The organism is Streptacidiphilus fuscans, from assembly GCF_015690355.1.
Lineage (GTDB): Bacteria > Actinomycetota > Actinomycetes > Streptomycetales > Streptomycetaceae > Streptacidiphilus > Streptacidiphilus fuscans.
On record NZ_JADPRT010000003.1, the window covers coordinates 1 to 112816 of the forward strand.

Consider the following 112816-nt stretch of genomic DNA (forward strand, 5'->3'; position numbering starts at 1 on the left):
GGGGGTCGGGGGGCTGACCGACCGGATCCGACCGTGGCTGGAGCGCATCCCGCCACGCATGCGGTTCCCGCTGGCCGCGGCCGGGCTCGCTTTCCTCATCTCCCTGCTCTGGTGGGCCGCGTTCTACCCGGGCCTGATGAGCTTCGACAGCTACACGTACACGTGGGAGTCGACGACCGGGCACTGGATCAACGACCACTCGATCCCGTACATCGGTTCCGTGTGGCTGTCGCTCCAGCTGACCGGCACGTACGCGCTGCTGACCTTCGGCCAGATCGTGGCGCAGGCCGCGATCACCGGCTATCTCGCCGCCGGGCTGCGGAAGTTCACCATCCGTCGGCGCTGGATCCTGGGCGCGGTCGCGCTCTGCGGCATCCTGCCGCCGACCGGTGACTTCTTCATCTTCGTGTGGAAGGACGTCCCCTTCGTCCTGGGCGCGATGCTCGCGGCTGCCGCCGTGCTGCACGTCGTCGGCGACGCGCTGAAGCTGCCGCGCGAGGCGCGCCGCGGCCTGGGCCGCGGCCTCGTCGGCCGACGCGAGGACTGGCTGAGCTTCGGCGGGGCCATCGGGCAGCGCCGTGACTGGCTGGCCTTCGCCGGCGGCATGCTGCTGCTGGTCCTGGCCCGCAACAACGGCTTCCTGACGGTGGTGCTCGTCGCCATCGTGCTGGTGTGCTGCCTGCCGTGGCTGTGGCGTCGGATCCTGCCGCTGACCGTGATCCCGGTGATCTTCTACTTCTTCCTCACCAGCGTGGTCTACCCCGTGGTCGGGGTGCAGGCGCAGACCAACAACTCGGCCTACACCTTCTTCTACGCCGACGTCGCCTACGGGTACAGCAAGGACCCGTCGATGTTCAGCCCGGCGCAGCTGCAGGCCATGGCCGCGGTCTCGCCGCTGGAACACTGGAAGTCGGCCGGCGCGCAGTGCTACGACACCGACCCGCTGACGATAGACGGGCCGTTCGACATGACGGCCGCGGCGGCCAACCAGACCGAGCTGATGTCCGCCTTCACCACCGTGCTGAAGAAGGCGCCGCAGTACGTCGCCGACGCGCAGTTCTGCCGCTCGCACAACGCCTGGGCGATCTTCCCCGACTCGCACGGCATCTTCATGGCGCCGGTCAACTACACCGGCCCCTACAAGTCCGCGACGATCTCGCACCCCGAGCTCAAGCACAGCCCGTTCAAGAGCGCGTTCCACGCCGCGCCGCTGTCGAAGACGCTCAACCACCTGGGCTCCTGGTGGTTCGCGGTGTCCCGGGCGCCGCAGCTGCAGTGGATCCTCTGGGGCGGCGCGGTCTGGTGCTACATCTGCTACGCGATCGTGGTCCGGCTGACCCGCAAGGTGTGGCGCCGGGAGGTGCTGGCGACGGCGGCCGTCATGGCGGCCCTGCAGCTGACGGTGCTCGCCGCGACGCCGGCCCCGCTCTACCGCTACATGGCCGGTCCGACCGTCCTGGGCGTGCTGCTCCTTCCGCTGGCCTTCTCCCGGCTCCGGCGCGACGACGCCGCGCCTGACGCCTGACGCCGCGAATGACTGAGGAAACCCCCATGACCCTGTCGCCCGTCCGGGAGCGCTCGACCGGCCCGCAGGCCGCCGGGCGCCCCGGGCCCCTCGCCCCGGTGCGTGCGCGCTTCGCCGCGCTCGTCGACCGGATACCGCCCCGGCTGCGCATGCCGGTCGGGATCGCCGTCCTGGTCTTCGTCGGCTACCTGCTGTGGTGGGCGGCGTTCTACCCGGGGCTGATGACGTACGACAGCTTCAACTACACCTGGGAGTCGACGACCGGGCACTGGATCGACGACCACTCGATCTTCTACATCTCGTGCGTCTGGCTGTCGCTGAAGATCACCGGCGATTACGGGCTGCTGACCTTCGGTCAGATCGTGGGCGCGGCGCTGTCCATCGGCTACCTGGCGGCGGGGCTGCGCAAGTTCCGGATCCGCACCCGCTGGATCGTGGCCTCGGTGGTGCTGCTGCTGGTGCTGCCGTCCAGCGGCGACTTCGTGGTCTACATCTGGAAGGACGTCCCCTACGTCATCGGGGGCGTGCTCGCCTTCGCCGCGATCACCCACATCGTCGGGGACGCGCTGCGGGTGCCGCGGGCGCTGCGCAAGGACAAGGCGCACCGGACCACGCCGGTCTGGGGACAGCGGCGCGACTGGCTGCTGATGGGCGCCGGTTTCACGCTCTCCTGCCTGTCCCGCAACAACGGCTTCCTCGCGGTCTTCCTCTCCGGGGTCGTCTTCCTGCTCTGCATGCCGTGGCTGTGGCGGCGGATCGCCATCGCCACGCTGATCCCGATCATGATCTTCGTGGTGCTGGACAAGGGCGTCTACCCGGCGCTCGGCGTGACCCAGCCGACGGACTACGCGGGCAACACCTTCATCTACGCGGACATCGCGTACGCGTACTCGAAGTCGCCGCAGAGCTTCAACACGGCCGACAAGGCACTGCTCAGCGAGCTCGCCCCGCTCAGCCACTGGAAGAAGACCGGCGCGGACTGCTACGGCACCGACGCGCTGACCAGCGGCCTGAACAAGACGGCGGCGGCGGCGCACAACTCGCAGCTGATGAGCCTGTTCGTCAAGACGCTGCAGAAGGCGCCGGACGACTTCATAGACGCCACGATCTGCCGCGGCACCCCGGCCTGGGCGATCGACCCGGCGCAGGACCGCACGTTCATCATGGGCATCCAGTCCTCGCCCAACGGCTACACGTTCATGTACGCCCACCCGGAGCTGTACAAGAGCCCGTACTACGGCTCGATGCACGTCAGGCCGCTGTCGACGAGCCTGCACAAGGCGCTCAACTGGTGGTACAACCTGGGCAAGACGCCCCAGATCAACTGGATCCTGTGGAACGGCGCCACCTGGTGCTGGATCGCGTACCTGATCCTGGCCCGGCTGACCCGGAAGATCTGGCGCCGCGAGGTGCTGGCGATCGGGGCGGTCTGCGCGGGCATGCAGCTGAACGTCTTCATCGCCACGCCCGGTCCGCTGTTCCGCTACATGGCCACGCCGTTCTTCATCGGCGTGCTGGCGCTGCCGCTGGCGTTCAGCCGGCTCAGGCGTGAGGACGCACCCCAGGTCCAGAAAGCAGTGACGACGGCCGAAGAGCCGCAGTCCGAGCCGCAGTCCGAGCCGCAGGGCGCGCTCAACGCGTAGCGCGCGCCGCCTCGGTGAACGCGAAGGTGCGGACGGGTCGCCAGACCTCGTCCGCACCGAAGCGGTAGAGGCTGAACCCCTCCACCGTGAACTCCGCGTCGAATCCCCGCAGTTCGGCCTGGGCGCGGTCCAGCTCCACGGACGGCACGTCGTGCGCCACGGTCACGTGCGGGTGGTAGGGAAATCCCAACTCCCGGGCCAGCGGACCGGAACGCACCGACGCCTCCAGCGCGCGGCACTCGCGGATCCCCTCGTCCAGGCGGACGTAGACCACCTGCGAGACCGGCCGGAAGGTCTCCGTCCCGCGCAGCCGGACCCGGAACGGCCGGTGCTGCTCCGCCGCCCGGGCCAGGTGCCCGTCGACCGCGTCCAGCGCGTCCTGGGACACGGACGTGGGCGGCAGCAGCGTGATGTGCGTCGGGATCCCGGCCGCGCGCAGGTCGCCGTAGCCGGTGCGCGCGTTCTGGACCTGCGACGCGTACGGCTCGGGCACGGCCAGCGAGACCCCGATCAGCACGCCCTCCGGCACGCCCCCGGGCATGCCGTCGGACGTGCCCTCGGGTATGTGACTGTCGCCCATCCGGCCGCTCAGCCCTGCGCCGGACGCAGGAAGCCGATCCGCTCGTACGTCTCGGCCAGCGTCGGGGAGGCGACCGCACGGGCCTTCTCCGCGCCGCGCGCCAGCACCCGGTCCAGCTCGGCCGGGTCGTCGAGGTAGGTGCGGGTGCGGTCCTGGATCGGGGCGACCCACTCGCTGTAGTAGTCGGCCAGCTCGGTCTTGAGCGCGCCGTACATCTTGCCCTCGAAGTGCTCGACCAGCTCAGGGACCGAACGGCCGCTGATGGCCGAGTAGATGGAGAGCAGGTTGGAGACGCCCGGCTTCTGCTTCTCGTCGAAGGCGATGACGGTGTCGGTGTCGGTGACCGCGCTCTTGAACTTCTTGGCGCTGCCCTTGATGTCGTCCAGCAGGCTGATCAGGCCCTTGGGCGAGGAGGCCGACTTGCTCATCTTCGCCGACGGGTCCTGCAGGTCGAAGATCTTGGCCGTCTCCTTGGGGATGTAGGCCTTCGGCACCGTGAACGTCTTGCCGTAGCGGCTGTTGAAGCGCTCGGCCAGGTCACGGGTGAGCTCGACGTGCTGACGCTGGTCCTCGCCGACCGGGACCTGGTCGGCCTGGTACAGCAGGATGTCGGCGACCTGGAGGATCGGGTAGGTGAACAGGCCGACGGTGGTGCCGTCGGTGCCCTGCTTGGCGGACTTGTCCTTGAACTGGGTCATCCGCGACGCCTCGCCGAAGCCGGTGAGGCAGTTCATCACCCAGGCCAGCTGCGCGTGCTCGGGCACGTGCGACTGCACGAAGAGCGTGCAGCGCTCCGGGTCGAGGCCGACGCCGAGCAGCTGCGCGACCGAGACGCGGGTGTTCTCCCGGAGCACCGCCGGGTCCTGCGGAACGGTGATCGCATGCAGGTCGACCACCATGTAGAACGCGTCGTGCGTCTCCTGCAGGTCCACCCACTGGCGCACCGCGCCGAGGTAGTTGCCGAGGTGGAACGAGCCGGACGTGGGCTGGATGCCCGAGAGCACGCGAGGACGGTCGAAGGCCATGGCTGCATTCTCTCAGGTACGCGGCCGATCTTTCGCGCGCCCCGGCTGAGGGCGCGGACCGCCCTTCCTTCGAACAACCGCCACCTCCAGCACACCGCAGCGTTGTTCACCGCGCGGACCAGTAGCGGAGCCCGGAGGAGCGAGGACGTGACCACTCCGTTGGTGACGGTGATCACACCCGTCCATGACACGCGTGCCTATCTGCGGCCGTGGTTCGACTCGCTCCGGCAGCAGACGCTGGACCCCGGCGAGCTGGAGGTGCTGGCCGTGGACGACGCCTCCACCGACGGCAGCCGCGAGGAGCTGCACCGGCTCGCGGCCGCCTGGCCGGAGGTGGTCACGGTGGTGCCGCTCGAACAGCGCGGCGGTCCCGGACGGGCGCGGAACGAGGGGCTGGGCCGGGCGCGCGGACGGTTCCTCTTCTTCCTCGACTCGGACGACCGGCTGGGCCCGGAGGCCCTGCGCCGGATGACGCTGACCGCCGGGCGCTGCGGTTCGGACGTCGTCGTCGGCAGGGTGGCCGGGGAGAACGGCCGCTGGGTCCCGGAGTTCGCCTGCCGCGAGACCGACGACGACGTGCGCTTCCCCGGCGGCGACCTGGCCTGGACGCTGACGCCGTCCAAGCTGTTCCGCACCGAGCTGGTCCGCCACCATGGCATGCGGTTCCGCGAGGACCTGCCCGCGTACAGCGACGGCCCGTTCGTACTGGAGGCGTTCTTCCGCGCCCGGCGGATCTCGGTCCTGGCCGACTACGACTACTACCACCTGGTGGCCAGGGAGGACCGGAGCAACATCACCTACCGGTCCCGGGCCGCCGACCGGCTGCGCGGGATCGCGGCGGGGATCGAGGTCACCGTCCGGTTCGCCGCGCCGGGCGCGATCCGGGACGAGGTCAACGACCGGCATCTGCGCGGCGATCTGGTCAACCTTTTCCGGGCGGACTTCCTGGCGCTGGCCCGCGCGGAGCAGGAGACGCTCGTCGCGGCGGCCGGGGAGCTGGTCCGGGCGCACCTGACCGACCCGATCCGCGCCCGGTGCGGCGAGGCGCAGCGACTCCGGCTGCACTGCCTGCAACACGGGCTGGTGGACGAACTGACGGACCTGGTCCGGCACGAGACGGAGACGGGCGGCCTGCCGGAGCCGGTCTCGGCACGCGTCTCCTGGACGCCGGAGGGCCTGCGGGTCCGGACCTCCCGGCCGCTGCCGCAGCTGACCAGCGCTCCGGTGACGTGGGTTCGCGGTCAGGGCCAGGACGGTCAGGGCCGGGACGCCCGGGGTCGCGGCAAGCCGGGTCGGGCGGGTGACGAGACCGCGCGGGTGGCCACGGACGACGAGACGGTGATCCCGCTGGCCTCGCTGCTGCCGCACCAACGCGTCGCGCTGCGCGTCGAGTCGAGCCTCGCCGGCCGGGAGGTGACCGCTGCGCTCACACCCGAGGCCGGGCTGGGCCAGCGTCGGGTCTGGCACGGCGGACGCCTGTACCGGGTGACGCCGGTGCCGGGCCCGCGCGGCGAGCTGGTGGTGTGGGTGGCCCGGATCCGCGCCGGGCGGGTGCTGAAGCTGCGGCTGCGGCAGTTGTCGCGCCGCCACCGGACCCCCGTCCGGGCCTGAGCCCGGTGGGCGGAACGTCGGTGCACCGGGCTGGGCCCGGCCCTCACGCCTCCGGGGTCGGCTGCTCCGACGCGGGCTGCTCCGGCGGCGCGGTGACGCGGACCCGGTCCACGCGGCGGCCGTCCAGGCTGGCGACCTCGAGCTGGTAGCCGTCCGCGGTGGAGATCCGGTCGCCGACCAGCGGCAGCCGGCCCAGCTCCGCGACGACGTACCCGGCCACGGTCTCGTACGGGCCCTCCGGCAGCTCGACCCCGGTCTCCTCCTCGAAGTCCGGCAGGTTGAGCAGCCCGTCCACCTCGATCGACCCGCTCGCCAACCGCCGTGTGGTGGAGAGCTCCTGCGAGTCGTACTCGTCACGGATCTCGCCGATGACCTCCTCGACCAGGTCCTCCAGCGTGACGATCCCGGCCGTGCCGCCGTACTCGTCGACGACGATGGCGAGGTGGTGGCCCTCGTGCCGCATCTCCGACATCGACGGCAGCACCCGCTTGGTCGCGGGCAGCAGCTTCACCGGCCGGGCGATGTCGCGGACCGTGCCGACCGCGTCCGCCCCGTACAGGTCGCGGACGTGGACGAAGCCGACAACCAGGTCGTAGGAGCCATCCACCACCGGGTAGCGGCTGTGCGGGTAGTCGCGCACCTCCTCGCGGACCGCGGTGAGCTCCTGCGAGGCGTCCAGGAAGGTGACCTCGGTGCGCGGCACCATGACCTCGCGCAGCTGGCGCTCCCCCGCCGCGAAGACCTCGCCGATCAACTGCCGCTCGTCGATGCCGAGTTCGGTGTTGGCGGCCACCAGCCCGCGCAGTTCCTCGGAGCTCATCGCGTTGCGTCCGGCGCTCGGGTCGCCGCCCAGCAGCGTGACCATCACGTTGGTGGACGCCGACAGCAGCCAGATGACCGGACGCAGCACCCGCGAGATCGACTCGACCAGCGGCGCGGCGGTCAGCGCGATCGACTCCGAGCGCTGCAGGCCGATCCGCTTCGGGGTGAGCTCACCCAGGACCAGCGAGACGTAGGAGATCACCAGCGTCAGACCGACCAACGCCAGGGTGTCGGCCAGCCCCTGGCTGATGCCCCAGCCGACGAAGATCGGCGACAGCTTCTTGGCCAGCGTGTCGGCGCCGAACGCCGCCGACAGGAAGCCCATGCAGGTCACGCCGACCTGCACCGAGGCCAGGAACCGGTTCGGGTCCGCGGCCAGGTGCGCCGCCCGGGTGGCCCGCCGGGTGCCGCGCTCGGCCAGCGCGCGGATCTGGCCCTCCCGCAGGGAGATCAGGGAGATCTCCGCCACATTGAAGATGCCGCCGATCACGATGAACAGAAGGACCAGCCCGGCGTCGCGCAACGTCTCGCTCACCGGGCCAGTCTAGGGACCCTTTTTCTGGTGCTCGCTCGCCTCCGGGCGCTCTTGGTCCGACGCCTGCTCTCCTCGGGAGCTGCGCTCGTACCTCGCTTGTCCCTCGTCGCTTCGGCGTCGGCGCGCCCTTTGGCTCGCTCCCGGCCCCGCACCTGCTACCGGACGGGCAGCCCCGGCGCCGGGTAGGCGTCCATCAGGGCCTTGACCTCGGTGCGGACCTTGGCCACGGTCTCCTCGTCGCCGGTCTTCGCCGCCGCGACCACGCGGTCGATCCACTCGGCGACCGTGCCCATCTCGGACGCCGGGATGCCGCGCGAGGTCAGCGCCGGGGTGCCGATCCGGATGCCGGAGGGGTCGAACGGCTTGCGGGTGTCGTACGGGACGGTGTTGTAGTTCACCACGATGCCCGCCCGGTCCAACGCCTTGGCGGCGACCTTGCCGGGGACGTCCTTGCCGCTGAGGTCGATCAGCAGCAGGTGGTTGTCGGTGCCGCCGGAGACCAGCTCGAAGCCGCGCGTCGCCAACTGCTCGCCCAGCGCCTGCGCGTTGGCGACGACCTGGTGTGCGTAGTCGCGGAACTCCGCGCCCGAGGCCTCCTTGAGCGCGACCGCGATCGCGGCGGTGGTGTGGTTGTGCGGGCCGCCCTGCAGGCCGGGGAAGACCGCTCGGTCGATCGCCTTGGCGTGCTCCTCCGTGGAGAGCAGCATCGCGCCGCGCGGACCGCGCAGCGTCTTGTGCGTGGTGGTGGAGACGACGTCGGCGTGCCCGGCCGGGGAGGGGTGCGCGCCGCCCGCGATCAGGCCGGCGATGTGCGCGACGTCCGCGACCAGGACCGCGCCCACCTCGCGGGCGATCTCGGCGTACCCGGCGAAGTCGATGGTGCGCGGCACGGCCGTGCCGCCGCAGAAGATCAGCTTGGGCCGCTCGGCCAGCGCCAGGTCCCGCACCTTGTCCAGGTCGACCCGGCCCGTCTCGCGTTCCACGCCGTACTGCACGCCGCGGAACCAGGTGCCGGTGGCGGAGACGCCCCAGCCGTGGGTGAGGTGGCCGCCCATGGGCAACGCCATGCCCATCACGGTGTCGCCGGGCTTGAGGAAGGCCAGGTAGACGGCGAGGTTGGCGGGCGAGCCGGAGTACGGCTGGACGTTGGCGTGGTCCATGGCGAACAGCGCCTTGGCCCGCTCGATCGCCAGCGTCTCGACCTGGTCGATGTTCTGCTGACCCTCGTAGTAGCGCTTGCCGGGGTAGCCCTCGGAGTACTTGTTCTGCAGAACGGTGCCGGTCGCCTCCAGCACGGCGTGCGAGACGTAGTTCTCACTGGGGATCAACCGCAGTGTGTCGGCCTGGAGTTGCTCCTCGGCGACGACGAGCGCGGCGATCTCGGGATCGGTGGCGGCAAGGTGGGACATGTGGGCGTCCTCCGGGTCCGTTGCTCCGTCACGGCCATCGTGGCGGAGTCCGACCCGGCTGCCCAGGCGTACGGCAGTCCGGCGGTGGTGCGCTGCGCCGCTCCCTCGGGGTTCCCTCCCCGTGCGCCAGTCGCGGCGCGGCCAGAATAGCCGGACGGCCCGGTCGGGGAACCGACCGGGCCGTCAGGTGAGACGGTTGCGCGTGTCTCGGACAGCGGGGCTCAGATGAGGCCGAGCTCCTTGACCGCGTCGCGCTCCTCGATGAGCTCCTTGACGGAGGCGTCGATGCGGGCGCGGGAGAACTCGTTGATGTCCAGGCCCTGGACGATCTCGAACGTGCCGTTCTTCGCGGTGACCGGGAAGGAGGAGATGATGCCCTCCGGCACGCCGTAGGAGCCGTCGGAGATGACACCGGCGGAGGTCCAGTCGCCCTCGGCGGTGCCGTTGGTCCACGTGAAGACGTGGTCGATGGCGGCGTTGGCGGCCGAGGCGGCGGAGGAGGCGCCACGCGCGTCGATGATGGCCGCGCCGCGCTTGGCGACGGTCGGGATGAACTCCTCGGCCAGCCACTTCTCGTCGTTGACGGCCTCGGCGGCGTTCTTGCCCGCGACCTCGGCGTGGAAGATGTCCGGGTACTGGGTGGCGGAGTGGTTGCCCCAGATGGTCAGGCGCTTGACGTCGTCGACGCCCACACCGAGCTTCTTGGACAGCTGCGCCACGGCGCGGTTGTGGTCCAGGCGGGTCATCGCGGTGAAGCGGTCGGCCGGGACGTCCGGGGCGTGGTTCTTGGCGATCAGCGCGTTGGTGTTGGCCGGGTTGCCGACGACCAGGACGCGGATGTCGTCCGCGGCGTTGTCGTTGATGGCCTTGCCCTGCGGGCCGAAGATGCCGCCGTTGGCGGAGAGCAGGTCACCGCGCTCCATGCCCGCGGTGCGCGGACGGGCGCCGACCAGCAGACCGACGTTGGCACCGGCGAACGCGGCGTTCGGGTCGTCGAAGATGTCGATGCCCTTGAGCAGCGGGAAGGCGCAGTCGTCGAGCTCCATCGCGGTGCCCTCGGCGGCCTTGACGCCCTGCGGGATCTCCAGCAGGCGCAGCTTGACCGGCACGTCCGCGCCCAGCAGGTGGCCGGAGGCGATACGGAAGAGCAGCGCGTAGCCGATCTGGCCGGCCGCGCCGGTCACGGTGACATTGACGGGGGTGCGGGTCATTTCTACCTTCTCCAGCAGTCGCCGACGCGTCTCTCGACATCGAGAGAACCAGCGTCAGGCTATCGCAACCCGACCGGACCGAGGGCGCGGCGTCACCACGCCCTCGGGAGTCCTTCGTCACGTTTCCCCGACTGCCATGCCGACCCGGCATCGTCCCAGCTCACAGCGGCATTACCGGGCATGCGCGAGGCAGCCGTCAGTCCCCGCTGGTGCTGTGCACGAAATCGCCCAGGGTGTGCATCAGCGGCAGGTTGATCACCGGATCGGGTTGCGCCGCCAGCGCCAGCACGATGATGAGCACGCCCATCAGACCCATCACCACGATGTCGGTGAACCGGCTGCGCACCGCCAGCATCCCGACCTCCGGCAGCGCCGCTCGCAGCACCGCCCCGACCAGCATCCCGACGCCGACGGTGACGATGCCCGCCCGCCACGCGTCGAGCGCGGTGACCAGCAGGCCGACGCCGACGACCGTCAGCACGACGACGATCGGCCACTGCCGCACCGTCACCGGCTTGTCGCTCCCGGCCGCAGCGGAGCCGCCCTCGGGACGGAACGTCCCGGTGGTCTTCACCGGCGGCCTGCGCGGCGCCTTGTGCTTGTGCTCGGCTGCGGCCATGTCACTCACACCCGCGTCCCTCACGCCTGTGCGGCCCGAGCCTGGCGCTCGGCTGCTTCGACGACATTCTGCAGCAGCATGGCCCGCGTCATCGGCCCGACGCCGCCCGGGTTCGGGGAGATCCAGCCGGCCACCTCGGCCACCTTCGGGTCGACGTCGCCGGTGTAGACGCCGTCGACGCGGCTGACGCCGACGTCGAGGACGGTCGCGCCGGGACGGACGTCCTCGGGCTTGATCAGGTGGGCCACGCCCGCCGCGGCGACGATGATGTCGGCCCGGCGCAGGTGGTCGGCGAGGTCACGGGTGCCGGTGTGGCAGAGGGTCACCGTCGCGTTCTCGCTCTTACGCGTGAGCAGCAGACCGATCGAGCGCCCGACCGTGATGCCGCGGCCGACGACGCAGACGTCCGCACCGTTGATCTGGATCTTGTGGCGGCGCAGCAGCTCGACGATGCCGTACGGGGTGCACGGCAGCGGGCCGGCGACGCCCAGCACGAGGCGGCCCAGGCTCATCGGGTGCAGGCCGTCGGCGTCCTTCTCCGGGTCGATCAGCTCCAGCACCCGCTTCTCGTCCAGGTGCTTGGGGAGCGGCAGCTGGACGATGTAGCCGGTGCACGCCGGGTCGGCGTTCAGCTCGCGGACGACGTCCTCGACCTGCTCCTGGGTCGCGTCGGCGGGGAGCTCGCGCTGGATGGAGGCGATGCCCACCTGGGCGCAGTCGCGGTGCTTGCCGCGCACGTAGGAGTGGCTGCCGGGGTCGTCACCGACCAGGACGGTGCCGAGGCCGGGGGTGATCCCCTGCGCCTTCAGCGCCTCGATCCTGGTGACGAGCTCGGACTTGATCGCTGCGGCGGTGGCCTTGCCATCGAGAATCTGGGCGGTCATGAGGACATTCTCCAGGATCGCCGAAGCGTGCGTGAACGCCGGTGTACGCGGGTTCGTACTCCCGGCCGTACTCCCGACCGTACTCGCGGCCGGAAGGACGTCTCCCAGTAGCACACGGACTGTGCTGGTCCGGTTGCAAATCCGCCACAACTCCGTGCCCATCTGCTTTCGAGGTGGACAGCGGACGGGCGGATCGCAACGATGGTCCGGTACGGAACGACGGCGACACGAATTCGGGGGATGAGATGAGTATGTCGAGCGCCTTCCGGTGACCGACTGATGAGCGTTCAGGAGATCGGTCATCAGCCCGTCACCTTTCGGGGGATCAACCACCAGGACGTCAAGCTGCCCGGCACGGGCGGGAGTACGGACACGGGCACGGCTCCGAGGTCCGCTCCGGACCCCACGCCGGGTCTGCGCGCCGCGTGGAAGACCCGCTGGTCCAGGATCGCCGCGAGCCGCTTCGGCGGCCCGGTGCGCGTGCTGCTGCGAGGCAGCGGCGCGGGTGTCCTGGCAGTGGCGGCCGCGGAGGTCCACGCGACGCACGACCCTGGCGTGCTCTGCCCGTTCCGCCGGTTCACCGGCATACCGTGCCCGGTCTGCGGAAGCACCACGGTGTTCATGGAATTGGGCGCCGGGCATCTTGGGGCGGCTGTAGCAGCCAATCCGGTCACCGTCGTGGTCGGTCTGGGCCTGCTCTTCGCGCCGCTCGGCGGCGGAGCATGGTGGTGGCGTCTGCCCGCGCGGAAGAAAAACATCATCATCTTCAGCGCGATGGGGATCTCCTGGCTCTGGCAGTTGCACCGGTACGGCTTTCTGCCCTCCTGAGTGTCACCGGACTCCGATAATCTCGCCGACTGTTCTTCGTTCTTCGTGTTTCACCGTCATCACCACTCCCTGCCCGGAGGCATGAACATGAGTTACCCGCCCGACCCGAACAACCCCTACGGCCAGCAGCAGCAGAACCCTTACGGCCAGCAGCCGCAGCAGCCGGGCTATGGGTACCCGCAGCAGCAGCCGCAGGCGGGCCAGCAGGCCTACGGCTTCCCGCAGCAGCAGCAGCAGCCGCAGGCGGACCCGTACGGCCAGCAGCAGCAGGCGTACGGCTACCAGCAGCAGCCGCAGGCGGGCTACCAGGGCTACGGCACCGACCCGTACGCGGGCTACGCGCCGCAGGGCCAGTACGCCAACTGGGGCCAGCGTGTGGGTGCTTACGTCATCGACGGGCTGATCGCCGGTGTGGTGCCGTTCATCCTCTACATCATCGCCGCGGTGGCCTTCGCCGCCTCGGTCCAGCCGGGCACCATCGACCCGACCACCGGCGCTTACACGCCGGGCACGACCAGTGGCGGCTCCGCCGGCCTGGCCGTCGTCTTCTACCTGCTGGCCTTCGTGATCGGCCTGGGCGCGACGCTGTGGCTGTGCCACCAGGAGGGCACCACCGGCCAGACGCCGGGCAAGAAGGTCATGAAGATCCGCCTGGTCCGCGAGTCCGACGGCCAGGTCGTCGGCTTCGGCGCGGCCTTCGTCCGCAAGATCGCGCACTTCCTCGACGGCCTGGTCTGCTACCTCGGCTTCCTGTGGCCGATCTGGGACGCCAAGTCGCAGACCTTCGCGGACAAGGTCATGAACACCGTCGTCATCACCAGCAACTGACACGGGTGTTGAAAGGGTGAAGGCCCGCCGTTCTCCGAGGAGGAGCGGCGGGCCTTCGTCGTTCACTCAGTCACTGCGCGCGGCAGTGCTCAGTGGAAGAAGTGCCGCGTACCCGAGAGGTACATGGTGATCCCGGCCTTCTTGGCCGCCTCTGCGACCAGGTCGTCGCGGACCGAACCACCGGGCTGGACCACGGCCTTGACGCCGGCCTCGATCAGCACCTCGAGCCCGTCCGGGAACGGGAAGAAGGCGTCCGACGCGGCGTACGAGCCCTGCGCGCGCTCACCGGCGCGGGTGACCGCGAGCTTCGCCGAGTCCACGCGGTTGACCTGGCCCATGCCGACGCCGACCGAGGCGCCGTCCTTGGCCAGCAGGATCGCGTTGGACTTGACGGCCCGGCAGGCCCGCCAGGCGAAGGCCAGCTCGGCCAGCTCCGCCTCGGAGAGCGCCTCGCCGCAGGCGAGCGTCCAGGTCGACGGGTCGTCACCGGCCGCGTCGATCCGGTCGGCCTGCTGGAGCAGCACACCGCCGGTGACCGCACGCGTCTCCACCGTCGGCAGCGCCGGGGTGCCGCGCAGCACGCGGATGTTCTTCTTCTGCGCCAGCACCTCGACCGCGCCCGGCTCGAAGTCCGGGGCGAAGACGACCTCGGTGAAGATCGGCGCGATCTGCTCGGCCAGCGCCACCGTCACCGGACGGTTGACGGCGATGACGCCGCCGAACGCCGACACCGGGTCGCACTCGTGCGCCTTGCGGTGCGCCTCGACGACGTCCGCGCCCACGGCGATGCCGCACGGGTTGGCGTGCTTGATGATCGCCACGCACGGCTCGGCGTGGTCGTACGCGGCACGGATGGCGGCGTCCGTGTCGGCGTAGTTGTTGTACGACATCTCCTTGCCGTGCAGCTGCTCGGCGGCGGCGATGCCCTTTCCGCTGCCGTCCACGTAGAGCGCGGCGGCCTGGTGCGGGTTCTCGCCGTAGCGCAGCACGTTCTCGCGCTGGTACGTCGAGCCCAGGAACTGCGGGAAGCGCTCCTCGTCCGCCGGGGCGTAGCCGTCGGCGAACCAGGAGGCCACGGCCACGTCGTAGGCGGCGGTGTGCGCGAACGCCTCACCGGCCAGACGCTTGCGGGTCGCCAGGTCGAAGCCGCCGTCGGCGACGGCCTTCAGCACGTCCGCGTAGCGGGCGGGCGAGGTGACCACGGCCACCGACGGGTGGTTCTTGGCGGCGGCGCGGACCATCGACGGGCCGCCGATGTCGATCTGCTCGACGCACTCGTCCGGGGTGGCCCCCGAGGCGACGGTGGCCTCGAACGGGTAGAGGTTCACGACGACCAGGTCGAACGGCGCGACGCCCAGCTCCTCCAGCTGCGCGCGGTGCGACTCCAGGCGCAGGTCGGCGAGGATGCCGGCGTGCACGCGCGGGTGCAGGGTCTTGACGCGACCGTCGAGGCACTCGGGGAAGCCGGTCAGTTCCTCGACCGGGGTGACCGGCACGCCCGCGCCGGCGATCTTCGCCGCGGTCGAGCCGGTGGAGACCAGCTCGACTCCGGCCGCGTGCAGGCCCTGGGCCAGCTCCTCCAGGCCGGTCTTGTCGTAGACGCTGACGAGCGCCCGACGGATGGGACGAACGTTCTCGGAGGTGGGCTGCGGCTGGTTGCTGCCTGAGCTCATTACCGAATCCTTCTGCAATGCCCCGGCGAGATGACCACCCCGCCGGCGCGGTTTATGTGGTGTGGTGCCCGCAAGTGGTTATCCGGCGGCTCCGGCCGAGGGCGCCGGGATCAGCACCCGGCGTCCGTCGATCCGGTGGCCCAAGCGGGCCAGCCGTCCCACCGCGTCGACGAGCAGTTTCCGCTCGACGTCCTTGATGCGCTCGTGGAGCGCCTCGCCCTCGTCCAGGTAGTCCGAGTCGGCGACCTCGACCACGCCCTGGGCGATGATCGGTCCGGTGTCCACGCCCTCGTCCACCAGGTGCACGGTGCAGCCGGTGACCTTGACCCCGTACGCCAGCGCGTCGCGCACGCCGTGCGCGCCGGGGAAGGAGGGGAGGAGAGCGGGATGGGTGTTGACGATGCGGCCCGCGAAGCGGGTCATGAACGCGCCGCCGAGGATCTTCATGAAGCCGGCGGAGACGATCAGGTCCGGGCTGTGGAAGGCGGTGGCCGCGGTCAGGGCCTCGTCCCACTCGGTGCGCTCGGCGTAGTCCTTCACCCGGTGCACGAACGTGGGGATGCCCGCCTTCTCGGCCCGCGTGAGGCCCGCGATGCCGTCGCGGTCCGCGCCTACGGCGACGATCTCGGCGCCGAAGGCCGGGTCGGCGGCGGCGTCGATCAGTGCCTGCAGATTGGTGCCCGAGCCGGAGACGAGGACGACAAGCCGGGCGGGCGCCGCGGGTGCGGCGAAGTCCAGCGGTGCACTGCCGGGCGCAAGAGCCACTGCTCGGTCCTTCAGGTCGGGCCGACGCCGCCGGAGTCGTACACGGTTCACGAGGCGTGCGTCGAGCTCATCGGGTGGCAGTCGCGGGGTGTCATCTCGTGACCGGCATCCGCGTCCGCCGAACGGTGTCCGCGGCTGTCCCGCGGACCGGACGGGAACCTCCTGGGCCCGCCATCCGTCAGCAACGATACCGGCAGCTGTACGCGCGCCCGAACCCCGGCCGACGATCACCGGCGTGGATCATCCTGGGGTCGCACGCCACGGACGCTCTGGGAGTGAGAGGGTGTCTTCCGACAGGGAGACCGTGCGAGCAGGAGTTGCGGCGAAGACGATGGGCCACACCGGCGACACCAAACCGACCGGCGAGCAGGCGCGCGACCCGTTCGCGCCGCCGCCCGAGGGCGCGCCCGACCGTCCCTGGCAACCGCGTCTCCCCGCTCCCGTGGCCACCGGGCACGTCCACGCCTCGTCCGACGGCACGGGTTCCGGTGCCGGTTCCAACGGCGGTGCCGGTTCAAGTAGCGGCGCCGGAGCCGGTGCGGATGCCGGATCGCAGGGCCACAACGGCGCGCCGCCGCAGGACGCCCGTCCGGGACAGGCTCAGCCGGGCCAGGGGCAGCCGTCGCAGGGGCAGTCCGGTCAGACCGGCCAGACCGGTCAGGGGCATGGGCAGGAGGGTCAGCCGCCGCAGGACCAGCCGCCGACGCGTGGGCGCGCGCAGGTCCCGCCGCCGCACCCGTGGAGCCCCGGCTACCAGGGCCAGCAGCCGCCGCTGCCGCGCTTCTACCAGCAGCAGCCCCGGTTCGACCCCTCCGACCCGGTCCAGCGCCGCGCGCGTTACGCGCTGCTCAGCGGCATGTGGGGCTTCCTGTTCCTGATCCTCGGCGTGCCGTACCTGACGCTGCTGCTCGGCGCGCTCGCGCTGTACTGGGGCATCAGCGCCCTGCGCGGCACCGCGAAGACGCCGCAGAACGCCGCCGCGACGCCGAGCATCTTCCAGTCCCCCGGCGCGGGCGCTGCGGCCAACGCCCGCCCGCAGGCTCCGCAGCAGGCCCACCAGACCGGCCAGGCCGCCCAGCCGGGCTGGCCGGGTCAGGGTGTCGGCCACTCCGGGTACTACCCGACGGCGCCGGTCAAGCCGCAGGCCCCGGCCGCGATCGGCGGCCTGATCGCCGGTGCGGTCAGCCTGGCGCTGGTCGCCGTGGTCTTCGGCGTGCAGCTGTACTACAAGAGCTACTACGACTGCCAGGCGAACGCGCCGACGAAGCAGTCCTACAGCCAGTGCGCGACCTCGGTCACGCCCCGGCCTCCGGCCTGGCTCGTCCAGCTGAACGGCGGCTGAGCCAGGACCGGCGAGCCGGCGTCGTCTCTTCTGCCGTTCCCGTGCCGGAGGCGGCCCAGTCCTCGGTGATGAGGTCGCCGATGAGCTCCGTCAGGCCCGTCGCGTCTGCCGTGTGTGCCGTGCGCGCCGACATGGCCCTCGCGTCCCACCTGTCCCACGCGTCGCCCGCCTCTCTCGCGTCGGTCCCGACGCCGGTCTCGGTCGCCGCCTCCGCCTGCGCGGCGCGTTCGGCCGAGCGTCGCGCCGCACGTTCCGCCCGGCCCGCCCACCAGCGGTGCAGGTACGCCGCGGGCAGTCCGGCACCCGCGGTCCAGCCGAACGCGGCGAGCGCGGTCCAACCCACCGGCGGCCCGACATGCGCGAGGGCGACATCACCCAGCGCTCCCCCCGCCCACAGCGCCACGGCCGCCGCGATCCCGGCGGTGCAGACGGCCGCGCAGACCACGGTCACCGCGAGCTCCCATCGGCCGGTCCGGGCGGGCTCGTCGGCGCTCGCGGCCGTCACGGGCATCGCGGCCGTCACGAAGCCGGGCAGATCTGCGGAGTCGCGGCCCAGCGCCCACCCGACCACCGCCCCGGAGACCACGGGCGTCAGCAGCGCGACCAGGCCGAGCACCGAGCGTCCCGGTCCGGGGGCGATCGCCAGCAGCGGGAAGGCGATCGGCGGCAGCGCCTGCGTTCCGGTGGCCGCCGCGTGCGCCGAGAGGGTGAATCCTGGTCCCAATGCCCAGGACGCCGACCATACGGCGGCGTTCGGCAGCAGCACGGCGCAGAGCAGCAGCAGTCCGAGCCGTCCCGGCACGTCCGGTGCGAGCTGCGCGGCGAGCCCGCCGACCGCACTGAGGTGCACCAGCAGCGCCACCGTGAGCACCAGCCCGCCGCAGCCCAGCAGGGCCAGCGCCCCGGCCGCGCCCGCCCGCAGTGCCCGGTCCCGGTAGGGCGCGAGCGCGCCGATCCTGGCCAGCGTGGCGGCGAACCGGCCCTCGGGCGCGACCACCGGCCAGATGCCGAGCCACTGCCCTCGCGCCCGCAGCGCGGCCCAGGCGGCCGCGATCCCCCACTCCCCCGTCCGACGTCGCGCGCCCGTCATCGCGGCGGGCAGGGCGGTCAGCACCACCCACAGCAGGTCGGGCAGCGGCTCGCTCTGCAGCGCCCCGCCGAGCGCCAGCAGCGAGACGAGGAACCCGACGGTCGCGTACCCGGCGACGACGCTGCCGATCCGTCCGGTGCGGGCCGCGGCCTGGTGGACGAGCACGACGGCCAGTGCGGTGACGGCCAGCGGCGCGACCCCGAGTGTCGCCACCCCGACCGGGTCCTCCCAGCGGAGCGGGCCGCCGTGCCCGAGCAGCCACAGCCCTCCGGCCAGGCGAGGCACGGCAAACAGGCTGTCGTCGGCGTACGGGGTGACCACCCACAACAGGAACACGGGCACCGCGACCAGTCCCCATCCGGTGACGGCCGCTGCGGCACCGGCGAGAAGAGCGGGTCGGTCGAAATTCGCCATGGTTCAGCGTGGGACCGAGACACGCCCGATCTGTCACAAAACATGCAGTTGTCACTCTTTGCTCCAACAATTCATATATGCGACTGAGCCTCACCCCGGCCACAGTGACCCTCGAGGTGCCCGCGTGACCGCGCACGCACCGCGCCGCCGCACCAAGAAGCAGGCCCAGGCTGCCCGCCGCTCGGCGCCGAAGTCGGCTCCCGAGCCGGAGCAGCGGCCCAAGGCCCAAGCGTCGGGCAGCCCGACACCGGGCAAGGCGACCGGACGACTGACACAGAGTGAGGCGAAGAAGCCGACGGAGACGCGACCTCAGCCACCTGCTCCGCCAAGCCTTGTGACAACCCGACAAACCCCGGCGCGGCCCGCCGCGCAGGAGCCGTCCCCGCCGACCCTGTCCTCACTGGCCCCCGCCCCCGGCGCACCCGGACGGCACGGCTCCGTCAGTCACGCGCCGCCCGCCGCGACCCGCAGCATCGACTCCGGCGCGGGACCACAGGTCAACGGCAACAGCAACGGCAAGGTCAACGGGAAGGCCCACGGAAAGAAGGTGCTGCCCGCCGCGCCGAGTGCCCCGGCGTCACCACCCGCGCTGACGGCGGACTCTCCGCCCATGCCCACGCCCATGCCGACGCCCGTGGCACCACCCGCACCTCAGCCCGTACCTCCGCCCGTGCCGACGGCCGGGACGTTCGACGCGCTCTACCGGGACGCCGTACCGCGCCTGGTGCAGCAGACCTACCTGCTGACCGGCAGTCAGCACCGCGCCGCGCACTGCGTCCGACGCGCCTTCCAGCAGGCCTGGACGCACTGGCGCACCGTCGGTCAGGACAGTTCGCCGGAGGGCTGGGTACGCGCGGCGGCCTTCGAGTTGGCGCTGTCGCCGTGGCACCGCGGCGGCCCGCGCGTACAGCACCTGCTGCGACTGCCGCACCGTCAACCCGCCCCGGCCTCAGCCGCCAAAGCGGCCCCGGAGCAGGCCGACTCGGACAAGGCGCTGATGAAGGCCGTGATGCGGCTGCCCCGGCCGCAGCGACGCGCCCTGGTCCTGCACGACGTGATAGGGCTCGACTGGGCGCAGACCGCCGCCGAGGTCGAGGGCAGCACCCCGGTCACCTTCGGCCGCGTCGCGCGCGCCCGGCGCGCGCTGGCGGAGGCCGTGCCCGGCGTGGTCGGGTCCGACCCGGAGCAGGCCGGCTTCGGCCGTCGCCTGGGCGCGCGGCTGCGCAGGGCCGCCGAACGCGCCTGCGCGGGCATGGAACCGCTGGCCGCACCCGGCGCCACCCGGACCCGGGCCCGGCTCCACGATCACGGCCTCACCGTGGCGTCCGGCGTGCTGACGCTGGGGACGGCCGGCGGCCTGGCTGCCTCGCTGCTCTGGGGAACGCCGATGCATCCGGCGGAGCGGCCGATCATCGTCCACCCCAACCCGAACGCGACCCAGCTCGCCCTCTACTCGCCGGCCCAGGCGCAGCCGAAGCACCTGCCGCACCAGAAGCTGCCGTCGATCCCTGTCGACTGGGCCGAGCGCGCCCGCTACGAGGCCGCCCTGGCCAAGCAGAAGCGGCAACAGGCAGCCGACGCCGCCAACTCCTCGGGAAAACAGGCGAAGCAGGGCAACCAGAGCACCCCGGGCCCGCAGTCCGGTCCGACCGCCCAGCCGACGACCGGCGCGGGACCGAACCAAGGGACACCGAACCAAGGGACGAGCACCACTCAGAACATCGATCCGACCCTGTGCCGGATCTTCTCTCTGCCCTGTGACCGCCCCGGCCATTCCGGGCACGGCGGCCACCACAAGAAGCCCTCCTCGGCCACGAAGTCCCCGCACTGATCGCTTCCGGACAGCACGAAGCCGCCCTGCCGGAGATTCCTCCGGCAGGGCGGCTTCGTCTGCGCGCGGCGTGCGTCAGGCAGTCAGGCCGTGGGCCTGGTCAGCCGATCAGCTCGCGAGCCAGGCGGGCGGTCTCGGACGGCGTCTTGCCGACCTTGACACCGGCGGCCTCGAGGGCCTCCTTCTTCGCCTGGGCGGTGCCGGAGGAGCCGGAGACGATGGCGCCGGCGTGGCCCATGGTCTTGCCCTCGGGCGCGGTGAAGCCCGCCACGTAGCCGACGACCGGCTTGGTGATGTGCTTCTTGATGTAGTCGGCCGCGCGCTCCTCGGCGTCGCCGCCGATCTCACCGATCATCACGATGATGTCGGTGTCGGGGTCGTCCTGGAACGCCTGCAGCGCGTCGATGTGGGTGGTGCCGATGACCGGGTCGCCACCGATGCCGACGGCCGAGGAGAAGCCGATGTCCGACAGCTCGTACATCATCTGGTAGGTCAGGGTGCCCGACTTGGACACCAGACCGATGCGGCCGGCCTTGGTGATGTCGGCCGGGATGATGCCCGCGTTGGACTGTCCGGGGCTGATCAGGCCCGGGCAGTTCGGGCCGACGATGCGGGTCTTGTTGCCCTTCTGGCCCGCGTAGGCCCAGAAGTTGGCGGTGTCGTGGACCGGCACGCCCTCGGTGATCACGACGGCCAGCGGGATCTCGGCGTCGATGGCCTCGATGACCGCGGCCTTGGTGAACGCCGGCGGCACGAAGATGACGGAGACGTCGGCGCCGGTGGCCTCGATGGCCTCCTTGACCGAGCCGAAGACGGGCACCTCGGTGCCGTCGACGTCGACCTTGGTGCCGGCCTTGCGCGGGTTCACGCCACCGACGATGTCCGTGCCCGAGGCGAGCATGCGGCGGGTGTGCTTCATGCCCTCGGAGCCGGTCATGCCCTGGACGATGACCTTGCTGTCCTTGGTGAGGAAGATAGCCATTCTCGGTTCCCCAGCCCTTACTTCGCAGCCGCGAGCTCAGCGGCCTTGTCGGCCGCGCCGTCCATGGTGTCCACCTGCTGCACGAGCGGGTGGTTCGCGTCGGTCAGGATCTGACGACCCAGCTCGGCGTTGTTGCCGTCCAGACGGACGACCAGCGGCTTGGTGACGGCCTCGCCCTTGCTGGAGAGCAGCTCCAGGGCCTGCACGATGCCGTTGGCGACCGCGTCGCACGCGGTGATGCCACCGAAGACGTTGACGAAGACGGACTTGACGTCCGGGTCGCCCAGGATGATCTCCAGGCCGTTCGCCATGACCTCGGCCGAGGCGCCGCCGCCGATGTCGAGGAAGTTGGCGGGCTTCACGTTGCCGTGGTTCTCACCGGCGTAGGCGACGACGTCCAGGGTGCTCATGACGAGACCCGCGCCGTTGCCGATGATGCCGACCTCGCCCTCGAGCTTGACGTAGTTCAGGCCCTTGGCCTTGGCCTTCGCCTCGAGCGGGTTGGCGGCGGCCTTGTCCTCCAGCGCCTCGTGCTCCGGCTGGCGGAAGTCGGCGTTGGCGTCCAGGGAGACCTTGCCGTCGAGCGCGATGATCTTGCCGTCACCGGTCTTGACCAGCGGGTTGACCTCGACGAGCAGGGCGTCCTCGGCGACGAAGACGGTCCACAGCTTCTGCAGGACCTCGGCGACCTGGTCGGCGATCTCGGCCGGGAACTTGGCCGCGGCGACGATCTCGGCGGCCTTGGCCGGGGTGACGCCCTCGACGGCGTCGACGGCGACCTTGGCCAGCGCCTCGGGGTTCTCCTCGGCGACGACCTCGATCTCCACGCCACCCTGGACGGAGGCCATGGCCAGGAAGGTCCGGTTGGTCCGGTCGAGGAGGAAGGAGACGTAGTACTCCTCCTTGATGTCCGCCGTCTCGGCGAGCATCACCTTGTGGACGGTGTGGCCCTTGATGTCCATCCCGAGGATGGCCTTGGCCTTCTCCACGGCGTCCGCCGGGTCGGCGGCGAGCTTGACGCCACCGGCCTTACCACGGCCGCCGACCTTCACCTGAGCCTTGACGACCGCGCGGCCGCCCAGGCGCTCGGCGACCGCAGCAGCGGCCTCCGGGGTCTCGATGACTTCACCGTCCAGCACCGGTACACCGTGCTTGGCGAAGAGGTCCCTCGCCTGGTATTCGAACAGGTCCACGCGCGTCCGTCCTTGTGATCGCGACTGCTTGTCTTCCCAGCGTGCCGCACACGACCGATGTCGGGCGGGGGCGCGGGGGCCCTGGCAGGGGTCCTGGCGTCAGCGCCTTCGCTACGGGGAGCACACGGCGGCGTGGCACGCGGCATGTCCGTCTCGCAGGTTATCGCCGTCCGGGGTGCGGGGTTCACCTGGGAGGGTCCCCAGACCGGTGATAACCATCACAACGGGGGTACGGGGGGCGCCGCGCGCGAGTCCGGCGTTCGGTACCGGGGTGCATTCAGGGCGTGCGCCACCGATTCACTTCGGCCGTTCGGTGGACATCCATGGAAGGCCCCTTGCGCCGGGAACCCGGCAGGTATAACGGATACATCACAGAGCGTGGTGAACTCCTGCCACCCGTGTCCGAAGTGAAGTGCCCGAGAAGCGGACGCACGATGCACAGCACTCACAGTCTTGGCGCTCACAGTCCCGGCGTGACCGCGGGCGCGCTCTGCGGCGGAGACGGCGCCGGAGCCCCCGCCGACAGCGGCGACGGCACATGTGGCGGCGACGGCCGCAGCGGCGCTGTCACCGGCAGCGGCGGCGAGGGCTGCGACAGCTGCGGGGACGGCTGTGACGAGGGCTGCGACGACGGTCCGGGCCACAGAGCCCACGGGGCCGAGCTCGGCGCCGCCCGCTCCACCTGGCCCATGGACCGCCAGGCGGCGACCACCTTCGCCGCCGTCGCCTCCTCGGTCGCCCGGGCGCGGTTCTTCGTCCGGATCACCGCCGCCATGTGGCGGCTCGCCCCGGCCACGCTGGCCGACACCGAGCTGTGCATGTCCGAGCTGGTGGGCAACGCCGTCCGGCACACCCACAGCGAGCGCGTGCACTGCCGGCTCTGGAGCGCCCGCGGGATGCTCTTCGTCGAGGTGGACGACGAGGACCTGCACGACGTCCCCCGGGTCGCCTGCGCGGGCGAGGACGACGAGGCCGGGCGCGGCATGCTGCTGATCGACACCTTCAGCACCGCCTGGGGCACCGTCCCCCGCCCCGGCGCGGGCGGCGAGACGGTCGGCAAGACGGTCTGGGCGGCGCTCCCCCTGCCGCCGCCTCGCTGAACGACGTGGTGACGCTCCCGCTGCCGCTGCCGCGCTGAACGAGTCGGTGACCGGTCGGCGACCAGTTTGGTGCCGCCACGTTGGGCCATTCGGGTGACGGGACGGTCACTCGGCGGGTATCGGCAGCGGCTGCTTCTGCAGTGCCGCCGCCATGACCTCCGGAAAGAGGTCCGGCGTGCAGGCGAAGGCCGGCGCACCGAGTGCGGCCAGGGCTCCGGCGTGCTCGCGGTCGTAGGCGGGCGCGCCCTCGTCGCTGAGCGCCAGCAGCGCGACGAACTGCACCCCGGCGGCCTTCATCGCCGCCACCCGCTTCAGCATCTCCGTCCGGATGCCGCCCTCGTACAGGTCGCTGATCAGCACTACCACGGTGTCGGCGGGCCGGGTGATCTTCGACTGGCAGTAGGCCAGCGCCCGGTTGATGTCCGTGCCGCCGCCCAGACGGACGCCGAAGAGCACGTCCACCGGGTCGGCCAGCTCCTCGGTCAGGTCGACGACGGAGGTGTCGAAGACGACCAGCCTGGTGCTGAGCGAGTGCATCGACGCCAGTACGGCGCCGAAGACGGACGAGTGGACCACCGAGGCGGCCATCGATCCGGACTGGTCGATGCAGAGGATCACGTCCTTCTTCACCGCCCGCTGCGCCCGCGCGTAGCCGACCAGCCGCTCCGGGACGACGGTCCGCTGCTCGGGCAGGTAGTTGGCGAGGTTGGCCCGGATGGTGCGGTCCCAGTCGATGTCGTGGTGGCGCGGCCGGTGCGTGCGGGCGCTGCGGTCCAGCGCCCCGCCGACCACCGAGCGGGTACGCGTGGCGATCCGGCGTTCGAGGTCCGCGACGACCTTGCGGACCACCGCGCGGGCGGTCTCCCGCGTGGTCTCCGGCAGCGCCTTGCCGAGCGAGATCAGCGTGGCGACCAGGTGCACGTCCGGCTCGACGGCCTCCAGCATCTCCGGCTCCATCAGCAGCCGGGCCAGGCCCAGGCGTTCGATCGCGTCCTGCTGCATCAACTGGACCACGCTGGTCGGGAAGTAGCTGCGGATGTCGCCCAACCAGCGCGCCACCTGCGGCGCCGAGCCGCCCAACCCGGCACTGCGCGTGCCCGACCCCGCGCCCTCGGGGCGCTGCTGGTAGAGCGCCGAGAGGGTCCGGTCCATCGCGGCGTCCCGCCCGGCGAGCGCCCGCCCCGTCCCGTCCGCGTCTCCGCCGAGGACCAGCCGCCAGCGACGCAGGCGCTCATCGCGCCCGTCGCGCCCGTCGCGCTCGTCACGCTCGTCACGCTCGTCGGTGATCCGAGACTCCTCGTTCGCTGGTTGCCGCGTCACTTCGTCTCTCCCGTCCCGAGAATCAGCTGGACCGTGGCCAGCGCGGGCGCGGCCCGCTCTGCGTCGAACCCGGCGGCGAAGCCGAGCGGTGCGTCCGTCGGACGGTCGCGTCCTGACATGCCGTCACGCACCAGTTCGCCGACGCTGCGCCGGACACCGGACTCCAGCCGGGAGAAGGTGCGGCGCAACAGCGGCAGCACGTCCGGGAACACGTCCGCCGGGATGGCCGCGATCCAGGCGTCGAGCAGCGCGAGCAGGCGCTGGTCGTGCACCAGCAGCATGCCGCCGCCGGCGAGGAAGCCGTCGACCCACGCGGCGCCCTCGGCGGGCGGGACTCCCGGCGTCAGCACCAGCCCGAGCAGCCGGGCGGTCTCGTCCTCCGCCAGCCGGCCGTCGTCGAGCAGCAGTCGGGTGGCCCGGCCGCGGACCACTCCGGCCGCGAGCTCGCGCCGCACCAGGCTGCGCAGGCAGGCGACCCACTGCTCAAGCACGTCGGGCCCGGTCCGCTCCGCGCCTGGCTCGGCAGGCTGCGTCTCCGTACGTGTGGACGCGAGCGTGGTCGCGAGCAGGCCGATCGCGCTGTGGGTGGCCGCGATCCGGTCGGCCAACGCGGCTGCCGCGGCCGGTTCGAGCGACGTGGCCGCCGCAGGCAGCCCCACGCAGATGCGCACGGCCAAGGAGGTCGCCAGCTCGCTCAACAGCCCGGCTCCGGTGGCCCGGACATCGCCGTAGCGCAGGGAGCGCACCAACGCCGGGAGGGCGTCGGCGAGATGCTCCACGTCGCTGTCGAGCGCCGCGCGGTCCGCCAGGCAGCGCAGCACCACCGGGAGCGCCTCCGGCAGAGCGGCGAGCAGGCAGCTCTCCGCCAACGCCGTCACCTCACCGAGCCGACCGGCCTCCAGCGCCCGCGCCGAGGCGCGCGCCGATGCCGCCGCCTCGACTGTCGTGCCCCAGACGCCCACCTCGGCGACCTTGACCGCCAACTCCGGCTCCCAGGACAGCTCCCAGCTCTCCCGGAAGGTGCCGGTGGAGCGGACCTGGGAGCGGGCGGGGACCGCCCAGTCGATGCCGAGCAGCGTCAAGCGGTGGAAGAGCCGACTACGTGCCGCGTCCAACTCCCGGCGCAGATCCAGGTCGAGGGAGCGGACCCGGGCTTCGGGCCGGAGCCGCAGCTCGCGCTGGAGGCGGGTCAGATCCCGTTGCAGCGGGACGGCGGGCGCCCCCTCGGGCACCTCGCCGAGCGCGTCGCCGACGACCAGCCGGTCCTCGATCAGCCGCAGCGGCACATCCGAGCCGTCGCACAGCACCGCGCGGACGGCGTCGACCGTCTCCGCCAACCCCGCGAGCGGTCGACCGCGCATCGCGGCCAGGGTCTCCGCCAGTCGCACGGCCTCGATCACGTGCGCCGAGGACACGGCGTGGTCCTCCTCGCGCAGCAGCACTGCGACTTTGGTCAGCCAACGCTCCACGACCTGACGGCCGTTCGCCTCGAACAGGTGCTGGTACCAGCCCGGGGAGGCGATCCCCGCGCCGTAGCCGGTGGCCTGCGAGAGCCGACGATGTGTCCACGGCACCCAGGTCAGCTCGACCTTGAGCTTGGGCAGGCCACGCAGCAGCGCGTTGTCGGCGGCGGACGTCGACACCTTGGGCGCGAGCGCGGGCACGTGCCAGGCCCCGCAGACCACGGCTATCCGCGCGTGCCCGGCCTTGGCCGCGGCCCGGATCTGCTTGCGCATGTACGCCTCGCGGCGCGCGTCCCCGGGCGTGACCGGAACCCCGGTCCGCAACTCCCCCATCGCGTCGGCGAGGGCGCGGAACGGCGCCAGGGCGTCGGCGGCGTCCGGGTTCGCGTCAGTGCTTCCGCCCGCGCCGGCCGGGTGGGTGTGCTCGACCACGTCGTCCCACCAGCGCTCGGCGTCCTCCTGCCCGGCGGCGCGCGCCAGTTCACCGATCGGGTCCAGGTGCGGCGCCGGGTTCGCGCGCTGCTCGCCCTGCCGGCCCTGCTCGTGCTTCTCCTTCTCCCCCCTCTCGTCCTTCTCGCCCTCGTCGTCGCTGGTGGCGAGGGCGAGCATGTGCGCGGCCGGGAGATCGACGAAGCGCACCGGGACTCCGCCGTCGAGGGCGTGCCGCAGCGCGACCCACTCCGGCGAGAAGGCGGCATACGGCCAGAACGCGGCCCGGGACGGCTGCTCCACGACGTGCGCGAGCAGGGCGACCGGCGGCGTCATCTCCTTGCTCGCGGCCAGCGGCAGCAGCGCGTCAGCCTCCGGCGGACCCTCGATCAGCACGATGTCCGGCCGGAACTGGGCCAGCGCCGCACCCACCGCCAGCGCGGAGCCGGGACCGTGATGTCGGACGCCCAACAGGGCGGTCTCCGTCAACGCCGCCCCCTCAGCGCGCGGCCGCGTCGCGGCAACTGCGGTAGAAGTCCCTCCAGTCCGCGCGCTCACGCACGACGGACTCCAGGTACTCCTGCCAGATCAGCTGATCCGTCGCGGGATCGCGGACCACCGCACCGAGGATGCCCGCGGCCACGTCCCCCGCGCGCAGCTGACCGTCGCCGAAGTGCGCCGCCAGGGCCAGGCCGCTGGTGACCACCGATATGGCCTCGGCCGTGGAGAGCGTGCCGGAGGGGGACTTGAGCTTGGTCCGTCCGTCGGCGGTGACACCGTCGCGCAGCTCCCTGAAGACCCTGACGACGCGCTGGATCTCGGCCAACGCGCCTGGGGTCTCCGGGAGTTCGAGCGAGCGACCGAGCTCGGTGACGCGCCGGGCGACGATGTCCACCTCGTCGTCGAGCGAGGCGGGCAACGGCAGCACCACCGTGTTGAAGCGCCGCCGCAGGGCGGAGGACAGCTCGTTGACGCCTCGGTCACGGTCGTTGGCGGTGGCGATCAGGTTGAAGCCGCGGACGGCCTGCACCTCGTCGCCCAGCTCGGGGATCGGCAGCGTCTTCTCGGAGAGGATGGTGATCAAGGTGTCCTGCACGTCGGCAGGGATCCGGGTGAGCTCCTCGACCCGGGCCGTCATGCCCTCCGCCATGGCGCGCAGCACCGGACTCGGCACGAGCGCCTCCCGGCTGGGGCCCTCGGCCAGGAGCCGGGCGTAGTTCCAGCCGTAGCGGATCGCCTCCTCCGGCGTGCCCGCGGTGCCCTGGACCAGCAGCGTGGAGTCTCCGCTGACAGCGGCGGCGAGATGCTCGGACACCCACGTCTTGGCCGTGCCCGGCACGCCGAGCAGGAGCAGCGCCCGGTCGGTGGCGAGGGTGGTCACCGCGACCTCGACGATCCGGCGTGGACCGACGTACTTCGGCGTGATCACCGTGCCGTCGGGCAGCGTGCCGCCGAGCAGGTAGGTGGCCACCGCCCAGGGCGAGAGTCGCCAACGTGCCGGGCGCGGCCGGTCGTCGGCGGCGGCCAGCGCCGCGAGTTCGGCCGCGTACACCGTCTCGGCGTGCGGCCGGAGCACGGCCGGAGCGTCCGCAGCGGCGTCGGTGACGGCGTCGGTCGAGTGGATGGTGGGAGTGACGGACGTGGACATAGGTCTCCTCAAGGAGGAAGGCACCAGGGCATCGTCGATGAACCGCCGGAACGCGGTCACAGCGCAGTCGGAACGCAGTCGAGATCGCAGAGTCAGCAGGTGGACAGGGCTGTCACGACAGCAGTCACGGCCCGGTCGTCGCCTGCGAGAACCACTCTGCACGGTGGGTCTGACAATTCGTGGGCCACCGCCTCGAAGGAGTGAACGACGCCTCGCGCGGCAGCCCGATGTGTCAGTGGTGGGTCCTAACGTCACGGACATGAACGATCGCTGGACTACCGATCACGTTCTCTCCCTGTCGCCTGACGTCCCCTCGACCAAGGCCGCTGCCAGGCTCGCCAAGGCGGAGCCCTGGTCCGGCACGGGCACGTCGGCCGACGCGGTATGGGGCGCCTGCAAGGGCAGTGGGTCGCGGCCGTATCAGACGGTGGTCGCGCTGGACGGCCCGGCCTACCACTGCTCCTGCCCCAGCCGGAAGTTCCCGTGCAAGCACGCGCTGGCGCTGCTGCTGCTCTGGGCCGGCAACGCCTTGGCGGGTGAGGAGGCACCGGCGTGGGCCACCACGTGGTTGACCTCCCGTCAGCAACGGGCCGAGCGAGCCACCGAACGCGCCGCAGACCGCACGACGGGGCGCGCCGACGCGTCCGCGCCGAGGGACGAGGCCGCGGCAGCCGCCCGCCGCGCCGGGCGCGAGGCACGCGTCGCCGTCGGTGCGGCCGAGCTCCAGGCCCGACTCACGGACCAGCTCAGCACCGGGCTCGCCGAGGCGCCCAGCCAGGGCTACGGCTTCTGGGAGGGCGTCGCGGCCCGCATGGTCGATGCCCAGGCCCCCGGGCTGGCCACGCGCGCACGGGAGTTGGGCGCGCTGCCGGCGTCCGGCCAGGACTGGCCCTCCCGGCTGCTGGAGGAGTACGGCCTGCTGCACCTGCTGGCCGCGGGCTACCAACGCGTCGGCGAGTTGCCCGAGCCCCTGGCGGCGACGGTCCGTTCCCGCGTCGGCTTCACCGTCGACGCCGCCGAGGTCCTGCGCGGCCCGCTGGTCCGCGACCGGTGGCTGGTCCTCGGTTCCCGCGACAGCGCCGACGACCGCCTCACCACGCGCAGGCTCTGGCTCAGAGGTGAGGAGTCCGGTCGCACCGCGCTGTTGCTGTCCTTCGGCCGCCCCGGCGTGGCACCGGAGTTGGCGCTCCCGACCGGCCTGGCGCTCGACGCCGAGCTCGCCTTCCACCCGGCCGCCCGCCCGCTGCGCGCGGCCCTCGGCACCCGCCACGCCGGGCCCGCCGCCGCGCCCCGGCCCTCGGGCGTGACCATCGATGCCGCGCTGGACACGTACGCGGCGGCGCTCGGTGACGACCCCTGGCTCACCTCCTGGCCGGTCGTCGTCTCGGACGTCGTCCCGGTGCCCACCGAGACGGGCTGGAGCCTGGTCGACGGGACGGGCTCGATACCGCTGCGCTCCGGCTCGTTCTGGCGGCTCGTCGCCGCGTCCCAGGGCCGTCCGGTCACCCTCTTCGGCGAGTGCGGCTGCCGCGGCTTCGACGCGGTCACCGCCTGGACCAACGAGGGATCACTTCTGCTCTGAGCCTGTCCGGCTCCCCATCGTTCCCGGCATCTTTCCCGGCCACTCCGCGCCCCTTGCTCGTCACTTGGCAGAAAGGCCTCGTATGACGCCCACGACGCCCGCGCCGCACGCCCCCGCGCTTCCGGCGACCACCTGGTCGGAGCTCGTCGAGGACGCTCTTCTCGGCACCAACCGCCGCAGCCGGCCCGACCTGCTCGACCGAGCCGCCGCGCTCACCGTGGCCCGCCGCGCCGGGCTGCGCCCCGCGCCCGCGCCCGAGATACCGGCCGCCGCGCCACCGGACACCCGCACGCCACTTCCCCCGGCCGCCGCACGACGGCTCGCGTCCCTGCTGGCGGACGGCTCGGGCGGGGAGTTGCTGCCGCAGTGGCTCGCCACCGCCCGGCTGCGCGGCTACGCGCCGCCTTCGTCGCTGCTCCCGCACCTGCTCGACGCCGCCCGCCAGCGGAGCGACATCCGTCCGGACGCCGTGGCCGTCGCCGGTCCCGTCGGACGCTGGTTGGCCACGCTCAACCCGGAGTGGCGCTTCGTCCTGCGGGTCGCTGTGGACAGCCCCGGCCATGGGTCCGGACTCGGACCTGGACCCGGCGCTGGAACCGGCGCTGGAACCGGCACTGAGGCTGACGGCGACGCGGCCGGGACGAACAGTCAGTCCCTGTGGCAGGAGGGCCTCTTCGCCGAGCGCGTCACCTACCTGACCCGCCTTCGCAGGCGTGACCCCGCAGCCGGGCTGGCGCTGCTCCGCACCACGTGGCGCAGCGAGCGCGCGGAGGACCGGCTGCTCTTCCTGGACGCGCTGCAGGAGGGGCTCGGTCCGGAGGACGAGGAGTTTCTGGAGGCTGCTCTCGGAGACCGCGCCAAGAACGTCCGGGCGACAGCGGCCGAGCTGCTCTCCACGCTGCCGGGCTCCGCGCTGGCCGGACGGATGGCCGAGCGTGCGCGGCAGGCGGTCTTCCCGCACGGTCAGGAGCTGGTCGTCGAGCCGCCCACCAGCTGCGACGCCGCGATGCAGCGCGACGGCGTCGCCGCCGGATCACCCACCGGCCGCGGTGACCGGGCGTTCTGGCTCGGCGAGATCGTCGCGGCGACCCCGCTCCGCCTCTGGACGGAGCTGATCGGCCCGCCGGAGCGGGTGCTCGAGCTCACGCCCACCCCGGAGTGGGCCCGCGAGCTGTTCGACGCCTGGGCGCGGGCCGCTGTGCGCCAGCACGACGCCGCATGGGCGAGCGCCCTGCTCGCCGTGCATGCCGCCCACGGGGCGACGGGCACGCTGGCCCGCCTCGTCGCCGTCCTGCCGCCCGACGAACGGGCGGACTGGACGGCGGGATACCTGGCCGGACAGGGGTTGGCCGACGCGTTCCAGTTGCTCGTCACCTGCCCCGGTCCGTGGCCGGAGCTGCTGTCCACAACGGTGCTGGACGCGCTCGCCGAGGCCGCGCACGGCGGGGCCTACCCGTGGAGCCACAGCGGCGTGCTCGGTGTCGCCGAGCGCTCGCTGCCGGTCGCCGCAGCCGCCCGCGTCGACGACCTGGCCGCAAGCGGTTCGGCGGCGTGGGCCGAGGTCTTCACCCGGCTCGCCGGTACGTTGCGCACCCGCAACGCGATGCTCGCCGAACTCGGCGGCGGTGAACCGGGCGAGCTCGGGAGCTGGGAGTCCGGAAGCCCGCCGTCGTCCGGCATCTGACCTTCGCTCAGCACCGTCGCCAGCGGCAGCCGGGCGTCCACCCGAGGGGATCAGGTCGTCGCGCCGGCGCGCAGGTGGCTCTCCACCCAGCTCACCACGTCGCGCGTCGGCGTGCCGGGGGTGAAGATCTCGGCCACGCCGAGCTCCTTGAGCTGCGGGATGTCGGCGTCCGGGATGATGCCGCCGCCGAAGACCACGATGTCGGCGGCGTCGCGCTCGCGGAGCAGCTCCACGATCTTGGCGCAGAGCGTCATGTGCGCGCCGGAGAGGATCGACAGGCCGATCCCGTCCGCGTCCTCCTGGATCGCGGTGTCGACGATCTGCTCCGGGGTCTGGTGCAGCCCGGTGTAGATCACCTCCATACCGGCGTCGCGCAGCGCACGGGCGATCACCTTGGCCCCTCGGTCGTGACCGTCGAGACCGGGCTTCGCCACCACCACGCGGATCGGGCCGGACACGCCCATCTTTGCCTCCTGCGTTCTTGCAGCCGCTGCGTCAACCGGCGTCGGCATCCGGTGTTGGAACGTTATCCCCGGCCGGGGACGGACGCCGTTTCACGGACCCGAGCGAGGGGAGAATCACAATGATCCACCGTTTGTCCTGATTCACCGTTCATCGACGAGTTCACTGCGCGTTGGAGCCATACCCCACCTCGGCGACGCCCACCCGTCGTCGGCCGCCCGCGGTCCACCACCTGGGCGTGCATCAGGCCAGTGGCGTGGAGGCGCGCAGCGGGGAGCCGCAAGCCGTCACGCAGCCACCGCTGTGCTGCCGCCCGCTCGGCGCGCCCTCGACACACGCTCGGCCGTGACTCCGGCGCCGCACGAGGTTGGTGCGGCACGGTCTCCGCCGCGTCGCGTCGTGGGACTCGAGCCTGCTCGCCTGTCCACGCCGGACGCTTCCCGGATCCGACCCGCGGGGAGGTCGTGGCTGTGAGCAACGTGTCGGACCGCACCGGCGCCTGGGCGCGCGAGATCTGCGAGGCCGGGCTGGGCATCGGGCTGGGCGTCGGCCTGGAGGGCGTCGCGCTGGCCGGTCATCTGCTGCTCTACCCCGGCGGCTTCCTCCAGCAGGAGCAGTGGCCGCCACCACGCCCGCAGCACTGCGGACACCGACGCCGCGGCCGGCCCGTCGAGGAGAGCGTGCCCCTCGGTCAGGACGGGCTCGACCGGGAGGGGCCCCGCAGCACCGAGGAGGGCCCCGAAGGCGCCCACGCCCCTGTCCTGCTGCTGCACGGTCTCTTCGACAACCGGGCGGTCTTCACGCTGCTCCGCCACAACCTGCACGTCCACGGCTGGGACCACGTGCACGCGTTGAACTACAACCCGCTGGCACTCGACCTCCCGCGCGCCGCCGCACTCTTCGGCCACCAGGTCGAACAGGCGCGCTGGATCTACGGCGGCGAACGCATCGCCGTCGTCGGCCACAGCCTCGGCGGACTGATCGCGCGTTACTACGTACAACGCCTCGGCGGCAGCGAACACGTGCACACCTTGGTGACCCTCGGCACGCCTCACCAGGGCACGGTGACGGCGCATGCGCTCCGCGCCTTTCCGATCGTGCGACAACTACTGCCCGGCAGTGAAGTGATCGCCGAACTCGACGCGCCTGCGCCCGAATGTTCGACGCGTTTTCTCTGTTTCTGGGGCGGCCTGGACGCACTGGTCCTTCCGCACCGCCATGCCCGACTCGACCACCCCGACCTCGTCACGGAGAACGTGCTGGTCCGCACCGCAGGACACCTGTCGCTGCCGGTGCACTGGGAGGTTCTCGCCCGCGTGCGCGAGGTGTTGGCGGAGGCCCAGGAATCGACACCAGTACGACGAGTGAACAGTCGTCAGATCGCCTGATCGCAAAAAGGCTGCCTGGGGGGACAATTCAGGAGTTCTCTTGTTTCCGGTGCTTTACCGGGGATACAGTCACGGACACTTTCCCGCTGTCGAGGTGGATTGGGATTTCCGTGACCACTGATACCAGTTGGTACGGCCAGGAAACCCTGGTCCTCCCCGACCACGGTCGGCCGTACCCGGAGCAGTGGGCCCACGACCCGTACTCCTCACAGCAGTTGTATGCCTCGTACGACACCTGCACCGCGTACGACGCGTACCCCGCATACGACGCCCGCTCCGCACCGACCCACCAGCCGTACGAGGCATACCAGGCGTACCACCAGCAGCCGTACCAGCCGCACCTCGGGTATCCCGAGTACCACCAGGCCCAGCCCGAGTACGCAGCCGCCTTCGCCGACCAGCCGACCACGACGGTCCCCTCGGTCGACTTCGCCGACGCCACACTCGTCGACGTCCCCGTCCGCCACGAAGAGACGCTCCCGGCTGCTGACCCCGCCACCACACCGCCCGTGGTCGGCGGGCGGGCTGCTGCCCGAGGGGCGCGGCGGAAGGCGACCCGGCGCCGGTCCGCGGTGCTGACCATCGTCGCGCCGTCCGCGGCGGTGCTAGGGGTTGCCGGTGCGGCCGCCGCCACCATCGGGCCCCTGCACACGCATCACCACGCCACGACCACCGCGTCGGCACCTGACGCCGCCCAGGCGCAGGCGAAGGCGCTGACCAGCGCCGAGACGCGGGACGCCGCCGAGCGCGCCAGCCGCGACGAAGCCCGCACGGCCCTCCAACTCCGCGCCGCCGCAGCCAAGAAGGCCGCCGCCGAGGCACCGCGCTTCGGGCTCCCGATCGCCTACCACACGGGCCTCAGCGCCCTGTTCGGCCAGGCCGGGACGCACTGGATGCAGTTGCACACCGGCATCGACTTCCCGGTGCCGGTCGGCACGCCCGTCCACGCGGTGACGGGAGGCTCCGTCAGCACCGAGTGGAACCCCTTCTACGGCAACATGTCCAAGGTGACCGCCTCGGACGGGACGATCACCTGGTACTGCCACCTCAGCGCCTACCGACTGCACAGCGGCCCGGTGAAGGTCGGCGACGTGATCGCCTACTCCGGCGACACCGGCAACTCCACCGGACCGCACCTGCACTTCGAGGTGCACCCGAGCGGCGGTCCGGCCGTGGACCCGCTGCCGTGGCTGCTGGCCCGCGGCCTGGACCCGCGCTGACGCGGGCCCGCCTGCCCAACTACCGCTGACGCGGGCCCGCCTAAGGAGCGCTCGGTTTCGGAGCGGTCAGAGCTTCTCGACCGGGGCGTAGCGCAGCAGCAACTGCTTCGTGCCCTCCGCGCCGAAGTCGATGGTGGCCTTCGCGTCGTCCGCCGGGCCCGACACGGCCATCACCGTGCCCAGCCCGAAGCGGTCGTGGGTGACCCGGTCGCCGACGGCCAGGGTGACCGTCGGACGGTCCTTCATCCGTCCCGCGTTCTTGCCCCAGCCCGCGGCCGGCGTGGAGCGCCGGCCACCCGCCGTACCCGTGCCTGCCGAGCGGCCACCGAACCCACCGCCCGAGCCGCCTACGCCACCGGACTTGAGCGACGGAACCGCTGCCGCAGCGGTCCGCTTCTCGTCGACCAGGGTCGGCGGGATCTCCTCCAGGAACCGGGACGCCGGGTTGTACGACGGCTGGCCCCAGGCGCTGCGCAGCACCGCGCGGGAGAGGTAGAGCCGCTCCCGGGCCCGGGTCAGGCCGACGTAGGCGAGGCGGCGTTCCTCCTCCAGCTCCTTGGTGTTGTTCATCGCCCGCATGTGCGGGAAGACCCCGTCCTCCATGCCGGTGAGGAAGACGACCGGGAACTCCAGGCCCTTGGCGGTGTGCAGGGTCATCAGCGTGATGACGCCACGGCCCTCGCCGTCTTCATCGGGGATCTGGTCGGAGTCCGCCACCAGCGCCACCCGCTCCAGGAAGCCGGGCAGGCCCGTCTGGACGGGCTCGCCGTCGGGGCCCTCGACCGGCTCCTCCTGCTCGAACTCCAGCGCCACGGCCGCGAGTTCCTGCAGGTTCTCGACACGCGTCTCGTCCTGCGGGTCCGTGGACGCCTGGAGTTCGGCCAGATAGCCGGTCTCCTCCAGCACCGCCTCCAGCACGGCGGCGGGCCCCGCACCCGACTCGACCACACCGCGGAGCTTCGCCATCAGGTCGTTGAACTTCTTCACCGCATTGGCGGAGCGCGCGGCCATGCCGTACGCCTCGTCCACCCGCAACAGCGCCTGCGGGAAGGAGATCCGCTCGCGCGAGGCCAGCGCCTCGATCATCGCCTCGGCGCGCTCGCCGATCCCGCGCTTGGGCACGTTGATGATCCGGCGCAGCGGCACCGAGTCCTCGGGGTTGGCCAGCACCCGCAGGTAGGCCAGGACGTCACGCACCTCGCGGCGCTCGTAGAAGCGGACGCCGCCGACGACCTTGTAGGGCAGGCCTACGCGGATGAAGACCTCTTCGAAGACACGCGACTGCGCGTTGGTGCGGTAGAAGACCGCCACGTCACCGGGCTTGGCGTCGCCCGCATCGGTCAGCCGGTCGATCTCGTCGGCGATGAACTGCGCCTCGCCGTGCTCGTCGTCGGCGACGTAGGAGGTGATCCGGGTGCCCTCGGCGCCCGCCGTCCACAGGTTCTTCTTGCGGCGGTTGCTGTTGCGCTCGATGACGGCGTTGGCGGCGCTCAGGATCGTCTGCGTGGAGCGGTAGTTCTGCTCCAGCAGGATCGTGGTGGCGTTCGGGTAGTCCTCCTCGAAGTCGAGGATGTTGCGGATCGTCGCGCCGCGGAAGGCGTAGATCGACTGGTCCGCGTCACCGACCACGCAGAGCTCGGCGGGCGGGATCTCGGCCAGGGCCGCCTCGGCCGGGTTGACGAACTCGCCGTCCACCGTCTTCTTCGGCGCCTGACCGCTGGCGCCGCCCGTCAACTCACGCACCAGCATGTACTGGGCGTGGTTGGTGTCCTGGTACTCGTCGACCAGGATGTGCCGGAACCGGCGGCGGTAGTGCTCGGCGGCGTCGGGGAACGCCTGGAGCAGGTTGACCGTGGTCATGATGATGTCGTCGAAGTCGAGCGCGTTGGCCTCGCGCAGCCGCCGCTGGTAGAGCGCGTAGGCCTCGGCCAGCTTGCGCTCCATCGCGTTGTCGGCCTGGCCCGCGTAGGTCTCCTCGTCGATGAGCTCGTTCTTGAGGTTGGAGACCTTGGCGGTGAAGGACTTCGGCGGGAACTGCTTGGGGTCCAGGTCGAGGTCGCGGCAGACGAGCGCCATCAGGCGCTGCGAGTCCGCCGCGTCGTAGATCGAGAAGCTGGAGGTGAAGCCGAGCCGCTTGCTCTCGCGCCGCAGGATCCGGACGCAGGCGCTGTGGAAGGTGGAGACCCACATCGCCTTGGCCCGCGGCCCGACCAGGGCCTCGACGCGCTCGCGCATCTCGCCCGCGGCCTTGTTGGTGAAGGTGATCGCCAGGATCTCGCCCGGCTGGACGCCGCGCGCGCCCAGCAGGTAGGCGATCCGGTGTGTGAGCACCCGGGTCTTGCCGGAGCCGGCACCGGCCACGATGAGCAGCGGCGAGCCCGCGTGCACGACCGCCTCGCGCTGTTGCGGGTTCATGCCGTCGAGCAGCGTCTCCGGGTCCCGGACCAGGTGCGGCGCGCCGTTGCGGTAGTACGACGCGGGCACGGGCTCGGCCGGGTCGAAGGACTGGAAGAGCCCGCTCGGGATCTCCTCCTCGTAGGCGCCACCGCTGTACGTGTCACCGCCGTACGTGTCGCCGCCGTACGGGCCGTCGTCGTACGACGCGGGCTCGTACGGCGGCTCGTCCGCCGAAGGCGCCGGGGCCGGGGTGTCCAGGCCGGGCAGGGGGATGTCGTCAAAGAGGCTGCTCATCACCCACGAGTCTAGGACGCCCCACGGACACCCCGGGACGGCTTCAGCCCACCATGCTCCTGACCTCGCTCCTTACCCCGGCCGACCTCGGCGAGGAGTCCGTCACAGCCCGCCTCGCAGAGCGCGAGGACCTCCTCGAAGCCGTCCAGGCCGCCGTAGTAGGGGTCGGGAACGTCGAGATCGTCCGGGTCGTCGGAGTGCCGGGAGGTGTCGAAGGAGCGCAGCAGCCGGATCTTCGCCGCCTCCTCCGAGGTACGGGCGAGACGGCGCAGGGCACGCTCGTGGCCCCGGTCGAGCGCGACGATCAGGTCGTGCGTGGCGAACCACTCCGGGCGGAACTGCCGGGCCACATGATCGCTGCCGTATCCGGCCGCGCGCAGCACCCGGACGGCGCGCTCGTCGGCCGGGTCACCGACGTGCCAGGAGCCGGTGCCCGCGCTGTCGACCTGGATCTCGCTCTCCAGCCCGGCCTCGGCCACCCTCGCGCGCATCACCTGCTCGGCCATGGGCGAGCGGCAGATGTTCCCGGTGCAGACGAAGCAGATACGCATCACCCGACCATGATCGGGTACGGCGGAAACTTGCGCGACGCGGTACGGGGTCGCGCCCTACCGTCTGCGTCATGGATGACAACCGAAGAGACGACAACCGGAGAATGGTCAGGACGTCGAAGTTCCTCTCCCGGGTCCTGCGCCACGACCCGGGCAGCATCGGCGTCCGCCTCGACCCGGCCGGATGGGTCGACGTCGCGCAGTTCCTCGCCGCAGCCGCCGCGCACGGCCGCCGGATCAGCCGGGCCGAGTTGGACCGGGTCGTCGCCGAGAACGACAAGCAGCGCTTCGCGTTCAGCCCCGACGGGAGCCGGATCCGGGCCAGCCAGGGCCACACCGTGCAGGTGGACCTCGGCTACCAGGAGGCCGTGCCTCCGGCGCGCCTCTTCCACGGGACGCACCCGGGCGCGCTGGACGCCATCTGGCGGGAGGGGCTGCGGCCGATGCAGCGGCACGCCGTGCACCTGTCGCCGGACGTCGCCACCGCGACCCGGGTGGGCAGCCGACGCGGACGGCCGGTGGTGCTGAGCGTGGACGCGGCCGGAATGGCGGCGGCCGGGTTCGTCTTCCGGGTCAGCTCCAACGGGGTCTGGCTGACCGACCACGTGCCACCGCAGTTCCTCGGCCAGGTCACGGCGGACGCGGAATGATCGGCAGGCTCGGGGCCACGGCGAGGCGAAGTCCGATCGTCGGACTGATCCGACTGATTGCCTGATCGGTCGTCATACGGTCGAAAGGCGTACGCCATCGGCCACGGCCGGGCGATCGGAGCCGCTTCTTCCGTCCTGTTCCGACCAGCCTCGTCAACCACACGGTGCCCACCACTCCCAGAGGGCTAGCGTCGCGCTCCAACCACCTCGGGAGAAGGGAACGCCCTCGTGGCGTCACACCAGAAGCATCGAAAACCCCGGACCTCACCGCTGGCCGGACCGGCCGTCCGGACCGCCGCCACACTGGTGACGGCCGCAGCCGCCTCCGTCGTGGCTCTGACGCAGCCGGGCCAGGCCGACCCGAAGCCGACTCCGGCCCAGGTCAAGGCCCAGGTGGACGCGCTCTACCAGCAGGCCGAACAGGCCACCCAGCAGTACGACGGCGCAACCGCCGCTGCCGAGCAACTCCAGGCCCAGGCCGCGCAGTCGCAGCAGGAAGCCGCCCGCACCGACGCCCGGATCGACCAACTGACCAGCGGGCTCGACCAGATGGCCGCCACGCAGTACCGCAACGGCACCATGGACCCGCAGTTGCAGCTGCTGCTCTCCGCAGACCCGGAGAACTACCTGCAGCGCGCCGGCGACCTCTCCCAGGCCCTCGCCTCGCAGTCGGACCTGCTGCAGCAACTCGCCGCCCAATCACGGACGCTGCGCTCGGAGCGCGCCGCCGCCGACTCCAGACTGGCGGCGCTCAAGGCCGAACAGGCCCGGCTGGCCGCGGCCAAGGCCCAGATCCAGGAGAAGCTCGCCGCCGCGCAGGCGCTGCTCAGCGCCCTGAGCGCCGCATCCCTCGCCACCGTCACCCAGACCGGCGGCACCACGACCACTCCGCCCGGCCTCGCCGACATCCCCGTCTCGGGGCGGGCCGCAGCCGCCGTCGCCTTCGCCCGGGCGCAGTTGGGCAAGCCCTACGTCTGGGGCGCGACCGGGCCGAACTCCTACGACTGCTCGGGCCTCATCCAAGCCGCCTGGGCAGCAGCGGGCGTGGCGCTGCCGCGCACCACCTACGAGCAGATCGACGCGGGGACCCGGATCCCCGTCAGCGACCTCCAGCCGGGCGACCTGGTCTTCTACTACTCCGGCGTCAGCCATGTCGGCATGTACGTGGGCGGCGGCGAGATCATCCACGCCCCGCACCCGGGCGCGGCCGTGGAGTACGCGCCGGTCGGCGAGATGCCCATCGTCGGCGCCGTCCGCCCCTGACCGCTACGCCCTGACCGTGACGCCCTCTCGCCCCCTGGCCACGCCACACCCCCGGCCACACCTCAGACGAGGCGACGTGCCGTCGCCCACCGGGTGAGTTCATGACGGTTGCTCAACTGCAGCTTGCGCAGCACCGCCGAGACATGGCTCTCCACCGTCTTCACCGAGATGTAGAGCTGCTTGGCGATCTCCTTGTACGCGTACCCACGCGCGATCAGACGGAGCACCTCGCGCTCGCGCTGGGTCAGCCGGTCCAGGTCCTCGTCGATCGGCGGGGTGTCGGTGGCCGCGAACGCGTCCAGGACGAAGCCCGCGAGCCGGGGCGAGAAGACCGCGTCGCCGTCACGGACCCGGAAGATGGCGTCGACCAGATCGGTGCCCGTGATCGTCTTGGTGACGTAGCCGCGCGCGCCGCCGCGGATCACGCCGATGACGTCCTCCGCCGCGTCGGAGACCGACAGCGCCAGGAACTTGACGCCCTCCAGCGACGCACAGCGCCGCAGCACCTCCACGCCACCGCCGCCGGGGAGGTGGACGTCGAGCAGCACCACGTCCGGCATGGTCGAGGTGACCACCGTGACGGCCTGGTCGACGTCGGCGGCCTCACCGACCACGTCGACGTTGGTCCGCTCGGTCTGGCCGATCTCCGCGCGGACACCCGTGCGGAACATCCGGTGGTCGTCCACCAGGACCACCCGCGCCTGCGGCCGTTCCGCGTTCGTGTTCGCGCTCATCCGTTCGTCGCCCTCTCCATCTCCAGCTCGACCTCCGTGCCGCCCGCAGGGGCCGGACGCACGCGGGCGTGGCCGCCGTTGCGCTGCATCCGCCCGATGATCGAGCCGCGCACGCCCATCCGGTCCGCCGGGACCGCGTCCGGGTCGAACCCGGGACCGCGATCGCGGACGAACACCCACACGGTACTTCCCTCGACCTCGGCGTAGACAGAGACCGGCTCACCGCCACCGTACTTGGCGGCGTTGACCATGGCCTCCCGTGCGGCCTGGAGCTGGGCTGCCAGCCTTTCGTCCATGGGCGCATCGCCGACGCAGATGACCTCGACGGGGATGCCGTGCAGATCCTCCACCTCGGCGGCGACCTTGCGGACCGACTCGGCCAGGGTGTCCGGGGTGTCGTCGTCCGCCGGATCGCCGGAGCGGTAGAGCCACTGGCGCAGGTCGCGCTCCTGGGCCCGGGCCAGCCGGGCGACCTCCTTCGGGTTGTCGGCATGGCGGAGGATGAGGGTCAGCGTGTGCAGCACCGAGTCGTGGATGTGGGCGGCGACCTCCGCCCGCTCCTGGGCGCGGATGCGCTCACGGCGCTCGGTGGTCAGGTCCTGCCACATCCGCAGCAGATAGGGGCCGGCCAGCAGCAGCACCCCGGCCAGGACGACCAGCACGGCCTGCATGACCTTCCCGAACTCGGCCAGCGAGCCGGAGACCACGAGGAAGCTGACCACACCGGCGGCGACCAGGACGACCCCCGCCCCGAGCCGCAGCGTCAGCGCGCCGCCGCTGCCGTCGTCCAGCGAGAACCAGCGCGCCCAGCGGGCGTCGTCGACCTGCCGCCAGACCAGGGCGACGCCGGCTCCGGAGATCAGCACCGGCCAGAAGTACGGGTCGTCGTGGCCGGCGGTGAGCACGTTGATCAGCACCAGCACACCGGCCAGCACGGCGACCAGCGCGAGCAGCCGACCCCGGTCGTTGTCGACCCGGGGCCCCCCGGACGCCGCGCCCCCCTCCTCCACCGCCGGGCCGGCCGCGGAGTCCCCCTGGAACAGCTGTTGGAGCGAGCGCCTGACCCGCCCGATCACCCCCCGCGACCGGCCGGCCCGGACGGACTCGCCCGCCTCCCCCGCCTGCCCCGTTTCCCCCGCCTCGGCGGCTCCGGACGGCCGCCCGGGCGCCCCGGCACCGGCCCGACCCATCGGCACCACGAACCAGAACGCGGCGTACAGCACCAGCCCCAGCCCCTGACCCAACGTCAGCACCACGAACGCGGCGCGGACCCAGAGCACCGGGATGCCCAGATGCGCGGCGAGCCCGCTGGCCACGCCGCCGACCACGCGCCCCTCGGGACGGCGGTAGAGCTTGCGGACGGGCGTGCCGGAGTGTCCGGCGGCGTCGGGCCGGACGTCCGGGCGGTCGGAGATGAGGTCGCTGCTTGCCACGGTTCGATCGTCACACGCCACAGGTGAGAAAAGCATCAGGGTCGACCCCGATCGTCGCCCTGGTTCCGAGGCAGGGCTGTGTCAGGGTTGATCTCAGGGTTCGACCAGGGAGATGACGGATGGGCACGGGCGCCGACGAGCAGCAGGATGGGGGTATGGATCCCACGACCAGCATCCCGCCCCCGACGGACGGCGACGCCGCGCCCGGTGCCGACCAGGAGCGCACGAGCTCCCGGCCGCCGCTGGAGCGCAGCGCCAGCCACCGCGTGGTCACGGGCGTCTGCGGCGGCCTCGGCCGTCGGCTGGACATCGACCCGCTGGTCTTCCGCGTGGTGATCGCCGTGCTCTGCCTGTGGGGGGGCGTCGGCCTCTTCATCTACGGCGTCGCCTGGCTGATGATCCCCATGGAGGGCACCGGCAAGAACGAGCTGCAACGCCTGATGTCCGGCCGGGTCGACGGGCAGTCCCTGAGCGCCGTGCTGGTCACCGTCCTCGGCACCGGCATCTTCTTCTCCTACATGGGCGCCAAGGACCATGTCTTCCCGCTACTGCTGATTGCCGCGCTGGCCTTCGCCGCGCTCCGCTACGACCCCAAGCGCCACCAACTGCCACCGCGTGAACAGGCTCCCCCGGTGGTCCCGGAGTCACCCCCGGCCGCACCGAACTGGTGGCAGCGGACCGACCCGCTGCTGAAGACCGACGCGACCTCGACAGCGGACACGGCTACGGCCACGGGCGAGCCGGTCTCCCTGACGAAACAGCCACCGACGGACGCCGCCCTGGGTGAGCCGTTGGCCGGACTCACCGAGCCGCTCGCTCCCCTGCCGCCCTTCGAATCGTTCGATCCCTTCGAGTCCGCTGGCACTGGCGGGCCTTCGGGCCCGCCGGAGCGGCCACGCCGGGTGCGCGGTCCCTGGGGGCTGGCCGTCCTGGTGCTGGCCGCCGGCACCGCGGGCGTCGTCTACGCGGTCCAGGCCCCCCACCATGTGAACGCCCTCGCCGTCACGGCCTCGGCGCTGGCCGTGGTCGGTCTCGGGCTGGTGCTCAGCGGCCTGCTGCGGCGGCGCGCCATCGGCCTCGCCTTCGTCGCCCTGCTGCTCTCCGCCGCCACCGCCGTCGTCGGCGCGGCCCCCTGGCAGCACTGGAGCCATACGACCTGGGCCCCGGCCTCGGCGGGCCAGTTGCAGACGACGTACGACCTCCGTGCGGGCGCGGCCACCCTCGACCTGCGCAGCGTCCTGCCGTCGCCGGGCCAGACGGTCACCACCCATGTCAGCCTGGGCGCGGGGACGCTCAAGGTGCTGCTCCCGGGCGGCCCGGCGGTCCCCGAGGTCAAGCTCAACGCCCAGACCGGGGCCGGTGAGTTGAAGCTGCCCGACGGCCGACAGTTCTCCGGTGTGGGCAGTTCCCGCAGCGTCGATCTGAACCAGGGCGACGCCGCCGCCCACGGCACGGTGACGGTCGAGCTCCAGGTCGGCGCGGGTCAGGTGGAGGTGCTCCAATGAGCAAGCGCAGCAAGGCTCCTGGCGCTGGACGTCGCGTGCAGCTCTACCCGGTGCTGAGCGGTCTCGTCTTCGTGACCGTCGCCGTGCTCTACCTGTTGCAGGCCGGGGGCGTGCTGCGGGTCGACGGCAGGGTGCTGCTGCCCGTCGAGCTGATCGCCCTCGGCGTTGCCGGTCTGCTTGCGGCCCTCTACGCCCGGGCGCCGCGTGGCTCCTCGGCCCGCCGCGCGGCCAACCTGGGCCAGAGCACGGCGTCCAGGGAGAGATAGGGCGTCCCCGCGAGGATCAACGGGAGCCACGCCATCAGATAGATGAGGTCGTTGCCCAGAAAGTAGGGCGTCGTCTGCCAACTGACGGTGAGAAAGAGCGTCAGGTTCAGCAGCGCCCCGCCCACCGCGGCCAGTCGGCCGAGCAGCCCCAGCAGGGTGCCGACGCCCACCGCGAGCTCGCCGACGGCGAAAGCGAGCGCGAACGCGGTGGGCGCGTGGAGGGCCAGGCTCAGCAGCGGCCCGATCGGGCTGGACGACCTGAGCGCCTGCGTCATGGACGCGAACGACTGCGGGTTGGCGAGACCGCCCAGATAGTTCGGGTCGGTGAACTTGTAGCAGGCCGCATAGATGAAGGTGACCCCGAGGAACACCCGCAGCGGCAGCAGCGCATAGGTAGTGCCCCACTGCTTCGTCCGCTCACGCGAAAGCGCTCCACCCATGCCTGCCGCTCCTCAGCGTCTCCTCGGTTCCCCGAGCATTACGCCGCGGCGAACCTGCGGGTTCAGCCTAGGATCAGTCCTCGTCGTACGCACCGGCCAGCGCGTCCGAGTGGCCCGCGACCAGCGGCTGGTAGTTGATCCAGGCGACGAGGTCGTTGCCGAGCTGGTCCCGGGTGACGACGGCGTTCTCATGCTCGATCTGCACCAGCTTGCCGGCGGCCTGAGCCAGCAGCTGCACCTGGCAGGAGCGCTCCATGGTGATGAACCACCAGGCTGCGGCGTCGACCGAGTCGCCGACGGTCAGCAGACCGTGGTTGCGCAGGATCACCGCCTTGTGCGGGCCGAGGGCGGCGCCGATCCGGCGTCCCTCCTCCCGGTCCAGCACCACGCCGGTGTAGTCGTCGAAGAGCGCGTGGTCCTGGTAGAACGCGCAGACGTCCTGGGTGATCGGGTCGAGCAGTTGCCCCAGCGCGGAGAAGGCGCGCCCGTGGGTGGAGTGGCTGTGCGCGGCGGCGACCACGTCGGGGCGGGCGGCGTGCACCTCGGAGTGGATGGCGAAGGCGGCCTGGTTGACGTGGTGGCGGCCGTGTACGACCTGTCCCTCGTGGTTGACCAGCAGCAGGTCGCTGGCCTTGATCTGCTTGAAGGACATGCCGAAGGGATTGACCCAGAAGTGGTCGGTCCACTCGGGGTCGCGGGCGGTGATGTGTCCGGCGACGCCCTCCTCGAACCCGAACTTCCCGAAGAGCCGCAGCGCGGTCACCAGCCGCGCTTTGCGATGGGCCCGCTCGGCCTCGACGGTCTCGAACTTCGGCGGCAGCGCGAACTGGAGGGTGTCCATGGGGACGGGCTGCGGGGGTGGGTTCGTCATGTTCGGAAGCTACCGCGCGGTAGCGGCGGTCGCCAGAGGCAAGCGAGGAAGCACAGCAGGGGCGCGGGGAACTGCGCGAGCAACGACCCTGTGCGGATGGCCCTGTCCATTGAGGACCATCCCTCGTGGGTGGATTGTCGCGCCCACGCGGCGGAGCCGCATATCAGCAGAGCCCCGCGCCCCTGAAGGTGCAACTAACTGTGGGAGCGGAAAGCTCGGGCGGATGCCCTAGCTGCTCACTCCCACTCGATCGTCCCCGGCGGCTTGCTGGTCACGTCGACCACGACGCGGTTGACGTCGCGGACCTCGTTGGTGATGCGCGTCGAGATCTTCTCCAGGACCTCGTACGGCAGGCGGGACCAGTCCGCCGTCATCGCGTCCTCGGACGAGACCGGGCGCAGCACGATCGGGTGGCCGTAGGTGCGGCCGTCGCCCTGGACGCCGACGGAGCGGACGTCGGCCAGCAGCACCACCGGGCACTGCCAGATCTCGCGGTCCAGGCCGGCGGCCGTGAGCTCCGCGCGGGCGATCGCGTCGGCGTCGCGCAGCAGGTCCAGGCGGTCCTTGGTGACCTCGCCGACGATGCGGATGCCGAGGCCCGGGCCCGGGAAGGGCTGACGCTGGACGATCTCCTCCGGCAGGCCGAGCTCCTGGCCGACCATCCGGACCTCGTCCTTGAACAGCTTGCGCAGCGGCTCGATCAGCTGGAACTCGAGGTCCTCGGGCAGCCCGCCGACGTTGTGGTGCGACTTGATGTTCGCGGTGCCCGAGCCGCCGCCGGACTCGACGACGTCCGGGTAGAGCGTGCCCTGGACCAGGAACTCGACCGGCTCGCCGGACGCGCCCGCCTCGGCGATGATCTCGGCCTGCGCCTGCTCGAAGACACGGATGAACTCGCGCCCGATGATCTTGCGCTTCTCCTCCGGGTCGGTGACCCCGGCGAGCGCGCTGAGGAAGCGCTCCTCCGCGTCGACGACCTTGAGCTTGACACCGGTGGCCGCGACGAAGTCCTTCTCGACCTGCTCGGTCTCGCCCTTGCGCATCAGGCCGTGGTCGACGTAGACGCAGGTCAGCTGGTCGCCGATGGCGCGCTGGACCAGCGCCGCCGCGACGGCGGAGTCGACGCCGCCGGACAGGCCGCAGATCGCCCGCTTGGTGCCGACCTGGGCGCGGATCGCCGCGACCTGCTCCTCGACCACGTTGTGCGTGGTCCACGTCGGGGCCAGGCCCGCGCCGCGGTAGAGGAAGTGCTCCAGCACCTGCTGGCCGTGGGTGGAGTGCATCACCTCGGGGTGGTACTGCACGCCGTAGAGCCGCTTGGCGTCGTTCTCGAACGCGGCCACCGGGACGACGCTGGTGGACGCCGAGACGGTGAAGCCCTCCGGCGCGGCGGAGCAGGCGTCGCCGTGCGACATCCACACGGACTGCTCGGCCGGGGTGCCCTCGAAGAGGGTGGAGCCGGTCTGCGAGACCGCCAGCGGGGTGCGGCCGTACTCACGCGCGCCGCTGTTGTCGACGACGCCGCCCAGCGTGGTCGCCATCAGCTGGAAGCCGTAGCACATGCCGAAGACCGGCACGCCGGCCTCGAACAGCGCCCGGTCGACCGTCGGCGCGCCCTCCTCGTAGACGGAGGAGGGTCCGCCGGAAAGGATGATCGCCTTGGGGTTCTTGGCGAGCATCTCCGAGACCGGCATGCTGTGCGGCACGATCTCGCTGTAGACGCGGGCCTCGCGGACGCGACGCGCGATGAGCTGGGCGTACTGCGCACCGAAGTCGACGACGAGAACGGTGTCGACGGCGGTGTCCGCAGGGTCGGGGGTCGCTGATGCCACAGGGCGGCCTTCCGGCGGGTGGTATGGGGAGTCGATCCTCATTCTAACGGGCACGGGGACCGACCCCCGACCCACACCACCCGGAGCCGCTCAGAGGCACCAGGAACGGCGCAGCGGGCCGCCGCGCGGTCAGACCCGCCCTCGGCAGAGTTCCAGCAGCAGCATCGCGATGTCGGTGCCCGGGCGGCCCAGGCGGTCGCGGAAGCGCTCCAGGATCTCCATCTCGCGGGTGAGCGAGAGCCGCGGGCCACCGGTCGCGATCCGGGCCTGCTGCACCTCCGCGGAGACGGTGATCCGGCGCTGGACGAGGTCCAGGATCTGCGCGTCGAGCGCGTCGATGCGGCCACGAGCCTCGGCGATCACGGCCTCGGCGCTCTCCCGCGAGAGCGAGGTCGTCGCGGCGGGGACAGCAGTCGGGGTGACAGCCGTCGGCGTGACAGCCGTCGCCGTCACAACGCTCGGGGTCACGGCGGTCGGGGTCGAGCTGGGGGTCATCTGCGCGCTCCTCTGTCTCTTCTGTGTCTGGCCGCTGGTGCGGTCAGCCGGGACGTCGGAGGGGCCGGAGAGCCGGGTGGCCCGGGAAACGAAAAGACGCCCCTGGGCCATCGGCCCGGGGCGCCCTCAGGGTCTGCGTCAGTTCAGACGGCATCACCATGGCGACCGGAGCCTCCGGTGCCATAGGTAAAGAAGTAGGCCATCTGGAACATGTCGACAGCGTAGCGCGTGACCCGCCGCAAGGAGAATCGTTGTCCCCCATGACCGTACGGGGTGCAGCGTCCCCGCCAGGGACGGCTCCAGCTCCCTTCCGGGGGCGATCGTGCGGCAGGCAGGACCACGCGTGGAGTGACACCCAGTCCGTGGACGCGATGAGGCGTGCGCCGTGAGGCGTACGCCGTGGGACCTCGCGGCCACGCTGTGACCGGACAGCAGGGGACAGCGGCCCGGTTGCGACTGCGGAGAAAGGGGTGGTCGGCCTCGGGGACGCCCTGGGCCGACCGCCCCCGATCCCGCCTTTCAGAGGCGGTACGGCGGCGCTACGGGGGGTGGCGTTGCGCCACCCGGCGCACGTCGCGCCCTGCGCTACCTCCGTGCTACCGCTGACCGTCCTTGCGGAGCGTGACGAAAAACGAGTGGCCCAAAGTATGTCGAACTGGTTGCGCCAAGTGGGCCATATCCCCCACGATGCTGGTGAGGGGGTGGACCGGACGCACCTGGGACCGTCGGCAGACTGCTGGCCCCAAGGGCGTGGAGTGGCCGATTACCAGCCGTGGTACGTGACGTTGAGTAGTCGACTCGACTCTCGCGAAACGCGGCAGGCGCACGCGAAACGCGCGCGCCCCCGAGGTCACGCGACCGCACCGGTCCCCCGCCAGAACTGGCCAAATGACCAACTGACCAAATGACCAACCGACCGACGGCGCCCTCCCCCGGCGTCGTTGCCACAGCACCGGCGCAGCCCTGGCGCCGCGTGCTGCAGCAAGGGGCCCCGTCTTCCCCCGCGGGGCCCCTTGCCTTTCCGCCCGTCGCCCGGTGACCTTCGGCTCAGGCGGAGATGACCGCCTCGTCGTCCGGCGGCAGGTCCGCGCGCAGCGGGATCGGCAGCTGGTTGAAGGCGTAGTAGAGGGCCATCGCCCCGTGCAGCACCATCGTCACCAGCGGCGAGACGAACGACAGACCCAACAGGATCGGGTAGACGACGGTCCCGGCCGCGAAGCGGCGGCGGGTGGCGCGGGCCGCGGCGATGTCGACCCGGGAGTCGAAGAGGTGGCCGGTCCGGGTGAGCCACCACCAGAGCGACTGGAACGTCACCGCGTGGGCGACCATGAAGCCGCTGAAGACGGCGACCGCCACCGTGCTCGCGCCCGGTGTGTTGAGCCAGTCGGAGACCAGCGCGGTCGGGAACGGCAGCGCCGCCACCACGAGCAGCAACAGCAGGTTGATCACCAGCAGGCCGCGGTCGACCCGGGCCACGTAGCCGAAGACGGTGTGGTGGTTGAGCCACATGATCCCGATGACCAGGAAGCTCACCACATAGGCGTCGTAGGCGGGCCAGAGGTGCCCCAACTGCGACCACGCCGCACCGCTGCTGGTGACGCGCGCCGGGTTGTTCACCGCCAACTGCAGTACCAGCAGCGTGATCGCGATCGCGAAGACCCCGTCGCTGAATGCCTCGACCCGCCCCGACTCGCTGCGTCCCGCACTGTCCACGCGGTGCAACCTACCGGAGCGGGTCGCGGTGGACGGCCCGTTCGCAGCGACGCCTGCCGACGCCTGCCGACGTCCGCCGACGTCCGCTGAGCTACTCCGCCTTGCGCGGCGGGACCTGAGGCACCGCCAGCAGCGGGAGCCGCAGCGCGCCGAACGCGGACTCCGGGACGGCGGGGCGCTGCGGGGCGACCGGCTCGACGCGGCGGTAGGCCTCGTCCTGGGCCGGACGCGGGTCCGCGTCGCCCTTGTTGGGCCAGAGCGCCATGGCCCGCTCGGTCTGCGCGGTGATCGTCAGGGAGGGGTTGACGCCCAGGTTGGCCGAGACGGTCGAGCCGTCCGCGACGGTGATGCCCGGGTAGCCGTAGAGGCGCTGGTACGGGTCGACGACGCCGTGCTCGGGCGAGTCGCCGATCACGCAGCCGCCCAGGAAGTGCGCGGTGAGCGTCCGGCCCATCAGGTCGCCGACGTTGGTGCCCGGGAAGCCGCCGATCTCGCTCGCGATCGCGCCCGCGGCCTGCTCGGCGGCCGGGATGAACTTCGGGTTGGGCGCGCCGTGGCCCTGTCCGGAGCTCAACTGGCCCTTGAGCGGCCCGCTCTTGCGGCGGGTGACGTTGATCGAGTTGTCCAGCGACTGCATGACCAGCCCGATGATGGTCCGCTCCGACCAGCGGCGCTTGTTCATCGCCCGCACGACCAGGTCCGGCCGCTTGAGCGAGAGGCCGACCGCGCGCAGCAGCCGCGGTGCCCGCCCCTCGCCCGGAACCTGAATGGTCGTCATCAGGCTCATCGCGTTGGAGCCCTTGCCGTAGCGGACCGGCTCGATGTGGGTGTGCTCGTCGGGGTGCACCGAGGAGGTGATCGCGACGCCCTTGGTGAAGTCGACGCGCTTGCCGTAGCGCTTGTCGGTGGTCATCGCGCCCACCAGCGCCTCGGAGTTGGTGCGGGTCAGCCGGCCGAGGCTGGCCGAGATCTGCGGCAGCACGCCCTCGTCGCGCAGTCGGTGCAGCAGCTTCTGGGTGCCGTAGGTGCCCGCCGAGACGACGACCTTCTGCGCCCGGATGCTGCGGAACCCGTTCCTGGCCGGGTTCTTGGACCGCGAGTCGGTGCGGCGCGTGTCGACGGCGTAGCCCTCGCCGTCGACCCGGATCGCGGTGACCGTGGTCATCGGGATGATCTCCGCGCCGTTCTTCTCGGCGAGGTAGAGGTAGTTCTCGGTGAGCGTGTTCTTGGCGCCGTGACGGCAGCCGGTCATGCACTCGCCGCACTCGGTGCACGCCTTGCGGCGCGGTCCGGCGCCGCCGAAGTACGGGTCCTCGACCGAGTCGCCCGGCTGCACCTTGGCGCCCGCGCCGCCGCAGTCCTGGCCGTCGCCGAAGAAGACGCCGACCGGGGCCATGTGGAAGGTGTCGCCGTAGCCGAGCTTCTCGGCGGCGTCGCGCAGGTGCACGTCGGACGGCGTGACGGTGGGGTTCTTGCGGACGCCCAGCATCCGCTGCGCCTGGTCGTAGTAGGGCGCGAGCTCGTCCGACCAGTCGGTGATGTCCTTCCACTGCGGGTCCTGGAAGAACGGCTTCGGCGGAACGTAGAGCGTGTTGGCGTAGTTGAGCGAACCGCCGCCGACGCCCGAGCCACCCAGCACCATCACGTCGTCCAGGACGTGGAAGCGCTGGATGCCGTAGAGGCCGAGGGCGGGCGCCCAGATGTAGTTCTTGGTGTCCCAGGAGGTCTTCGGCAGCGTCTCGGGGGTGAACCGGCGACCGGCCTCCAGCACGGCGACCTTGTAGCCCTTCTCGGTCAGCCGCAGCGCGGAGACCGATCCGCCGAACCCGGAGCCGACGATCACGACGTCGTAGTCGTAGCCCTGGTCCGCGACCGGCTGCTCCGGCGCTCCGTCCGCCTGCACCTCGGAACTCATCTGACGCGCCCTGCCTTCCGCCGACTCCGCCGACTCCGCTGACTCCGCTGACTGTTCGTTCGTTCTGTCTGCCGTGCTGCGAGCTGAACCCTCGAAAGGGCGTCAGGTCACTTGAACCGCAAGGCCTTGAGCGTGCCGAGGGCCTTGCCCATGAGCTTGGCGTAGCCCTCGTCGTCCATCCCGAAGGACGGCGTCATCTGGATCAGGCGCTGCACCGCGACGGTCTGCACCTCGGTGTACTTCCAGATGCCCTCCGCGCCGTGGCGGCGGCCGATGCCGGAGTCGCCCATGCCGCCCATCGGCGCGGCGACGCTCGCGTACGCGGGCGCGTAGCCCTCGTTGACGTTGACCGTGCCGGTGTGCAACCGGGCCGCGACCGAGCGGGCGCGACGCAGATCCTTGCTCCACACGCTGGAGTTGAGGCCGTAGGCGGTGCCGTTGGCCCGGTTGATCGCCTCGTCCTCGTCGTCGAACCGGTAGATCGAGACAACCGGCCCGAAGGTCTCCTCGCCGCAGACCGCGCTCTCGTCGGTGACGCCGTCGAGGATGGTCGGCTCGTAGAAGAGCGGGCCGATGTCCGGTCGCGGCTTGCCGCCGGCCAGCACGGTGACGCCGTTCTTGACCGCGTCCTCGATGTGGCGGGTGACCGTGTCGAGCTGGCGCTGCGAGACCAGCGAGCCCATGTCGGCGCCCCAGGAGAGGCTGTTGCCGAGCTTGAGCGCCTTGGTCCGGGCGACGAACTTCTCAAGGAACGCGTCGGCGATCGACGAGGCGACGTACATCCGCTCGATGGAGATGCACAGCTGCCCGGCGGAGGAGAAGCAGGCGCGGACCGCGCCCTCGGCGGCCTTGTCCAGGTCGGCGTCGGCAAGGACCAGCATCGCGTTCTTGCCGCCCAGCTCCATCGACGCGCCGATCAGGCGGGCGGCGGCGCGGGTCGCGACGTCGCGGCCGGTGCGGGTGGAGCCGGTGAAGGAGACGTAGTCGGCGTGGGCGACCACCTCGGGGCCGACGACGGGGCCGTCGCCGATGACGATCTGCCAGAGCTCGCCCGGCAGTCCGGCCTCGATCATCAGCTCGCGGGCGCGCAGCGCGGTGAGCGCGGTCTGCGTGTCGGGCTTGGTGACGACCGCGTTGCCCGCGACGAACGCGGGGACGGCGTCGCCGGTGAACAGCGCCAGCGGGTAGTTCCACGGCGAGATCTGCCCGATGACGCCCTTGGGCTGCCGCAGCTCCAGCACCTGCGTGAGTACGGGGAAGACCCCGCCACGACGGCGCGGCTTGAGGTACTTGGCGCCGGCCCGTCCGTAGTGGCGCGCCTCGATCGCGGAGGCGAGCACCTCCTCGAAGGCGTGGGCGCGGGTCTTGCCGGTCTCCACCTGGATCAGGTCGAGCAGCTCGTCCTTGTGCTTCAGCACCAGGTCGTGGAAGCGCAGCAGGACCGCGGCGCGCTCGCGGACCGGCTTCTGGACCCAGTCCTTCTGCGCGGCGCGGGCCCGGACGAACGCCGAGGCCACGTCGGCGGGCGAGGACTCGGGGATCTCGGCGAGGACGTCGCCCGTGAACGGGCAGCGCGAGGTGGCGATGGTCGGCTCGGACCCGGTCACGACCGCGCCGACCAGCCGCTTGACCAGCTCCTCCGGCACCGCGTCGGCGACGCTCCGCGCGCCGGGAGTGGCCACCGGGTTGCCTGCGACGGCAGTGCTGCTGTCGGTGCTGATGTCAGTCATGCCGGAAGCGTAGGCGTTTTCCTCCGGTTGCGATACCCATCAGTAACAGAAATATGTCTGCCACCGAGCAATCTTTCGAAGGTCCGCACACGGGCCGTTCGCACACGAGGCGAGCCTTCACGGGCCTTGGCGGGCCCACCGCGTCGCACGCCGGTGAGTTAGCATGCCCGCGACCAACGAGAGGGGCGGGGCGATGTCGCTCTTTCAGCCGCGCGATCGCGACGACGAGCCGACACCCGACTACGGCGGGTACGACAACGGGTACGGCGGTGGCCGTGAGGGCGGCTACCCGCCCGCAGGCGGCGGTTTCCGGCCCGGGGGCTTCCAATCCGGGGGCTTCCAGTCCGGCGGTTACCAGCCCGGCGGTTTCCAGCCCGGGGGCTTCGAGCCGGGCGGCTTCGGCGGCGGAGCGCAGCCGGACTGGCAGGCGATGGCCGAGGCCAACGAGACCCAGCAGAAGCGCAGGCGCCGCCTCGCGGTGATCGGCGGCGTGCTGGGGATCGCCGTGGTCGGCGGCGTCGTGGCGGCCGTGGCCACGGTCGGCGGCCCCACCTCGGCGAACGCGAGCGGAGCGAACGGGGCCGCGAGCGCCGGCGCGAGCGGCGCGGCATCGGTGTCGGCCACCGCGTCGACCGGTGCGTCGATGTCCGCCCGGCCCTCGGCCTCCGCGTCCGCCAAGCCGACCGTCACGGCCCAGCCTCCCGCCTGGCCGCCGCTGAACGCGGGCGCGGTGCTCTACGCGCAGAAGCTCGCCGTCGGCAAGCAGGTCTACGTCAGGAAACTGACGGACGAGAAGAGCCCGTGCTGGGAGGCCAGCACCGGACACCTCGGCAACGCGCTCGCGCCCAACCGCTGCAGCCAGATGCTCCGCGCCACCTGGGTCGGGGGCAACCAGGCCGTCAGCGTCGGCGTGGCCGTCTTCCCGGACGCGGCGGCGGCGCAGGCCGCCAACGCGGCCTACGTCGGCCACATAGAGCCGCTGCGCGGGCCCGGCATACCGAACTTCTGCCAGGACAAGACCCCCTGCGCCCTGGCCCACGGCGTGGTCGGGCACTTCACCTACTACGTCATCGCCGGTCCGTCCGGCAGCGCCCCGGGCGTGCACAACCCGGCGTCGGTCGCGGCGGCGCAGCGGATGGCCGCCTTCGCGGTGACCGCCCTCACCCGCCAGCGCTGACAGCCGAGTTCAACCAGTTCGACGACTTCACCGAGTTCGACGAGTTCACCGCGTTCGACGCGATCAGGACTGCACCAGCTCCGCGACCGCCGTGCCCACCGCGCGGTGGAAGGTGGGATAGGCCCAGATCGTCGCCGCCAGCTCGCTCAGCGGGATGCGCGCGGAGACGGCGAGCGAGAGCAACCCGAGGAGCTCGCCGCCGGACGGGCCGGCGGAGGTCGCCCCGACGAGGGTGTCGCCCGACGCCACGAGCTTGATGAAGCCCGCGTTGCCGTTCGCGCCGTGGATGTAGCCGCGGCTGGAGGCGGCCAGCTCGGTGACGGCGGCGCGGACCGGAAGGCCCTGGGCGCGGGCGTCGGCCTCGGTCAGGCCGACCGCGCCGATCTCGGGATCGGTGAAGGTCACGCGCGGGACCGCGTGGTAGCGGGCGGGCGCGCCGCCCTGGCCGAGGATGGCGCGGACGGTGATGTCTGCCTGGTACATCGACATGTGCGTGAACGCGCCCTTGCCGGTGATGTCGCCGATCGCCCAGACCCCGACCGGCCAGCCCTCGACCGGCCATACTCCCGGCGTCCCCACCACGCGGCAGCGTTCGTCGATGGGCACCACCCGCGCGTCCGACGGGATGCCGAGCACGCCCGCGCCGATCCTGTCCATCGGCACCCGGCGGCCGGTCGCGACCAACAGCCGTTCGCCGCTGAGGCGTTCACCGCGGCGGCAGATCAACTGGAACCGCCCGTCGCGGTACTCGACCGAGGCCAGCTCGGTCCCGGTGTGCACGGCGACGCCGTCGCCGGTCAGCACCCGGGTGACCAGGTCGGAGGACTCCGGCTCCTCCCGGCCCAGCAGGCGCGGGCCGACTTCGACGACGGTGACCGCGCAGCCCAGGCGTTGCAGCGCCTGGCCGAGCTCCAGCCCGATCGCGCCGCCGCCCAGCACCAGCAGCGACTCCGGCAGTTCCTCGGTCTCGATCAGCTCGCGGTTGGTCCAGTACGGGGTGCCCGCGAGGCCGGGGACGGGCGGCGTGGACGGCTCCGATCCTGTTGCCAGCACCACGGCCTGACGGGGCATCAGCACGGTCTCCCGGCCGTCGGTGCCGAGCACGGTGACCTCGCCGGGTCCGGTCAGCCGCGCCGTGCCGCGCAGAAAGCGACCACCGCGACCGGTGAAGCGGTCCACCGCGGCCTTGTCGTCCCAGTTGTGGGTGGCTTCCCTGACCCGCCGCGCGACCGGGTGGAAGTCCGGGTGAACCCGGACGATGCCCGCCATCCCGGGGATCCGCCACGCCTCACCGACCAGGTCCGCCGAGCGGACCATGATCTTGGAGGGGATGCAGCCGTAGTAGGGGCACTCGCCGCCCACCAGCCGTTCGTCGACGCCGACCACGTCCAGCCCGGCGTCCGCCAGCCGTCCGGCGACGTCCTCACCTCCGGGGCCCATTCCGATGACGACCACGTCCGGTGTCTCACGCGCCGAAGCGGGCATGACGTGCCTCCCGAAAGGTGAACTTCAGGGAACGGCTGGGTTCACACCACGGTGTTCACACCACGGTACCGTCCTACTGGGCCCCGAGCGCGGTGAACGTCGCCATGACCTCTTCGAACCGGTTGTAGCCGTTGTCCCAGTCCGTCTGCGGGTAGGAGACGAGGAAGTCGTACTCGGTCCCGTCCGCCGCCTTCCAGAACTGCTCCAGCTCCTCGCGGTGCTCGCCCGTCTTGGCGTCGGTGTAGTAGAACGCCAACTGCGCCCCCGGTCGGCCCTGGTAGGTGTTCTGCCCGAGGCTGATCTCCTGGAACGTCTTGTCGTGGGTCTTCACCTGGTCCCGGATGTTCTCCGCCTGCTGGAACGGCGTGAGCGGGTTCGCGACCGTGACGCCGAAGCGGATCAGGTGCTCACCCTGGTCCGGGGTGTAGTCGATCCGGCCCGGGCCGCCGCTCGCGTCCTTGGACCAGGGCTGCTTCGGGTCGTCGGGCATGCCGAAGGAGAAGTGGCCCTGCGGGTCGGTGGTGTCGGTGGTCAGGACGTACCCGGGCCCGACCACCGGCGAGGGGGACGCCGACGGCGAGGCGGGCGACGTGGCGGTCCCGTCGCCGGTCCCCGACCCGCTGGTGTGGTGGCGCAGCAGGTACGTGACGCCCGCGCCCGCGCCGCCCGCGACGATCGCCGCGACCAGCAGCCAGGCCCAGGCACGGCCGCGTCGCGCCTTCCGGCGCACGACGGCGGTCGGGTCGCCGGAACCGGTTCCCGGCTTCGGGGACGTCGTCGGCGTCCCCAGCGGGTTCCCCTGGGCCGGGACGCGGGCCGTCGGGCCGGTCGGCCCGCTGATCCGGCCCTTCCCGCCGCCCTTCCCGCCACCGGTGGTGCCGCCCGGGCCCGTCACCACGGCCGTGGGCTCGCCCACGGCCGGGCTGACGACGGTGCCGAGCGCGGTCGGCGCGTGACCGTCCTCGTACGGGCCGTCGTGCAGCCCGTCGAACGTGCCCCCGAAGCTGCCGTCGTTCTCGGCCGGTTCCAGCCGGTCGACGGCCGGAACGGACTGGGTCGGGGTGCGCAGCGGGCTCGGGCCCAGGGTGATGTTCGTGGTGTGGCCGGCTGCCACGCTCTCCAGCATCCGCAGCACGTCGGACGCGGGCGGGCGGTCCTGCGGCTCCTTGGCCATCAGCGCGCGCAGCACCGGCGCCAGCGCCCCGGCGTTGCGCGGCTCCGGCAGCGGGTCGGTGACGACCGCGGCCAGCGTCGTCAGCGGCGACTCCCGGCGGAACGGCGACTCGCCCTCGACGGCGGCGTAAAGCGTCGCGCCGAGCGCCCACAGGTCCGACTCGGGCCCTGGACGACCGCCGTGGACGCGCTCGGGGGCCAGGTAGTCGGGCGAGCCGACCAGGTCGCCGGTGCGGGTCAGCGCGGAGTCGCCGACGAAGGTCGCGATGCCGAAGTCGGTCAGCACCACGCGACCGGTGGCGCGCTCCAGCAGCACGTTGGCGGGCTTCACGTCGCGGTGGATCACGCCGAGCTGGTGGCCTCGGTCCAGCGCGGACAGCACCTGCGCGCCGATCCTGGCGGCCTCGCGCGGGTCGACCACGCCCTCCTGCTCGACCAGCTCGGACAGCGACCGGCCGTCGATCAGCTCCATCACGATCCACGGCTTGCCGTCCTGCTCCAGGACGTCGTGGATGGTGATCACGCCGGGGTGCTTGATCCGCGCGGCGGCGCGGGCCTCCTGCTTCATCCGCGACTGGACGATCTGGAGGTCCTCCTCGGCGAGGTGGCCGACGGAGAGCTCCTTGACCGCGACCTCGCGGTCCAGCATCTGGTCGGTGGCACGCCACACGGTGCCCATGCCGCCGCGTCCGAGGCGCGCGCCGAGCAGGTATCTGCCCGCCAACACGCGGTCGGTCTCCGTGCCCACCGTGAGCCCCCTCATCCCGCTTGTCCTGCCGTACACCCGGTGCCCGCGGCAGGAACCGCGGTACGGCGCACCTTATCCCGTGCCCGGACCCTCCGGCGGCCCCAGGCGATGCCTTGAGACCGGGATGTGACGCTCCCGCACACCCCACGTAGCGCGGCTGTCACCGAGGATTCGGGACAAGATCCCTCGCGCTGTCCCGAAGGCGTCCCCGTATCCCCCGAATCGGCCGCCGGACAACCTCGTCCGACCCGCCCGCGCGCCTCAGTAGACCTCAGCGGCGCATCAACGCGCCAGCATCGAGACGAGCACCAGTGCGAGCAGGGTCACCAGGATAATCCCACCGACCAGCAGCGGCCCCAGCAGCACCGTCCCCCGCCGGGGAGCCGCGTGGTGGTGCCTCTCGGCGACCTCCGCCGGGGGGCGCTGGACCGGCAGCCGGGCCGCTGTGCCCGCTCGACTTGAGGGCGGCAGCTCCAGCCTGAACTCCGTTGCGCCGGTCAGCGGTTCGGGCGCGCGCTGGAGCAGCCTGCGCAGGGCCACGCGGACCGCGCCCAGCCCCGGTCGCCGGTTCGGGTCGGCGTCGAGCAGCCGCACGACCAGCGGCCAGACCGGACCGGCCGAGCGCGGATCCGGCAGGACTCCCGCCCGCACCGCGTAGAAGAGCTGCTCCGCGTCCCCTTCGGGGAACGGCGCCATCCCGGTGCAGGCCCGGTAGAGCAGCACGCCCAGCGCCCACACGTCCGCCGCCGGGCCGACCGGGACGCCCGTCCCGTCCACGACGCCGAGCTGCTCGGGCGCCCAACGCTCGGCCACCGGGCCGACGACGACCGAGCGCGCGTCCCTGGCCCGCACCCGGGCCGGGCTCCACAGCGCCGTCGGCACGCCCGCGCCCGCCTGCGCGGCCCCGGGACCGCCGCAGAGCGCCTCCTGCGCGGCGGAGACCGCCAGCCCGCCCAGCAGCGCGGTGCCGTCCTCGCAGACGGTCACCGAGAGTGCTGTGACGTTTCCGTGCACGATCCCGGCCCGGTGCACGGCCTCCAGCCCGGTCGCGACGTCGTGGACCAGCTCCGCCGCCCGGTAGGGGGTGAGCGGGCCGGCCTCCAGCAGCTGCGCCAGCGTCACGCCGGCGACGCTCTCGCCGACCGTCCAGAGGTAGCCGCTCTCGGCGAAGGCCTGGAAGACCTGGTTCAGCCGTGGATGGTCGCCCACCGCCTGCGCCACGGCGTTCGCCTGCGTGAGCGCGAGCGTGGCGACGTCGTTCTCGTCCACGTCGCCGCCCGGCCGCTCGCCTTCCGGCTCCGTCAACTGGTCGAACGGGCGCACCAGTTCGGGCAGCGGCACGGCTTCGAGCAGGACCGGTGCGCCACTGCGCAGGTCCATCGCCTCGACCGCGGCGCCTCGGCGACGCTCGGTGAGCTGGTAGCGCTCGGCGAGCAACCGCCCGGTGGACGCCCTGGCCATCGGTTCAGCCCCCCGGCTGGAAAGTGTCGAAGAAACGGGCCAGCAGCTGCCCGCTGCGGCCGTCGGTCCAGCTCGCCAACGGAGCGGTCCAGTAGAGGGCGTAGGCGTGGTGCGCGTCCACGACGAAGCCGCGGTTCAGGGACTGACGCACCGTCGACCCGGACTGGTAGCTCCACTCCCAGTCCGCGGCGTCCCAACCCCGGTAGCTGACCTGGTCCAGCCGGATCAGGTGATAGTCCGTCAGCTGGGCGGCCACGCCCGGCTCTTCCTTCTGCCACGCCGCCAACGCGCCGTCGGACTGCGGATGCGCGCTGAAGTCGACCTGCAGCGTCCCGGCCGGACCGCTGTACTTGACCGACGACGCGCTCTCGCTCACCAGCCGCCAGCCGTCGGGGATCTGCAGGTGCGAGCCGCCCGGCCCGGCCACCTGGTGGTAGTCGGCAGCCGTCGGACGCGCCGTGCCGGTGCTGGTGCCGTCGCCGGTCCCGGAGCCGCCGGCCGTCGGCGTCTGCGTGGCACTGCCCGAACGTCCCGGCGTCGCAGCGCCGGTGGCACCGGACCCGGAACCACTGCCGCTCCCACCGGAGTTGTCACGCATGCTGGCGACGGCGGCGGTGATCAGCAGCACGGCCGCCAGCACGATCCCACCGATCAGCAGCGCCCGCTGCCGACCCCCCGCCCAGCCCGTGCTCCGTCGGGCCGCCGGTCCGCCGCCGTTACTACCGCCACCGCCCAACTGCATCGTCGCCGTCGCGGGCTCCCGCCCCGACGCCTCCGCCTGCGTCTGCGCGCCCGGTCCCGACCCGACGGACGGCTGCACCCGCGTCCGCTCCGGCTCCGGCACCACCTGCGTCGGCGCGTCCGGCCCGGCGGCGGCGAAGTTCGTCGCCCGGGCCCGGCGCTCGTACTCGCCGACCACCCCGCGCAGCATCGCCTGCGACGTCGACGCGTCCAGCCGCTGACGCGGGTCCTTGCTCAGCAACCCCCTGATGACCGGTTCCAGCAACTCGCCGTGCGGCATCGGCGGCACCGGGTCCGTCATCACCGCGGTCAGCGTGGACAGCGCCGACCCCTTGTCGTAGGGCGGAGTTCCCTCCACCATCGCGAAGATCGTCGCCCCGAGCGACCACATGTCCGCAGGCGGCCCCGGCGTCCCGCCCCGCGCCCGCTCCGGCGAGATGTACGACGGCGCGCCGACCAGCATCCCCGTCGAGGTGACCGACGGGTCGCCCTCGACGCGGGCGATGCCGAAGTCGGTCAGCACGACCCGACCGTCGTGGCCGATCAGCACGTTGGACGGCTTGACGTCCCGGTGCAGGATCCCGACCCGGTGCGCCTCCTTGAGCACACCCAGCAGCTCCAGCGCGACCTCCGCGGCACGCTGCGGCGGCAGCACGCCGTCGGTCTGGATCACCTCACTCAGCGACCGGGACTCGACCAGCTCCATCACGATCCACGGCCGACCGTCCTCCTCGACCACGTCGTAGACGGTGACCGCGCCGGTGTGCCGGATCCGGGCGATGGCCTTGGCCTCGGTCAACGTCCGCGAGACGAGCCGCCTGCGCTCCTCGTCGTCGACGTCGGAGGCGAAACGCAGCTCCTTGACCGCGACGTCCCGGCCGAGGAACTCGTCCTCGGCCCGCCACACGGTGCCCATCCCGCCCTGACCGAGTACGGCCGTCAACCGGTACCGCCCCGCGAGGACCCTGCCGGCCTGCGGGTCTTGCTCGCCGCTCATCCGTTTCCGTCCCCTCCGCGTGGTTCCTGTCGCACGCCATCATCCCGTGACGCGCACGGGCCTTTCACCCCGGGCTCGGAAGGGCAAAGCCCGGAGTTGCCGCTCGACGTCCTCACTTCAGCGGCACGATGTCCGGCGCGCCCAGCCGCGCCGCGTCCGCCGCCAGATCGTCGGGCTGCTCCTGGGACTCCCGCTCCGCCTCCACGCGGACCCGATAGTGCTCGATCTCCTTCTCGATCTGCGCCGCGTCCCAACCCAGTTCAGGGGCCATCAGCTCGGCCACCTCGGCCATCACCGCCGTCCCCCGGTCGAAGGTCTCGATCGAGATCCGGGTGCGACGCGCCAACACGTCGTCGAGGTGCCGGGCGCCCTCCGCCCGCGCCGCGTAGACGACCTCGGCGCGCAGGTAGTCGTCCGCGCCGCTCAGCGGCTCGCCGAGCCCCGGATCGGCGAGCACCAGCTCCAACAACTCCTCCGTCAGCGAGCCGTAGCGGTTGAGCAGATGCTCGACCCGTGCCACGTGCAGTCCGCTGCGCCGCGCCAGCTCGGCGCGCGCGTTCCACAGCGCACGGTACCCCTCCGCGCCCGCCAGCGGGACGGTGTCCGTGATGCACGGCGACACGCGTTGGTCCAGGCCGTGCACCACCTCGTTGACGGCGTCCTCGGCCATCACCCGGTACGTCGTGTACTTTCCTCCGGCCACCACGACCAGCCCCGGCGCCGCATGCTGCACCACGTGCTCACGGCTGAGCTTCGACGTCGCGTCCGACTCCCCGGCCAGCAGCGGCCGCAGGCCCGCGTAGACGCCCTCGACGTCCTCGCGCGTGAGCGGCATGGCCAGCACCGAGTTGACGTGCTCCAGCAGGTACTCGATGTCGGCGCTGCTGGCGGCGGGGTGGTCCTTGTCGAGGGTCCACTCGGTGTCGGTGGTGCCGACGATCCAGTGGCGGCCCCACGGGATGACGAAGAGCACGCTCTTCTCGGTGCGCAGGATCAGACCGGTCGCGGAGTGGATCCGGTCGCGCGGCACCACCAGGTGGATGCCCTTCGAGGCGCGGACGTGGAACTGGCCGCGCTCGCCGACCATCGCCTGGGTCTGGTCCGTCCACACGCCGGTCGCGTTGACGATCTGCCGGGCCCGGATCTCGAACTGCCCGCCCGTCTCCAGATCGTGGACCCGCGCGCCGACCACGCGCTCGCCCTCGCGCAGGAACCCGACCACCCGCGCCCGGTTCGCCGGAAGCGCGCCGTAGGACGCGGCGGTGCGCACCAGCATGGTCACCAGCCGCGCGTCGTCCACCTGCGCGTCGTAGTACTGCACCGCGCCGACCAGCGCGTCCTTGCGCAGCGCCGGTGCCTGGCGCAGCGCCTGTCGCCGCGTCAGGTGACGGTGCACCGGCAGCCCCCGGCCGTGGCCGCTGGACACCGACATCGCGTCGTAGAGCGCGACGCCCGAGCCGACGTACGGGCGCTCCCAGCCGCGCCCCTGCAGCGGGTAGAGGAACGGCACCGGCTTGACCAGGTGCGGCGCGAGGCGGTCCAGCAGCAGGCCGCGCTCCTGGAGCGCCTCCTTGACCAGGGCGAAGTCGAGCATCTCCAGGTACCGCAGGCCGCCGTGGATCAGCTTGCTGGAACGCGAGGACGTGCCGGACGCCCAGTCACGCGCCTCGACCAGCCCGGTGACCAGGCCGCGCGTCGCCGCGTCCAACGCGGTCCCGGCGCCGACGACGCCGCCGCCGACCACCAGCACGTCGAGCTCGCGCTCCCCCATCCGCGCGAGCGCCTCCGCGCGCTCCTCGGGACCCAGCTTGATGCTCCGCATGACGCCTCCGCTCATCGGCTCGCCTGATCCACAGTACGAAACCCACGGCGGGATCTGCTCGACGGCACGGAGTCAGTTGGCGGAACGCTCAGTGCGCCGGGACGTTGCAAACGTCAGGGGCGCGGGGCTCTGCTGATGTGCGGCTCCGCCGCGTGGGCGCGACAAGCCACCCCGTGCGGATGGCCCTGTCCGTTGAGGACCATCTGTCGTGGGTGGCTTGTCGCGCAGTTCCCCGCGCCCCTTGGGAAGTGCAACGTCCCCTCGTGCAAAAGGCCTACCGGGCGACGGTGACCTCGACGCGCTGGAACTCCTTGAGTTCCGAGTAGCCCGTGGTCGCCATCGCGCGGCGCAGCGCGCCGAAGAGGTTCATGGTGCCGTCCGGCGTGTGCGAGGGGCCGAGCAGGATCTCCTCGGTGGTGCCGACGGTGCCCAAGTTGACCCGCTTGCCGCGGGGAAGCTCCTCGTGGACCGCCTCGCTGCCCCAGTGGAAGCCCTTGCCCGGCGCGTCGTTCGCGCGCGCCAGCGCCGCGCCGATCATGACGGCGTCCGCGCCGCAGGCGATCGCCTTGGAGAGGTCGCCGGAGAAGCCCACGCCGCCGTCCGCGATGACGTGGACGTAGCGACCGCCGGACTCGTCCATGTAGTCGCGGCGCGCCGCCGCGACGTCCGCGACGGCCGTGGCCATCGGGACCTGGATGCCCAGCACCGCGCGGGTGGTGTGCGCCGCGCCGCCGCCGAAGCCGACGAGGACACCGGCCGCGCCGGTCCGCATCAGGTGCAGCGCGGCGGTGTAGGTCGCGCAGCCGCCGACGATGACCGGGACGTCGAGCTCGTAGATGAACTGCTTGAGGTTCAGCGGCTCGGCAGCGCTGGAGACGTGCTCGGCGGAGACCGTCGTGCCCCGGATGACGAAGATGTCGACGCCCGCGTCCACCACGACCTTGGAGAACTCGGCGGTCCGCTGCGGCGACAGCGCGGCGGCGGTGACGACGCCGGAGTCGCGGATCTCCTTGAGGCGCTGCGTGATCAGCTCGGCCTTGATCGGCTCGCGGTAGATCTCCTGGAGGCGACGGGTGGCCAGCGCCTCGTCCTTGACCTCGGTGATCTCCTGCAGCAGCGGGCGCGGGTCCTCGTAACGGGTCCACAGGCCCTCGAGGTTCAGCACGCCGAGGCCGCCGAGGCGACCGAAGGCGATGGCCTGCTCCGGCGAGACGACCGAGTCCATCGGGGCGGCCAGGAACGGCAGCTCGAAGCGGTAGGCGTCGATCTGCCACGCGATCGAGACCTCCTTGGGGTCCCGCGTGCGACGGCTCGGGACGACCGCGATGTCGTCGAAGGCGTACGCCCGCCGGCCCCGCTTGCCCCGCCCGATCTCGATCTCGGTCACCTGAACTGCTCCCTCGGTTGTGCTCAGCGACTGCCAGGGTCAGTATCTCGCACAACGGCGGAGGGGCCGCGCTCGGCGGCCCCTCCGTGAGACGAACAGATCGATGCGCGACTAGTTGGACGAGTAGTTCGGCGCCTCGACCGTCATCTGGATGTCGTGCGGGTGGCTCTCCTTCAGACCGGCGGAGGTGATCCGGACGAAGCGCGCGTCGCGCTTCATCGCGTCCACCGTCTCCGCGCCCACGTAGCCCATGGACTGACGCAGACCGCCGACCAGCTGGTAGATGACCGAGCCGACCGGGCCGCGGTAGGCGACCTGGCCCTCGATGCCCTCGGCGATCAGCTTCTCGTCGGAGGTGACGTCGCCCTGGAAGTAGCGGTCCTTGGAGTAGGACTTGGCCTGGCCACGCGACTGCATCGCGCCCAGCGAGCCCATGCCGCGGTAGGACTTGTACTGCTTGCCGTTGATGAAGAGCAGCTCGCCCGGCGACTCCTCGCAGCCGGCCAGCAGGCTGCCCAGCATGACGGTGTCGGCTCCGGCGGCCAGGGCCTTGCCGATGTCGCCGGAGTACTGCAGACCACCGTCACCGATCAGCGGCACGCCCGCGGCGTCGGCCGCGACGGCGGCCTCGTAGATCGCGGTGACCTGCGGGACGCCGACACCGGCGACCACGCGGGTGGTGCAGATGGAACCCGGGCCGATGCCGACCTTGATGCCGTCGCAACCGGCGTCGATCAGCGCCTGCGCGCCGTCACGGGTGGCGACGTTGCCGCCGATCACGTCGGCCTTGACGGACGACTTGATCTTCGCCATCCAGTTGAGGGCGTTGCGGTTGTGGCCGTGCGAGGTGTCCACGACGATGAAGTCCGCACCGGCCTCGGCCAGCGCGATGGCCCGGTCCAGCGCCTCGGCGGACGCGCCGACCGCGGCACCGACGATCAGACGGCCCTCGGAGTCCTTGGCGGCGCCCGGGTACTGCTCGGCCTTGACGAAGTCCTTGACCGTGATCAGGCCCTTGAGCTTGCCCTGCTCGTCGACGAGCGGCAGCTTCTCGATCTTGTGACGGCGCAGCAGCGCCATCGCGTCGACGCCGGAGATGCCCACCTGGCCGGTGATCAGCGGCATCGGCGTCATGACCTCGCGCACCTGACGGCTGCGGTCGGTCTCGAAGGCCATGTCACGGTTGGTGACGATGCCCAGCAGACGACCCTCGGGGTCGGTGACCGGGACACCGGAGATGCGGAACTTTGCGCAGAGCGCGTCCGCGTCCGCGAGGGTCGCCTCCGGAGAGACCGTGATCGGGTCGGTGACCATGCCGGACTCGGAGCGCTTGACCAGGTCGACCTGGTTCACCTGGTCCTCGACGGACAGGTTGCGGTGCAGCACGCCGACGCCGCCCTGACGGGCCATGGCGATGGCCATCCGCGCCTCGGTGACCTTGTCCATGGCGGCGGACAGCAGCGGGATGTTCACCCGCACATTGCGCGACACGCGCGAGGAAGTGTCCACGGCATTGGGCAGGACCTCGGAGGGGCCTGGCAGCAGCAGCACATCGTCGTAGGTGAGCCCGAGCATGCCGAACTTCTCGGGGACCCCAGCTGCGTTGTAAGACATGACACCCTTCCCGAAGTGGATCCGTGGATCTCCTGGACGGGAAGCTGGTGGCCGCACCCGCCCGACGCGACACGGCGCCTACGGGGGCCGCAGTGGTGGGCAGCTCGGCACCGTTGACTAATTCTACCGGGCCCCCAGAGACCCTCTTGTGCATCCGGAACAACTGAGGTAGCGGTCACATTCCCGCACCTTCGGATGATCATCCAGTTGCACTACCTCAGGGGCGCGGGGCTCTGCTGATGTGCGGCTCCGCCGCGTGGGCGCGAGAAACCACCCTGTGCGGATGGCCCTGCACGCTCCGTGCTCTACCTGCGTGGGTGGCTCGTCGCGCCTACGCGGCGGAGCCGCACATCTGCAGAGCCCCGCGCCCCTGAGGTGTTGCAACGTCCCTGTCTGCAGAAATTTCAGGTCAGGCCGACAGGCCTTCCGGCCCGCCCTCGCCCTCGGCGAGCGCGCGCAGGCGCGACAGCGCACGGTGTTGGGCCACCCGGACCGCCCCCGGCGACATGCCGAGCAGCTCGCCCGTCTCCTCCGCGCTGAACCCCGCGGCGATCCGCAGGATGACCAGCTCGCGCTGACGCTCCGGCAGCAGCGCCAGAAGCTCGCGCATCCACGCGGCATCGCTGCTCAGCAGCGCCCGCTCCTCCGGACCGAGCGCGTCGTCCGGCGTGTCGGGGAGTTCCTCCCCGAGCGGGACGCTCTGCGCGGGCCCGCCGCGCATCGCCGCGCGCTGCAGGTCGGCGATCTTGTGTGCCGCGATGCCGTAGACGAACGCCTCGAACGGGCGTCCCTCGTCGCGATAGCGGGGCAGCGCGCACAGGACGGCCAGGCAGACCTCCTGCGCCACATCGTCCACATGGTGTCTCGCGTTGCCCGGCAGTCTGACCAGCCGGGCGCGGCAGTACCGCAGCACCAGCGGGTGCACCTGCGCGAGCAGGGCGTCCACCGCTTCCGGATCCCCACCCACCGCGTGCACCACGAGCGACCCGATGGGCACGCCAGGCCCGCTCACGGGGCTCGCCTCGTCGTCACGCACTGGTCCATGGTGCCTGGTCATGGACGAAAACGTGACACCGCACCCAGACTTGTGCATCGGAACGTTATCCGCCACGTCCACGCCACCATCCCCGCCCGGCCCGACTTCGCGCTACACCCCCATGGTGCGCCCTCGGGTGGGAAGTGGGCCACGCCGCCTCCCACCCGGCAGCCAAACAGCTCCCGACGAGGGGATCAGCGGACGAGGCCCCAGCGGAAACCGAGCGCGACCGCGTGCGCGCGGTCGGACGCGCCGAGCTTCTTGAAGAGGCGGCGGGCGTGCGTCTTGACGGTGTCCTCGGAGAGGAAGAGCTCGCGCCCGATCTCGGCGTTGCTGCGGCCATGACTCATGCCCTCCAGCACCTGGATCTCACGAGCCGTCAGCGTCGGGGCCGCGCCCATCTCCGCGCAGCGGAGGCGACGGGGGGCCAGCCGCCAGGTCGGGTCGGCCAGCGCCTGGGTGACCGTGGCACGCAGTTCGGCGCGGGACGCGTCCTTGTGCAGGTACCCGCGGGCGCCGGCAGCGACCGCCAGGGCGACGCCGTCGAGGTCCTCGGCGACGGTGAGCATGATGATGCGGGCGCCCGGGTCCGCAGAGAGCAGCCGGCGGACGGTCTCCACACCGCCGAGGCCGGGCATGCGCACGTCCATCAGCACGAGATCGGAGCGGTCCGCGACCCAACGGCGGAGGACCTCCTCACCGTTGGTGGCCGTGGTGACCCGGTCGACACCGGGGACCGTGGCCACCGCGCGCCGGAGCGCCTCCCTGGCGAGCGGGGAATCGTCACAGACGAGAACGGATGTCATGACCCGCCTCCGCAGCTGATGAGCGTCACGCTGAGCCTCCTGGCTGGTACGAATCGTCACCGGCACGGCCTCCGGTGTACCGGCGTCTTCCCCGACGCCCGTGCCGTTTGCCGCCTCCGCACTCCCAACGACCGTCACCCAAATGAGTTACGGCCTGGCAGCAGCCTCCACCACTCTACGTGGTCGACCCGCTACGGATCATCCACCTCGCGGTGCGCACCGGCGCAAAATGCGCCGCTCGTACGACGCCCGCGCGCCTCGTCGGGCTTGCCGTTAGGCCCAACGAGTGCACCCGCATGCAGGACACGCACCCCCTTCCCTTCGTCCCGTTAGTCCGTTTTCATGGGATTTAATGGTTTTCGGCACGTTGTGCCACGCTGATGGCCTCTTGTCCGTTAGATCTGCATGAGTCATATTTCCATCAGTTCGTACTGAACCGCTAGCACCACGCAAGGGAATGACGACCATGGCCGACTACTCACGGCTTCCTGGCCCGAACGCAGACCTGTGGGACTGGCAGCTCTCCGCCGCGTGCCGCGGCGTGGACAGCTCACTCTTCTTCCACCCGGAGGGCGAGCGCGGCGCGGCGCGCAGCTCGCGCGAGCAGTCCGCGAAGGAGGTCTGCATGCGGTGCCCGGTCCGCGCGCAGTGCGGGGCACACGCGCTGGCAGTACGTGAGCCCTACGGGGTGTGGGGCGGACTGACGGAGGACGAACGCGAGGAGCTGCTCGGCCGGGCGCGCCGTCGCACGACCGATCCGCTGTCACTGTTGCCGGTCGACTGACTCCCGGTCGGCCATCGGCTCTGCCGTAACGTTTCTGCACGCTTCTGCACGGGCTCGGCGCCCCTTCGCGGGGCTCCGCGTGCGTGGACCTGAAGGGCCTGTCCTCACAGGCCCTTCAGCTTCTCCAGCATCGACGACACCGCGGGCACCCGCTCCAGGTCCGGCAGCGTCAGCGCAACGATCTCGCGGGCGACGCCCGAGCCGAGCGGCAGAACAGCCACGCCGTCCGCGCGTGTCGCGGCCAGCGCGAGGCGCGGCAGCACGGCCACGCCGACGCCGGCGGCGACCAGTCCCAGCACGGCCGGGTAGTCGTCGGTGGCGAAGTCGATCCGCGGGGTGAAGCCCGCGACCTCACAGAGGTCCACGAGGTGTCCGCGACACTGCGGACACCCGGCGATCCACGGCTCCTCCGCCAGCGCGGAGAGGTCCAGCTCGCCGCCGTCGCCCGCGCTCCCGTTCCCGCCGCCGCTTGCCGCGAGCGGATGGGTCGTCGGCAGCAGGGCGACCATCGGGTCGTCGCGCAGGTGGGTCACCGCGAGGTCGCTCCACTCCTCGGCGCTGTTGTCCGCCGGCGAGGAGGGGTAGCGGAACGCGAGCACGACCTCGCACTCGGCGGCCCGCAGCATGCCGATCGACGTCGGCGCCTCGGCCTCGGTCAGCGAGACCCGCACCCCGGGCGAGTCGGCGCGCAGCGCGGCGACGGCCGGGGGCACGAGCGTGGCGCTCGCGGTGGGGAACGACACCAGCCGCACGCGGCCGGCCCGGAGCCCGGCGATGTTGGCCAGCTCGTCCTCGGCGGCGGTCAGCCCGGCGAGGATGCCTGCGGCGTGCGTGGCGAGCACCTCGCCGGCTTCGCTCAGCGCGACGCCTCGTCCCACGCGGACGACGAGCGGGGTGCCGACGGACTTCTCCAGCGCCTTCATCTGCTGACTGATCGCGGGCTGCGTCAGCCCGAGCTCACGCGCGGCAGCGGAGAAGGAGCCCTGACGGGCGACGGCACGCAGGACGCGGAGATGACGGGCCTCAATCACGCGCTCAAGGATAGGCGCGCACCAAAGGCAGACGGGACGTTGCACCTCCAGGGGCACGGGGAACTGCGCGACAAGCCACCGGCATGCGGGTGGTCCTCAACGCGCAGGGCCATCCGCACAGGGTGGTTACTCGCGCAGTTCCCCGCGCCCCTGGGTCGTGCAACTTCCCCGGGTGCCCGAACTGAAAAGTGCAACGAAACGCCGGAGGCCCGGCACCCCCTTCGGGGTACCGGGCCTCAGAGCGACGGGAGCGTCAGTGCGCGTGGCCGTGGCCGCCGTGGGAGTGGCCGGCCGCGGCCGGCTCCTCCTCCTTCTTCTCGACGACCAGGGTCTCGGTCGTCAGCAGCAGGGAGGCGATGGACGCGGCGTTCTCCAGCGCGGAGCGGGTCACCTTGACCGGGTCGATGACGCCGGCCTTGACCAGGTCGCCGTACTCGCCGGTCGCGGCGTTGTAGCCCTCGCGGACGTCGCCCAGCTCGGAGACCTTGGTGGTGATGACGTAGCCCTCGAGGCCCGCGTTCTGGGAGATCCAGCGCAGCGGCTCGACCAGGGCGCGGCGGACGACCGCGACACCCACGGCCTCGTCGCCCGTCAGGCCCAGACCGCCGTCGAGCACCTTCTGCGCGTGGACCAGGGAGGCGCCGCCACCGGCGACGATGCCCTCCTCGACCGCGGCGCGGGTCGCCGAGATGGCATCCTCCAGACGGTGCTTCTTCTCCTTGAGCTCGACCTCGGTGGCCGCGCCGACCTTGATGACGCAGACGCCGCCGGCCAGCTTGGCCAGGCGCTCCTGCAGCTTCTCGCGGTCCCAGTCGGAGTCGGTGCCCTCGATCTCACCCTTGATCTGGGCGACCCGACCGGCGACCTCCTCGCTGGAGCCGGCGCCGTCGACGATGGTGGTCTCGTCCTTGGTGATGGTCACGCGACGGGCGCTGCCCAGCACGTCCAGACCGGCCTGGTCGAGCTTGAGGCCGACCTCCTCGGCGATGACGGTGGCGCCGGTCAGCGTGGCGATGTCGCCCAGCATGGCCTTGCGGCGGTCACCGAAGCCGGGGGCCTTGACGGCCACGGCGTTGAAGGTGCCACGGATCTTGTTGACGACGAGGGTGGAGAGCGCCTCGCCCTCGACGTCCTCGGCGATGATCAGGAGCGGCTTGGAGGCGCCGCCCTGCAGGATCTTCTCCAGCAGCGGGAGCAGGTCCTGGATCGAGGAGATCTTGCCCTGGTGGATCAGGATGTACGGGTCCTCGAGGACGGCCTCCATGCGCTCCTGGTCGGTGACCATGTACGGAGACAGGTAGCCCTTGTCGAACTGCATGCCCTCGGTGAACTCGAGCTCGAGACCGAAGGTGTTGGACTCCTCGACGGTGATGACACCGTCCTTGCCCACCTTGTCCATGGCCTCGGCGATGAGCTCGCCGACCTGGGCGTCCTGCGCCGAGAGCGCGGCGACGGCGGCGATGTCGTCCTTGCCCTCGATCTCGCGGGCGACGGAGAGCAGGTGCTCGGAGACGGCCTTGACGGCGGCGTCGATACCGCGCTTCAGGGCGGCCGGCCCGGCACCGGCGGCGACGTTGCGCAGACCCTCGTTGACGAGCGCCTGGGCCAGCACGGTGGCGGTGGTGGTGCCGTCACCAGCGATGTCGTTGGTCTTGGTAGCCACCTCCTTCACCAGCTGCGCGCCGAGGTTCTCGTACGGGTCCTCCAGCTCGACCTCGCGGGCGATGGTGACACCGTCGTTGGTGATGGTGGGGGCGCCGAACTTCTTGTCGATGACGACGTTGCGGCCCTTGGGGCCGATCGTCACCTTGACGGTGTCGGCCAGCTTGTTGACACCGCGCTCCAGCGAGCGGCGGGCGTCCTCGTCGAACTGCAGGATCTTGGCCATGCCTAGGGGTTCCCTCTCGAAACAACCGCGCCCCGGGCCCCGTGGTACGGGATCCCGGGGCGGGTCACGACTTAGCCGTCTTGACGGTCAGGTCAGGTAGGACTTACTTCTCGATGATCGCGAGCACGTCGCGGGCCGAGAGGACCAGGTACTCCTGGCCGTTGTACTTGACCTCGGTGCCGCCGTACTTGCTGTAGAGGACGACGTCGCCGACCTTGACGTCGAGCGGAAGACGCTGACCGTCCTCGAAGCGACCCGGGCCGACAGCCAGGACGACGCCCTCCTGGGGCTTCTCCTTGGCGGTGTCCGGGATGACCAGGCCAGAGGCCGTGGTCTGCTCGGCGTCGAGCGGCTGGACCACAATGCGGTCCTCGAGCGGCTTGATGGCAACCTTGGAGCTGGTGGTCGTCACGATCCGACCTCCCCCTTCGGAGATCTCACGGGGTACACATGTCTTGGGGCGTGAAGACATGGCATGCCCGTCGTCGCGGTGCCGGACGTACCGTCTCACGCTTAGCGCTCTCTGGTGGAGAGTGCCAACGACGACTGTAGGCGGCGGTTAGCACTCGGTCAACCAGAGTGCCAACGAGTCGCGAAGTTGCAGGTGCGCGGACGGGCCGGTCGCACTCTCCTCGCGCCCCTGGATGGCGGCTGGCTTCTCGCCTGGAGAATGTCCCCGTGGAGATCGATGCGTTCCGTGCCCTGTTCACCCCCGAGGGTCAAGCCCTGCTTGACGAGCTGCGGGACTACTCCCCCGGTGAGGAGCTCGCGCTCGCCACGCGCCTGCGGCGGACGTACGACGCGACGCTGGTGTCGACCGCGCTGAGCCAGGCGCGGCTCCGCACGCGCGCCGCGGCCAAGTTCGGGGCGGATGCGCAGCAGATGTACTTCACTCCGAACGGGGTCGAGCAATCCACCCGTTCGGGCGTGGCGGAGTGGCGCGCGCAGCGGTTCCGCGCGCTGGGGGTCGGCTCCGTCGCGGATCTGTGTTCCGGGATCGGCGGAGACGCGCTGGCCCTCGCACGGGCCGGGATCAGGGTGCTGGCGGTGGACCGGGATCCGCTGGCCTGCGCCGCCGCCGAGGCGAACGCCGAGGCGCTCGGGTTGGGCGAGCTGATCGAGACCCGCTGCGCCGACGTGACCGAGGTCGACACCAGCGGCTACGACGCGGTCTTCGTCGACCCCGCCAGGCGCTCCGCGGGCCGGGGCCGCATCTTCGACCCGGAGGCGTACTCGCCGCCGCTCAGCTGGGCGATCGAGGCGGCGCGCAAGGCTCCCGTCGCCGCACTGAAGGTCGCCCCCGGGATCCCGCACGAGGCCGTGCCCGAGGACGCCGAGGCCGAGTGGGTCTCCGACGGCGGGGACGTGAAGGAGGCCGCGCTCTGGTTCGGCTCGAAGCCGGAGCCGGGCAGTCCGCACCGGGCCACGCTGCTGCCGGCGGGTGCCAGCCTGACGGGCGGTCTGCTCCCGGACCCGGAGGCCGGGCCGGTGCGGCGCTACCTCTACGAGCCCGACGGCGCGGTCATCCGCGCGCACCTCGTCGCCGAGGTCGCGGCGCAGCTGAGCGGCGAACACGGCGACGGCGCGACCCTGATCGACCCGACCATCGCCTATCTGACGTCGGATCAGCTCACGGCGACCCCCTACGCGACCGCGTACGAGATCACCGACGCGCTGCCGTTCAACCTCAAGAAGCTGAAGGCGCTGGTCCGCGAGCGCGGCATCGGCACGCTGGTCGTCAAGAAGCGCGGCTCGGCGATCGAACCCGAGGAGCTGCGCCGGAAGGTGAAGCCCGAAGGGGCGAACTCGGCGGTCGTGGTGTTGACCAGGGCGGCCGGTGCGCCGGTCATGCTGATCGGGCAACCGGCCGCCACCGCCTGACCGTTACTCGGACAGCCGGTGCAACTCGTCGTGCGCGTCGGGGAACGACGCCGGGACGTGCGTCTCGGTGACCGGCAGCGACGAGTCGGCGGACAGGTCGAAGGCCGACGGCCTGCGGTCGCGCCGGACCATCTCCGCGCCCAGCGCGGCGACCATCGCACCGTTGTCGGTGCAGAGCTTGGGACGCGGGACGCGCAGCGTGATGCCCGCGCGCTCGCAGCGCTCCTGGGCCATGGCCCGCAGCCGGGAGTTGGCCGCGACGCCGCCGCCGATCATCAGGTGGTCGACGCCCTCGTCCTTGCAGGCGCGGACCGCCTTCCTGGTCAGCACGTCCGTCACCGCCTCCTGGAACGACGCGGCGACGTCCCGGATCGGGACCTCCTCGCCCGCCCGGCGCTTGGCCTCGACCCAGCGGGAGACGGCCGTCTTGAGGCCGGAGAAGGAGAAGTCGTACGCCGGGTCCTTGGCGCCGCTCAGGCCGCGCGGGAAGGCGATCGCCTTCGGGTCGCCCTCGCGCGCGTAGCGGTCGATCACCGGGCCGCCGGGGAAGCCCAGGTTGAGCAGGCGGGCGACCTTGTCGAAGGCCTCGCCCGCGGCGTCGTCGATGGTCGCGCCGAGCGAGCGGACCTCGCTGGTGATGTCCTCGGTGAACAGCAGTGACGAGTGCCCGCCGGAGACCAGCAGCGCCATCGTCGGCTCGGGCAGCCGCCCGTGCTCCAGCTGGTCCACGCAGATGTGGGACGCGAGGTGGTTGACGCCGTAGAGCGGCTTGTCGAGCGCGTACGCGTACGCCTTGGCCGCGCTGACGCCGACCAGCAGCGCACCGGCCAGGCCGGGGCCGGCGGTGACGGCGATGCCGTCCAGGTCGCTCGCCTTGATCCCGGCGGTGTCCAGCGCGCGCTGGACGGTGGGGACCATCGCCTCCAGGTGCGCGCGGCTGGCGATCTCCGGCACGACGCCGCCGAAGCGGCCGTGCTCGTCGACGCTGGACGCGACGGCGTCGGCGAGCAGCGTGGTGCCCCGGACGATGCCGACGCCGGTCTCGTCGCAGGAGGTCTCGATCCCGAGGACCAGCGGTTCGTCAGCGGCCATCGTCTGTTGTTCCTTCACTTCCCTGGACGTCTGCGCCTGCGTCCGCGTCCGTCATCTGACGACGCATCACCAGGGCGTCCACGCCGGACGGTTGGTAGTAGTTGCGGCGGATGCCGACCGGCGCGAAGCCGAAGCGCTCGTAGAGCCGCTGGGCCCGGTCGTTGTCGACCCGGACCTCGAGCAGCAGGTCGTGGCACTCGGCCTCGGCGGCCTGGTCGACCAGCCGTTGCAGCAGGCGGGCGCCGAGGCCGGTGCCCCACTGGTCCTGCGCCACCGCGATGGTCTGCACGTCGCCCTCGCCCGCGATCGCCATCAGCCCGGCGTAGCCGACGATCCGGCGCTCCGCGCCCTCGCCCTCGCCCTGCTCGGCGACGGTGTACCAGCGGGTCGCGCCCGGGTGCCGGGCGTCCGCGAGCTCGGACCAGAACATGCCGACCGACCAGGCGTCGTCGGGAAAGAGCTCCCGCTCCAGCACGAGCACGGCCTCGATGTCCCACCAGCGCATCTCGCGCAGCGTGGCAGGCGCCGACGCCGACGCCGAGAGGGTCCGCGCGGTATGGGCGGCGGTCATGCGGGGAGCACCGTCTTGTAGTTCTTGGGGACCTCCGCGTCCGGCCGCCGCAGGTAGAGCGCGGTGGTCGGCGGGAGCAGCGGCGTGCCCGAGGCGAGCGCGTCCGCGGCGAAGGCCGCGAGCGCGGCGGCGGACTGGTGCTCCGGCGCACCGGCCGGGACGTCGGTGAAGACGTCCGGGTAGAGCAGCGCGCCCGCGCCGACGGCGGGGAGCCCGGCCACCTTCTCGGCGATCTCCGCCGGACGGTCGACCGCCGGGCCCTCGACGCGGACGCCGTCGGCGTCGTAGCGGGCCCAGTAGACCTCCTTGCGGCGGGCGTCCGTGGCGGCGACGAACGGGCCGCTCACCACCCGGGCGTCGCGCGCCGCACGGGCCACGCCGTCCAGCGAGCAGACGCCGTGCACGGGGATGCCGAGCGCGTGCCCGAACGCGGCGGCCGTGGCCAGTCCGACGCGCAGGCCGGTGTACGGGCCCGGGCCGACGCCGACGACCACACCGCCCAGCGACTCCTTGGGCGTGCCCGCCTCACGCAGCACCGCGTCGATGGTGGGGAGCAGGAGCTCACCGTGACGGCGGGCGTCGACCTGGTCGGCGGCCGCCCGTACGGTTCGGGTGTCGGTGTCGTACACGGCGGCGGTGACGGCGGGCGTGGCGGTGTCGAACGCAAGCAGAAGCACGCACCCAGGTTAGTCGGTGGCCCGCTTGTGCTCGCCGCGGCCGGGAGGATGAGAGGCTTGGACCCGGCCGTGGCCGTCGCGCAGTCGTGCGCGCGCCGCGTCCGCAGAAACGGTCGGCCACTCGGTCGGTCCAAGGAGTGGGAGGAGAGACCGTGGCGAAACTCGGTTCGGGCTCGGTGGTCACCGCGCTGACCGCGGGAGCCCTCGCCGTCGTCACCCTGCTCGCCGTGCAGGCCAAGAACTCCGCGTCCGCGACGGTCGCCGCGCCGCCCGGCAAGGTCCCGGCGGCCTCGGCATCCGCGGGCAAGGGTGTGACGCCGGCCAAGCCGCCCGCGGTCCCGGCGAACTCGGGGGAGGGTCGGCGCGTGGTGTACTCGCCCGGCCAGAAGCGCGTCTGGCTGGTCGACCCGACGGACGCGAGCGCGGACCGCACCTTCACCGTGATGCCGGGCAACGTCGACCCGTCGCCGGGCAGCTACGTGGTGTTCCGGATCGTGCCGGGCCCGTACACCGGCTCGGACGGCAAGCTGATCAAGAACGCGGTCCTGTTCGCCAGCCACGACGGCGCGATCATCGGCTTCAGCTCCGCCGTCGACGGCAGCACTCCCCCGCCGGACCCGTCCAAGCACCTCGGCGGCATCCGCGAGTCGGTCGCCGACGGCCAGGCGCTGTACGACTTCGCGCCGTACAACACCAAGGTCGTGGTCGTCGCCTGACCTGCGAAGACCCTGCGAAGACCTGCGAGAAACGCCTGTGGCCCCGCACCGGAGTGCGGGGCCACAGGCGTTCAGTGGTTCAGCGGTTCAGCGCGTCAGCGGCGGATGCCGAAGGACTCGATGTACCAGTAGGTCGGCGAACCGAGGCCGGTGACGTCGTCGTAGCCCTTCGTCGCGTGCAGCGACGCGTCGGTGCCGAGCGTGCGGGCGGAGGTGCTGGTGCCACCCGACGCGTCCACGCTGTTGTTGAAGTTGACGCGGGCGACCGCCAGCTGGACGTTCGGGCCGAACGGGTGGTCGGTCACGTCGTGCAGCAGCGCCTTGCGGGCGTAGATCGCCGGGTCGGCGAAGCCGAGCGCGAAGCCCTGCTTCTCCTGCGCCAGCGCCTCGATCGCCGTGAAGACCGGCGAGGCGAGGCTGGTGCCGCCGATGCGGTACTCGCTGTACTTGACCGTCCCGTTCGGGAAGGCCTGGGTCTGGCCCATCAGGAAGCCGGTCTGCGGGTCGGCGACCGCGGCGACGTCGGGAACGACGCGCATCGGGCCGTTCTTGCTCGCCGACAGCGACGACGGGACGACGCCGGCCTGGTACCACGGCTGCGCGGTACGGGCGCTCACGCCACCGCCCGAGCCGCTCTGGTAGTTTCCCGGGAACCCGGTCCAGCTCTTGCCGTTCGCGGCCAGCGGCGCGACGTCCGTGCCCCAGCCGGTCTCGAACTCGTAGTTGCCCTTCTTGCCGATGGCCAGCGAGGTACCGCCGACCGCCGTCACCCACGGCAGGGCGGCGGGCATGTCGGCCTGCTTCGTACCGGAGTTGGCGACCTCGTCGCCGTTGTCGCCGGAGGAGAAGTCAAAGCTGATGCCCTCGACCGCGCCGCGCTCGAAGATGTTGTTGTAGACGGCGTCGTTCGACGGGTCGCTCGCGTTCTCCGGCTCACCCCACGAGTCGCTGACGAGGGACGCCAGGTGATTCGTGACGATGTTGTCGAGCGCGTCGATCAGGTCCGCGTCGTAGCAGGAGGCCGCGGCGACGTAGTGGATGTTCGCGGCCGGGGCGACCGCGTGGACCGCCTCGACGTCGAGCGTCTGCTCGCCGTACCAGCCGGACGCACCGCAGTCGTTGGCGGCGGTGTGGGTCCAGGTGGCCGGGTCGTACTCCTTGAACTGGCCCGCCTTGTAGGCCGCGTCACCGTTGAGGTGCGCGTAGGTGGACGCGTCCGACGCGATGGTCGGCGAGTCGTACGCGTCGACGATGGCGATGGTCTGACCCTTGCCGGTCAGGCCGGAGGCCGCGGCGCCGTAGGCGGAGCGCAGCTGGTGGCCGTTGTAGCCCTTGATGACGTACGGCACGGTACGGCCGTCCACCTTGGGCAGGGTCTTCGCCGGGTTCGAGCCGTAGTAGCTGGAGAACGGACCCGAGTTGACGTAGGCGGCCCCCGGGCCGGGCAGCGTGTCCGCGTGAGTCGCCTTCGACGGGGCGGTGCTCAGACCGGTGACGGTGAGCACGGCGTCCGCGACGTCGGCCGGGACGGTCAGCGCGCCGACCGGGGCGCGGTAGACGTGGCCGTCGGTGGCGAAGCTGTGCAGCTGCGAACCGAACGCGGTCTGCGCGGCGGCGGCGTCACCGGTGACGGTGAGGTACTGGTCGTTCTCGGCGGTCACCTTGAAGCCGGAGGCGGCCAGCCACTGCTTGACCGCGGCGACCTGCGCCTTGGTCGCGCCGTACTTGGCCTGGACGGCCTGCGGGCTCAGGTACTTGCCGTAGTTGGCGTCCTGAGGGTTCGACACCTGTGTGGCGTAGGCGGCGAGTCCGGCCTGGTCACCCGCGAGGTAGACGCGCGCGGTGACCGCGTTGTTCTGGGCCACCTGGCCCTTGTCCGCGGCGGCCGCGGTCCACGCCGGCTTCCCGCCGACGATCGCGTGCCGAGCGGGCGCGGCACTGGCCGGCGCCCCTGCGGCGACGGCGGCGGCAAGCATGGGCAGCGTCGCTGCCAAAGCTATGCCGGCACGCCGATGTGTTCCCCTGATGTGCTTCAAACGCCCTCCCCGGGCCGTAGCAGCGGCCCCAACGTTGCCCCTGCGATGTATGGCAAGGGGAATCGAACCGGGGAATGAACCATCGGTCAAGAGTGCGACACAACCGTGTTACCGAGTTCAGTGGTGACAAGGCGACATTTCACACGGGGAAATGCGTTTTTGACGATGCATAGAAATTTGTCATGCACGCAAGGGACGTTGCACTTCCCTCAGGGACGCGGGAAACTACGCGACAAGCCACCCACGCAGGTGGAAAACCGAACGAGCAGGGCCATCCACCCAGGTTGGTTGCTCGCGCAGTTCCTCGCGCCCCTAAGCGGTGCAACTACCTCAATCGTCGGAATGGGGAGCTTCGTCCTCTACCGCATTCTCGTCCGCCTTCGGGGGCTCCTCCTCCGAAGGAGGGGTGCAGACCGCTGCCGCCGACGGGCCGGAGGCCAGCACGCGGGCGACGTCCACGTCGGTGGCGCGGGGATCGGACGAGGTCGTGCCGGGCATTCGGTCTCCCCGAGGGGTGTCAGGTGCGGCTCATTCCATCTTCCCGACAGCGCGTCGGAAAAACAACCGCCATCCCCCGGTAGGGCGACCTGACCGCACCGGTGTTACGCCCGGGCGACCGCCAGCGCGCCGAGGTCGACGTCGGCCCAGCGCGCGCCGAGGCCGTGGAGGGTGACCTTGCGGTCGTCGGGGATCTCCGGGTCCAGGTCCTCGGAGAGGGAGAGCAGGTGGTCGTCGTGCCCGGCCTCGCCGCCCAGCGCGCGGTCAATGCGGACCTCCAGGCGGGTCTCGGAGAGCTCCTCGACCTTGCCCTCGCCCCACTCGACCACCACGACCGACTCCGGCAGGGAGACGTCCAGGTCCAGGTCCTCCATCTCGTCCAGGCCTCCGCTCAGGCGGTACGCGTCGACGTGGACCAGGGCCGGGCCGCCGACCAGGGAGGGGTGGACCCGGGCGATCACGAAGGTCGGCGAGGTCACCGCGCCCCGCACGCCGAGGCCCTCGCCCAGGCCGCGGGTCAGCGTGGTCTTGCCCGCGCCCAGCTCGCCGGAGAGCAGCACCAGGTCCCCCGGGCGCAGCACCGTCGCCAGCGTGCGGCCGAGCTCCTGCATCGCGGCCGGGTCCGGAACGGAGATGGTGACGGCATTCACGGCGTTACCCATGGTGCTGCGGGTCCTTTCGGTTCAGGGCGTCGGCCCGGCGCTCGGACGTCAGGCTCGGCGCGTGGCCTGCGCGAGATCGTGCACGTGTTGCGGCAGCGGCGCGCCGCAGTGCGCGGCCGCGCGTTCGAGGAGGTCGGCGAGGCGGGCGTCGACCAGGTCCGGGCGCTCCAGCATCAGCAGGTGGCCGGTGTCGGGGACTATGTCCAGCTCCGCGTCGGGCAGCTCGGCGGCGATCGCCTCGCTGTGCGAGGGCGGTGTGAGCAGGTCCCGGGTCCCGGCCATCACCAGGGTCGGGATGTCGCGGAGGACAGCCAGCGCGGCCGTCTTCTCGTGGGCGGGGAAGACCGGGAAGAACTCGGCGACCACGTCGACCGGCGTGGCCTCCAGCAGGTCCTGCGCGAAGTGGGCCAGCGCGGGATCGATGTCGTCGGAGCCGAAGGAGAACTTCTGGTAGATCGCGGCGGTCAGCTCGCTGCTGAGGCGACGCCCGCGCTCGACCAGCCCCGCCTGACGGCCCAGCGCCTTGATCACGCCGGGGCCGATCCGGTGGAACATCCTCGCGCCGACGCCGGGCAGGCCGAGGGTCACCCCGCGCCAGCTGCCCGCGGTGGTGCCGAGCAGGGCGACCCCGGCGACGCGTTCGGCGAAGAGCTCGGGACGCTGGTCGGCCAGCGCCATGATCGTCATCCCGCCCATGGAGTGCCCCACCAGCACCAGCGGTCCGGTGGGCGCGACGGCGTCGATCACCGCGCCGAGGTCCTCGCCGAGCTGGTCGATGGAGGACTGCTGACCGGCCAGGTAACTGCGGGAGCGCTCAGAGCGGCCGTGACTGCGCTGGTCCCAGAAGACCAGGCGCAGCCCGTCGCGGAACGCCTCGCGCTGGAAGTGCCAGCTGTCCTGGTTGAGGCAGTAGCCGTGGGCGAAGACGACGGTCAGCGGCGGGGTCGGGGGCATCCCGAGCCAGCTGCCGACGCCGGAGAGCACGCCGCCGAGCGGTCCGGGCTGCGGCTCGGCACCGGAGGCGCGCCGCCTGCCGAGCCAACTGCGCAGCGTGGGACGGCTGTTGGGCCCGGCGTCGGTCACCGTCGCGACGGGCTCCGTGCGCTCGGTGCGGTCCGTGCCCTCAGCACGGTCCGTGCGCCCAGCGCGCTCCGTGCGCTCCGCGGCCTCGCGGGCGATCGCCGGGGCGGTGCCGGCCCACCCGGAGCCGTCGAGTTCGACGTAGAGGTCGGTGCCGTCGGCCGCCGCGACGTGGAGCGGGGTGCCGCGGAGCGAGCCGAAGGCCGCCGCCGCGTCGATCTCGGCGCGGGCCCGACGGCGCATGTCGCGGCCGACGGTCATCCGCTCCAGCGCGACGCCCGCAGCCGCACCGGCGGCGACCACTCCGAGCGAGACGCCGACGATGCCCGCGCGGCGCCAGCGGCCGGCCGCGACGTCACCGACGACCGCGCCCGCCGCGTCCCGCACCTGGCGGACGACGTCCCCGCTCTCCCCCGGCATCAGCCGCCGTCCTCCAGGTAGCGACGGGGCACCCGGGCGCCGATCCGGGTGACGATCTCGTACGAGATGGTGCCCGCCGCGCGGGCCCAGTCCTCGGCGGTGGGCTCGCCTCGGTCGCCGGGGCCGAAGACGACGACCTGGTCGCCGACCTCGACGGCGTCACCGCCGAGGTCGACCACGAACTGGTCCATCGCGACGCGTCCGGCGACCGTGCGCCACTTGTCCGCGAGCCAGACCGGTCCGGTGCTGCTGGCGTGGCGCGGGATCCCGTCGGCGTAGCCGAGCGGGACCAGGGCCAGCGTGGTCTCGCCGGGAGTGGTGTAGGTGAGGCCGTAGCTGACGCCGTGTCCGCGCGGCACGCGCTTGACCTGGGCGACCCTGGCCACCAGCGACATCACCGGCCGCAGACCGAAGTCGGCCGGCGAGCCGACCTCCGGCACCGGGGACAGCCCGTACTGGGCCAGACCGGTGCGCACCAGGTCGAAGTGGGACTCCGGCAGGGTCAGCGTGGCGGGCGAGTTCGCGATGTGCCGCACCTCGGGCCGCAGGCCTGCTGCCTCGGCGATCTCGAGGGCGCTGCGGTACGCGTCGAGCTGCGCGGTGACGGAGGGGTGGCCGGGCTCGTCGGCGCAGGCGAAGTGGGACCAGACGCCGGTGACCTTGATCAGGCCCTCGGCCTCGGCGGCGCGGGCGGCGGCGACCAGCTCGGGCCAGTCGTGCGGCTGCGCGCCGTTGCGGCCGAGCCCGGTGTCCGCCTTCAGCTGCACCCGGGCCGGACGGCCGACCGCGCGGACCGCGTCCAGCACGTGGGGCAGCGCCCACAGGCCGCTGACGGTGATGTCGAGGTCTGCCGCGACGGCCTCGCGCCACGGGCCGCCCGGTGTCCACAGCCAGCAGAGCACCGGGGCCTGGTCGGGGCCGATCCCGGCGGCGCGCAGAGCGAGCGCCTCCTCCGGGGTGGCCGTGCCGAGCCAGCTCGCGCCGGCGGCCAGGGCCGCGCGGGCGCACGGGATCGCGCCGTGGCCGTACGCGTCGGCCTTGACCACGGACATGACTCCGGCCGACCCGACACGCTCGCGCAGTGCGGCGATATTGCCGCGCAGCGCCGCCAGGTCGATCAGAGCTTCGGCTCGCATCGCAGTTTCCATCGGGGGTAAGTCTCCCAGAAGCAGGCGGGTGCCCGTCACTGGTGCCTCGCCCGCCGACCTTTGCCCGGTCAGCCGCGGCGTCCGGTGCGCGCAGTTGCAAGGCGGCGGACCGCTCACGTACTGGGCCGTACTTGAGCGGTTCGCCAACGCAGCAGATGTGCGTGCCGGGCGTCGCGGCAGGGCAAAGGTCGGCGGGCGAGGCACGGGGTGACGGGCGCCACAGTGTTGCGTCGTGCGGGGTGGTGCCAGATCACGTGCCGGGCTTGCGCCCGAAGACGTCGACGACGTCGCCGACGCGCAGCAGCTTCCAGGCGATCTGCGCGTCGTGGACGGTCATGTTGACACAGCCGTGTGAACCGGGCGGCGTCGACATCGGTATGCCCACCGCGTGCAGCGCCTCGCCGCCGGTGAAGAACTGGCTGTAGGGCATGGGAACGTCGTAGATCGACGAGACGTGGTGCAGGTCGCGCCAGTAGATGTGCCACAGGCCGTCCCGGGTGACGTACCCCCTGCGGCCGGTGCGGACCGCGACGGGGCCGAAGACGAGCTTGCTGCCGTCCTGTATCCAGAGCTTCTGGTGGGTCAGGTCCACGCAGACCACCCGGCCCCGGTTGGTCGGGCAGGGCGACTTCGGCGCGGTCGTGGCCGGGTGCGGCGTCGTAGCCGGGTGCGAGGTCGTGGCCGCGTGCGTGGATATCGCCTGGGTGGTCGCCGCCTGCGCCGCCACGGCGGGCGTCGTCGTGCCAGGCGTCGGGGTGACGGCGTCCGCCGTTCCCACGCCCAGGGTGCCCACCCCGCCGAGCAGTGCCGCCATGGCCAGGGCCGCCACGGTCACTCGTGCCTTCAGCTGCTTCAACTCTCCCCTGCTTTCCGTCTGCTGTGCACGGTGTCGATGAGTCGTCGAGTCGTTGAGAAGACAATCAATTCGGCTGATCGGTTGCACATCTGACCGCAGCTCACCCCCGTCCGGCCGAATATCGCCACAAAACTCACCGGAACGGCGGAATCCCGTCATCGGTGTCCCCCGCGATGACGGACCGCCAGGCCTCGGGCAGCGCGGCCGTGATCGCGGTGGCGCAGGTCGGCGCGCCACCGGAGGAGATCCTGCCCGCCAGCCCGTGCAGATACGCGGCGACGGACCCGGCGTCCCTCGGCGCCAGCCCGGCGGCGAGCAGCGCACCGGCGAGTCCGGCCAACACGTCGCCGCTCCCGGCGGTGGCGAGCTGCGCAGTCCCGGTCGGGTTGACCCGGGCCGGGCCCTCCGGGCCGGTGACGACGGTGGTCGAGCCCTTGAGCAGCACCGTGCAGCCGTACGCGCGGGCGAGCATGCGCGCGTACCGCAGCCGCTCCCCCTCGACCTCCTCCCGGGTCGCGGTGACGCCGACCCCGGCCAGCAACGCGACGGCCTCGCCCGCGTGCGGGGTGAGCAGCGCGTTCGCGGGCGCGCTGCCGCGTCGGGCGAGCAGCCGCAGCCCGTCGGCGTCGACCAGCACCGGCACCTCGGCGGCCAGGGCCTCCGTCACGGCCCGTTCGGCGTCGGTGTCCTGGGACAGACCGGGGCCGACCACCCAGGCCTGTACCCGCCCGGCGTCCGCCGGACCGCCGTCGCCGACCAGCGCCTCGGGATGCGCCCGCACCACGTCCGCGCCCGCCGCGCCGACGTAGCGCACCGCGCCGCAGCCGCCGCGCAGCGCGGAGCCGACGGCCAGCACAGCAGCGCCCGGGTACCGCGCCGAACCGGCGGCGATGCCGACCACCCCGCGCCGGTACTTGTCGCTCTCGGCCTCGGGTTCCGGCAGCAGCGCGGCCACGTCGGCGTGCTGCAGCGCCTCGACGACGTGGTCGCCCGCCTCGGGCGCGACCGGCAGCCCGATGTCGACCAACCGGACCACGCCGGCGTGCGACGCGCCGGGGTCGACGAGCAGGCCGGGCTTGTGGGTGCCGAAGGTGACCGTGACGTCGGCCTGGACCGCGCGGCCGGGGACGGCCCCGGTCTCCGGGTCGACGCCGCTGGGCAGGTCGACGGCGACAACGAGCGCCTCACCGGCCTGGGCGGCGTCGACCCACGGGAGCGCGGCCTCGCGCAGCGGACCGCGTCCGCCGATGCCGACGATGCCGTCGAGGACCAGGTCGGCCGACGCGGCCTCGGCGGGGTCGTCGGTCGTCCTGCCGCCCGCCGCGAGCAGCGCGGCCAGTCCACCGGCGTGGGTGCGCTCCGGCGGGGCGAGCAGCGCGGCCCGGACCCTTGCGCCGCGCCGGGCCAGCCGGGCGGCGGCGTAGAGGGCGTCACCGCCGTTGTCGCCGCTGCCGACCAGGACCAGCACCCGGCTGCCGCGGACGCGGCCCTGCCGACCGCCGACGAGCAGCTCCACGCAGCAGGCGGCCAGCCCGGCGGCCGCCCGCTGCATCAGCGTGCCCTCGGGCAGACGGGCCATCAGTTCGCCCTCTGCCGCCCGGACCCAGTCCACAGCATGTGCACAACGCACGGCGCATCCTCCGATAACAGAGCCAGGCGCTCACCCTTCGGCGATCACCACCGCAGACGCTACGCCCGCGTCGTGGCTGAGCGAGAGATGCCACGACTTCACCCCGAGCCGCTCCGCGCAGGCCGCCACCGTGCCGCGAACGGTCAGCAGAGGTCGGCCGGAGGGCTCGGTGCGGACGATCGCGTCGGTCCACTCCAGGTTGCCGGGCGCGCCGAGCGCCTTGGCCACCGCCTCCTTGGCCGCGAACCGGGCCGCCAGCGAGGCGATCCCGCGCCGCTCGCCGCTGGGCAGGGTCAGCTCGTCGTCGACGAAGAGCCGGTCCGCCAGCGCGGGGGTGCGGCGCAGGGCCTCCTCGAAGCGGCTGATCTCCGCGACGTCGATGCCGACTCCGATGATCATTCAGAAACTCCCGAGCAGAAGCAGAAGCAGAACCCGAGCAGAAGCAGAAGGGGCCCGGACGCGTGCTGCGTCCGGGCCCAACTCTGTCACCGACGGACTACTCCACCGTCACCGACTTGGCCAGGTTGCGGGGCTGGTCGACCTCGTGGCCCTTGGCCGTGGCCAGCTCGCAGGCGAAGACCTGCAGCGGGACGGTCGCCACCAGCGGCTGCAGCAGCGTCGGCGTCTGCGGGATGCGGACCAGGTGGTCGGCGTAGGGCACGACCGCGTCGTCGCCCTCCTCGGCGATCACCAGGGTGCGCGCGCCACGGGCGCGGATCTCCTGGATGTTGGAGACGATCTTGTCGTGCAGCACCGAGCGCCCACGCGGCGACGGGACGACCACGACGACCGGCAGCCCCTCCTCGATCAGCGCGATCGGACCGTGCTTGAGCTCACCCGCCGCGAAGCCCTCGGCGTGCATGTAGGCGAGCTCCTTGAGCTTGAGCGCGCCCTCCAGGGCCACCGGGTAGCCGACGTGACGGCCGAGGAACAGCACCGACTTGGCGTCGGCCAGCGAGCGGGCCAGCTCGCGGACCGGCTCCATCGTGGTCAGCACCTGCTCGACCTGCTTCGGCGCGTCCGCGAGCTGGCGGATCACCTCGAAGATCTCGTCGCCCCACTTGGTGCCCCGGACCTGGCCCAGGTAGAGGGCGACCAGGTAGCAGGCGACCAGCTGGGTCAGGAACGCCTTGGTCGACGCGACCGCGACCTCGGGACCGGCGTGCGTGTAGAGCACGGCGTCCGACTCGCGCGGGATGGTCGAGCCGTTGGTGTTGCAGATCGCCAGCACCTTGGCGCCCTGCTCGCGCGCGTGACGCAGCGCCATCAGCGTGTCCATGGTCTCGCCGGACTGCGAGATGGCGATGACCAGCGTCTGCTGGTCCAGGATCGGGTCCCGGTAGCGGAACTCGGAGGCGACCTCGACCTCGCAGGGGATGCGGGTCCAGTGCTCGATCGCGTACTTGGCGATCAGACCGGCGTGGAAGGCCGTGCCGCAGGCGACGATGACGACCTTGTCGATCTCCCGCAGCACCGAGTGGTCGATGCGCAGCTCGTCGAGGGTGAGCGAGCCGTTGGCGTCGATCCGGCCGAGGAGGGTGTCGGCGACCGCCTTGGGCTGCTCGGCGATCTCCTTCAGCATGAAGTAGTCGTAGCCGCCCTTCTCGGCGGCCGAGGCGTCCCAGTCGACGTGGTACTCGCGGTACTCACCCGGGTTGCCGTGGAAGTCGGTGACCGTGACGCCCTCGCGGGTCAGCTCGACGACCTGGTCCTGGCCCAGCTCTATGGCTTCGCGGGTGTGCTCGATGAAGGCGGCCACGTCCGAGGCGAGGAAGTTCTCACCCTCGCCGCGACCGACCACCAGCGGCGAGTTGCGACGCGCGGCGACGACCACGCCGGGCGCGTCGGCGTGCGTGGCCACCAGCGTGAACGCGCCGTCCAGCTTGCGGCAGACGCCGCGCATGGCCTCGGCGAGGTCCAGCGTGCCGCTGCCCGCGGCGAGCTGGGCGTCCGTGGCCTCGGCCAGCAGGTGGGCGACCACCTCGGTGTCGGTCTCCGACGTGAGCAGGTGGCCGCGCTCGGCGAGGTCGACGCGCAGCCGCGCGAAGTTCTCGATGATGCCGTTGTGCACGACCGCGACCTTGCCCGCGCCGCCCACATGCGGGTGCGCGTTGGCGTCGGTCGGCCCGCCGTGGGTGGCCCAACGGGTGTGACCGATGCCGACCGTGCCTTCCGGCAGCGGCTGCTCGGCCAGCATCTTCTCCAGGTTGGCCAGCTTGCCGGCCTTCTTCGCGACCGCGAGGCCGCCTTCGGGGGTCTGCACGGCGACACCCGCCGAGTCATACCCCCGGTATTCCAGACGGCGCAGCCCGGACAGCACCACGTCCAGGGCAGGCTGCTCGCCAACGTAACCAACGATTCCGCACATCGCCCCAGCTTAAGGGCACACCACGGCAGCCCCGCCCGGCGAGGCCCCCGATCAGCCCCCGGGGACGCCCGCCCGTCCGCCCCAGCTGCGCAGCGCGCCGTCCAGCGCGGCGAGGGCGACCTGCCAGGACTCCCCCATCGGGCGGCCGGACCGGAACCGGTCGGCGGCCTCCAGGGTCACCCAGCCGTGGAACGAGCTGCACAGCAGCCGGACCGCGTCCACCGCGTCCACGTCCTCCAGCCGGTAGCCGCGGAGCAGCGCCGTGCAGGCGGCGACGATGCGGTGGCCGCCTTCGCACTCGACGTTCAGCTGGGTGGCGGCGTAGCGCCCGGGGTGGGCGAGGGCGAAGTCCCGGTACGCGTCGGCGAAGGCCGTGAGCGCGGCCCGGCCCGAGCGCCCGGCGACGGCGTCGCCCAGCGCGTCCGCCAGCTCCGCCATGGCCAGACCGGCGACCCGTTCGCGCAGCTCGGCCAGGCTCTTCAGGTGCGCGTAGAGGCTGGCGTCCTTGACGCCGAAGCCCCTGGCCACGGCGGAGACCGTGACCTTCTCCAGGCCGACCTGGTCCGCCAGGTCCGCTGCCGCCCGGGTCACCCGTTCGGCGTTCAGTCCCGCCCGCGCCATTCCGCTCCAAACTACATAGGTAAATAATTTGCCTAGGACTCCTAGGCAAGCTTAGCGTCGTACCCATGGAGATCGTCACCGAAGAACAGATCCGCGCCTCCTTCGTGAACTGCAGCAAGGGCGAGGCGTCCCGCCTCCACACCCCGCGCGACCTGGCCGAGCGGCCGTTCGCCGACCTCGACTTCCTGGGCTGGCGCGACCCGGGCGCGCCCGACCGCTGCGCGCTGGTCGCCGAGCGGGCCGACGCGCCGGGCGGCCTGGTCGGCATCACGCTGCGCTTTCCGCCGCCGCAGCGCGGCTTCCTGCACCGCAGCCTCTGCTCGCTCTGCCTGACCACCCGGCCGGGCAACGGCGTCTCGCTGCTGACCGCCCGCCGCGCGGGCAAGGCCGGACGACAGGGCAACTCGGTCGGCCTCTACATGTGTACCGACCTCGCCTGCTCGCTCTACGTCCGCGGTAGGAAGCAGGCCGAGTCGGGCGCCCGGCAGGACGAGACGCTCACCGTCGAGCAGCAGATCGAGCGCCTGCGTACCAAGCTCGACGCCTTCCTTGACCAGGTCCTCGAAGGGTGATCGACGGGTGAATCGAAGCGTGATCGACTCGGCCCGGAGTTCGTACGGATTTCGCGCGGAGGCCCGGTGGAGGTCGTGCGGAGGGCGCTGAGAGATATCTCTCGCAGTCCGGCAACGGCAGCTCGGCAGACAATAGGGGGGTGTCCACCACCCTGGAAGCTGGGCGTCGCACCGACGCATCGCCCTTCGTCGACCTCGACCGTGCCGAGTGGAGTGCCCTCCACGAGCGCACGCCGCTGCCGCTGACCGCCGACGAGCTGGAGCGTCTGCGTGGCCTCGGTGACGTCATCGACCTGGACGAGGTCCAGGACGTCTACCTGCCGCTGTCGCGCCTGCTCAACCTCTACGTCACCGCGACGGGACAACTGCGCGGCGCGCTCAACGACTTCCTCGACAGCAACGAGCACACCCACACCCAGTCCGGCACGCCGTTCGTCATAGGCGTGGCCGGCTCGGTCGCCGTGGGCAAGTCCACCACCGCTCGACTGCTCCAGGCGATGCTGGCCCGGTGGCCCGAGCACCCGCGCGTGGAGCTGGTGACCACCGACGGCTTCCTGCTGCCCAACGCGGAGCTGCGCCGCCGGGGCCTGATGTCCCGCAAGGGCTTCCCCGAGTCCTACGACCGGCGTGCGCTGACCCGATTCGTCGCCGACGTGAAGTCGGGCAAGGACGAGGTCACCGCGCCGGTCTACTCGCACCTGGTCTACGACATCGTCCCCGACGAGCGGCTGACGGTCCGTCGGCCCGACATCCTGATCGTCGAGGGCCTCAACGTGCTGCAGCCCGCCCTGCCGGGGCAGGACGGGCGCACCCGGGTCGCGGTGGCGGACTTCTTCGACTTCTCCATCTACGTCGACGCCCGCTCGGACGACATCGAGAACTGGTACCTGAAGCGGTTCCGCAAGCTGCGCGAGACGGCGTTCCAGAACCCCGAGTCCTACTTCCGCCGCTACGCGGAGGTCCCCGAGGACGAGGCGCTCGACTACGCCCGCCACCTCTGGCGGACCATCAACCGCCCCAACCTCGTCGAGAACGTCGCCCCGACTCGCGGCCGCGCCGACCTGATCCTGCGCAAGGGCCCGGACCACAAGGTCCAGCGGATCCGCATCCGCAAGCTCTGAGCCTCAGCGCGCGTCAGCCCTGGCCGGGCGGCTGCTGCGGCGGTCCGTACTGCGGCAGTTGACCGTACGGCTGGGGCTCGCTGTAGGCCTGCGGCGGCTGCCCGTACGGCACGACGGGCACCGGCGCGGCCGTCGTGGCTCCCTTGCGGCGGAACCACGTCACGATCCTCATGACCTGACCGGCGAGCAACAGGGCCGGAACGAAGATCGCCCAGCTGGAGACGTAGTACGAGCCGCTGGTGTTGACGAACCCGACGTAGACGCCGTACCCGCCGAAGGCAAGACCGCAGCCGAACATGAAGATCCGGAAGAGGATGCTGTCCTCCCCGGGGGCAAACGCGAGAACGAACGCCGTGACGCCGGTGATCAGCAGCAGGATCGCGTAGCAGGCCCAGAACGGGTGCGCGGCGGCGTGGAGCAGCATGGAAATTCCCCCGGAACAGGATCGGTTGGCCCCAGGGTCTCAGCCCTGCGGGAACTGGCCGTACGGCCCCTCCGCCGGCGGCTGCGGCTGGCCGTAAGGCTGCTGAGCGTAGGGCTGCTGCGGCTGGCCGTAAGGCTGCTGACCGTAGGGCGCCTGCGGCTGACCGTACGGCTGCTGCGGCTGCTGCCCGTACGGCATGGCCGGTTGCTGCGGGATGCCCGGCATCGGCGCGGCGGCGTTGGCCGTCTTCGCGCGGCGCGCCCGCCCGAGCATGCCGCCGATCAGCACGAACGGCAGGACGATCCCCCTGCCGGACAGGATGTACTCGCCGCCGGTGAAGAAGAACCCCATGTAGACGCCGTAGCCACCGAAGAGCAGACCGGCGATCACGCCGAAGATCCGCCAACCGATGCTCCGGCCGCCGACGTTCAACACGCTGAGCGCCACCGACCCGAAACCGCTGATCATCAGCAGGATCGCGTAGAGGGCCAGAAACGGATGCGCGCTGAATTGGAGCAGCATGAATTCCCCCCGGAACAGAATCGGATGACGCCCGGCGGACGTTATCCGATCCTGCTCGGACTGTCACGCAGTCAGGACTGCACCCCACCCTCGGTGACCACCTTGTGCTCCTCGGCGGCCAGCCGGACGCAGAGTGCCACCGCCTCCATGGCCTCGGTGAGTTCGGTCAGCGTCGGGTAGCTCGGGGCGAGCCGGATCTGGTGGTCGCGCGGGTCGTGCCCGTACGGGAACGCCGCACCGGCCGGGGTCAGCGCCACGCCGGCCTCCTTCGCCAGGCGGACGACCTCGGCGGCGCAGCCGTCTGGGACCTCCAGGCTGACGAAGTAGCCGCCCTCGGGCCGGGTCCAGCGCGCGATGCCGCGACCGCCGAGCTCCCGCTCCAGCACGTGCTCGACGGCGGCAAAGCGCGGCGCGAGCAGCGCGCGGTGCTTGGCCATGTGCGCGAGCACGCCGTCCGCGTCGCCGAAGAAGCGGACGTGCCGGAGCTGGTTGACCTTGTCGGGGCCGATGGTCTGCTTGGCCATCAGCTTCTTGAGCCACTCGACGTTGGCGGGTGAGGAGCCGAAGAAGGCGACACCCGAACCCGCCAAGGTGACCTTCGACGTCGACGCGAAGACGAACGCCCGGTCCGGGTTTCCGGCCTCGGCGCAGGCGTCCAGGATCGACGCGAGCCCGGCCCGACGGTCCGTCAGGTCGTGCAGGGCGTAGGCGTTGTCCCAGAAGATCCGGAAGTCGGGCGCGGCGGTCGGCATGGCCGCGAGGCGGCGGACCGTCTCGGCGCTGTAGACCTCACCGGTCGGGTTGCTGTACGCCGGGACGCACCACATGCCCTTGATCCGCGGGTCGGCGGCGACCAGGCGCTCCACCTCGTCCATGTCCGGCCCGTGCCCGGTCAGCGCGACCGGGACCATCCGGATGCCGAACCGCTCGCACACGCCGAAGTGCCGGTCGTATCCCGGCGTCGGGCAGAGGAAGACCACCTCGCCCTCGTCCACCCACCGGCGCGGCGCGCCGGGCACGGCGGAGAGCAGCGCGTTGGCGATCACGTCGTGCATGATCTGCAGGCTGGCGTTGCCGAGCGCCAGCAGCTGGCCCTGCGGGATGCCGAGCAGCGGCGAGAAGATCTCGATCAGCTCGGGCAGCCCGGTCAGCCCGCCGTAGTTCCGGGTGTCGGTCCCGTCCGCCGCGCGGAAGTCGGCGGCGCCGGGAAGTTCGAGCAGCCCCGCCGAGAGGTCCAACTGCTCGGGCGAGGGCTTACCCCGCGTCAGATCCAGCTTGAGGCCCTTGGCCTGGAGCTCTGCATACTCTTCACGAAGCGTCACTTCTGTCTCCTCGCTCAGTTGCACGCGCAGGGGCGCGAGGAACTGCGCGACAAGCCACCCACGCGGGTGGAGCCCCGAACGCACAGGGCCATCCGCTCATGAGTGGTTCTCGCGCAGTTCCCCGCGCCCCTGAGGTAGTGCAACGTCCCTTTATCCCAAGCGTTCCCGCACGACCGTGGCGAGCCGCTCGCAGACCTCCTGCGCCTGCGCAAGATCCGCGGCCTCCACCATGACCCTGACGAGCGGCTCCGTCCCGGAGGGACGCAGCAGGACCCGGCCGGTGTCACCCAGTTCCTTCTCCGCCGCCGCCACCGCGTCAACCAGCTCGGGGTCCAGCGCGGCGCGCGTCTTGTCCACGCCCTTGACGTTGATCATGACCTGCGGCAGCCGCGTCATCACCGCGGCCAGCTCCTGCAGCGGCTTCTTGGTCGCCGCGACCCGCGCGGCCAGCATCAGGCCGGTCAGCGTGCCGTCGCCGGTGGTCGCGTGCTCCAGCAGGATCACGTGGCCGGACTGCTCGCCGCCCAGCGTGTAGCCGTGCTCCTTCATCGACTCCAGCACGTAGCGGTCGCCGACCGCCGTCTGGACCAGGTCGATGCCCTCGCGCTCCATGGCCAGCTTGAAGCCCAGGTTGGACATGACGGTCGCGACCACGGTGTCCTTGGCCAGCACGCCGGCCTCCCGCAGGCCGAGGGCCAGGACGGCGAGGATCTGGTCGCCGTCGATCTCGGTGCCGGTGTGGTCGACGGCCAGGCAGCGGTCGGCGTCGCCGTCGTGGGCGATGCCCAGGTCCGCGCCGTGTTCGACGACCGCCGCACGCAGCTGGTCGAGATGGGTCGAGCCGACGCCGTCGTTGATGTTGAGGCCGTCCGGCTCGGCGCCGATGACGTGGACGATCGTCGCGCCCGCCCGGCGGAACGCCTCCGGCGACGCGACCGCCGCCGCGCCGTGCGCGGTGTCGAGGACGATGCGCAGGCCGTCGAGGCGGTTCGGCAGCACGCTCAACAGGTGATCGACGTACTGGTCGAGTCCGGCCGCGTGGTCGCTGACCCGGCCGACGCCGGCACCGGTCGGACGGGACCACTCCTCGCCGCCGAAGCGCTCGAAGTGCGCCTCGATGGCGTCCTCGATCGCGTCGTCGAGCTTGTGGCCGCCCTTGGCGAGGAACTTGATGCCGTTGTCCGGCATCGGGTTGTGGCTGGCCGACAGCATGACGCCGAAGTCGACGCCCAGCGCCTCCGTCAGGTACGCGACGGCCGGGGTCGGCAGGACACCGAGGCGGAGCACGTCGACGCCGGAACTGGCGAGACCGGCCACCACGGCCGCCTCCAGGAACTCCCCCGAGGCACGCGGGTCCCGACCGACCACGGCCACCGGACGGTGGCCCTCGAACGCGCCCAGATCACCGAGCACGTGCGCGGCGGCGACCGAGAGTCCCATCGCCATCTCTGCGGTCAGATCGACGTTCGCGAGCCCGCGGACGCCGTCGGTGCCAAAGAGTCGTCCCACTGCCAAAACCTTCCGGATGTGCCGGGTATGAACGAACCACGCCCTGGGAACACACGGTGCTCCCAGGGCGTGGTGAAAACCAGCTCCCCCATGCGATGAACGGCGGAGCGGGGTGCGACTAGCGCTTGCTGTACTGCGGCGCCTTGCGGGCCTTCTTGAGACCGGCCTTCTTGCGCTCGACGGCGCGCGGGTCACGGGTCAGGAAGCCGGCCTTCTTCAGGGCCGGGCGGTTGGCGTCGAGGTCGGCCTCGTTCAGGGCGCGAGCGACACCGAGGCGCAGGGCGTAGGCCTGGCCGGAGATGCCGCCGCCGTTGATACGGGCGACGACGTCGTAGCGACCGTCCAGCTCAAGGATCTTGAACGGGTCGTTCACGGTCTGCTGGTGCACCTTGTTGGGGAAGTACTCCTCCAGGGTGCGACCGTTGATCTTCCACTGGCCGGTGCCGGGGACGATGCGCACGCGGGCGATCGCCTCCTTGCGGCGACCCAGGCCGGCGCCCGGAAGCGCCTCGCCGAAGCGGGAGGGAAGGGACTCGCTGGTGTACTCGGTCTCCTCGACCTCGAAGGTCTCCTCGACCTCGAGGGGGAGCTCAGCAGTGGTCTCGGCCACGGTTGTCCTCTGTTCTTCTCGTCAGATTGTCTGGTGGCCGGTCTTACTGAGCGACCTGGGTGATCTCGAACGGCACCGGCTGCTGGGCAGCGTGGGGGTGCTGGTCGCCCGAGTACACCTTCAGCTTCGAGAGCATCTGACGACCCAGGGAGTTCTTCGGGAGCATGCCCTTGATGGCCTTCTCGACGGCCTTCTCCGGGCTCTTCGCCAGAAGGTCGTCGTAGCGGACGGCCCGCAGACCACCCGGGTAGCCGGAGTGGCGGTAGGCCATCTTCTGGGTCTTCTTGTTGCCGGACAGGTGCACCTTGTCCGCGTTGATGATGATGACGAAGTCACCCATGTCAACGTGCGGTGCGTACACCGGCTTGTGCTTACCCCGAAGGAGGGTGGCGGCCTGGGAGGCCAGACGACCCAGGACGACGTCCTGGGCGTCGATGACGAGCCACTGACGCTGGACGTCGCCGGGCTTGGGGCTGTACGTACGCACGGTCGTAGCCTTCGCTTTTCAGTGAGTGTGTGCCTGACAGGGCCACCGGGTCGATCGGAGCAGCCTCAGCACTGGGACCCGGACGCAATCGGGTGTGCAGCGCCGCCACTCATCGGCCTGGCGAACCGGCGTACCGACGTCTCACGTGAGATAGAGCGAGCCAATACGCACAACGAACTCGCAGAATACCGGCCCGGTGGCAGGCGGGTCAAAACGCCCGGCAACCACCGCGCTGGTTTTCCACAAGCTGTGCACCAGTCTACGTGCCTCCCGGAGCGGTCCGTACCGGTCGGGCCGCTCGAACGGACCTCAGCGCTCCCTGGCGACCCGACGCTCGTCCCAGACCGGCTCCGGCGACTCGTACACCCGACCGTCCGAGCCGAAGGCCAGGAACCGGTCGAAGGAACGCGCGAACCAGCGGTCGTGCGTGACCGCCAGAACCGTGCCCTCGAAGGCCTCCAGCCCTTCCTGCAGCGCCTCCGCGCTCTCCAGGTCCAGGTTGTCGGTGGGCTCGTCCAGCAGCAGCGCGGTCGCCCCGCTCAGCTCCAGCCGCAGGATCATCAGCCGGGCCTGTTGGCCGCCGGAGAGGCTCTCGAACCGCAGCGCCTCCTGGTGATGCAGCTCATAGCGGCGCAGCGCGCTCATCGCCGCCTTGCGGTCCAGCGCGTGCTCGGACTCCAGAATCTCCCTGGCGGTCCGGCCGAACAGCTCCGGATGCGCGTGGGTCTGCGCGAAGTGCCCGGGCACCACCCGAGCGCCCAGCCGGAACTCACCGGTGTGCGCGACCGGGCGCTCGGTGTCTCCGGCGATCAACCGCAGGAAGTGCGACTTGCCGGAGCCGTTGGAGCCCAGCACGGCCACCCGCTCGCCGTAGTAGACCTCCAGGTCGAACGGCTGCATCAGGCCGGTCAGCTCCAGCTTGGCGAAGTTGAAGGCCCGTACGCCGGTCCGTCCGCCCTTGAGCCGCATGCTGATCGCCTGCTTGCGCGGCGGCTCCGGCGGCGGGCCCGCCTCCTCGAACTTGCGCAACCGGGTCTGCGCGGCCGAGTAGCGCGAGGCCATGTCGGGCGACCTGGCCGCGATCTGCTGCAGGTCCACCACGAGCTTCTTCAGCTGGGCGTGCTTCTCGTCCCAGCGGCGACGCAGCTCCTCGAACCGGGCGAACCGGTCCTCCCGCGCCTCGTGGTACGTGGCGAAACCGGCGCCGTGCACCCAGACCTCGCTGCCGTCCACGCCGGGCTCGACGCTGACGATCTTCTCGGCGCTGTTGGCCAGCAGCTCGCGGTCGTGCGAGACGAAGAGCACGGTCTTCCGGGTCTGCCGGATCTGCTCCTCCAGCCAGCGCTTGCCGGGAACGTCCAGGTAGTTGTCCGGCTCGTCGAGCACCAGCACCTCGTCCGGGCCGCGCAGCAGCGCCTCCAGCACCAGGCGCTTCTGCTCGCCGCCGGAGAGCGTGTTCAGGCCGCGCCACTGGGCGCGCTCGTACGGCGTGCCGAGGGCGGCGACGGTGCAGACGTCCCAGACCGTCTCCCAGTCGTAGCCACCGGCGTCGGCCCAGTCGGAGAGTGCCTGGGCGTAGTCGAGCTGGGTGCGCTCGTCCTCCTGCGCGATCATCGCCAACTCGGCGGCGTCCACGGCCTGGGCCGCGGCCTTGATCTTGGGCGGCGCAACGGCGACCAGCAGGTCGCGCACCGAGGCGTCCTCCGCCAGCGGCGACTCCCGCCCGGTCGTCCCGACGAACTGACGCATCACCCCGAGACCGCCGCTGACGGTCACCGTGCCGCCGTGCGGGGTGAGATCACCCGCGATCAGCCGCAGCAGCGTGGTCTTGCCCGCGCCGTTGGCGCCGACCAGGGCGACCGACGCGCCCTCCCCGACCCGGAAGGACGCGTCGGCGAACAACACCCGTCCGTCGGGCAGGTAGTACTCCAGGTGCGAGATCTCGACGTGTCCCATGTGCAGCGATTCTCGTCTGTCCGCCGCCTCCCTGGGAAACTGGTTTTCCGCACCCCTCTCACCTGGGCTTTGCCGGATCCGGAAGGTGGACCTACTACGCTTTCGGCGCATGACGACAGGCCCCCGTCAGGACCGTCAGCCGCAGGACGACCCGCAGCAGCCCCTCCCCCGCCGCGGCGACCGCCAGCACGGCCGGATCCCGACCCAGTACGCGCCAGGCCGTCTGCGCACCCGGGCACTCACCGCCTTCAAGGTGCGGCCCGGCGCTCCGGAGCCGCCCACGCCCGAGCCGCAGCAGGGCGCCGCGCCCGTGCGCGGGGGCGCCAAGACCACCACGGCCTTCGCGATACGCCCCGGCCTGCCCAGCGACCCACCGCCTGAGGGCACGCCGGCCCCTGACTGGGAGCTCCAGCCCGTCGAGGCCGCCCCGCAGTCCGACGACCAGCCAGGCCGTCAGCACTCCCGGCGGCCCAACCGCCTGCGCCGCCGGATCGCCCTCGGCAGCGCCGCCGTCGTCGTCCTGGGCGGAGCCGCGGCCACCCTCGCCCTGACGGGCGGTCACTCCGCAGGCCACCCCACGGCGGTGGCGAGCCCCTCCGCGGCCGTGCCCACGACCCAGGCTTCGTTGCCTTCGTTCGCCCCCTCGACGATGCCCCCCGCGCAGCCGACGCCCAGCCCGACGCTGCTCGACCCGATCACCCTGCTCTCCAGTGCCACGACGGACACGGCACCGCTCAGCGTGGCGGCGCTCTTCCCCGGCAAGAAGGTCACCGTCAACGGCCATGTCTACACCCAGGCACTGACAGCGACCTCCGCGTGCAAGGACGCCGCCACGCCGCCGCTGGCCGCGCTCCTGGCCAAGAGCGGCTGCCAGGCCGTCTTCCGGGCCACCTACGACAGCGGCACGGCCGAGGTCACCGTGGGCATCGCGATCTTCCCCTCCGCGGCCCAGGCCGGGACGGTGAAGGCCCAGGCCGCCTCGGGCAACCTGCAGTCGCTCTTCGGCGGCCCGGTGAAACCGTTCTGCCGCGGCGTGGTCTGCAGACTCTCGACCGACGCGATCGGCCGCTACACGTACTTCACCGTCGCGGGCTACAGCAACGGCAAGCCCGTCCCCGCCAACGACTCGGTCGCGCTGGCGGCGGGCAACGACATCGCCGCCATGGCCTTCCAGAACCTGGCCGACCGCGGCCGCGCGGAGGCGGCTGCGGCGGCCCAGTCGGCGCGCTGACGGGCCGTCAGGAAATGGTCGAGGTCACTTGGCCCCGAGCACCCGGAGCCGACGGGCCGCGCGATTGCGCTCCGCCAGCAGCTCGTCGGCCGGGTAGCCGACCTCCTCCAGGGTCAGCCCGTAGGGCCGGACCACGTTGACGGCCGAGTTCCGCTCGCCGCCCGCGAGCACCTCGGCCGGGAAGTCCACCGGCCGTTGCCCGCCGCCGACCAGCAGCATCGAACCGACCAGCGCGCGCACCATGTTGTGGCAGAACGCGTCCGCCCGGACCGTCCCGACGACGAGTCCGGGCACGCCGGGCCCGAGCAGCGCGTCGCCCTCGGTGCGCTCCCAGGAGAACTCCAGCAGCTCGCGGATGGTGGTCGCACCCTCACGCTTCTTGCAGTACGCGGCGAAGTCGTGCTCCCCGACGAGGCGTCGCGCCGCCTCGTTCATCAGCGGCACGTCCAGCGGCCGGTCGTGCCAGAGCACGTGCCCGCGCCGCAGCGGGTCGGCGCCGCCCTGGACGTCGCAGATCCGGTACGCGTAGCGCCGCCAGATCGCACTGAAGCGCGCGTCGAAGCCCGCGGGCGCCTCGGACAGCCGCCACACCCGGACGTCCCCCGGCAGCCGCCCGGCGAGCCGCCGCAGCAGCTTCTCGCCCTCGGCCTGCCAGACGCCCTCGGGCAGATCCACGTGCGCGACCTGCCCGCGCGCGTGCACCCCGGCGTCGGTCCGCCCCGCCACGGTCAGCGGGAACAGCGCGCCGTGCTGCCGGGTGACGACCGCGATCGCCTCCTCCAGCTCCTGCTGGACCGTCCTGCGGCCGGATTTCTGCCGCGCCCAGCCCGAGAACTCCGCACCGTCGTAGGCGAGGTCCAACCGGATCCGGACGAAGCCGTCGGCGGGGCCGTCCTTACGGGGCTCTTCTTCACAAAGCACTCTGAGTCTCCATGCACTACCTAGGGGCGCGGGGAACTGCGCGAGACACCACCGGCGTGCGGATGGCCCTGCGCATTCGGCCTGCCAGCTACGTGGGTGGCTTGTCGCGCAGTTCCTCGCGCCCCTAGGTAGTGCAACGGGCCCATCCCCCGAAAGGGACAGGCCCGTTGTGGATCACGCAGAGTGAATTACTCCGCAGCCGCGACCTTGGTCGCCGCCTCGGCCTCGCCGACGGCCTCCTGGGCCACGGTCAGAGGCTCGACCAGCTCGATGACGGCCATGGGCGCGTTGTCGCCACGGCGCGTACCGATCTTGGTGATGCGGGTGTAGCCACCGGGGCGGTTCTCGTAACGCGGACCGATCTCGGTGAACAGGGTGTGCAGCACCGCGACGTCGGTGATGACCTTGCGCGCCTCACGGCGGTTGTGCAGGTCACCCTTCTTGGCCTTGGTGATCAGCTTCTCCGCGAACGGGCGCAGGCGGCGAGCCTTGGCCTCGGTCGTGGTGATGCGGCCGTACTGGAACAGCTCGCGAGCCAGACCGGCGAGCAGCAGACGCTCGTGGGACGGGCCGCCGCCGAGGCGGGCACCCTTGGCGGGACGAGGCATGGTGTCTCCTTCAATATCCGGAAGCGGCCGTATGAGGAACCGAACCGGGCGTACGGACAGATGCGTCCGCACGACTTAGACATACAGCTGACAAGAATACGGGACCGCCGAGGCGGTCCCGTACCCAGAGCGAACTCAGTCAGAGACTCAGTACTGCTCAGAGACTCAGTACTGCTCGGTCTCCGCGAAGCCCGGGTCGTCGTCGTCGGCGCCGAAGGCGTCCGCCGCGGCGGTCGGGTCGAATCCGGGCGGGCTGTCCTTGAGGGCCAGGCCCATGCCGGCCAGCTTCGCCTTGACCTCGTCGATCGACTTCGCACCAAAGTTGCGGATGTCGAGCAGGTCGGCCTCGGAGCGGGCGACGAGCTCACCCACGCTGTGGATGCCCTCGCGCTTGAGGCAGTTGTAGGAGCGGACCGTGAGCTCCAGCTCCTCGATCGGCAGCGCCAGGTCAGCGGCAAGGGCGGCGTCCGTCGGGGACGGGCCCATGTCGATGCCCTCGGCGTCGATGTTCAGCTCGCGGGCGAGACCGAACAGCTCGACCAGGGTCTTACCGGCCGACGCCATCGCGTCACGCGGACGCATGGCCGGCTTCGTCTCGACGTCGACGATCAGCTTGTCGAAGTCGGTGCGCTGCTCGACACGGGTGGCCTCGACCTTGTAGGTGACCTTCAGCACGGGGCTGTAGATCGAGTCGACCGGGATACGGCCGATCTCCTGGCCGGACTGCTTGTTCTGCACGGCGGAGACGTAGCCGCGACCGCGCTCGACGGTCAGCTCCATCTCCAGCTTGCCCTTGCCGTTCAGCGTGGCGAGGACCAGCTCGGGGTTGTGCACCTCGACACCGGCCGGCGGCGCGATGTCGGCGGCGGTGACCAGACCCGGGCCCTGCTTGCGCAGGTACATCACGACCGGCTCGTCGTGCTCCGAGGAGACGACCAGCTGCTTGATGTTGAGGATCAGGTCGGTGACGTCCTCCTTGACGCCCGGCACGGTGGTGAACTCGTGCAGCACGCCGTCGATCCGGATGCTGGTGACAGCAGCGCCGGGGATCGAGGAGAGGAGGGTACGACGGAGAGAGTTGCCGAGGGTGTAGCCGAAACCCGGCTCCAGCGGCTCGATGACGAACCGGGAACGGTACTCGTCCACAACCTCTTCGGTCAGCGACGGACGCTGAGCGATCAGCATGAGGGAAATCCTCCAGATAGATCTTCGGCACCCACTATTTGATGCCGACGAAAGCAAGGATACGGCCTCCGGGTACACCGGAGGCCGTATCCGAAACTGCTACGCGAAACGCGTGCGTCAGACGCGACGGCGCTTCGGCGGGCGGCAGCCGTTGTGCGGGGTGGGGGTGACGTCCTGGATGGAGCCGACCTCCAGGCCGGTGGCCTGGATGGAGCGGATCGCGGTCTCACGACCGGAGCCCGGGCCCTTGACGAAGACGTCGACCTTGCGCATGCCGTGCTCCTGCGCGCGGCGGGCAGCGGCCTCGGCGGCCATCTGCGCGGCGAACGGGGTCGACTTGCGGGAGCCCTTGAAGCCGACGTGGCCCGAGGACGCCCACGCGATCACGTTGCCCGACGGGTCGGTGATCGAGACGATCGTGTTGTTGAACGTGCTCTTGATGTGGGCGTGCCCGTGAGCGACGTTCTTCTTCTCCTTGCGGCGGATCTTCTTCGCGCCGGCAGCCTGACGGCCCTTGGGAGGCATGAGCTGATTTCTCCTACTGAGGTGGTCGGTCCGCTAGCCCAGCGGGCCGGATTAAGTCCGGTGTGTGGGGCGGACTACTTCTTGCCCGGCTTCTTCTTGCCGGCAATCGCGCGACGCGGGCCCTTACGGGTACGCGCGTTGGTGTGGGTGCGCTGACCGCGGACCGGCAGGCCACGGCGGTGGCGCAGGCCCTCGTAGCAGCCGATCTCGACCTTGCGGCGGATGTCGGCGGCGACGGCACGGCGGAGGTCACCCTCGACCTCGAAGTTCGCGTCCACGAACTTCTGCAGCGCGACGAGGTCGTCCTCGGTGATGTCGCGGACGCGGATGTCCGGGTTCACACCGGTCTCCTCCAGCGCCTTCTTCGCGAGGGTGCGGCCGATGCCGTAGACGTAGGTGAGGGCGATCTCGATCCGCTTCTCGCGGGGGAGATCAACGCCACTGAGGCGTGCCATGAATCTGGCTCCTGTTGTTTCTTCGGAGGTCTGACGTGACGCCTACCCGTTCAGCTCCCGCTGATCGAGCCCCGGCCTCCGACCGGGGGTGGCAGTCTCTCGTCTCCGTCAAGGGAGAACGAGAGATCGGGCATCCCGTTTCATGTTGTTTTTCGCGTCGCGCGAAGAGTTACGACCCGTACAGGGGGTGAAATCAGCCCTGGCGCTGCTTGTGGCGCAGGTTCTCGCAGATCACCATGACCCGACCGTGACGGCGGATCACCTTGCACTTGTCGCAGATCTTCTTGACGCTCGGCTTGACCTTCATCTGACTCAGGTTCTCCGGGTCTGGATCTGCTGGTTACTTGTACCGGTAGACGATGCGACCACGGGTCAGGTCGTACGGGCTGAGCTCGACGACGACCCGGTCGTCCGGGAGGATGCGGATGTAGTGCATGCGCATCTTGCCGCTGATGTGCGCGAGAACCTTGTGACCGTTCTGCAGCTCCACCTTGAACATCGCATTCGGCAGAGACTCGATCACGGTGCCCTCGATCTCGATGGCGCCTTGCTTCTTGGCCATAATCCTGCGGAATTCGCCTTCCGGAATCGACTACCGTAGTCGGCACTCACGCAGGGATCAGAGCGATCCACCCCCGCCTTACCGGGCGGAGACGTGCGGAAGCAAGCTACGAGTGAGCCGACACAGCAGTCTACGACAGTAGGCAAGCGAACGCGAAATCAGCCCGGGCCGGCTCAGCTCAGCCCAGGGGGTCGGGCGCCACTGTCACGCCGAGCTCGGCCAGCTTCGCCTTGCCGCCGTCGAAGGCGGTGAGGACGAACGGGCCCTCCTCGGTCACGGCGACGGAGTGCTCCCAGTGGGAGGACCAGGTGCCGTCGTTGCTGACGACCGTCCACTCGTCCTCGAGGACGTGGGTCTTGGGCGTGCCGAGGGTGATCATCGGCTCGATGGCGATGCAGAAGCCCGGGACCAGCTTCATGCCGCGCCCGCGACGGCGGTCGACGTAGTTCAGCAGGTGCGGGTCCATGTGCATGGCGGAGCCGATGCCGTGGCCGCCGTAGTCCTCGACGATGCCGTACTTGCCGCGCGGGGGCAGCGGCTGACGGCGGATGAAGGTCTCGATGCCGCGGCTGATGTCGGAGAGCCGGTTGCCCTTCTTCACCTGCGCGATGCCCGCCCACATCGAGCCCTCGGTGGTCGCGCTCAGCGCGTGCAGCTCGGGGGCGTGGCCGCCGCCGACGAAGACGGTGACGGCGGCGTCGCCGTGCCAGCCGTCGACGATCGCGCCGCAGTCGATGGAGATGATGTCGCCGTCGTTCAGCACCCGGTCGCCGGGGATCCCGTGGACGACCTCCTCGTTGACGGAGGCGCAGATCACACCCGTGAAGCCGTGGTAGCCGAGGAAGTTGGACTTCGCGCCATGGCCCTCGATGACCTTCTTGGCGACGGCGTCGAGCTCACCGGTGGTGACGCCGGGAACCGCGGCCTCACTCGCGGCCTTGAGCGCCTCGGCCACGATCAGCCCGGCCTCCCGCATCTTCGCGATCTGCTCGGGCGTCTTGATCTCAACCATGCGCTCTTCTCGCTCTCCTCAACTCGTGACCACACGCACTGCACCACGACGCACTGCGGCCGTGACATCCCTCCAGGGTGTCACGGCCGCAGCCAAGATATGAAACTCAGTCGTTCGCGTTCTCCCGGAGCGCGGCGATCGCGCGCTCGGTGACCTCGTCGACCTTGCCGAGCGCGGGGATGGTGGTGACCAGGCCCTGCTTGGCGTAGTACTCGATGATCGGCTCGGTCTCCGTGTGGTAGACCTCGAGCCGGGTGCGCACGGTCTCCTCGCTGTCGTCCGAGCGCTGGTACAGCTCGCCGCCGCAGACGTCGCAGACGCCCTCGGTCTTCGGCGGGTTGTAGAGCACGTGGAAGATGTGCGCGCTGTCGTTGCGGCACAGGCGACGGCCGGCGATGCGCCGGACGACCTCGTCCTCGGGGACCTCCAGGTCCAGCACGCCGTCGAGGGCGATGCCGAAGTCCTTGAGGATCCCGTCCAGCGCGACGGCCTGCGCGGTGTTGCGCGGGAAACCGTCCAGCAGGAAGCCGTTCTCGGCGTCCTGCTGGTGCAGGCGGTCCCTCACCATCGCGATGGTGACCTCGTCGGGTACCAGCTTGCCCTCGTCCATGATGCTCTTCGCCAGCTTGCCGAGCTCGGTGCCCTGCGAGATGTTGGCGCGGAACAGGTCGCCGGTGGACACGTGCGGGATGGACAGGGTCTTGGCCAGCAGCGCGGCCTGAGTACCCTTCCCGGCCCCCGGGGGTCCGACGAGGACGATACGCATCAGCGGAGGAACCCTTCGTAGTTACGCTGCTGGAGCTGGCTCTCGATCTGCTTCACAGTTTCAAGGCCGACACCCACAACGATGAGGATGCTCGTACCGCCGAACGGGAAGTTCGAAGACGCCGAGAACAGCCCGAGTGCGATCAGGGGCACCAGGGCGATCAGGCCCAGATAGAGCGAGCCCGGCCAGGTGATCCTGGTCAGCACATAGTTCAGGTATTCCGCCGTCGGGCGGCCGGCCCGGATGCCCGGGATGAACCCACCATACTTCTTCATGTTGTCGGCGACTTCTTCGGGGTTGAACGTGATGGCCACGTAGAAGAAGGCAAAGAAGACAATCAGGACGAAGTAGATGACCATGTAGAGCCAGTGGTCGCTCTTGGTGAGGTTCGTCTGGATCCAGGAACCCCAGCTCGAGTTGGTCTTTCCGCTGAGCTGGACCACCAGAGCCGGGATGTAGAGCAGCGAGCTGGCGAAGATGATCGGAATCACACCCGCCTGGTTCACCTTGAGCGGGATGTACGTCGAGGTGCCGCCGTAGGCGCGGCGACCGATCATGCGCTTCGCGTACTGCACCGGGACGCGGCGCTGGGCCTGCTCGACGAAGACGACCAGGCCGACCATGGCCAGACCCATGATGATGACGCCGAAGAAGGTCAGCCAGCCGTGGCTCGCCTTGATGCTCCACAGCTGCGACGGGAACTGCGCGGCGACCGAGGTGAAGATCAGGATCGACATGCCGTTGCCGACGCCGCGGTCGGTCACCAGCTCACCCAGCCACATGATGACCGAGGTGCCCGCGGTCATGGTGATGACCATGGTCGCGATGGTGAAGACCGACTGGTTCGGGACGACCTGGCTGCCCGGGCAGGCACCGCCGAAGAGGGCGCCGTTCTGCGCGGTGGCGCAGATCGCGGTGGCCTGGAGGATCGCCAGCGCGATGGTCAGGTACCGGGTGTACTGGGTGATCTTCGTCTGACCGGCCTGGCCCTCCTTCTTCAGGGCGTCCAGGCGCGGGATCACCACCGTCAGCAGCTGAAGGATGATGCTCGACGTGATGTAGGGCATGATCCCGAGCGCGAAGATGGTGATCTGCAGCAGCGCACCGCCGCTGAAGAGGTTCACCAGGCCCAGCAGCTGGTTGCCGCCCGACTTGTTCAGGCTGGTCAGACAGGACTGAACGCCCGCGTAGTTCACGCCCGGCACGGGGATGTGCGCGCCGGCGCGGAAAACGACCATGATGCCCAGCGTGAACAACAGCTTGTTGCGCAGTTCGGGCGTCTTGAACGCCCGGGCGAACGCGGTGAGCACGGGGCCTCCTGCTGCTCCCGGCCGTGGGGGCCTGGAGGGACGGTGGATCGGGGGGCGTACCGTCTGAGACGGGTGGGCCAACCTACATATGGACTCCACGGACTCTAACAGCCAGTGGCCGCACGAATGAAGCACAGAACCCAAGCGGGGCAAGCCGATCTTGGGGCTCCCCCCGGTGGTTACCGGCGAACGGTGCCTTCTGTCCGTCTTCTGTCCGATTCGCCCACGTCAAGCTCCGAGGTCAAGTCGCTGCCACAACGAACTCCTTCGAAGTAATTGAGCGATGAATTGCGCATGAAAGGCCGTTTACCCAGCTGTTGGGCCGCTCGGCGGCTGGTAGACAGGACTCCGTTCGAGGGAAAACCACAACCCGATGAAGGCACCCGAGGCACCCGTGCTGCTCCGCAGACTCCCCGCATGGGCCCCGCCCGCACTCCTGGCGTTCGTCCTCGGCGTGATCGAGGTGGGACGTCCGAACCTCTGGCGCGACGAACTGGCCAGCTGGACCGCCGCCACCCGAAGCCTGGGACAGCTGTGGGGGCTGCTCGGCCACGTAGACGCCGTGTCCGGCGCGTACTACGTCTTCCTGCACTTCTGGATCAACAGCTTCGGCGCCTCGGCGGCAGCGCTGCGCATCCCGAGCGTCCTCGCCACCGCCGTCTCCGCCGGGCTCACCGCCGTCATCGGCAAGCGCCTCTTCAGCGCCCGGGTCGGGCTCTGGGCCGGCCTGCTCTACGCGCTGACCCCCCTGGTCATCCGCTACGCGCAGGAGGCCAGGGTCTACGCGATGGTCGACACCGTCGTCCTGCTGGCCACCCTGCAACTGCTGACCATCCTGGACTGCCGGGAGAACCCGGGCCGACGCCGGACGGTGCTCCGCTGGCTGGGCTACGCGGCGTTGATGGCCCTGGCCGGGCTGCTCCATCTGGTCGCCCTCAGCGTGCTGACGGGCCACCTCTGGCTGGTGTACAGCCGCCGCCGACGCGCCTGGCGCGGCTTCGTCCCCGCCGTCGTGCTGGTCTTCGCCGTGCTGACGCCGTTGTTGCTCGCCGGCCACGACCAGTCCGGCCGCCAGCTCAACTGGACCACGCGCCCGAACGTCTTCGCCCTGCCCGGCCTGCTCGGATCGATAACGGGCTCCTGGCCGGTGGCGGTGGTGCTGCTGGCCCTGACGGTCATCGCCTGCATGCGCCGTCCCGGCCGGATGCTGCTCCCCCTGCCGGTCCTGCCCGTGCTGACCGTTTGGATCGTCTCCCAGGGCACCACGTCCTACTGGGTCGAGCGCTACATGCTGTTCGTGGTCCCGTTCTGGACGATCATCGCGGCGGCCGGCGCGGAACGACTCCCCGTCCCCCGCTGGTCCGCGCCCGCGGCGGTCCTGCTGGTCGGGCTGATCGCCATTCCGTACCAGGTCCAACTGCGCCAGCCCGCGGCCCACACCACCACCGACTGGAAGGGCGCGGCCTCGATCATCGCGACGAGCTACCGTGAGGGGGACGCGTTCGTCCCGGAGCGCGGCCAGTACGCGAAGTACATGCTCGATCTGGGCATCGAGTACTACCTGCCTGCGGCCGACAAGCCCCGCGACCTCTTCGCAGCGAAGACCCCCGCCCAGGCGGACGACCTGATGGCCGTCGAGTGCAAGGTGCCTGCGACCTGCCTGGACAATCCCCCGCACCGCGTCTGGGTCGTCTCCTACGGCTACTGGCACAGCCCGATGAGCGGCCTGACCCTTGCGGAGCGCGCCGCGCTGGGCGCGCGGTACCGCGTCACCTCGGTCCACCACGTCAACGGCCTGACCATAGGGCTGCTGACCCTCAAGAGTTAGTTGCACTCTCTCCGTGCAAAAGCAAAAGGCCCGGCTCCCCCGAGGGGGAACCGGGCCCAGCGCTTTAGCGCGTCAGTGGCGAGCTCAGATGAGCTCGGTCACCGAGCCGCCCGCAGCGGCGATCTTCTCCTTGGCGGAGCCGGAGACGGCGTCAACCGAAACCTGCAGCGCCACGGCGATCTCGCCGGTGCCCAGCACCTTGACGAGCGAGTTCTTGCGAACCGCACCCTTCGCGACCAGGTCCTCGACCGTGACCTCGCCACCCTGCGGGTAGAGCGCGGCCAGCTTGTCGAGGTTGACGACCTGGAACTCGACGCGGAACGGGTTCTTGAAACCCTTCAGCTTCGGCAGGCGCATGTGAAGGGGCATCTGGCCACCCTCGAAGCGCTGCGGAACCTGGTAACGGGCCTTGGTGCCCTTGGTACCACGACCAGCGGTCTTACCCTTGGACGCCTCACCACGACCGACACGGGTCTTGGCGGTCTTGGCACCCGGGGCGGGACGCAGGTTGTGGATCTTCAGCGGGTTCTGCTCCGCCATCTCAGTCCACCTCCTCGACCGTGACGAGGTGGCGGACAGTCTGGGCCATCCCGCGGATCTCGGGACGGTCCTCCTTCACGACCACGTCGTGCATGCGCTTGAGACCAAGCGAACGCAGGGTGTCACGGTGGTTCTGCTTGCTACCGATGTAGGACTTGACCTGGGTGATCTTCAGGCGAGCCATTACGCAGCCCCCTGCCCAGCAGCCCGGGCGCGCAGCAGCGCGGCCGGAGCGACGTCCTCGAGCGGCAGACCACGACGGGCGGCGATCTCCTCGGGGCGCGAAAGGCCCTTCAGCGCGGCCACGGTCGCGTGGACGATGTTGATCGCGTTGTCGGAGCCCAGGGACTTCGACAGGATGTCGTGCACGCCGGCGCACTCGAGCACGGCACGCACCGGACCACCGGCGATAACGCCGGTACCCGGGGAAGCCGGCTTGAGCAGGACGACGCCCGCGGCCTTCTCACCCTGGATGGGGTGGGGGATGGTGCCCTGGATACGGGGGACCTTGAAGAAGTGCTTCTTGGCCTCCTCAACACCCTTGGCGATGGCGGCCGGCACCTCCTTCGCCTTGCCGTAACCGACACCCACGGTGCCGTCACCGTCGCCCACCACGACCAGCGCGGTAAAGCTGAAGCGACGACCACCCTTGACAACCTTGGCGACTCGGTTGATCGCTACGACGCGCTCGACGTAGGCGGTCTTCTCGACGGCAGCGCCGCCGTCACGACCGTCACGCTTACGGTCACGCCGCTCGCCACCGCCGGTGCCGCCGCCGGCGCCGCTACCGCGGCGCTGGGGTCCAGCCATTGGATTTACCTCTCTCGTTTCGTCCGTCAGCCTGTGGCGGGCGGGTCAGAAGTCCAGACCGGCCTCGCGGGCGGCGTCCGCGAGAGCCGCGATGCGGCCCGCGTACTGGTTGCCCGCGCGGTCAAAGACGACCTGCTCGATACCGGCAGCCTTGGCGCGCTCGGCGACCAGGGCTCCGACCTTCTTGGCCTGCTCGGTCTTGTCAGCCTCGTTGCCCTTGATGGACACGTCGAGGGTGGACGCCGAAGCCAGGGTGTGGCCCGCGAGGTCGTCGATCACCTGCGCCACGATGTGGCGGTTGGACCGGGAGACCACGAGGCGCGGACGAACCGGAGTACCGGAGACGCGCTTGCGGACGCGGATGGCGCGGCGCTTGCGGGCGGCGGCCTTGTAGCCGTTGCCCTTGCCGATCTTCACACCGACAGTCATGGGTTACTTACCACTCTTTCCGACCTTGCGGCGGATGACCTCGCCCGCGTACTTGACGCCCTTGGCCTTGTACGGGTCGGGCTTGCGCAGCTTGCGGATCTTCGCGGCGACCTCGCCGACCTTCTGCTTGTCGATGCCGTCCACGTGGAACTTGGTCGGCGACTCGACCACGAAGGAGATGCCCTCCGGGGCCGGGACCAGGATCGGGTGGCTGTAGCCGAGCTGGAACTCCATGTCGGAGCCCTTCGCTGCGACACGGTAACCAACACCGCTGATCTCGAGCGACTTGCGGTAGCCCGCGGTCACGCCGGTGATCATGTTCGCCACCAGCGTGCGGGTCAGGCCGTGCAGGGCCTTCGACATGCGCTCGTCGTTCGGGCGGGAGACGACAACGGTGCCGTCCTCAGCCTTCGCGATCTCGATCGGCGCGGCGACGGTGTGGGTGAGGGTGCCCTTGGGGCCCTTCACCGAGACCGCGCGGCCATCGATGGTGACGTCCACGCCGGCGGGAACCGGGATGGGCAGCCGTCCAATGCGAGACATTGCTGTACCTCCGTTTCCCTGAGTTACCAGACGTAGGCGAGGACTTCCCCACCCACGCCCTTCTTGGCTGCCTGCTGTCCGGTGAGCAGACCTGCAGACGTGGAGATGATCGCCACGCCCAGGCCGCCGAGCACCTTCGGCATAGCGGTGGACTTGGTGTAGACCCGCAGACCCGGCTTGGAGATGCGCTTGATGCCCGCGATAGAACGCTCACGGTTGGGGCCGAACTTGAGGTCGATGGACAGCTTCTTGCCGACCTCGCCCTCCTTCGGCTCCTCAACGGTCCAGCTGGAGATGTAACCCTCCTGCTTGAGGATCTCCGCGATGTGAGTCTTGATCTTCGAGTGGGGCATCACGACGGAGTCGTGGTAGGCCGAGTTCGCGTTTCGCAGACGCGTCAGCATGTCTGCGATCGGGTCGGTCATGGTCATGATGGCCTGTGGCCTCTCTCACCGCGGTTTCCGCGCGCCTCGTTTGCAGAAGGGGCACGGGACCTACGGTGTAGTAAGACGAATTCGGGGCAGCACGGGCCCCGACCTCCACAAGGTTACAGGAGGTCGGGAACCCGTCTGTTCCGAGGTTGCTTACCTCTGAGTTCCTGACGGTTCTTCGGATAGGCCGAAGAACAGTGTTACCAGGAGCTCTTGGTCACGCCCGGCAGCTCGCCGCGGTGCGCCATCTCACGAAGGCAGACGCGGCAGAGGCCGAACTTGCGGTACACGGAGTGCGGACGGCCGCAGCGCTGGCACCGGGTGTAGCCCCGGACACCGAACTTCGGCTTGCGCTCCGACTTGGCGATCAGTGCCTTCTTCGCCATCGGTCAGCTCTCCTTGAAGGGGAAACCGAGAGCCCGCAGCAGCGCCCGGCCCTCGTCGTCGGTCTGGGCGGTGGTCACCACGGTGATGTCCATACCACGGGTACGGTCGACCTTGTCCTGGTCGATCTCGTGGAACATGACCTGCTCGGTCAGACCGAAGGTGTAGTTGCCCTTGCCGTCGAACTGCTTCGGCGACAGACCACGGAAGTCACGGATACGCGGCAGCGCAAGCGAGACGAGGCGGTCCAGGAACTCCCACATGCGGTCACCGCGGAGGGTGACGTGGGCGCCGATCGGCTGACCCTCACGCAGCTTGAACTGCGCGATGCTCTTGCGAGCCTTGGTCACGGTCGGCTTCTGGCCGGTGATGGCGGTGAGGTCCTTGACCGCACCGTCGATCAGCTTCGAGTCGCGGGCGGCGTCGCCCACACCCATGTTGACCACGACCTTGACCAGGCCGGGGATCAGCATGACGTTCTCGTAGCTGAACTCTTCCTGCAGCTGACCCTTGATCTCGGAGCGGTAGCGCTCCTTGAGCCGGGGGCTGACCTTCTCAATCGAGGTGTCGGTCATCAGATGTCCTCACCGGTGCGCTTGGCAACGCGGATCTTGTTGCCCTGCTCGTCGAATCGGTAGCCGACGCGGGTGACGACCTTCTTGCCGTCCTTCTCCACAACGAGCTGAACGTTGCTCACGTGGATCGGGGCCTCGACGGTCACGATGCCGCCGGCCTGGGAGCCGTTGGCGGTGGGCGTGGCCTTGGTGTGCTTCTTGACCCGGTTGACACCCTCGACCAGGACCTTGGACGTGGTCGGGAAGGCCTGAATGACCTTGCCCTGCTTGCCCTTGTCCTTGCCGGTGATGACCTGGACCAGGTCACCCTTCTTGATCTTCATGCTGTTAGCCATTGGTTAGAGCACCTCCGGCGCGAGCGAGATGATCTTCATGAACTTCTTCTCACGCAGCTCACGGCCGACCGGGCCGAAGATGCGGGTACCACGGGGGTCACCGTCGGTGTTCTTGAGGATGACGGCGGCGTTCTCGTCGAACCGGATGTAGGAACCGTCGGGACGACGGCGCTCCTTCACGGTCCGGACGATGACGGCCTTGACCACGTCGCCCTTCTTCACATTGCCACCGGGGATCGCGTCCTTGACGGTCGCCACGATGACGTCGCCGATGCCCGCGTAGCGCCGGCCGGAGCCACCGAGAACGCGGATGCAAAGGATTTCCTTCGCGCCCGTGTTGTCGGCGACACGCAGTCGCGACTCCTGCTGGATCACGTCTTTCTCCTGATCGTCAACGATCGGGACCGGGTCCGCCGCTGCTCACCCGGGCACCCCTGACTCTCTTTCACGAGCGTCAGGAGCCCCGAGCACATACGACGGCACCCAATCGCGTTCGTTACTTGGCCTTCTCGAGGATCTCGACGACGCGCCAGCGCTTCGTCGCGGAGGTGGGGCGCGTCTCCATGAGGAGAACGCGGTCACCGATGCCGCAGGCGTTGGCCTCGTCGTGCGCCTTCAGCTTGTTGGTACGGCGGATGACCTTGCCGTACAGCGCGTGCTTGACGCGGTCCTCGACGGCGACGACGACGGTCTTGTCCATCTTGTCGCTGACGACGAGACCCTCACGGGTCTTGCGGAAACCGCGCGTCTCGTTGGTGTTGTCAGTCATCAGGCGTCCTTCACCGTCTCGATGCCCAGCTCGCGCTCGCGCATCAGGGTGTAGATCCGCGCGATGTCCTTCTTGACGAGCTTGAGGCGCCCGTGGTTGTCGAGCTGCCCGGTCGCCGCCTGGAAGCGGAGGTTGAACAGCTCCTCCTTGCGCTCACGCAGCTGCGCAACGAGACCCTCGTTGTCCAGCTCGCGGAGCTCAGCAGCCTTCGTCGCGGCCATCAGCTCTCACCTGCCTCGCGCCGGACAATCCGGCACTTCATCGGGAGCTTGTGAGCAGCGCGGGTGAGCGCCTCACGAGCCACCTTCTCGTTCGGGTAGGACAGCTCGAACATGACCCGACCCGGGTGCACGTTCGCGATCCACCACTCCGGCGAACCCTTACCGGAACCCATGCGGGTCTCGGCGGGCTTCTTGGTCAGCGGGCGGTCGGGGTAGATGTTGATCCACACCTTGCCGCCACGCTTGATGTGACGGGTGATGGAGATACGAGCGGACTCGATCTGCCGGTTCGTCACGTACGCCGGGGTGACGGCCTGCAGGCCGTACTCACCGAACGTCACCTCAGTACCGCCCTTGGCCATACCGCGGCGCTTGGGGTGGTGCTGCTTGCGGTGCTTGACCCTGCGAGGGATCAGCATGGTCAGGCCTCCGTAACAGGGGTCTCAGCCGCAGCCGGAGCCTCGGTCGCCGCGGAAGCGGTGGCCTCGGTGTTCTGCTGCGGACGACGGCCACGGCCGCCGGCGGGACGGTCGCCACCACGACGGGGGCGCTCGCCCGGGCCACCCGCACGCGGCGGACGGTTGCCGGCCTTGGCGGCGGCGTTCTCGGCGCGGACCTCGGCGATGTTCTTGACGTCGCCCTTGTAGATCCACACCTTGACGCCGATGCGACCGAAGGTGGTCTTGGCCTCGAAGAAGCCGTAGTCGACGTTGGCGCGCAGCGTGTGCAGGGGCACGCGGCCCTCGCGGTAGAACTCGCTGCGGGACATCTCAGCGCCGCCCAGACGGCCGGAGCACTGGATCTTGATGCCCTTGGCACCGGACTTCATCGTGCCCTGCATGCTCTTACGCATGGCGCGACGGAAGGAGACGCGGGAGGACAGCTGCTCCGCGACGCCCTGAGCCACGAGCTGGGCGTCCAGCTCGGGGTTCTTGACCTCGAGGATGTTCAGCTGGACCTGCTTGCCGGTCAGCTTCTCGAGGTCGCCGCGGATGCGGTCGGCCTCGGTGCCGCGGCGGCCGATGACGATGCCCGGGCGGGCGGTGTGGATGTCCACCCGCACGCGGTCACGGGTGCGCTCGATCTCAACCTTCGAGATACCGGCGCGCTCCATGCCGGACGTCATCATGCGACGGATCGCGACGTCTTCCTTGACGTAGTCCTTGTACAGCTTGTCGGCGTACCAGCGGGACTTGAAGTCCGTGGTGATGCCGAGGCGGAACCCGTGCGGGTTAACCTTCTGGCCCATTAC

At 71.0% G+C, this 112816-nt stretch carries 106 protein-coding genes, 1 pseudogene and 1 riboswitch (1 of these 108 cut by a window edge); of the genes and pseudogenes, 24 read left to right on the forward strand and 83 right to left on the reverse strand.

Going from position 1 to position 112816, the window contains the following annotated elements:
- Together I2501_RS07145 and I2501_RS07150 are read left to right on the forward strand one after the other, a co-directional pair.
- A pseudogene (locus I2501_RS07145) lies at nucleotides 1-1525 on the forward strand (hypothetical protein); the annotation flags it as partial.
- A gap of 26 nt (nucleotides 1526-1551) precedes the next feature.
- Complete coding sequence (locus tag I2501_RS07150) at nucleotides 1552-3168, forward strand: DUF6020 family protein (RefSeq protein ID WP_196193029.1); 1617 nt, start codon at nucleotides 1552-1554, stop codon at nucleotides 3166-3168.
- Here the strand turns inward: I2501_RS07150 and I2501_RS07155 are convergent.
- Together I2501_RS07155 and trpS are read right to left on the reverse strand one after the other, a co-directional pair.
- Nucleotides 3158-3748, reverse strand: coding sequence for a 2'-5' RNA ligase family protein (locus tag I2501_RS07155; protein ID WP_236046016.1), 591 nt, complete (start codon nucleotides 3746-3748; stop codon nucleotides 3158-3160). The genes I2501_RS07150 and I2501_RS07155 overlap by 11 nt on opposite strands.
- An 8-nt stretch (nucleotides 3749-3756) precedes the next feature.
- Nucleotides 3757-4773: a tryptophan--tRNA ligase gene (gene trpS, locus I2501_RS07160; protein WP_196193030.1), complete on the reverse strand. Its 1017-nt coding sequence runs from the start codon at nucleotides 4771-4773 to the stop codon at nucleotides 3757-3759.
- 147 nt (nucleotides 4774-4920) lie between these two features.
- Here trpS and I2501_RS07165 point away from each other — a divergent pair, with 147 nt between their 5' ends.
- Entirely contained in the window at nucleotides 4921-6384 is a 1464-nt protein-coding gene (locus I2501_RS07165) for a glycosyltransferase (RefSeq protein WP_196193031.1), read from the forward strand.
- 43 nt (nucleotides 6385-6427) lie between these two features.
- Here I2501_RS07165 and I2501_RS07170 read toward each other — a convergent pair whose 3' ends face one another.
- The 5 genes from I2501_RS07170 to I2501_RS07190 all read right to left on the reverse strand — a co-directional run bounded on the left by I2501_RS07170 (nucleotide 6428) and on the right by I2501_RS07190 (nucleotide 11864).
- Nucleotides 6428-7741 carry a hemolysin family protein gene (locus I2501_RS07170; RefSeq protein ID WP_196193032.1) on the reverse strand — a complete coding sequence of 438 codons (1314 nt, stop codon included), beginning with the start codon at nucleotides 7739-7741 and terminating at the stop codon, nucleotides 6428-6430.
- A gap of 155 nt (nucleotides 7742-7896) precedes the next feature.
- Complete coding sequence (locus tag I2501_RS07175; RefSeq protein ID WP_196193033.1) at nucleotides 7897-9150, reverse strand: serine hydroxymethyltransferase; 1254 nt, start codon at nucleotides 9148-9150, stop codon at nucleotides 7897-7899.
- Between the two features lie 53 nt (nucleotides 9151-9203).
- A riboswitch (ZMP/ZTP riboswitch) is annotated at nucleotides 9204-9294 on the reverse strand.
- 77 nt (nucleotides 9295-9371) lie between these two features.
- Nucleotides 9372-10361, reverse strand: a complete 990-nt coding sequence (locus tag I2501_RS07180; RefSeq protein WP_196193034.1) for a malate dehydrogenase — start codon at nucleotides 10359-10361, stop codon at nucleotides 9372-9374.
- Nucleotides 10362-10557: 196 nt separating this feature from the next.
- Nucleotides 10558-10980, reverse strand: a complete 423-nt coding sequence (locus I2501_RS07185; protein WP_196193035.1) for a DUF3017 domain-containing protein — start codon at nucleotides 10978-10980, stop codon at nucleotides 10558-10560.
- Nucleotides 10981-11000: 20 nt separating this feature from the next.
- A complete protein-coding gene (locus I2501_RS07190; protein WP_196193036.1) occupies nucleotides 11001-11864 on the reverse strand; it encodes a bifunctional methylenetetrahydrofolate dehydrogenase/methenyltetrahydrofolate cyclohydrolase in 864 nt (287 codons plus the stop codon).
- A 279-nt stretch (nucleotides 11865-12143) separates the two neighbouring features.
- Here I2501_RS07190 and I2501_RS07195 point away from each other — a divergent pair, with 279 nt between their 5' ends.
- A complete protein-coding gene (locus I2501_RS07195; RefSeq protein ID WP_196193037.1) occupies nucleotides 12144-12692 on the forward strand; it encodes a DUF2752 domain-containing protein in 549 nt (182 codons plus the stop codon).
- A gap of 87 nt (nucleotides 12693-12779) precedes the next feature.
- Nucleotides 12780-13520: an RDD family protein gene (locus I2501_RS07200; RefSeq protein ID WP_196193038.1), complete on the forward strand. Its 741-nt coding sequence runs from the start codon at nucleotides 12780-12782 to the stop codon at nucleotides 13518-13520.
- Between the two features lie 89 nt (nucleotides 13521-13609).
- Here the strand turns inward: I2501_RS07200 and purH are convergent, their stop codons facing one another.
- Nucleotides 13610-15193, reverse strand: coding sequence for a bifunctional phosphoribosylaminoimidazolecarboxamide formyltransferase/IMP cyclohydrolase (purH, locus tag I2501_RS07205; RefSeq protein ID WP_196193039.1), 1584 nt, complete (start codon nucleotides 15191-15193; stop codon nucleotides 13610-13612).
- A 78-nt stretch (nucleotides 15194-15271) separates the two neighbouring features.
- Nucleotides 15272-15958, reverse strand: a complete 687-nt coding sequence (gene purN / locus I2501_RS07210) for a phosphoribosylglycinamide formyltransferase (protein ID WP_196193040.1) — start codon at nucleotides 15956-15958, stop codon at nucleotides 15272-15274.
- 304 nt (nucleotides 15959-16262) lie between these two features.
- Between purN and I2501_RS07215 the strand changes: the two genes are divergently transcribed.
- The gene (locus I2501_RS07215) at nucleotides 16263-17300 is read left to right on the forward strand and encodes a hypothetical protein (RefSeq protein ID WP_196193041.1); all 1038 of its coding nucleotides are present in this window, start codon (nucleotides 16263-16265) and stop codon (nucleotides 17298-17300) included.
- Here the strand turns inward: I2501_RS07215 and I2501_RS07220 are convergent.
- Nucleotides 17254-18804: a cell division protein PerM gene (locus I2501_RS07220; RefSeq protein WP_196193042.1), complete on the reverse strand. Its 1551-nt coding sequence runs from the start codon at nucleotides 18802-18804 to the stop codon at nucleotides 17254-17256. The two genes, I2501_RS07215 and I2501_RS07220, sit on opposite strands and share 47 nt — an antisense overlap.
- 124 nt (nucleotides 18805-18928) lie before the next feature.
- Between I2501_RS07220 and I2501_RS07225 the strand changes: the two genes are divergently transcribed.
- Nucleotides 18929-20635, forward strand: coding sequence for an RNA polymerase sigma factor (locus tag I2501_RS07225; protein ID WP_196193043.1), 1707 nt, complete (start codon nucleotides 18929-18931; stop codon nucleotides 20633-20635).
- Between the two features lie 100 nt (nucleotides 20636-20735).
- On the opposite strand, the gene sucD is transcribed toward I2501_RS07225, so the two are convergent.
- Together sucD and sucC are read right to left on the reverse strand one after the other, a co-directional pair.
- Nucleotides 20736-21617 carry a succinate--CoA ligase subunit alpha gene (gene sucD, locus I2501_RS07230; protein WP_196193044.1) on the reverse strand — a complete coding sequence of 294 codons (882 nt, stop codon included), beginning with the start codon at nucleotides 21615-21617 and terminating at the stop codon, nucleotides 20736-20738.
- A 17-nt stretch (nucleotides 21618-21634) separates the two neighbouring features.
- Nucleotides 21635-22810: an ADP-forming succinate--CoA ligase subunit beta gene (gene sucC, locus I2501_RS07235; RefSeq protein WP_196193045.1), complete on the reverse strand. Its 1176-nt coding sequence runs from the start codon at nucleotides 22808-22810 to the stop codon at nucleotides 21635-21637.
- A gap of 473 nt (nucleotides 22811-23283) precedes the next feature.
- On the opposite strand from sucC, the gene I2501_RS39070 reads away from it, so the two are divergent.
- Nucleotides 23284-23910, forward strand: a complete 627-nt coding sequence (locus I2501_RS39070) for an ATP-binding protein (RefSeq protein ID WP_196193046.1) — start codon at nucleotides 23284-23286, stop codon at nucleotides 23908-23910.
- A gap of 105 nt (nucleotides 23911-24015) precedes the next feature.
- Here I2501_RS39070 and I2501_RS07245 read toward each other — a convergent pair whose 3' ends face one another.
- From I2501_RS07245 to I2501_RS07255, 3 genes are read right to left on the reverse strand one after another with little or no spacing between them, the layout of a single operon-like run.
- Complete coding sequence (locus tag I2501_RS07245; RefSeq protein ID WP_196193601.1) at nucleotides 24016-25197, reverse strand: VWA domain-containing protein; 1182 nt, start codon at nucleotides 25195-25197, stop codon at nucleotides 24016-24018.
- Between the two features lie 29 nt (nucleotides 25198-25226).
- Nucleotides 25227-27611, reverse strand: a complete 2385-nt coding sequence (locus I2501_RS07250; protein ID WP_196193047.1) for a DUF5682 family protein — start codon at nucleotides 27609-27611, stop codon at nucleotides 25227-25229.
- Between the two features lie 10 nt (nucleotides 27612-27621).
- On the reverse strand, nucleotides 27622-28770 hold the full coding sequence (locus I2501_RS07255; RefSeq protein WP_196193048.1) for an ATP-binding protein: 1149 nt from the start codon (nucleotides 28768-28770) through the stop codon (nucleotides 27622-27624).
- Nucleotides 28771-29029: 259 nt separating this feature from the next.
- On the opposite strand from I2501_RS07255, the gene I2501_RS07260 reads away from it, so the two are divergent.
- The gene (locus I2501_RS07260; RefSeq protein WP_196193049.1) at nucleotides 29030-30352 is read left to right on the forward strand and encodes an SWIM zinc finger family protein; all 1323 of its coding nucleotides are present in this window, start codon (nucleotides 29030-29032) and stop codon (nucleotides 30350-30352) included.
- An 82-nt stretch (nucleotides 30353-30434) separates the two neighbouring features.
- Nucleotides 30435-32036 carry a DUF5691 domain-containing protein gene (locus tag I2501_RS07265; RefSeq protein ID WP_196193050.1) on the forward strand — a complete coding sequence of 534 codons (1602 nt, stop codon included), beginning with the start codon at nucleotides 30435-30437 and terminating at the stop codon, nucleotides 32034-32036.
- 50 nt (nucleotides 32037-32086) lie between these two features.
- On the opposite strand, the gene I2501_RS07270 is transcribed toward I2501_RS07265, so the two are convergent.
- Nucleotides 32087-32500 carry a cobalamin B12-binding domain-containing protein gene (locus I2501_RS07270; RefSeq protein ID WP_196193051.1) on the reverse strand — a complete coding sequence of 138 codons (414 nt, stop codon included), beginning with the start codon at nucleotides 32498-32500 and terminating at the stop codon, nucleotides 32087-32089.
- 468 nt (nucleotides 32501-32968) lie between these two features.
- Between I2501_RS07270 and I2501_RS07275 the strand changes: the two genes are divergently transcribed.
- Together I2501_RS07275 and I2501_RS40525 are read left to right on the forward strand one after the other, a co-directional pair.
- On the forward strand, nucleotides 32969-33886 hold the full coding sequence (locus I2501_RS07275; protein ID WP_328806258.1) for an alpha/beta fold hydrolase: 918 nt from the start codon (nucleotides 32969-32971) through the stop codon (nucleotides 33884-33886).
- A 110-nt stretch (nucleotides 33887-33996) separates the two neighbouring features.
- The gene (locus I2501_RS40525; protein WP_328806259.1) at nucleotides 33997-35106 is read left to right on the forward strand and encodes a M23 family metallopeptidase; all 1110 of its coding nucleotides are present in this window, start codon (nucleotides 33997-33999) and stop codon (nucleotides 35104-35106) included.
- Nucleotides 35107-35172: 66 nt separating this feature from the next.
- Here I2501_RS40525 and pcrA read toward each other — a convergent pair whose 3' ends face one another.
- Together pcrA and I2501_RS07290 are read right to left on the reverse strand one after the other, a co-directional pair.
- Complete coding sequence (pcrA, locus tag I2501_RS07285; protein WP_236046017.1) at nucleotides 35173-37797, reverse strand: DNA helicase PcrA; 2625 nt, start codon at nucleotides 37795-37797, stop codon at nucleotides 35173-35175.
- Nucleotides 37798-37808: 11 nt separating this feature from the next.
- Nucleotides 37809-38348: a low molecular weight protein-tyrosine-phosphatase gene (locus I2501_RS07290; RefSeq protein ID WP_196193052.1), complete on the reverse strand. Its 540-nt coding sequence runs from the start codon at nucleotides 38346-38348 to the stop codon at nucleotides 37809-37811.
- A gap of 104 nt (nucleotides 38349-38452) precedes the next feature.
- Here I2501_RS07290 and I2501_RS07295 point away from each other — a divergent pair, with 104 nt between their 5' ends.
- Together I2501_RS07295 and I2501_RS07300 are read left to right on the forward strand one after the other, a co-directional pair.
- Nucleotides 38453-38998 (forward strand): RNA 2'-phosphotransferase, encoded by a 546-nt coding sequence (locus I2501_RS07295; protein ID WP_236046018.1) that lies wholly within the window; start codon nucleotides 38453-38455, stop codon nucleotides 38996-38998.
- 228 nt (nucleotides 38999-39226) lie between these two features.
- Nucleotides 39227-40261, forward strand: a complete 1035-nt coding sequence (locus I2501_RS07300; protein ID WP_196193054.1) for a C40 family peptidase — start codon at nucleotides 39227-39229, stop codon at nucleotides 40259-40261.
- 62 nt (nucleotides 40262-40323) lie between these two features.
- On the opposite strand, the gene I2501_RS07305 is transcribed toward I2501_RS07300, so the two are convergent.
- Both I2501_RS07305 and I2501_RS07310 read right to left on the reverse strand, forming a co-directional pair.
- Nucleotides 40324-40995, reverse strand: coding sequence for a LuxR C-terminal-related transcriptional regulator (locus I2501_RS07305; protein WP_196193055.1), 672 nt, complete (start codon nucleotides 40993-40995; stop codon nucleotides 40324-40326).
- A complete protein-coding gene (locus I2501_RS07310; protein WP_408022713.1) occupies nucleotides 40992-42428 on the reverse strand; it encodes an ATP-binding protein in 1437 nt (478 codons plus the stop codon). The genes I2501_RS07305 and I2501_RS07310 overlap by 4 nt, the downstream gene beginning before the upstream one ends.
- A gap of 155 nt (nucleotides 42429-42583) precedes the next feature.
- On the opposite strand from I2501_RS07310, the gene I2501_RS07315 reads away from it, so the two are divergent.
- On the forward strand, nucleotides 42584-43933 hold the full coding sequence (locus I2501_RS07315; RefSeq protein ID WP_196193057.1) for a PspC domain-containing protein: 1350 nt from the start codon (nucleotides 42584-42586) through the stop codon (nucleotides 43931-43933).
- A complete protein-coding gene (locus I2501_RS07320; RefSeq protein ID WP_196193058.1) occupies nucleotides 43930-44199 on the forward strand; it encodes a hypothetical protein in 270 nt (89 codons plus the stop codon). The genes I2501_RS07315 and I2501_RS07320 overlap by 4 nt, the downstream gene beginning before the upstream one ends.
- Here I2501_RS07320 and I2501_RS07325 read toward each other — a convergent pair.
- From I2501_RS07325 to I2501_RS07355, 7 genes are all read right to left on the reverse strand, one after another.
- Nucleotides 44121-44639: a TQO small subunit DoxD gene (locus I2501_RS07325; protein ID WP_196193059.1), complete on the reverse strand. Its 519-nt coding sequence runs from the start codon at nucleotides 44637-44639 to the stop codon at nucleotides 44121-44123. The two genes, I2501_RS07320 and I2501_RS07325, sit on opposite strands and share 79 nt — an antisense overlap.
- Before the next feature lie 73 nt (nucleotides 44640-44712).
- On the reverse strand, nucleotides 44713-45510 hold the full coding sequence (locus I2501_RS07330; RefSeq protein ID WP_215909390.1) for a class II aldolase/adducin family protein: 798 nt from the start codon (nucleotides 45508-45510) through the stop codon (nucleotides 44713-44715).
- A 236-nt stretch (nucleotides 45511-45746) separates the two neighbouring features.
- Nucleotides 45747-47342: a glutamine-hydrolyzing GMP synthase gene (gene guaA / locus I2501_RS07335; RefSeq protein WP_196193060.1), complete on the reverse strand. Its 1596-nt coding sequence runs from the start codon at nucleotides 47340-47342 to the stop codon at nucleotides 45747-45749.
- Between the two features lie 129 nt (nucleotides 47343-47471).
- Nucleotides 47472-47837 carry a chorismate mutase gene (locus tag I2501_RS07340; protein WP_196193061.1) on the reverse strand — a complete coding sequence of 122 codons (366 nt, stop codon included), beginning with the start codon at nucleotides 47835-47837 and terminating at the stop codon, nucleotides 47472-47474.
- Nucleotides 47838-48884: 1047 nt separating this feature from the next.
- Nucleotides 48885-49550: a TMEM175 family protein gene (locus I2501_RS07345; protein ID WP_196193062.1), complete on the reverse strand. Its 666-nt coding sequence runs from the start codon at nucleotides 49548-49550 to the stop codon at nucleotides 48885-48887.
- A 91-nt stretch (nucleotides 49551-49641) separates the two neighbouring features.
- Entirely contained in the window at nucleotides 49642-51465 is a 1824-nt protein-coding gene (locus tag I2501_RS07350) for a GMC family oxidoreductase N-terminal domain-containing protein (RefSeq protein WP_196193063.1), read from the reverse strand.
- Nucleotides 51466-51572: 107 nt separating this feature from the next.
- Nucleotides 51573-53195, reverse strand: a complete 1623-nt coding sequence (locus I2501_RS07355) for a succinic semialdehyde dehydrogenase (protein ID WP_196193064.1) — start codon at nucleotides 53193-53195, stop codon at nucleotides 51573-51575.
- A gap of 193 nt (nucleotides 53196-53388) precedes the next feature.
- Here I2501_RS07355 and I2501_RS07360 point away from each other — a divergent pair, with 193 nt between their 5' ends.
- Nucleotides 53389-54372 (forward strand): hypothetical protein, encoded by a 984-nt coding sequence (locus I2501_RS07360; RefSeq protein WP_196193065.1) that lies wholly within the window; start codon nucleotides 53389-53391, stop codon nucleotides 54370-54372.
- Between the two features lie 63 nt (nucleotides 54373-54435).
- On the opposite strand, the gene I2501_RS07365 is transcribed toward I2501_RS07360, so the two are convergent.
- The 9 genes from I2501_RS07365 to I2501_RS07405 form a co-directional block, all read right to left on the reverse strand.
- The gene (locus I2501_RS07365) at nucleotides 54436-55857 is read right to left on the reverse strand and encodes a dihydrolipoyl dehydrogenase family protein (protein WP_196193066.1); all 1422 of its coding nucleotides are present in this window, start codon (nucleotides 55855-55857) and stop codon (nucleotides 54436-54438) included.
- 73 nt (nucleotides 55858-55930) lie between these two features.
- Nucleotides 55931-57778 (reverse strand): serine/threonine-protein kinase, encoded by a 1848-nt coding sequence (locus I2501_RS39080; RefSeq protein ID WP_328806260.1) that lies wholly within the window; start codon nucleotides 57776-57778, stop codon nucleotides 55931-55933.
- A gap of 282 nt (nucleotides 57779-58060) precedes the next feature.
- Complete coding sequence (locus I2501_RS07375; RefSeq protein ID WP_196193067.1) at nucleotides 58061-59239, reverse strand: protein kinase family protein; 1179 nt, start codon at nucleotides 59237-59239, stop codon at nucleotides 58061-58063.
- Between the two features lie 4 nt (nucleotides 59240-59243).
- Nucleotides 59244-60977 carry a serine/threonine-protein kinase gene (locus I2501_RS07380; protein WP_196193068.1) on the reverse strand — a complete coding sequence of 578 codons (1734 nt, stop codon included), beginning with the start codon at nucleotides 60975-60977 and terminating at the stop codon, nucleotides 59244-59246.
- Nucleotides 60978-61089: 112 nt separating this feature from the next.
- A complete protein-coding gene (locus I2501_RS07385; RefSeq protein ID WP_196193069.1) occupies nucleotides 61090-62799 on the reverse strand; it encodes a glycerol-3-phosphate dehydrogenase/oxidase in 1710 nt (569 codons plus the stop codon).
- 274 nt (nucleotides 62800-63073) lie between these two features.
- Complete coding sequence (locus tag I2501_RS07390) at nucleotides 63074-64186, reverse strand: GuaB3 family IMP dehydrogenase-related protein (protein WP_196193070.1); 1113 nt, start codon at nucleotides 64184-64186, stop codon at nucleotides 63074-63076.
- Nucleotides 64187-64297: 111 nt separating this feature from the next.
- The gene (gene guaB, locus I2501_RS07395; protein WP_196193071.1) at nucleotides 64298-65800 is read right to left on the reverse strand and encodes an IMP dehydrogenase; all 1503 of its coding nucleotides are present in this window, start codon (nucleotides 65798-65800) and stop codon (nucleotides 64298-64300) included.
- A 409-nt stretch (nucleotides 65801-66209) separates the two neighbouring features.
- Entirely contained in the window at nucleotides 66210-66836 is a 627-nt protein-coding gene (locus I2501_RS07400; protein ID WP_328806261.1) for a sigma-70 family RNA polymerase sigma factor, read from the reverse strand.
- Between the two features lie 194 nt (nucleotides 66837-67030).
- Nucleotides 67031-67642, reverse strand: coding sequence for a response regulator transcription factor (locus tag I2501_RS07405; protein ID WP_030251459.1), 612 nt, complete (start codon nucleotides 67640-67642; stop codon nucleotides 67031-67033).
- Nucleotides 67643-68108: 466 nt separating this feature from the next.
- Between I2501_RS07405 and I2501_RS07410 the strand changes: the two genes are divergently transcribed.
- A complete protein-coding gene (locus I2501_RS07410) occupies nucleotides 68109-68426 on the forward strand; it encodes a WhiB family transcriptional regulator (RefSeq protein WP_196193073.1) in 318 nt (105 codons plus the stop codon).
- 104 nt (nucleotides 68427-68530) lie between these two features.
- Here the strand turns inward: I2501_RS07410 and I2501_RS07415 are convergent, their stop codons facing one another.
- The 3 genes from I2501_RS07415 to groES all read right to left on the reverse strand — a co-directional run bounded on the left by I2501_RS07415 (nucleotide 68531) and on the right by groES (nucleotide 71757).
- Nucleotides 68531-69457 carry a LysR family transcriptional regulator gene (locus I2501_RS07415; protein ID WP_196193074.1) on the reverse strand — a complete coding sequence of 309 codons (927 nt, stop codon included), beginning with the start codon at nucleotides 69455-69457 and terminating at the stop codon, nucleotides 68531-68533.
- Between the two features lie 253 nt (nucleotides 69458-69710).
- On the reverse strand, nucleotides 69711-71345 hold the full coding sequence (gene groL / locus I2501_RS07420; RefSeq protein WP_196193075.1) for a chaperonin GroEL: 1635 nt from the start codon (nucleotides 71343-71345) through the stop codon (nucleotides 69711-69713).
- 103 nt (nucleotides 71346-71448) lie between these two features.
- Nucleotides 71449-71757 (reverse strand): co-chaperone GroES, encoded by a 309-nt coding sequence (groES, locus tag I2501_RS07425; RefSeq protein ID WP_196193076.1) that lies wholly within the window; start codon nucleotides 71755-71757, stop codon nucleotides 71449-71451.
- A gap of 266 nt (nucleotides 71758-72023) precedes the next feature.
- Between groES and I2501_RS07430 the strand changes: the two genes are divergently transcribed.
- Nucleotides 72024-73226: a class I SAM-dependent methyltransferase gene (locus I2501_RS07430; protein ID WP_196193077.1), complete on the forward strand. Its 1203-nt coding sequence runs from the start codon at nucleotides 72024-72026 to the stop codon at nucleotides 73224-73226.
- 3 nt (nucleotides 73227-73229) lie between these two features.
- On the opposite strand, the gene tsaD is transcribed toward I2501_RS07430, so the two are convergent.
- From tsaD to tsaB, 3 genes are read right to left on the reverse strand one after another with little or no spacing between them, the layout of a single operon-like run.
- Nucleotides 73230-74318: a tRNA (adenosine(37)-N6)-threonylcarbamoyltransferase complex transferase subunit TsaD gene (gene tsaD, locus I2501_RS07435; RefSeq protein WP_196193078.1), complete on the reverse strand. Its 1089-nt coding sequence runs from the start codon at nucleotides 74316-74318 to the stop codon at nucleotides 73230-73232.
- A complete protein-coding gene (gene rimI / locus I2501_RS07440) occupies nucleotides 74308-74889 on the reverse strand; it encodes a ribosomal protein S18-alanine N-acetyltransferase (protein ID WP_236046020.1) in 582 nt (193 codons plus the stop codon). Before rimI ends, tsaD begins: the two co-directional genes overlap by 11 nt.
- Nucleotides 74886-75566 carry a tRNA (adenosine(37)-N6)-threonylcarbamoyltransferase complex dimerization subunit type 1 TsaB gene (gene tsaB, locus I2501_RS07445; protein WP_196193079.1) on the reverse strand — a complete coding sequence of 227 codons (681 nt, stop codon included), beginning with the start codon at nucleotides 75564-75566 and terminating at the stop codon, nucleotides 74886-74888. Before tsaB ends, rimI begins: the two co-directional genes overlap by 4 nt.
- A 152-nt stretch (nucleotides 75567-75718) precedes the next feature.
- Between tsaB and I2501_RS07450 the strand changes: the two genes are divergently transcribed.
- Nucleotides 75719-76282 carry a hypothetical protein gene (locus I2501_RS07450; RefSeq protein WP_196193080.1) on the forward strand — a complete coding sequence of 188 codons (564 nt, stop codon included), beginning with the start codon at nucleotides 75719-75721 and terminating at the stop codon, nucleotides 76280-76282.
- Nucleotides 76283-76377: 95 nt separating this feature from the next.
- On the opposite strand, the gene I2501_RS07455 is transcribed toward I2501_RS07450, so the two are convergent.
- The 9 genes from I2501_RS07455 to I2501_RS07495 form a co-directional block, all read right to left on the reverse strand.
- Nucleotides 76378-78258 carry a S53 family peptidase gene (locus I2501_RS07455; RefSeq protein WP_196193081.1) on the reverse strand — a complete coding sequence of 627 codons (1881 nt, stop codon included), beginning with the start codon at nucleotides 78256-78258 and terminating at the stop codon, nucleotides 76378-76380.
- Nucleotides 78259-78920: 662 nt separating this feature from the next.
- Complete coding sequence (tsaE, locus tag I2501_RS07460; protein WP_196193082.1) at nucleotides 78921-79478, reverse strand: tRNA (adenosine(37)-N6)-threonylcarbamoyltransferase complex ATPase subunit type 1 TsaE; 558 nt, start codon at nucleotides 79476-79478, stop codon at nucleotides 78921-78923.
- A 48-nt stretch (nucleotides 79479-79526) separates the two neighbouring features.
- A complete protein-coding gene (locus I2501_RS07465) occupies nucleotides 79527-80978 on the reverse strand; it encodes an alpha/beta fold hydrolase (RefSeq protein WP_236046021.1) in 1452 nt (483 codons plus the stop codon).
- Nucleotides 80978-82114 carry an alanine racemase gene (alr, locus tag I2501_RS07470; RefSeq protein WP_196193083.1) on the reverse strand — a complete coding sequence of 379 codons (1137 nt, stop codon included), beginning with the start codon at nucleotides 82112-82114 and terminating at the stop codon, nucleotides 80978-80980. Before alr ends, I2501_RS07465 begins: the two co-directional genes overlap by 1 nt.
- A 262-nt stretch (nucleotides 82115-82376) precedes the next feature.
- A complete protein-coding gene (locus tag I2501_RS07475; RefSeq protein WP_236046023.1) occupies nucleotides 82377-82982 on the reverse strand; it encodes a L,D-transpeptidase in 606 nt (201 codons plus the stop codon).
- Nucleotides 82983-83115: 133 nt separating this feature from the next.
- On the reverse strand, nucleotides 83116-84612 hold the full coding sequence (locus I2501_RS07480; protein WP_196193084.1) for an NAD(P)H-hydrate dehydratase: 1497 nt from the start codon (nucleotides 84610-84612) through the stop codon (nucleotides 83116-83118).
- 30 nt (nucleotides 84613-84642) lie between these two features.
- The gene (locus I2501_RS07485; RefSeq protein WP_196193085.1) at nucleotides 84643-85011 is read right to left on the reverse strand and encodes a holo-ACP synthase; all 369 of its coding nucleotides are present in this window, start codon (nucleotides 85009-85011) and stop codon (nucleotides 84643-84645) included.
- A 97-nt stretch (nucleotides 85012-85108) separates the two neighbouring features.
- On the reverse strand, nucleotides 85109-86980 hold the full coding sequence (glmS, locus tag I2501_RS07490) for a glutamine--fructose-6-phosphate transaminase (isomerizing) (RefSeq protein WP_196193086.1): 1872 nt from the start codon (nucleotides 86978-86980) through the stop codon (nucleotides 85109-85111).
- A 51-nt stretch (nucleotides 86981-87031) separates the two neighbouring features.
- A complete protein-coding gene (locus tag I2501_RS07495; protein WP_196193087.1) occupies nucleotides 87032-87601 on the reverse strand; it encodes a TetR/AcrR family transcriptional regulator in 570 nt (189 codons plus the stop codon).
- Nucleotides 87602-87666: 65 nt separating this feature from the next.
- Between I2501_RS07495 and I2501_RS07500 the strand changes: the two genes are divergently transcribed.
- Complete coding sequence (locus I2501_RS07500; protein ID WP_196193088.1) at nucleotides 87667-88173, forward strand: FBP domain-containing protein; 507 nt, start codon at nucleotides 87667-87669, stop codon at nucleotides 88171-88173.
- A 140-nt stretch (nucleotides 88174-88313) separates the two neighbouring features.
- Complete coding sequence (coaA, locus tag I2501_RS07505; RefSeq protein ID WP_196193089.1) at nucleotides 88314-89294, forward strand: type I pantothenate kinase; 981 nt, start codon at nucleotides 88314-88316, stop codon at nucleotides 89292-89294.
- 13 nt (nucleotides 89295-89307) lie between these two features.
- On the opposite strand, the gene I2501_RS07510 is transcribed toward coaA, so the two are convergent.
- The 7 genes from I2501_RS07510 to I2501_RS07540 form a co-directional block, all read right to left on the reverse strand.
- Nucleotides 89308-89718 carry a hypothetical protein gene (locus tag I2501_RS07510; RefSeq protein ID WP_196193090.1) on the reverse strand — a complete coding sequence of 137 codons (411 nt, stop codon included), beginning with the start codon at nucleotides 89716-89718 and terminating at the stop codon, nucleotides 89308-89310.
- 39 nt (nucleotides 89719-89757) lie between these two features.
- Nucleotides 89758-90240 carry a hypothetical protein gene (locus tag I2501_RS07515; protein ID WP_196193091.1) on the reverse strand — a complete coding sequence of 161 codons (483 nt, stop codon included), beginning with the start codon at nucleotides 90238-90240 and terminating at the stop codon, nucleotides 89758-89760.
- A 71-nt stretch (nucleotides 90241-90311) separates the two neighbouring features.
- The gene (locus tag I2501_RS07520; RefSeq protein WP_196193092.1) at nucleotides 90312-91562 is read right to left on the reverse strand and encodes an aminotransferase class I/II-fold pyridoxal phosphate-dependent enzyme; all 1251 of its coding nucleotides are present in this window, start codon (nucleotides 91560-91562) and stop codon (nucleotides 90312-90314) included.
- 150 nt (nucleotides 91563-91712) lie between these two features.
- Nucleotides 91713-93071, reverse strand: coding sequence for a phosphoglucosamine mutase (glmM, locus tag I2501_RS07525; protein ID WP_196193093.1), 1359 nt, complete (start codon nucleotides 93069-93071; stop codon nucleotides 91713-91715).
- Between the two features lie 118 nt (nucleotides 93072-93189).
- Nucleotides 93190-93681, reverse strand: a complete 492-nt coding sequence (gene rpsI, locus I2501_RS07530) for a 30S ribosomal protein S9 (RefSeq protein WP_196193094.1) — start codon at nucleotides 93679-93681, stop codon at nucleotides 93190-93192.
- 43 nt (nucleotides 93682-93724) lie between these two features.
- Nucleotides 93725-94168 carry a 50S ribosomal protein L13 gene (rplM, locus tag I2501_RS07535; RefSeq protein WP_196193095.1) on the reverse strand — a complete coding sequence of 148 codons (444 nt, stop codon included), beginning with the start codon at nucleotides 94166-94168 and terminating at the stop codon, nucleotides 93725-93727.
- 309 nt (nucleotides 94169-94477) lie between these two features.
- Nucleotides 94478-96124: an ABC-F family ATP-binding cassette domain-containing protein gene (locus I2501_RS07540; RefSeq protein ID WP_196193096.1), complete on the reverse strand. Its 1647-nt coding sequence runs from the start codon at nucleotides 96122-96124 to the stop codon at nucleotides 94478-94480.
- Nucleotides 96125-96233: 109 nt separating this feature from the next.
- Here I2501_RS07540 and I2501_RS07545 point away from each other — a divergent pair, with 109 nt between their 5' ends.
- Complete coding sequence (locus tag I2501_RS07545; RefSeq protein ID WP_196193097.1) at nucleotides 96234-97355, forward strand: hypothetical protein; 1122 nt, start codon at nucleotides 96234-96236, stop codon at nucleotides 97353-97355.
- 24 nt (nucleotides 97356-97379) lie between these two features.
- Here I2501_RS07545 and truA read toward each other — a convergent pair whose 3' ends face one another.
- The 10 genes from truA to secY all read right to left on the reverse strand — a co-directional run bounded on the left by truA (nucleotide 97380) and on the right by secY (nucleotide 104699).
- A complete protein-coding gene (gene truA, locus I2501_RS07550; RefSeq protein WP_196193098.1) occupies nucleotides 97380-98276 on the reverse strand; it encodes a tRNA pseudouridine(38-40) synthase TruA in 897 nt (298 codons plus the stop codon).
- Between the two features lie 188 nt (nucleotides 98277-98464).
- Nucleotides 98465-98884, reverse strand: a complete 420-nt coding sequence (rplQ, locus tag I2501_RS07555; protein WP_196193099.1) for a 50S ribosomal protein L17 — start codon at nucleotides 98882-98884, stop codon at nucleotides 98465-98467.
- A gap of 165 nt (nucleotides 98885-99049) precedes the next feature.
- On the reverse strand, nucleotides 99050-100069 hold the full coding sequence (locus I2501_RS07560) for a DNA-directed RNA polymerase subunit alpha (protein WP_196193100.1): 1020 nt from the start codon (nucleotides 100067-100069) through the stop codon (nucleotides 99050-99052).
- A 117-nt stretch (nucleotides 100070-100186) separates the two neighbouring features.
- Complete coding sequence (gene rpsK, locus I2501_RS07565; RefSeq protein ID WP_030251538.1) at nucleotides 100187-100594, reverse strand: 30S ribosomal protein S11; 408 nt, start codon at nucleotides 100592-100594, stop codon at nucleotides 100187-100189.
- 74 nt (nucleotides 100595-100668) lie between these two features.
- Nucleotides 100669-101049, reverse strand: a complete 381-nt coding sequence (rpsM, locus tag I2501_RS07570) for a 30S ribosomal protein S13 (RefSeq protein ID WP_196193101.1) — start codon at nucleotides 101047-101049, stop codon at nucleotides 100669-100671.
- Between the two features lie 193 nt (nucleotides 101050-101242).
- Entirely contained in the window at nucleotides 101243-101356 is a 114-nt protein-coding gene (gene rpmJ, locus I2501_RS07575) for a 50S ribosomal protein L36 (protein ID WP_009740505.1), read from the reverse strand.
- Nucleotides 101357-101389: 33 nt separating this feature from the next.
- Nucleotides 101390-101611, reverse strand: a complete 222-nt coding sequence (gene infA / locus I2501_RS07580; protein WP_003956442.1) for a translation initiation factor IF-1 — start codon at nucleotides 101609-101611, stop codon at nucleotides 101390-101392.
- Between the two features lie 178 nt (nucleotides 101612-101789).
- On the reverse strand, nucleotides 101790-102623 hold the full coding sequence (map, locus tag I2501_RS07585; RefSeq protein WP_196193102.1) for a type I methionyl aminopeptidase: 834 nt from the start codon (nucleotides 102621-102623) through the stop codon (nucleotides 101790-101792).
- Between the two features lie 106 nt (nucleotides 102624-102729).
- Nucleotides 102730-103389, reverse strand: coding sequence for an adenylate kinase (locus I2501_RS07590; protein ID WP_196193103.1), 660 nt, complete (start codon nucleotides 103387-103389; stop codon nucleotides 102730-102732).
- On the reverse strand, nucleotides 103389-104699 hold the full coding sequence (secY, locus tag I2501_RS07595) for a preprotein translocase subunit SecY (protein WP_196193104.1): 1311 nt from the start codon (nucleotides 104697-104699) through the stop codon (nucleotides 103389-103391). The genes I2501_RS07590 and secY overlap by 1 nt, the downstream gene beginning before the upstream one ends.
- A gap of 373 nt (nucleotides 104700-105072) precedes the next feature.
- Between secY and I2501_RS07600 the strand changes: the two genes are divergently transcribed.
- On the forward strand, nucleotides 105073-106527 hold the full coding sequence (locus I2501_RS07600) for a glycosyltransferase family 39 protein (RefSeq protein WP_196193105.1): 1455 nt from the start codon (nucleotides 105073-105075) through the stop codon (nucleotides 106525-106527).
- 84 nt (nucleotides 106528-106611) lie between these two features.
- Here the strand turns inward: I2501_RS07600 and rplO are convergent, their stop codons facing one another.
- From rplO to rplV, 15 genes are all read right to left on the reverse strand, one after another.
- A complete protein-coding gene (gene rplO / locus I2501_RS07605; RefSeq protein WP_196193106.1) occupies nucleotides 106612-107067 on the reverse strand; it encodes a 50S ribosomal protein L15 in 456 nt (151 codons plus the stop codon).
- Nucleotide 107068: 1 nt separating this feature from the next.
- Nucleotides 107069-107251 (reverse strand): 50S ribosomal protein L30, encoded by a 183-nt coding sequence (gene rpmD / locus I2501_RS07610; RefSeq protein ID WP_042367653.1) that lies wholly within the window; start codon nucleotides 107249-107251, stop codon nucleotides 107069-107071.
- A complete protein-coding gene (rpsE, locus tag I2501_RS07615; protein ID WP_111504516.1) occupies nucleotides 107251-107877 on the reverse strand; it encodes a 30S ribosomal protein S5 in 627 nt (208 codons plus the stop codon). The genes rpmD and rpsE overlap by 1 nt, the downstream gene beginning before the upstream one ends.
- Nucleotides 107878-107922: 45 nt before the next feature.
- Complete coding sequence (gene rplR, locus I2501_RS07620; protein WP_037605700.1) at nucleotides 107923-108306, reverse strand: 50S ribosomal protein L18; 384 nt, start codon at nucleotides 108304-108306, stop codon at nucleotides 107923-107925.
- Nucleotides 108307-108309: 3 nt separating this feature from the next.
- Nucleotides 108310-108849 (reverse strand): 50S ribosomal protein L6, encoded by a 540-nt coding sequence (gene rplF / locus I2501_RS07625; protein ID WP_196193107.1) that lies wholly within the window; start codon nucleotides 108847-108849, stop codon nucleotides 108310-108312.
- Between the two features lie 23 nt (nucleotides 108850-108872).
- The gene (rpsH, locus tag I2501_RS07630) at nucleotides 108873-109280 is read right to left on the reverse strand and encodes a 30S ribosomal protein S8 (RefSeq protein WP_196193108.1); all 408 of its coding nucleotides are present in this window, start codon (nucleotides 109278-109280) and stop codon (nucleotides 108873-108875) included.
- Between the two features lie 200 nt (nucleotides 109281-109480).
- Nucleotides 109481-109666: a type Z 30S ribosomal protein S14 gene (locus I2501_RS07635; protein ID WP_196193109.1), complete on the reverse strand. Its 186-nt coding sequence runs from the start codon at nucleotides 109664-109666 to the stop codon at nucleotides 109481-109483.
- 3 nt (nucleotides 109667-109669) lie between these two features.
- A complete protein-coding gene (gene rplE, locus I2501_RS07640; protein WP_196193110.1) occupies nucleotides 109670-110239 on the reverse strand; it encodes a 50S ribosomal protein L5 in 570 nt (189 codons plus the stop codon).
- Nucleotides 110239-110562 carry a 50S ribosomal protein L24 gene (gene rplX / locus I2501_RS07645; RefSeq protein ID WP_196193609.1) on the reverse strand — a complete coding sequence of 108 codons (324 nt, stop codon included), beginning with the start codon at nucleotides 110560-110562 and terminating at the stop codon, nucleotides 110239-110241. The genes rplE and rplX overlap by 1 nt, the downstream gene beginning before the upstream one ends.
- A 15-nt stretch (nucleotides 110563-110577) precedes the next feature.
- Nucleotides 110578-110949 carry a 50S ribosomal protein L14 gene (gene rplN / locus I2501_RS07650; RefSeq protein WP_042451761.1) on the reverse strand — a complete coding sequence of 124 codons (372 nt, stop codon included), beginning with the start codon at nucleotides 110947-110949 and terminating at the stop codon, nucleotides 110578-110580.
- A 121-nt stretch (nucleotides 110950-111070) separates the two neighbouring features.
- A complete protein-coding gene (gene rpsQ / locus I2501_RS07655; protein WP_042451758.1) occupies nucleotides 111071-111343 on the reverse strand; it encodes a 30S ribosomal protein S17 in 273 nt (90 codons plus the stop codon).
- The gene (gene rpmC, locus I2501_RS07660) at nucleotides 111343-111567 is read right to left on the reverse strand and encodes a 50S ribosomal protein L29 (protein ID WP_196193610.1); all 225 of its coding nucleotides are present in this window, start codon (nucleotides 111565-111567) and stop codon (nucleotides 111343-111345) included. Before rpmC ends, rpsQ begins: the two co-directional genes overlap by 1 nt.
- A complete protein-coding gene (gene rplP, locus I2501_RS07665; RefSeq protein WP_196193111.1) occupies nucleotides 111564-111983 on the reverse strand; it encodes a 50S ribosomal protein L16 in 420 nt (139 codons plus the stop codon). Before rplP ends, rpmC begins: the two co-directional genes overlap by 4 nt.
- Before the next feature lie 2 nt (nucleotides 111984-111985).
- Complete coding sequence (gene rpsC / locus I2501_RS07670) at nucleotides 111986-112813, reverse strand: 30S ribosomal protein S3 (protein ID WP_196193112.1); 828 nt, start codon at nucleotides 112811-112813, stop codon at nucleotides 111986-111988.
- Nucleotides 112813-112816: the end of a 50S ribosomal protein L22 gene (gene rplV / locus I2501_RS07675; RefSeq protein WP_196193113.1), read on the reverse strand. Its footprint extends 344 nt past the window's final position; the window shows 4 of its 348 coding nt (coding positions 345-348); its start codon lies off the right edge, out of view; its stop codon occupies nucleotides 112813-112815. Before rplV ends, rpsC begins: the two co-directional genes overlap by 1 nt.

Excerpts from the sequence above, each read along its gene's own strand:
- sucD (WP_196193044.1), bottom strand. The coding sequence starts at position 21,617 with ATGGCTATCTTCCTCACCAAGGACAGCAAGGTCATCGTCCAGGGCATG.
- I2501_RS07155 (WP_236046016.1), bottom strand. The coding sequence starts at position 3,748 with ATGGGCGACAGTCACATACCCGAGGGCACGTCCGACGGCATGCCCGGG.
- groL (WP_196193075.1), bottom strand. The coding sequence starts at position 71,345 with ATGGCCAAGATCCTGCAGTTCGACGAGGACGCCCGCCGCTCGCTGGAG.
- rpmJ (WP_009740505.1), bottom strand. The coding sequence starts at position 101,356 with ATGAAGGTCAAGCCGAGCGTCAAGAAGATCTGCGACAAGTGCAAGGTG.
- I2501_RS07315 (WP_196193057.1), top strand. The coding sequence starts at position 42,584 with ATGGATCCCACGACCAGCATCCCGCCCCCGACGGACGGCGACGCCGCG.
- rpsM (WP_196193101.1), bottom strand. The coding sequence starts at position 101,049 with ATGGCACGCCTCAGTGGCGTTGATCTCCCCCGCGAGAAGCGGATCGAG.
- I2501_RS07385 (WP_196193069.1), bottom strand. The coding sequence starts at position 62,799 with ATGCGGAGCATCAAGCTGGGTCCCGAGGAGCGCGCGGAGGCGCTCGCG.
- I2501_RS07340 (WP_196193061.1), bottom strand. The coding sequence starts at position 47,837 with ATGACCCCCAGCTCGACCCCGACCGCCGTGACCCCGAGCGTTGTGACG.
- I2501_RS07365 (WP_196193066.1), bottom strand. The coding sequence starts at position 55,857 with ATGCCCGCTTCGGCGCGTGAGACACCGGACGTGGTCGTCATCGGAATG.
- guaB (WP_196193071.1), bottom strand. The coding sequence starts at position 65,800 with ATGTCTTACAACGCAGCTGGGGTCCCCGAGAAGTTCGGCATGCTCGGG.
- I2501_RS07195 (WP_196193037.1), top strand. The coding sequence starts at position 12,144 with ATGAGCGTTCAGGAGATCGGTCATCAGCCCGTCACCTTTCGGGGGATC.
- I2501_RS07455 (WP_196193081.1), bottom strand. The coding sequence starts at position 78,258 with ATGCTTGCCGCCGCCGTCGCCGCAGGGGCGCCGGCCAGTGCCGCGCCC.
- I2501_RS07495 (WP_196193087.1), bottom strand. The coding sequence starts at position 87,601 with ATGGCGCGGGCGGGACTGAACGCCGAACGGGTGACCCGGGCGGCAGCG.
- I2501_RS07500 (WP_196193088.1), top strand. The coding sequence starts at position 87,667 with ATGGAGATCGTCACCGAAGAACAGATCCGCGCCTCCTTCGTGAACTGC.
- I2501_RS07325 (WP_196193059.1), bottom strand. The coding sequence starts at position 44,639 with ATGGGTGGAGCGCTTTCGCGTGAGCGGACGAAGCAGTGGGGCACTACC.
- rplE (WP_196193110.1), bottom strand. The coding sequence starts at position 110,239 with ATGACCGACACCTCGATTGAGAAGGTCAGCCCCCGGCTCAAGGAGCGC.
- rpmD (WP_042367653.1), bottom strand. The coding sequence starts at position 107,251 with ATGGCTCGCCTGAAGATCACCCAGGTCAAGTCCTACATCGGTAGCAAG.
- I2501_RS07360 (WP_196193065.1), top strand. The coding sequence starts at position 53,389 with ATGTCGCTCTTTCAGCCGCGCGATCGCGACGACGAGCCGACACCCGAC.
- I2501_RS07255 (WP_196193048.1), bottom strand. The coding sequence starts at position 28,770 with ATGTCCACGTCCGTCACTCCCACCATCCACTCGACCGACGCCGTCACC.
- infA (WP_003956442.1), bottom strand. The coding sequence starts at position 101,611 with ATGGCCAAGAAGCAAGGCGCCATCGAGATCGAGGGCACCGTGATCGAG.
- rpsQ (WP_042451758.1), bottom strand. The coding sequence starts at position 111,343 with ATGACTGACAACACCAACGAGACGCGCGGTTTCCGCAAGACCCGTGAG.
- I2501_RS07465 (WP_236046021.1), bottom strand. The coding sequence starts at position 80,978 with ATGCCGGGGGAGAGCGGGGACGTCGTCCGCCAGGTGCGGGACGCGGCG.
- I2501_RS07200 (WP_196193038.1), top strand. The coding sequence starts at position 12,780 with ATGAGTTACCCGCCCGACCCGAACAACCCCTACGGCCAGCAGCAGCAG.
- rimI (WP_236046020.1), bottom strand. The coding sequence starts at position 74,889 with ATGACCGCCGCCCATACCGCGCGGACCCTCTCGGCGTCGGCGTCGGCG.
- I2501_RS07405 (WP_030251459.1), bottom strand. The coding sequence starts at position 67,642 with ATGACATCCGTTCTCGTCTGTGACGATTCCCCGCTCGCCAGGGAGGCG.
- rplR (WP_037605700.1), bottom strand. The coding sequence starts at position 108,306 with ATGACTGTCGGTGTGAAGATCGGCAAGGGCAACGGCTACAAGGCCGCC.
- I2501_RS07330 (WP_215909390.1), bottom strand. The coding sequence starts at position 45,510 with ATGACGAACCCACCCCCGCAGCCCGTCCCCATGGACACCCTCCAGTTC.
- I2501_RS07320 (WP_196193058.1), top strand. The coding sequence starts at position 43,930 with ATGAGCAAGCGCAGCAAGGCTCCTGGCGCTGGACGTCGCGTGCAGCTC.
- I2501_RS07270 (WP_196193051.1), bottom strand. The coding sequence starts at position 32,500 with ATGGGCGTGTCCGGCCCGATCCGCGTGGTGGTGGCGAAGCCCGGTCTC.
- I2501_RS07590 (WP_196193103.1), bottom strand. The coding sequence starts at position 103,389 with ATGCGTATCGTCCTCGTCGGACCCCCGGGGGCCGGGAAGGGTACTCAG.
- I2501_RS07175 (WP_196193033.1), bottom strand. The coding sequence starts at position 9,150 with ATGTCCCACCTTGCCGCCACCGATCCCGAGATCGCCGCGCTCGTCGTC.
- I2501_RS07485 (WP_196193085.1), bottom strand. The coding sequence starts at position 85,011 with ATGATCATCGGAGTCGGCATCGACGTCGCGGAGATCAGCCGCTTCGAG.
- I2501_RS07545 (WP_196193097.1), top strand. The coding sequence starts at position 96,234 with ATGACGACAGGCCCCCGTCAGGACCGTCAGCCGCAGGACGACCCGCAG.
- I2501_RS07305 (WP_196193055.1), bottom strand. The coding sequence starts at position 40,995 with ATGAGCGCGAACACGAACGCGGAACGGCCGCAGGCGCGGGTGGTCCTG.
- rplQ (WP_196193099.1), bottom strand. The coding sequence starts at position 98,884 with ATGCCTCGTCCCGCCAAGGGTGCCCGCCTCGGCGGCGGCCCGTCCCAC.
- I2501_RS07560 (WP_196193100.1), bottom strand. The coding sequence starts at position 100,069 with ATGCTGATCGCTCAGCGTCCGTCGCTGACCGAAGAGGTTGTGGACGAG.
- I2501_RS07265 (WP_196193050.1), top strand. The coding sequence starts at position 30,435 with ATGACGCCCACGACGCCCGCGCCGCACGCCCCCGCGCTTCCGGCGACC.
- pcrA (WP_236046017.1), bottom strand. The coding sequence starts at position 37,797 with ATGAGCAGCCTCTTTGACGACATCCCCCTGCCCGGCCTGGACACCCCG.
- I2501_RS07150 (WP_196193029.1), top strand. The coding sequence starts at position 1,552 with ATGACCCTGTCGCCCGTCCGGGAGCGCTCGACCGGCCCGCAGGCCGCC.
- I2501_RS07350 (WP_196193063.1), bottom strand. The coding sequence starts at position 51,465 with ATGAGTTCCGAGGTGCAGGCGGACGGAGCGCCGGAGCAGCCGGTCGCG.
- rplX (WP_196193609.1), bottom strand. The coding sequence starts at position 110,562 with ATGAAGATCAAGAAGGGTGACCTGGTCCAGGTCATCACCGGCAAGGAC.
- I2501_RS07380 (WP_196193068.1), bottom strand. The coding sequence starts at position 60,977 with ATGAGCGGCGAGCAAGACCCGCAGGCCGGCAGGGTCCTCGCGGGGCGG.
- I2501_RS07510 (WP_196193090.1), bottom strand. The coding sequence starts at position 89,718 with ATGCTGCTCCACGCCGCCGCGCACCCGTTCTGGGCCTGCTACGCGATC.
- rpsH (WP_196193108.1), bottom strand. The coding sequence starts at position 109,280 with ATGACCATGACCGACCCGATCGCAGACATGCTGACGCGTCTGCGAAAC.
- I2501_RS07185 (WP_196193035.1), bottom strand. The coding sequence starts at position 10,980 with ATGGCCGCAGCCGAGCACAAGCACAAGGCGCCGCGCAGGCCGCCGGTG.
- I2501_RS07180 (WP_196193034.1), bottom strand. The coding sequence starts at position 10,361 with ATGACCCGCACCCCCGTCAATGTCACCGTGACCGGCGCGGCCGGCCAG.
- trpS (WP_196193030.1), bottom strand. The coding sequence starts at position 4,773 with ATGGCCTTCGACCGTCCTCGCGTGCTCTCGGGCATCCAGCCCACGTCC.
- I2501_RS07635 (WP_196193109.1), bottom strand. The coding sequence starts at position 109,666 with ATGGCGAAGAAGGCACTGATCGCCAAGTCGGAGCGCAAGCCGAAGTTC.
- alr (WP_196193083.1), bottom strand. The coding sequence starts at position 82,114 with ATGCGAGCCGAAGCTCTGATCGACCTGGCGGCGCTGCGCGGCAATATC.
- rpsE (WP_111504516.1), bottom strand. The coding sequence starts at position 107,877 with ATGGCTGGACCCCAGCGCCGCGGTAGCGGCGCCGGCGGCGGCACCGGC.
- rplP (WP_196193111.1), bottom strand. The coding sequence starts at position 111,983 with ATGCTGATCCCTCGCAGGGTCAAGCACCGCAAGCAGCACCACCCCAAG.
- rpsK (WP_030251538.1), bottom strand. The coding sequence starts at position 100,594 with ATGCCTCCCAAGGGCCGTCAGGCTGCCGGCGCGAAGAAGATCCGCCGC.
- I2501_RS07295 (WP_236046018.1), top strand. The coding sequence starts at position 38,453 with ATGGTCAGGACGTCGAAGTTCCTCTCCCGGGTCCTGCGCCACGACCCG.
- I2501_RS07515 (WP_196193091.1), bottom strand. The coding sequence starts at position 90,240 with ATGCTGCTCCAATTCAGCGCGCATCCGTTTCTGGCCCTCTACGCGATC.
- rplF (WP_196193107.1), bottom strand. The coding sequence starts at position 108,849 with ATGTCTCGCATTGGACGGCTGCCCATCCCGGTTCCCGCCGGCGTGGAC.
- I2501_RS07540 (WP_196193096.1), bottom strand. The coding sequence starts at position 96,124 with ATGGGACACGTCGAGATCTCGCACCTGGAGTACTACCTGCCCGACGGA.
- I2501_RS07260 (WP_196193049.1), top strand. The coding sequence starts at position 29,030 with ATGAACGATCGCTGGACTACCGATCACGTTCTCTCCCTGTCGCCTGAC.
- rpsC (WP_196193112.1), bottom strand. The coding sequence starts at position 112,813 with ATGGGCCAGAAGGTTAACCCGCACGGGTTCCGCCTCGGCATCACCACG.
- I2501_RS07220 (WP_196193042.1), bottom strand. The coding sequence starts at position 18,804 with ATGGCGAATTTCGACCGACCCGCTCTTCTCGCCGGTGCCGCAGCGGCC.
- tsaD (WP_196193078.1), bottom strand. The coding sequence starts at position 74,318 with ATGGCCGCTGACGAACCGCTGGTCCTCGGGATCGAGACCTCCTGCGAC.
- rplO (WP_196193106.1), bottom strand. The coding sequence starts at position 107,067 with ATGGCGGAGCAGAACCCGCTGAAGATCCACAACCTGCGTCCCGCCCCG.
- glmS (WP_196193086.1), bottom strand. The coding sequence starts at position 86,980 with ATGTGCGGAATCGTTGGTTACGTTGGCGAGCAGCCTGCCCTGGACGTG.
- I2501_RS07190 (WP_196193036.1), bottom strand. The coding sequence starts at position 11,864 with ATGACCGCCCAGATTCTCGATGGCAAGGCCACCGCCGCAGCGATCAAG.
- map (WP_196193102.1), bottom strand. The coding sequence starts at position 102,623 with ATGGTTGAGATCAAGACGCCCGAGCAGATCGCGAAGATGCGGGAGGCC.
- tsaE (WP_196193082.1), bottom strand. The coding sequence starts at position 79,478 with ATGGGTAACGCCGTGAATGCCGTCACCATCTCCGTTCCGGACCCGGCC.
- I2501_RS07355 (WP_196193064.1), bottom strand. The coding sequence starts at position 53,195 with ATGACTGACATCAGCACCGACAGCAGCACTGCCGTCGCAGGCAACCCG.
- I2501_RS07290 (WP_196193052.1), bottom strand. The coding sequence starts at position 38,348 with ATGCGTATCTGCTTCGTCTGCACCGGGAACATCTGCCGCTCGCCCATG.
- I2501_RS07375 (WP_196193067.1), bottom strand. The coding sequence starts at position 59,239 with ATGGCCAGGGCGTCCACCGGGCGGTTGCTCGCCGAGCGCTACCAGCTC.
- purH (WP_196193039.1), bottom strand. The coding sequence starts at position 15,193 with ATGAGCTCAGGCAGCAACCAGCCGCAGCCCACCTCCGAGAACGTTCGT.
- I2501_RS07410 (WP_196193073.1), top strand. The coding sequence starts at position 68,109 with ATGGCCGACTACTCACGGCTTCCTGGCCCGAACGCAGACCTGTGGGAC.
- I2501_RS07600 (WP_196193105.1), top strand. The coding sequence starts at position 105,073 with ATGAAGGCACCCGAGGCACCCGTGCTGCTCCGCAGACTCCCCGCATGG.